The organism is Streptacidiphilus jiangxiensis (assembly GCF_900109465.1).
Taxonomy (GTDB): Bacteria; Actinomycetota; Actinomycetes; order Streptomycetales; family Streptomycetaceae; genus Streptacidiphilus; species Streptacidiphilus jiangxiensis.
In genome coordinates this window covers 57672-172440 of sequence record NZ_FOAZ01000018.1, presented here as the reverse complement: position 1 = coordinate 172440, position 114769 = coordinate 57672, and the positions used below count along the sequence as shown (strand labels likewise).

The following is a 114769-nucleotide window of genomic DNA, read 5'->3' as shown; positions in this document are numbered from 1 at the left end:
CCGGCCCCGCCTACCACGGCAGCGTCTCCGGGCTGGTGAAGAACGCGCTGGACCATCTCGAGGAACTGCGCGACGACGCGCGGCCCTACCTCACCGACCGGGCCGTCGGCTGCGTGAGCGTCGCCCAGGGCCGGCAGGGCGCGTCGTCCACGCTCGCGGCGCTGCGCGACGTGGTGCACGCCCTGCGCGGCTGGCCCACCCCGCTCGGCGTGGCGGTCAACACCGCCGTCGCCGGGTTCGACCAGGACGGCCACTGCACGGACCCGCACCTGCGGGCCCAGTTGGCCCTGATGGCGGGGCAGGTGGTGGAGTTCGCCCGGCTGCGCTCGCGGGCGGCCGAGCCGGTCTTCCGGTTGGCGGGCTGACGTGCTGGTGGTCCGTCCGCGGCCGGTCCCGGACCCGGCCGTCCGCCTCTTCCTGTTCCATCACGCCGGCGGCTCCCACCTGCTCTACCGGGGGTGGGCCGCCGCCTTCCCGCCGGACTGGGAGCTCTGCCTGCTCGCGGCGCCCGGCCGCGCCGAGTCGGCCGCGAAGCCGCCGGTGTCGGACTGCGCGGAGCTGGTGGAGCTGTTCCGGGGCGCCGTGGCTCCGCTGAGCGACCGGCCGTTCGCCTTCTACGGCCACAGCATGGGCGCCCTGCTCGCCTACGAGCTGACCCGGGTCCTGCTGGACCGGGGCGAGGCGCTGCCGTGCTGGCTCGGGGTGTCCGCCTTCGGCGCGCCGCGGGCCCCGCAGGGGCCCGCCGTCCGCCGGGACCTGCTCCCGGACCCGGAGCTCAAGGAGCTGCTGCGCAGGATCGGGGGCAACGCGGAGCGGCTGTTGGAGGACGAGGGTCTGTGGCGGTTCTTCGGGCCGCTCTTCCGCAACGACTTCCGTCTCGTCGACTCCTGGCGCCCGCGGGAGCCGTTCGTGCGGCTGCCGGTCCCGCTGACCGCCTTCGGCGGCGTCGACGACGTGGTCGTCGACGCCGCCGGTCTGGCCGAGTGGGCCGAGCACACCGAGGAGTTCCTCGGGGTGCACCGCTACCAGGGGGACCACTTCTACCTGCGGTCCCACCGCGACGACCTCGCCCGGTACATCACGGCCGCCGTGGCGAGCCGGACCGTGCGGGCCGAGGCCGCCGAACGGCAGTGACGGAGCGTCAGACCGCAGCCGCGGCGCTCAGGTGGTCGAGCAGCCGGGCCGTGAGGGCGGGGGCCTCGTCGGTCGCGGCGATGTGGCCCGCGTCGACGACGGCGGGGACGGCGCCGGGGATGCCGGCGAGAAGCTCCTCGGCGGCGCCCGGCGGCGTGGCCGTGTCCCGCGAGCCGGCGACGACGAGCGTCGGGGCGGCGATCCGCCCCAGCTCCGGGCGCAGGTCGTACCCCGCGATGGCGTCGCAGCAGGCGGCGTAGCCCTCGGGCGCCGCGGCGACCAGATCGCCGAGCAGGGCGGCCCCGCGCGGCGTGGTGGCCGTGTCGGGGTCGCCGAACCAGCGGCCCGGAGCCGCCTCCAGCAGCCAGCCGGTGCCCTCACGACGCACCTGGGCGGCCCGCTGCGTCCAGCGGTCCGGGTCGCCGAACCGCGCGGCGCCGGCGACCATCGCGAGGGAGGCGACCCGCTCGGGATGGCGCGCGGCCAGCAGGCCGCCGATCGCCCCGCCGATCGAGATGCCGGCGTAGTGGAATCGGTCGTGCCCGTGCAGGTCCACCAGATCGAGGACCAGGCGCGCCAGGTCGACCATGGTGGTGCGGCCGGGCTCCGGGTGCGGTACGACCTCGGACGGGGACCGTCCGTGCCCGGGCAGATCGAAGCAGAGGGTCCGGAAACCGAGACCGAGGGCCTGCAGATGCGGCTCCCAGACCTTGGTCGAGGTACCCAGGGACGGTCCCAGGACCAGCAGCGGAGCGTCCGCCGGGCCGGCCAGGACGTGGTGGAGCCGTGCGGAGGCGGTCGGCACCGGCGGCTACCAGTTCTCGAAGAGGGCAGGGTCCAGGACCGCCTCGGCCAGTCCGCGCAGGGTCGGCTGCCGCAGCACGCCGGACGGCGGCATCGCCAGGCCCGCCTTGCCCGCCCGGCTGGCGACGATGAGCGCGAGCATGGAGTCGCCGCCGAGTTCGAAGAAGTTCTCCTCGGGCGAGGTCACCGGCACGTCCAGGACCTCCTCCCAGATCCGGCGCAGGGTCTCCAGCGCCTCGTCGATCGGTTGCACGGCAGCGGTCATGGTCCTCAGTCCTTTCGGGTGCGCGAGTCGGATCGTATGCGTCGCCCCCGGTCCGACGTGCCCGTCCCAAGGACGGGTTGCAGACCGGCCGTAGGGCCGAAGCACGTGACGTCCCGGTGGAGAAGGCTGAGGGACAGTCCCCAACCCCGCCGGAAAGGTCACCAGGTGACGGGCCCAGCCAATTCCCTCCCGCCGCAGGGCATCACGCTCGACGGACGGTCGCTGTCCTCGCGCGAGGTCGCCTGGAGCGCGCGCGGAGACGCCGCAGCCAACCCGGTGCGCCTCAGCGAGGAGTCCCGCGTCAGGATGCGGGCTTCCGTGGCCCTCAAGCACACGCTGCTGGAGCAGGAGATCCCGATCTACGGGGTCACCACCGGCTTCGGCGACAGCTGCAGCCGGCAGATCTCCCCGGACAAGGCGGCCGAGCTCCAGCGCAACCTGGTGCTCTACCACCTCAACGGGACCGGCCCGGCGGCGGTCCGCGAGGTCGCCCGGGCGACCATGCTGATCCGCGCCAACGCCCTGTCCCGTGGGCCGTCCGCGATCCGTCCCGAGGTCGTGGAGACGCTGCTGGCGCACCTGGGCCGGGACGTGCTCCCGCTGATCCCCGAGCGCGGTTCGCTCGGGGCGAGCGGCGACCTGGTCCCGCTGTGCTACCTCGCGGCGGCGCTGATCGGCGAGGGCGAGGTGAGCCACCGCGGCACGGTGCGGCCGGCCCTGGACGCTCTCGCGGAGGAGGGTCTGGAGCCGGTCCGGCTCGAGCCCAAGGAGGGCATCGCGCTGATCAACGGCACCAGCTTCACTGCCGCCTACGGCGCGCTGGCGGCTTGGGACGCCCAGGAGTTGGCGTTCGTCGCGGAGCTGGCCACGGCCATGACGCTGGAGGCCCTGCGCGGCAACGCCTCGGCGATGCACGCGTTCGTGCACGACAACAAGCCGCACCCGGGCCAGGTGGAGAGCGCGCGGACCGTCCGCACCCTGCTGGACGGCTCCAAGCTGGCGACGTCCTTCGAGGACATCCTGCTGCGCCGGGAGCGTCTGTCCGGGCGCGGGTTCGTGCAGCTGCGGGAGCCGGTCCAGGAGAAGTACTCGGTGCGCTGCGCCCCGCAGATCATCGGCATCGTCCACGACACGCTGGAGTGGGTCGAGCGCTGGCTCGGCACCGAGATCAACTCCTCCAGCGACAACCCCCTGTTCGACGCCGAGGAGGGCGGTCTGCACCTCGGCGGGAACTTCTACGCGGGCCACGTCGGCCACGCGATGGACGCCCTGAAGGTCACCGTCGCGGGCCTGGCGGACCTGCTGGACCGTCAGCTGGCGCTGGTGGTCGACGAGAAGTTCAACAACGGGCTGTCCCCCAACCTGATCGTCGCCCGGGACCCGGACGACCCCCAGGCCGGGCTGCACCACGGCTTCAAGGGGATGCAGATCGCCGCCTCGGCGATCACCGCCGAGGCGCTCAAGCAGTCCAACCCGGCCTCGGTCTTCTCCCGCTCCACCGAGGCGCACAACCAGGACAAGGTCAGCATGGGCACGATCGCGGCCCGCGACGCCCGGACCGTGAGCGGTCTGGTGCGCGAGGTGGCCGCGATCCATCTGCTCGCCCTGGCCCAGGCGATCGACCTGCGCGGGATCGACCTGGCGTCGCCCGCGATCCGCTCGGTGCACGCGCTGATCCGCGAACACTCCCCGTTCGTGGACCGCGACCGCCGACTCGACTGTGACGTGAAGGCGGTGATCGGCCTGATCGAGAGCGGTGCGCTGCGGCGCGCCGCCGGTCTGGCCGACGCCGACTTCGTGGCTGGACGGAGGCTTGACGATGTTGCTTCTGCGTGACGCCGCCACCAGGGCGGAGGTTGGCCGACTCGCCGACGAGCACGCGACCCTGGTCGAGGAGAACCACCGCGGTACGGCCGACCTGTCCGCCGTGCATGCCGCCAAGCTGGTCGCCACCCTGCGGGCGGCCGTCGACTGCCCGCTCTACCAGGACTCCTACGACGAGAAGTTGCGCGACGTCCTGGCGGGGCCAGGCGGTGTCGACCCCGACGTGGTGCTGCACGAGGTCTTCCCCGGGCTGCCGTTGCTGGCCAAGGGCGCCCTGGCGGCCTCCGGCGGCTCCGCGTTCACCCGCCCGCTCGCGGAGTTCCTGCACTACTACGAGTCCTCCGGGACCACCGGCAACCCCGTCGCGGCGCCCAAGGCGATCGACGACCTGGTGGTCAACACCATCAACATCGGCGCGCTGTGGGCGCAGATCCTGCAGCCCGACGACGTGGCGCTGATCCTCATCAACGCCCCCTTCGCGCCGGCGGCCTACCAGTTCGAGAAGGTCCTGGAGTACCTCGGGGTGATGTCCTTCCGCCCCTGGGTGGACAACATCACCGGCAACTACCACCGGGTGCTGCGGCTGATCGACGAGCTGCACGCCAACGTGTTCGTCGGCCCGCCCTCCCGGCTGCTGGAGCTGCTGCAGTACGCCCACCGCAACGGTCTGCCCGCGCCGCGCTTCGACCGGCTCTTCCTGATGGCCGAGCAGACCGGCCCGGCCTTCGTCCGGCACCTGGAGCGGCAGACCGGCGCGACCGCCTACGTCTCCTCGTACGGCTCGTCGGAGACCGGGACCACCGCGGTGACCTGCGCGGAGCGCAACCTGCACCTGCAGACGCACAGTTACCTCCTGGAGCTCACCGACGAGAGCGGCACCAGGCCGATCGACGGCTCGCCGGACCGCGGCGAGCTGGTGGTCACCACCCTCGACCTCCCCGCCCGGCCGCTGCTGCGCTACCGGACGGGCGACCAGGTCGAGATCGTCGGCACCGACTGCCCCTGCGGGGCGCGCACGCCGGTCCTGCGGACCCTCGGCCGGGGGCAGGACGTGGTGACGCTCTCCGGCAACGGCATCCGGCAGAACGACCTGGAGGCCGCGCTGTGGTCGGCGCCGCTGCCGCGCTACACGGTCTTCAACTACATGCTCGTGGTGCGGGACCGCTCGATCGTGCTGCTGGTGACGACCGACGGCGAGCCCGACGAGGCCTGGTGCCGGGACGCCGCCGAGCGGTTCACGCCGCTCTTCGAGTCCATGACGGTGACGGTGCGCGCCGTGGAGACCCTGCCGCCGCTCGCCTCCCTGGGCCAGTACCTGGGCTGGAAGCTCTCCCGGGTGCTGGACCTCAACGACGAGGCCAACTGGGCCCGCCTGCCGGAGCCGATCAACACCCTGGTCGCCGAGTCGCTGCGCCAGCTGGACTCCGAAGGGGCCTGCTGATGTGCGGGATCACCGGCTGGGCCGACTGGAGCCGGTCCTTGGCCGACGAGGGCCGGACCGTGGCCGCCATGGCGGCCACGCTGGGCTGTGGCGCCGCTGACTCCACCAGGAGCCGGCTCGCCGCGCACGCCGCGCTGGCCTGGTGCGGGCGCGGCGAGGGCGGCGAGGACGGCGCGGGCCGCGGGACGGCGGACGCCGCCGAGCAGGTCGTCGTCGCCTTCGACGGCGAGCTGTACAACCGGGCCGAGCTGCGGGCGGAGCTCGAGCGCCGCGGCTGCCGGCCGCGCGGCGGGTCCGACCGCGAGCTGGTGCGCTGGGCCTTCCTGGAGTGGGACGAGGCGGCGTTCGACCGACTGGTCGGCATGTACGCCCTGGCCGTCTGGGACGGCCGCGACGAGCGGCTGCTGCTGGTCCGCGACCGGCTCGGCATCAAGCCGCTGTACTGGGCCCGCTGCGGCGAGGGCGTGCTCTTCGGCACCGCGCCCCGCGCGGTCCTCGCCCACCCGCGCTTTCCCGCCGAGGTGGACGCCGAGGGCCTGGCCGCCCTGTTCACCGTGGCGATCAAGCCCCCGGGCGTCGGCGTCTACCGCAACCTGCGCGAGGTGCGCCCCGGCCACCTCGTCCGCGTCGGCCAGGGGGGCGCCCGCGAGCACCGGTACTGGAGCCTGCGGACCGCCCCGCACACCGACGACCTGCCCACCACGGTGGCCGAGGTGCGCCGCCTGCTCGGGCAGGCGGTGGGTGAGCAGTCGCAGTCGGAGGTGCCGCTCGTGGCGCTGCTGTCGGGCGGTATCGACTCCAGCGCGATCGTCGGCCTGGCCGCCGAGGCGCTCACCCCGGACGGCGGCAAGCTCGCCACGTACTCCCTCGACTTCGCCGACGGCGAGCGCGACTTCAAGGCGGACGCGCTGCACGTCAGCCGGGACGCGCCGTTCGTGCGCGCCGTCGTCGACCACGTGGGGACCCGGCACAGCGAGGTCGTCGTCCAGGCGCCGGCCCTCACCGACGAGTTGGGCAACACTCTCCGTGCCAGGGACATGCCGGGCGTGGGCGACCTCGACGCCTCCCTGCTGCTGCTGTTCCGTGAGGTCCGCAAGCAGGCCGAGGTGGCGCTGTCGGGGGAGGGCGCCGACGACATCTTCGGCGGCTACCCCTGGTTCCTGGGCGAGGCCGGGCAGGCCACGGCCAACTTCCCCTGGTCGGCCGGGGTGACCGACCGCAACGCCCAGCTCTCGCCCGAACTGCGGGCGGTGCTGGACCTGGAGGGGTACGTCGCGGACGCCTACGCGGACGCCCTGGCGGAGGTGCCGCACCTGGACGGCGAGACCGGCCCGGACCGGCGGCTGCGCGAGGTGTTCCACCTCCAGCTCACCCGGTTCCTGCCGTTCCTGCTCGACCGCAAGGACCGGATGAGCCGCGCCAACGGGCTCGAGGTCCGGGTGCCGTTCTGCGACCACCGCCTGGTCGAGTACCTGTGGAACGTCCCCTGGGAGTACAAGCGCGCCGGCGGACAGGAGAAGGGCCTGCTGCGCGCCGCCGTGGCCGACCTGCTCCCCGAGCAGGTGGTCAACCGGCCCAAGAGCGGCTTCCCGTTCGGGCAGAGCCCGCAATACCTGGAGGCGGTGCGGCAGTCGGTGCGGCAGATCATCGACGAGCCGTCCTCCCCGGTGCGCGGCCTCGTCAACGAGGCCGCGGTCCGCGCGATGGTGGACAGCGACGCCTGGTTCAACGGCAAGTTCACCCCGCCGCCGTGGCTGCCCCGGGTCATCCAGCTCGACCAGTGGCTGCGCGAGTACGGCGTCTCGGTCGTGCTGTAGCAAGTGACGAACCGTCAATCATTCGTAAGAGAAGCAAAGGAGAACGCTGCGGTGTCGCGGTTGCACGTGGAGGAGTGGGGCAGTGGGGATCGCGTGGCGGTCCTGGTGCACGGGATCACGGCCGACTCGTCCAGTTGGTGGCGTACCGGTCCGGAGCTCGCGAGCCAGGGCTACCGGGTGCTGGCCCCCGACCTGCCCGGTCACGGACTGAGCGAGCGGTGGGACTCCTACACCCTGCAGGCCATGGCGGACGCGGTGGCCGAGGCGGTTCCCGCGCGCCCCGCGCTGGCCGTCGGCCACTCCCTCGGTGCGCTGCTGCTGGCCCAGGTCGTGGACCGGCTGCAGCCCGGGAAGGCCGTCTACGTCGACCCGGCCTGGGCGGCGGCGCCTCCGGACGGCGGCGCCATGGCCGCGGCCCTGCGCTCGCAGAAGGACTGGGACCTGGAGCGGATCCAGCAGGTGCTGCCCCGCTGGGAGGCGCAGGCCCAGCAGAACAAGCTCACCTCGCTCGCCCACTGGGACGACACCACCCTGGAGTCGTTCGACGGGTTCGCCGGCCTCACCCCGGACAAGCCGGCCGAGCCGTCGCTGCTGGTCCTCGCCGACCCGAGCCACAACATCCCGCCGCAGCGGGCCGAGGAACTGCGTGCCCTCGGGTTCGAGGTGCGCACCGTGCCCGACACCGGCCACGTCGTCCACAACGAGGACTTCGACGGCTTCAAGACGGCGCTCCAGGGCTGGTACTGAGAGGCGCTGATGGGAACCGACGAGATGTACCAGGCCCAGGAGCCGTCCTGGGCGCAGCGTCACCGGCTGGGCCAGATCGCCGGTGACGTGGCGGCCGGGGTCAACCGGCCCAGCCACCCGGCGGCGCTGCTGCGGGTGCGCGGACCGCTGGACGTCGCCGCGCTGGAGCGGGCCTGGCAGCGGCTCCAGCTCCGCCACCACGTGCTGCGGTGCGGGTTCGAACCGGGCACCGGCCGGTGGCGGCTGGACCGCCCGGCCGAGCCGACCCCGGTGACCGTGCTGCCCGCTGCGGCGGACCCGGTGCGGCTGCTCCACGAGGCGACCGACGCCCCCTTCGACCTGGAGCACGGCCCGTTGGCCCGACTGCTCCTGGCCGAGACCGGCGACGGCCTCCTCTTCGGACTCGTCACGGACCATCTCGTCAGCGACCTGTGGTCGGTCAACGTCCTCATGGAGGACCTCACCGCCTGTTACCGCCAGGAACTCGGCGAGTCGGTCGAGCTGCCGGCCGACGACTCGCTCGCCTTCCCGCAGCACGTGCGGGAGCAGAACGCCCACCTGGCGTCCGACGCCGGCCGGGCGCTGCTGACGCGCCTGGCGGAGCAGTTGGGGCAGGTGGGCCCGATCCCCGGGCTGCGCTTCGACGGGTTCACCGGGGCTCCCACGGCCGGCTACGCGAACCCGGGCGTGTTCCGCACCGCGATGCCCGCCGAGCTGGTCGCCGCGGTGACCGACGGGGCCCGCAGGACCCGGATGAGCAAGTGGAGCTGGATCCACGCGGCGGTGCACCGGGCGCTGTACGAGCTCGGCGACCAGGAGGCCGTCGGCACCACGCTGGTCACCGCCAACCGTGAGGCCTACGACGTGCGCAGGACGGTGGGCTTCCTGTCCGGCCGGGTGGTCATCGCCACCGAGCGGTCGGCGTCCGGCAGCGCCGGGACGTTCCTGCCGCACTTCAACCGGGCGGCGATCCGCGCCCTCGACGTCAGCTCCGCGGTCCCGTGGGGCAGCATCATCGAGCGGATGGAGCCGGACGCGTTCGGCGCGCCCAGCAGCGGGCCCTACTTCTCGTTCAACCCGCAGCCGTTGAGCCTCAACCGGCTCTTCGACGACCTCGGCTTCACGGACTGCGCCGTCGAGCCGGTGGCGGCCCCCGGACTCACCCTGGACGCGGCCCTCGCCGTGCTGCCGATCGAGACCCCGTCCGGCATCTCCGTCGTCGCCCACCACCGGGTCGACTGGTATCCGGCGCCCGCCGTCGAGGCACTGTGGGCGGCCGTCGAGCGCACCCTCGGGACGTGGGCGCGCGAGCTCGACACCTGGGAGCGGTGACGACGTGTCAGGCACCATGACGCTGCGGCCGCTGCGCGACCGGATCGCGCGGGCGGTCCCGCCGCCCGGGCCGATCCGGGTGCTGCAGACGAACACCCTCATCGGCAGCACCGGCTACGGCCTCTACACCTCCGGCAGCGCCCTGTTCTTCGTGAAGGTGGCCGGCCTGTCGGCGGCCCAGGTCGGCCTCGGCTTCTCGCTGGGCGGGCTGGCCGGGCTGCTGCTCAGCGTCCGGGTCGGCCGGCTGGCCGACCGCCTCGGACCGCGCGAGGTCTTCCTCGGGTTCTGCGCGCTGCAGATCGCCCTGCTGGCCACGGCGTCCTCGGTGCGCTCCTTCGTGGCGTTCCTGCCGGTGATCGTCGGCCTCGGCTGCACCGAGACGGGCCTCAACGTGGCCCGGGGAGCCGTGACCGGCTCGATCCTGCCGAAGGAGGACCGGGTGCGCCTGTCGGCGATCACCCGGGTGCTGACCAACATCGGCTTCTCGCTGGGGGTGCTGCTGGCCGGTACCGCCATCGGCGTCGGCACCCGGGCCGCGTACTCGTCCCTGGTCCTCGGCATGGCGGTGACCACCTTCCTGGTGGCGCTGTCGATCCTGCGTCTGCCGCGCATCGCGCCCACGACCGCCGCCCGGACACCGGGCGGGCCCCGCGAGCGGTTCCGGTACGACCTCCCCTACATGGCCGTGTCGTTCGTCAGCAGCACGACCCTGATCGGGAACACCGTCCTCACCGTCGGCCTGCCGCTGTGGATCGTCACCGAGACGAGCATCCCCAGGCCGCTCGCCGCGTGGATGATCCTGGGCAACACCGCCCTGGTCATCCTGCTGCAGGTGCGGGTCGCCAAGGGGAGCGAGACGACCGCGGGCGCGGCCCGGATGCAGCGCGGCGCCTTCGCGGTGCTGGCCCTCGCCTGTGTGGCGGCCGCGGCGACGCGGGGCTCCGCGACGCCCGTCGCGGTCGGCGCGCTGCTGCTGTGCGTCGCCCTGCTGACCCTCGGCGAGCTGTGGGGCGAGAGCGCCAACTGGGCGTTCCGGTACGGGTTCGCGGACCCGGAGCGGCAGGGCGCCTACAGCGGCATGTTCGTGCTCAGCGGCTCCCTGCCGACGGCCGCCGCGCCGGTCCTGGTCACGTTCGTGACCACCCGGTTCCTGCTCGGCGGATGGCTGGCGCTGGCGGGGTTGTTCCTGGCCGGCCTGGTGGTGAACGCACCCGTGGTCGGCTGGGCCGAGCGGACCCGCGGGTCGCGGCCGGCGGCCGGGGAGGAGCCGGCGCCGCAGCAGCAGGAGTCGGGATCAGCGTGCCTCGTCGGCACGGCGGAGGAAGGTCGGGACTGATGGACGCGGATGTGACGACGCTGGCGGCACGGGTGCTCGGCCGCACGGCGGACGCGCTGGAGGCCGAGGCGGCCGGAGCCTCTTTCGTCGCCCTCGGCGGCACCTCCCTGCGCGCCGTCGACCTGGTGGCCCGCGCCGAACGGGCGGGCACCGCCCTGGACCTGGTGCGACTGCTGGGGCCCGAACCGCTGGCCGCGGTGCTGGCCCAGGGCCGCCCCTGCGCGCCCGCCCCGCGGCAGGAGCCCGAGGCGCACCGCCCGACGGAGCGCGCGGCCACGCCGGCCGAGGCGTCCATGCTGCTCAGCGAGGAGGCGGGCGCGGAGACGGCCTGGCACCTGCTGTTCAGCGCGGACCTGCGAGGCGCCCTGGACGTCGACCGGCTCACCGCGGCGGTGCAGGCCGTGACGGACCGGCACGACGCCCTGCGGACCGTCTTCCACCGCCGCCCGGAGGGCCTGCGCGCACGCGTCGTGCCCGGCTGGCGGGCCCGGCTGCTGCGGCAGGAGCTCGAGCTGCCCGACGGCGCCGCCGGTGCGGACCTGCTCCACGCCGCGCTGCGCCCCTCCTCCGTGCGGCTGCTGGCGCCCTTCGAACGGCCGCCCGTCGTCTTCGTGCTGACCCGCGCCGCCGCTGACCGCCACGTCCTCAGCCTGCTGGTCCACCACGTCGTCGCGGACGGCTGGAGCATCGGCGTGATCTGGCGTGAACTCTTCGACCACTACCGGGGCGAGGGCCCGCAGGGCGACGCGCCGTCCCTGGTGCCCGCCGCGCCCGACGCGGTCGAGGAGGCGGCCGCCCGGCGGATCGCCGAGCTGGCGGACGCCCCGCGGATCGTCCGGTTCCCGAGCGACCTGGCCCGCGAGGAGTACTTCGACCACCGCGGCACGCGGCTGCCCGTCGAGCTCGACGCGCCCACCCGGGACCGCTGCCTTGGCCTGGCGACCGACAGTGGCGTCACCCGCAACGCCGTCCTGCTCGCGGCGTGGTCCCTCGCCTGCGCCCGCCGCGCCGGCGTCGACGACCTGCTGCTGGGCCTGTCCTGGGCGGGCCGGACCGGCGCACGCGAGCAGGACACGGTCGGGCTGGTCACCACCCTGCTGCCGGTGCGCTGCGCGATCGGCACCGAGGCGACCGTGCGGGAGCACGTCGCGGGCGTCGGCGACGCCGTCCGCTCGGCGCTCGGCGCGCGGCAGGTGCCGTTCGAGCGGCTCAGCAGCGGCCTCGGCGTGGTCACCGACACCGCACAGAACGCCCTGGTCCAGGTGGCCTTCGCGGCCCATGACGAGATGGTGCCCGGCCGCGTCGACGTCCCCGGGCTCGAGGTGGAGATCCACGAGGGTCACTGCGGCGGCGCCGTCTTCGACGCGCTGCTTTACGTGCAGCGTTGGGGGGACCGGCCGCGCCTGTGCGTCGAGTACGCCACGTCCGCGCTGGCGCCCTGGGAGGCGGCCGCGCTCGTCGCCGACTTCCGCGCCGTGCTGGCCGCACTGCTCGACGAGGCGAACCGGGACCGTCCGCTGCGCGAGTTGCTGGAGCGGCGGACCCCGGACCCGGAACCCGTGGAGGCCGACGGGCCCGCGGACGTCTGCGAGCCCACGGACGTGTGGCAGCTGGTCGAGTCGGTCGCCCTCGGCCGCCCCGACGAGCCGGCCGTGCTCGAACCCGGAGCCGCGCCGCTGACCTACGCGGAGCTGGTGCGGCGCGTGGAGGCGCAGGCTGCCGCGTTGCGGGCCGCCGGGGTGGAGCCCGGGGACCGGGTCGTCGTCGCGGTGCCGCGCTCCGCCCGTGAGGTCGTCGCCGTCCTCGCGGTGCTGCGCGCCGGTGCCGCCTACATCGGCCTGGAGCCCGGACTGCCCGCCACCTTCCTGCGCCACGTCTTCGAGCAGGCCGAGCCGTCGTCGGTCCTGGCCGACAGCGGTCGGGCGGACGAGCTGCGGCAGGCGGGCCTGCGGGTGAACGTGCTGGAGCCGCTCGACCCGTGGGGGCGGGCCGAGCCGGTCACCCCGACCCCGGCCGCCGCGCCCGACCCGGAGCGGGTCGCCTACATCGCCTTCACCTCCGGCTCGACCGGGCGGCCCAAGGCCGTCCGGGTGCCGCACCGGGCGGTGTGCCGCCTGGTCGCGGACGAGGGCGTGGTGCGCGGGTCCGCCGCTTGGCGCTTCCTGCGGTTCGCGCCGCTCTCCTTCGACGCGTCGACGCTGGAGCTGTTCGCCCCGCTGGCGGCGGGCGGCACCGTCGTCGTCCACCCGGACCAGGTACCGACCCCGAGTTCGCTCGCGCAGTTCCTCTCCGCGCACCAGGTCACCGGCCTGTGGCTCACCGCCGGCCTGTTCCGGCTGGTGGCCGACCACGCGCCGCACGCCTTCGGCCGGGTGGACCAGCTGCTCACCGGCGGGGACACCGTCCCGGCCGCCCAGGTGCGCCGGGTCCTGGAGCACTGCCCCGGCCTGCGGGTCACCAACGGGTACGGGCCCACGGAGAACACCACCTTCACGACCGTCCACCACCTCGACGACGCCGCCGAGGTCGGCGCGACCGTGCCGATCGGGCGCCCGATCACGGGCACCGGGGTCACCGTCCGGGACGAGAACGGGCTGCCGGTGCCGTACGGGGCGGTCGGTGAGCTGTGCGCGTCCGGGGCCGGCCTCGCGCTCGACTACCTGAACGACCCCGAGGCGACGGACCGGGCCTTCCGGCAGGACGCCGAGGGCGGGCGCCACTACCGCACCGGAGACCTGGTCCGCTGGGACGCGGACGGGAACCTGCGGATCCTGGGCCGCCGGGACCGGCAGGTCAAGATCCGCGGCTTCCGGATCGAACTCGAGGGTGTCGGCGCGGTCCTGGGCGGCCTGCCCGGGGTGGCCGACGCGACCGTCGTCGCGGCCGCCGACGACCAGGGCGAGACGCGGCTGGTCGCCGGCGTGGTGGTCCGTGACGGCAGCCCCGACCTCGCCCGACTGCGCGCGCTGGCCGCGGAACGGCTCCCCGGACACGCCGTTCCGGCGCTGTGGGCCCTCTGCTCCGCGCTGCCGATGACGGCGAACGGCAAGGTCGACGTCGCGGCCCTGACCGTGCTGGCCCTCGGCGCCGACGCCGCCGACGCAGCCGCCGACGACGGCGATGCGGGCCGGGCTTCGGAAGCCGCGGAGCGGGGCGTGCCGCCGCTCGAGGAGATCGAGGACACCGTCGCGGAGATCTGGGAGAAGGTCCTCGGCACCGACGACTTCGGTTACCACGACCGCTTCGCGGACGTCGGCGGCGACTCGCTGCGCATCCCGTCGGTCCGCGACGGGCTGGTGGCCGCCTACCCCGGCTGCCCGATCAAGCTGGTCGAGCTGTTCCGCTGTCCCACCATCGCCGAGCTGGCGGTGTTCCTCCACAAGAAGATGAAGGACCAGGCATGGTGACCTCTGCTCAGCGGGTCGGCTCCGATCAGTGGGAGCAGCCCGTCGCGGTGGTCGGTATGGCGGGACGGTTCCCCGGCGCACCCGGTGTCGCCGACCTGTGGGCCGGCCTGCTCGCCGGCCGGGAGTCGCTGACCCGCCTGACGGGCGAGCAGCTCGCCGCCGCGGGCGTCCCGGACGAGGACCGGGCCGACCCCGACTACGTGCCGGTCCGCGGCATCCTCGACGGGGCCGACCTCTTCGACGCCGAGCTGTTCGGCTACTCCGCGCGCGAGGCCGAACTGACCGACCCCCAGCAGCGCCTGCTGCTGGAGTGCGCCTGGGAGGCCCTCGACGACGCCGGCCACGGCGGCTACGACGGGCGCGCCGGCGTGTTCGCCGGGACCGGTGCCAACGGATACCTGCTGCGTCACGTCCTGGCCCGGCCGGGCGGCCCCGACCCGGCCGAGATCCTGCAGGTGGCGCTCGGCAACGAGAAGGACCACGCCGCCACGCGCATCGCCTACAAGCTGGGCCTGCGCGGCCCCGCCCTGACGGTCCAGACGGCCTGCTCGACCTCCCTGGTCGCGGTCCACCTGGCCTGTCAGAGCCTGCTGCGCGGCGAGTGCGACCTGGCGCTCGCCGGCGGCGCCTCGGTGCAACTGCCGCAGGAGGCCGGGTACCTGTACAGCCCGCACGGCATCCTGTCGCCGGACGGGCACTGCCGCCCGTTCGACCGCGAGGCGCACGGCACCGTCGTCGGCAGCGGTGTCGGCCTGGTCGTCCTCAAGCGGCTCGACGAGGCCCTCGCCGACGGGGACCGGGTGCACGCGGTGATCCGCGGGTCCGCACTCAACAACGACGGCTCCCGCAAGATCGGCTACACCGCGCCGAGCGCCGCCGGGCAGACCGAGGTCGTGACGGCGGCGCTGCGCGCCGCCGGAGTGGACGCGGCCGGCATCGGGTACGTCGAGGCGCACGGCACCGGCACCGAACTGGGCGACGGCATCGAGGTCTCCGCGCTGACCGAGGCCTACCGCGAGTCCACGGACGCCACCGGCTACTGCGCCCTGGGCAGCGTCAAGGCGAACGTCGGCCACCTGGACGCGGCCGCGGGCGTGACCGGGCTGATCAAGACGGTGCTCGCGGTGCGCGAGGGTGTCGTGCCGCCGAGCATCAACTGCGAGCAGCCCAACCCGCAGATCGACTGGGAGAACTCCCCCTTCTTCGTGAACACCGAGGCGCGGCCGTGGCCCGTCACCGCGGGGCCGCGCCGCGCCGCGGTGAGCGCGTTCGGCCTGGGCGGCACGAACGTCCACGTCGTCGTCGAGCAGGCACCCCGCCCCGAGCCCGACGCGGCGTCGGAGGACGGCGCCGGATCCCGGGTGGTGGTCGTGTCCGCCCACTCGGAGCAGGCGCTGCGCTCCGCCACCCGGTCGCTTGCGGACCGGGTCCGCGCCACCACCGACGACGCGGAGCTCACGGACGTCGCGCACACCCTCCGGGTCGGCCGGGCGGTCCTGCCGTGGCGGGTCGCGGTCGCCGGCACGGGCGCGGCCGAGCTCGGCGACCGGCTCGAGAACGCCGTGCTGCGGAAGGCGGCCCGCGGCGTCGGCCTCGGCTACCTCTTCCCCGGCCAGGGCGCGCAGTACCCGGGCATGGCGGCCGGGCTCCACCGGGCGCTCCCCGCCTTCCGGCAGGCTTTCGACGACTGCTGCGACCTGCTCGACTCCCAGTCGGGACCGGACCTGCGCCCACTGCTGCTCGGCTCCGGTGCCGGGGCCGGAGCGGGCGACGAGGCCGCCGCCGCGCTGCTGCGCGACACCGGGCTGGCCCAACCCGCGCTGTTCGTCACGGAGTACGCCCTCGGCCGCCAGCTGGCGGCCTGGGGGCTGCGGCCACGGATGATGCTGGGCCACAGCGTGGGCGAGTACGCCGCCGCCGCACTGGCGCAGGCCGTCGCCCTGCCGGACGCCCTGCGCCTGGTCACCGCCCGCGCCCGGCTCATGGCCGCGCTGCCGGGGGGTGCCATGCTCGCGGTGCTGGCCGCGGAGGAGACGGTGGCCGCGCTGCTGCCCGCCGAACTGTCCGTGGCGGCCGTCAACGGCCCGCAGGCGGTCGTCGTGTCGGGGCCGGAGGGGGCGGTTGCCGCGTTCGCGCGGGAGTTGGGCGAGCGCGGGATCGACGCCCGTCCGCTGCACGTCTCGCACGCGTTCCACAGCGCGATGATGGACCCGGTGCTCGACGAGTTCCGACGGATCGCGGCACAGGTGACGTACCGTCGGCCGCGCACCCGGGTCCTGTCCAACCTGACCGGCGACGTCGTCAAGGAGTACTCCGCCGACTACTGGACCGCCCACCTGCGGCAGCCGGTCCGCTTCGCGGCCGGACTGGGCCGGATGCTCGGCGGTACCGCCCCGGTACTGCTGGAGGTCGGCCCCGGCCAGGCGCTGACCAGCCTGGCCCGCTCCCAGGACGGCGACACCGACCCCTGCTGCGTGGCCACCATGCCGCGCGCGGGCGAGCGCCGGGCCGCCCACGAGACTCTGCTGGCGGCGGTCGGAACGGCCTGGACCGCCGGGGCGGAGGTCGACTGGCGGTCCTTCGCGCCGGACGGCGGCCGCCGCGTCCCGCTGCCGGCCTACCCGTTCCAGCGCCGCAGGTTCTGGCTCGAGCCCGCCGCGCCGCCGCGAGCGGTGGCGGCAGCAGAACCGGCGGCGGGGTCCGTGACGGACCCGATGACGGACCCGGCGGCGGACCCGGTGGCGGCCCCGGCCGGGAACGAGGGGCCGCCGACCGTGCGGACCTCCCTGGAGGCGGCCTGGCAGCGGCTCCTCGGCACGGCCCCGGCCGCCGCGGAGACGGACTTCTTCGACCTGGGCGGCGACTCGCTGCTGTCCGTCCGGCTGATCGGCCTGGTCCGGCGCGAGCACGGGGTGGAGCTCAGCCTGCAGGACGTCCTGGAGAACCCGACGTTCGGGGCCCAGATCGCCCACGTGGAACGGCTGCTGGCCGCCACCACCCGCTGAGAACCACCGAAGCACCACCGAAGCACCACCGAGCACGACGGAGAGGGTCGACGCGATCCATGAACAGTGAATCCCCGGACGTCCGGATCACCTCGCTGCGCCCGGGAGCGGGCCGGCCGCTGCTGGTGGTCGACTTCAACGAGTTCACCGCCCGCACGACGCTGTCGGCGGTCCTCGCCCAGTCGGACGTCGAGCGGCCCGTGCTGCGCCTCGACGCGGTGAACGGCCCGACCATGGTCGCCGACCGCTCCCTCGTCGAGCTCGCCGAGGCCTGCGCGGCCGAGCTGCGCCGAAGGGGGCAGAGCCCCGAGGCGGTCCTCGGCTACTGCAGCGCCGCGCCGTTGGCCCTGCACATCGTCGACCGACTGGAGGCCGCCGGCTCCCCGCGGCCCCGGCTGATCCTGGTGGAGCCCACCTGGATGACGCCCGAGCTGGTCCGCGCCGACGTGGCGGCCCTCCAGGAGAAGCTGGCGGGAGCCCCCGTCGACGGCTACCACGGCGAGCTCTCGGTCCCGGCCATCGCGGCCCGGCTCCAGGAGGCGCTGGCCGGCAAGCTGCGGGCCGACGAGCTGCCCGAGGACGAGATCGAGTTCTGCGTCCCGCACCTGACCGACCGCTACCGCAGTTGGTTCCGCTTCCTGCTGGGGACGCTGGACGCCCCGCTCCCGGCCGGCCTGCTGCCGGACGCCGTGGTGATCGGCGAGGACGGCGGGCGGTTCCCGCACCCGTCCTGGCCCGCGGAGGTGGTCCGGGTGGAGCGGCTGCCGCTGCCGACCGGCTCCGTCCTCGGCGACGCCGGCACCGGCGCGCTGCTGACGCGGCTGCTGGCGCAGCCCTCCGCCGCGGGGGTCTTCTCCGTCGTCGGTCCGCCCGCCGCCGGCGACGGAGCCCGGATGACGGACCTGCTGGAGCGCAGCTTCGCGGACCACCCCGACGAGCTCGCCGTCTCGGACGAGCGCGAGAGCCTCACCTACCGCGAACTCGAGGAGCGGGCCCGCGCCGTGGCGGTCCGGCTGAGGGAGCTCGGGGTCGGCCCGGACGCGCCGGTCGCCCTGCTCGCCGAGCGGTCCGCCGCGCTCGCGGTCGCGATCGTGGCGGTCCTGCTGGCCGACGGCGCCTATCTGCCGCTGGATCCGACCTGGCCCGCCGCGCGGGTCGAGTACGTCCTGGAGCAGGCCGCGCCGCGGGCGCTGCTGTGCGACCCGAAGGCGGCTCCCGCGGCGGGCAGTTGCCCGCAGGTCCCGGTGCTGGCCCTGGACGGGGCGGCCCTGGACGGGGCGGCGCTGGACGGTGCCGTGCCGCGCGCGGGCGCCGGTGCGGTCGGCGCACCGTCCGCGCGCGGGGCGGAGGACGGCGACCTCGCCTACGTGATCTACACCTCCGGTTCCACCGGCCGCCCCAAGGGCGTCGGCGTGCCGCATCGCGGCCTGGTCAACCGGCTCCGCTGGATGCAGGAGCGGTTCCCGATCGGCGTCGGCGACGCGGTGCTGCAGAAGACCCCGTACACCTTCGACGTCTCGGTATGGGAGTTCCTGTGGCCGCTCTCCGCCGGGGCGCGGCTGGTGATGGCGCGCCCCGACGGGCACCGGGACCCGGAGTACCTGGCCGAGACGATCCGGCGCGAGTCGATCAGCGTGGTCCACTTCGTGCCGTCGATGCTCGACCTCTTCCTCGCCTGCGTCGAGCCGCGGTCCTGTCCCTCGCTCCGTCATGTCTTCGCCAGCGGTGAGGCGTTGAGCCCCGGGACGGCCAACCGGTTCCTGGCCGGTCACGACGCGCCGCTGCACAACCTCTACGGCCCGACCGAGGCGTCCATCGACGTGACGCACTGGACCTGCCGCAACCCCGAGCCGGGGACGACAGTGCCGATCGGGCGGCCGATCCGCGGCGTCGGCCTCTCCGTCCGGGACGAGGCCGGCCGGCCGGTGGCCGCGGGGGAGATCGGCGAGCTGTACCTCGGCGGCGTCTGCCTGGCCAGGGGCTACCTCGGCCAGCCGGAGCTGACCGCGACCAGCTTCGCCCCGGACGTGGACGGCAGCGGCGAGCGCCTCTACCGCACCGGCGACCTGGTGCGCCTGGGCGAGGACGGGGTGGTGGAGTTCCACGGCCGACGGGACCACCAGGTGAAGATCCGCGGGCTGCGGATCGAGCTCGGTGAGATCGAGTCGGTGGCCCGCGAGCACCCGGCGGTGGCTGCGGCGGTGGCCGTGGCGCGCCGTGAGGAGAGCGGAGATCCACGCCTGGTCCTTTACCTGACGCCGGAGTTGGACGCCGGGACAGCTGTCGCGGTGCGTCGTCACCTCGCGAGCCGACTGCCCGAGCAGTGCGTTCCCTCCGCCGTGGTCCCGTTGGCCGCGCTGCCGCTGACCGCCAACGGCAAGTGCGACCGGGCGGCGCTGCCGGCGCCCACGTACACCGGCCTGGGCCGCGGCGCGACCCGCCGCCGGAAGGCCCCGACCCCAAAGTGACCCGGTCACCCGGGCACACGTCATCGCACCACTCCTGCAAGAGAGTTCATTGCACACCATGGCACCCGTCCACCACCTGATATCCCGCCAGGCCTTGCTGACCCCGGAGGCGACGGCCGTCACGTTCAAGGAGGAACACCTCAGCTACCGCCTGCTCGACGAGCGGGCCAACCAGTTCGCCCACGCGCTCCTGGGCCGTGGACTGGGTCGCGGCGACCTGGTGGCGATCCAGATGGAGCGCGGCCCGGCCCTGTTGGTCGCGCTCCTGGGCGTGATGAAGGCGGGCGCCGCCTACGTGCCCGTCGACCCGGCGTCCCCCGCCTCGCGCCGTGACTTCGTGCTCGGCGAGTCCGGGGCCGGACTTCTCGTGGTCGACTCCACGTCCGCCGCCCCGGACACCCCTGCGGCCCCCGTCGGGGTCCCGGTGCTCGACCTGGCCCGGGCCGAGGCGCTGGCACACCGGCCGACCTCCGCGCCCGACGTCGCGGTGAGCGCCGACGACGCCGTCTACGTGCTCTACACCTCGGGTACGACCGGCAACCCCAAGGGGGTCGTGCTGGAGCACGGCGGGATCTCCAACCTTCTCGACTGGATGGCCCGCGCGTACTCCTTCACCGGGGCGGACCGGGTGTTGCAGAAGACGCCGTACACCTTCGACGCGTCGGTGTGGGAGCTCTACCTCCCGCTCGTCACCGGAGGCACCGTCGTCCTCGCCGAGCCGGGCGGGCACCAGGACCCGCAGTACCTGGCCCAGGCGGTGCGGGACCATGACATCACCACGCTCCAACTCGTCCCCTCGATGCTGAGGCTCGTCCTCGACGAGCCGGCCCTGCGCGCGGCGCGGTCGCTCCGGCACGTCTTCAGCGGAGGAGAAGCGCTGCCGCGTGAGCTCCAGGAGCGCTGCCATGCGGCGCTGCCGGTGCCGCTGCACAACCTCTACGGTCCGACCGAGACCTCCGTGCAGGTGCTCACCTGGACCTGCCGCCCGGACGAGACCCGGGACTTCGTGCCGATCGGCCTTCCCGTCGACAACGTGACCGCGCTGGTGCTCGACCCGGCCGGTGCGCCGGTCCCCACGGGACAGGTCGGGGAGCTGCACATCGGTGGTGTGGCGGTGGCCCGCGGCTACCTGGCGAATCCGGAGCGGACCACCGAGCGCTTCGCCACCCGTCAGGACGAGGCAGGGCGGACCCTGCGCACCTACCGGACCGGCGACCTGGTGCGTCAGCACCCCGACGGTGTCTTCGAGTTCCTCGGCCGGGTCGACGACCAGATCAAGATCCAGGGCTACCGGGTCGAGCTGGGCGAGATCGAGACACACCTGCGCGGGCTGCCCGGTGTCCGTGACGCGGCCGTGGTGGCCGAACCGAACCCCCTGGCCGGCGGCGACCGGCTGGCCGCCTACCTGGCGGCGGACCCGGCCGGCCTGGACGTGCGGGAGCTGCGCGAGCACCTCGCGGCCCGCCTCCCCGCCTACATGGTGCCCGCCGTCTTCCGGACGCTGCCGTCGTTCCCGCTCAGCGCCCACGGAAAGCTCGATCGGGCCGCTCTCGCCCGGGCCTCGGCCGTCGAGCTGACGGCCGGCCCGACCGGCCGCGCCGCACGCAACGAGACCGAGCAGCGGCTCCTCGAGCTCTGGGCGGAGGTGCTGGCGGTCCCCTCGGTGGGAGTCGACGACGACTTCTTCGAGCTCGGCGGCAACTCCATGGCCGGGCTGCTCATGATCGCCAAGGCCAAGAAGCTCGGGATCGTGATCAAGCCGACCGAGCTCTTCCGGCTCCGCCGGATCGACGCCATCGTCTCCGCCCGCGGCTGAGTCCCGCGCGCACACGCAACTATCCCTAGGGCAAGTGAACATGAGTTCCATCAACGACGCATTCGCGCTCTCGTACACGCAGGAGAGCCTCTGGCTCCTGGATCGACTGGCCCGCAAGGAAGACCCGGCCTACAACGAGTCCCTCGCCTTCCACATCCGGGGGCCGCTCCGGCCCGAGCTGCTACACACGGCCCTGTCCACGGTGACCGCGCGCCACGAGGCGCTGCGGACGGTCTTCGTGGAGACCGCCGAGGGCCTGCGTGGTCTCGTACGGGAGCCTGCGGCCGATGCGATCGAGATCGTCGACCTGCGTCAGCAGCCTCGGGACACGGCCGAGCTCCGGGCCAGGGAGCTGGTGCAGGAGGCCTACCAGCAGCCCTTCGACCTGGCCGAGGGGCCGCTCTGGCGCGCCGTCGTGGTGCTGGTCGACGCGGAGCAGAGCCTTCTTGCGCTGACGGTCCACCACATCGCGGTGGACGGATGGAGCTTCGGGGTCCTGCTGGACGAGCTCCGGCAGGAGTATGTCGCTCTGGTCGAGACCGGGAACGGCGCCGACCTGCCGCGTCCGGCGGTCGGCTTCTCCGAGTGCGCGAAGGAACAGCGCGAGGCGTACGAGCGCGGTGAGTTCGAGGAGCAGCTCGGTCACTGGGCGAGTGCTCTGAAGGACGGGCCGGAGCTGATCAAGCTTCCGACCGACCGGCCCCGGCCGCCGGCGCAGTCCTTCCGCGGCGCCACCCGCTCGGTCCGGGTGCCTCGACCGATGGTGCGTCAGCTGGTGGAGCGTTGCCGACAGGAGTGCGGGAGCACGGAGTTCGGCGTGCTGCTGGCCGCCTACGCGCTGCTGCTGCACCGGTACGCGCAGCAGGACCAGGTGACCGTCGGCAGCACCGTGCTGAACCGGACCGACGTGGACCACCTCGGTGTCGTCGGCTGCTTCGTCAACACCGTGGCGCTCCCGTTCGCCTTCGAGGAGCAGCTGACCGTGCGCGGGCTCCTGGAGCGCACCGGTGAGTCGCTGATGGAGATGCTGGAGCACCAGGACGCGCCCTACCCCAAGGTTCTGGAGCGTCTCGGCGTCGAGCGCGACCCCAGTCACAGCCCGGTCTTCCAGGCGATGATGACGCTGCTCGGCGAGCGCAGGACGCTCCGGCTCGGGGAGGGCCTGGCCTGCACGCCGTTCCCGATGGAGCGGGTGGCCGCCAAGTTCGACCTGCTGCTCTACGTCGTCGAGGACGAGGAGGAGATCGAGTTCGAGCTCGAGTTCAACACCGACCTTCTCGATCCGGAGACCGCCGAGCGTCTGCTGACGCACTACGTCCACCTGCTCGGCGAGCTCGCCGTGGACCTGGACATCGAGGTGTCCCGGGTCCCGATCCTGCCGGAGCCGGAGCGGCGGCTGATCACCGAGGAGTGGAACGGCACCGCGGTGGAGTACCCGCAGGGCGACGTCGTCGACCTCATCCGGCAGCAGGCGGCCCGCACCCCGGACGCGGTGGCCGTGGAGTTCCGCGGGCAGTGCCTGACCTACGCCGAACTCGACCGGCGCACCGATCGCATCGCCGCCGCGCTGGTGGCGCGGCCGGACCGCGGCTCCGATTTCGTCGGGGTGTACCTGGAGCGGTCGATCGACATGGTGGTCGCCCTGCTCTCGATCGAGAAGGCGGGACTGGCCTACGTCCCCATCGATCCGGAGTACCCGGCCGACCGAGTCCGCTACATGATCGAGGACTCCGCGGTCGACCTGGTCCTCACCCAGGAGGACTTCCGCGACACGGTCACCGAGCTGGGCGCCGTTCCGGCCCTGCCGGCCGAGTTGGAGCTGCAGGCGGACGGCGCCGAGGCCCCCCACCTCGATCTGCGACCCGACTCCCGGGCGTACATGATCTACACCTCCGGTTCGACCGGACGGCCGAAGGGCGTGGTCAACCGTCACGCCGCGCTGTTCAACCGGCTGTACTGGATGCAGTCCCGGTACCGGTTGGGCGAGGACGACCGGGTGTTGCAGAAGACGCCGTTCAGCTTCGACGTGTCGGTCTGGGAGTTCTTCTGGCCGCTCATGTTCGGCGCCCGGATCGTCATGGCGGAGCCGGGCGGTCACCGCGACCCCGAGTACCTGAAGCAGGTCATCCGGGATCGCGGCGTCACCACCCTGCACTTCGTGCCCTCGATGCTCAACGTCTTCCTGGAGGAGGACGAGCTGACCGAGGCCTGCACGTCGCTGCGTCGGGTCTTCTGCAGCGGCGAGGCGCTGCCGTACAGCACGGTGGAGAAGTTCGCCGCGGCACTCCCCTGCGAACTGCACAACCTCTACGGGCCCACCGAGGCCGCCATCGACGTCTCCTACTGGCCCTGCACCCTGGACTACCCGGGCCGGGTCGTGCCGATCGGCCGTCCCATCGACAACATCCAGCTGTTCGTCGTGGACCGGCATCTGGAGCTGCAGCCCGTCGGTGTCCCCGGTGAGCTCTGCATCGCCGGCGTCGGACTGGCGGAGGGCTACCACAACCGGCCCGACCTCACCGAGAAGGCGTTCGTCGCCAACCCGTTCGACGCCTCGCCGGGCGCGCGCATGTACCGCACCGGTGACCTGGCGCGCTACCTTCCCGACGGCCAGATCGAGTACCTGGGCCGGATCGACAACCAGATCAAGCTCCGGGGCTTCCGGATCGAGCTGGGGGAGATCGAGGCCGCGGTCCAGGCACTGCCGTCGGTCCGCGAGGCCGCCGTCATCCTGCACGAGAACGGCGCCCACCGGATGCTGGTGGCCTACGTGGTCTCCGACGACTTCCGGTCCGCGGAGGCGAAGGAGCAGCTCCGGCTGCAGCTGCCGGACTTCATGGTGCCGCAGGTCTTCATGACGATCGCGCAGGTGCCCACCACGGTCAACGGCAAGCTGGACCGCAGGGCGCTGCCCGACCCGCTGCCGTCGGTCGACGCCGACGACGACGGGTCCGCGGCACCGGTCACCGAGCAGGAGCGGGTGCTCGCCGAGATCTGGCGGGACGTGCTCGGGGTCCCGCAGGCCGGGGTGGACAGCAGCTTCTTCCGGCTCGGCGGCGACTCCATCACGAGCATCCGGGTGGCCGCCCGACTGCGCGAACTGGGCTACCGGGTCGAGGTCAAGGACATCTTCGCGATGCCGACGATCCGGGAGCTCGCGCAGCAGCTGGCGACGGAGACGGAGCGCACCGGCGCGGTGGCCCTGGCGGCGCAGGACCCGCTGGCCCTGGTCGGCCCGGAGGACCGGCGACAGCTGCCGGACTCGGTGACCGACGGATGGCCGTTGACCCTGCTGCAGTCCGGGATGATCTACCACTCGATGCTGCACGAGGACTCGCCCGTCTACCACGACATCTTCTCGTACGACATCCAGGCGCCGCTGGACCGCGCGCGACTCACCGAGGCGATCCGCTGGACCACCGCGGCCCATCCGCAGCTGCGGTCCTGCCTCGACCTCAGCGGCTTCGACGAGCCGCTGCAGCTGGTGCACCGGGACGTCGAGCCGCACCTGTTCCTCGCGGATCTGACCGGGCTGACGTCGGCCGAGCAGGACGCCGCCCTCGACCGCTGGACCGAGGAGGAGAAGCGCCGCGGCTTCGACTTCGAGAACGCGCCGCTGATCCGGTTCGTGGCCCACGACCGCGGCCCGGAGCGGTTCACGCTGAGCCTCTCCTTCCACCACGTGATCCTGGACGGCTGGAGCGTCGCCCTGGTGGTGGAGCAGGTGCGCCGCGGCTACGCCGAACTGCTCGGCGGCCGGACGCTGCCCGCCCCCACGGTCGAGCAGCCGTCCTTCGGCTGCTACGTGGCACTGGAGCAGGAGGCCCGGCAGTCCGCGGCGCAGGCCGCCTTCTGGAGCTCCACGGTGGCCGGGTTCTCGCCGAGCCGGCTGTCCTCCGCCTCCACGGAGCGGGAGGCCGATCCGGCGTCGACGGGCCGCGCCCTGCCCGAGGAGATCACCGCGGGTCTGCGGGCGCGCTGCGACGAGCTGGGCGTGCCGCTCAAGAGTGCGCTGCTGGGCCTGCACCTGAAGACGCTCGGGCGACTGACCGGGACCGCCGCCGTGGTGACCGGCCTGGTCGTCAACGGCCGCCCGGAGGTCGCGGGCGGGGAGGAGATGGCCGGGCTGTTCCTGAACACCCTGCCGGTCCCGCTGAGGGGGATCGACGGGGAGGCCACGGACCTGTTCCGACGTGCCTTCGCCTTCGAACAGCAGGCGGTCGCGCACCGACGCTTCCCGCTGGCGGAGATCCTCCGTCTGAGCGGGCACGACGAGCTGTTCGACACGGTCTTCAACTACACCGACTTCCACGTCTACCGGGGGGAGGAGGAGACGGCGGCCGTGATCACCGGGGCCCGGTACTTCGAGCAGACGAACTTCGGGATCGTCGTGCACGCCCACCAGGACCACTTCTCCGGTCAGCTGACGCTGACCCTCAACCACGACGCGGCCCGGTTCGACGCCTCGGTGGTCGGGCGCTACCTCGACGAGTTCCTCGACGCGGCCCGCGCCGCGGTCGGGACCGGTCAGGCGGCCTGTGGACCCGAGGCCGACCACGAGCTGGTGCGGCGGGTCGGCGACGTGGTCGCCAAGGCCCTCGGCCTGGCCTCGGTCGGCCCCGACGACGACTTCCTGGAGCTCGGTCTCGACTCGATCACCGCGATCCGGGTGGTCGCCCGGCTGAAGCGGCTCGGCGCCAGACCGGCCATGAAGGACCTCTTCGACCACTCCACGCCCCGACGGCTGGCCGCCAGGCTCGCAGCCGGGCCGACCGGTCGTCAGGAGCCGCGTTCCACGGCCGCTTTCGAGCTGGTCGGCGGCCGTCCTTCCGGTCTTCCCGACGGTGTCGTCGACGCCTACCCGGCGACCGCCCTGCAGCTCGACATGGTCGAGGAGCACGACCGCGACGTCGCCCAGGCCGTCTACCACGACGTGTTCAGCTACCACCTGGACCTGCCGCTCGACGCGGACCTGCTCCGGGCGACGCTCCAGGGCTTCGTGGACACTCACGAGACGCTGCGCACGGCGTTCGACCTGGCCGCCCGCCCGGTGCCGCTCCAACTGGTCTTCGGCCACGCGGACCCGGCCCTGGAGGTCCTCGACCTCAGCGCGTTGTCGGAGCGGGAGCAGCAGCGGGCACTGGACGAGTGGTTCGAACACGAGAAGGGGGTCGGCTTCGACTGGTCCGTGCCGTCGCTGATGCGGTTCACCGCTCACCGGCGCGGTCCCGGCGCCTTCACGCTGAGCCTGAGCTTCCACCACTCCGTCATCGACGGATGGAGCCTGTCGCTCTTCGTGCGTGACCTCGTCCGCCGCTACACCGAGGCCCTGGAGACGGGCCGGGTCCCCCGTGCCGAGCGGGTCGGCCCCGCCTACCGCGACTACGTGGCCGCCGAGGTCGACAGCCGGAAGTCGGCGCAGCAGCGCGCCTTCTGGATGGACGAGCTGCGCGGCACCGCGTACCACCCGCTGACCGCCGCCGCCTGGGACGGCTCCGCCGAGCGGTGGGCCGAGACCAAGCTCTCCGTCGACCCGGCCACCCACCAGGCCCTGTCGGCCCTGGCCAACCGGGCCGGGGTTCCGCTGAAGCAGGTCCTGCTTGCGGCGCACCTGGTCGCCGTCGGCCTGGTGCAGCAGAGCGAGTCCGTGCTCACCGCGGTCTTCTCCGGCGGCCGTCTGGAGGAGGAGGGAGCCGAGGAGGCCATCGGCCTCTTCCTCAACTTCCTTCCCTTCCGGCAGGACGTCGGTGCCAGGACCTGGCTGGAGCTCGTCCGGGAGACTTTCGCCAACGAGCGCCGCACCCTGCCCCACCGCCGGTACCCGCTGCGGGACATCCGTGCGGGACTCGGCCGGGACCGGGTGACCGACGTCGTCTTCAACTACACCCAGTTCACCTCCTACGCGGACGTGGCCAGGGGATCTGACGGCCGCTCGGGAGCAGGGGTGCTGACCGGCGTCCGCTGGTTCGAGCACACCGACTTCGCCCTCCTGGTGAACGTGGGCCACGACCTGCTGCAGGAACAGCTGGTCATCACCCTGAACGCCGACGGCCGGCGGCTGCCGCCCGCGTTCCTCGAGACCTTCGCCGAGCTCTACGACGCGATCCTGACCGAACTCGCGGTGGACGAGCACGCCCTGGCGACCGCGGCCCCGGGCCGTATCCGCAAGCTCGCCGCCATGCTCGGCGGACACTCCGCCGACCTCAGCCTCTGAACAGCACCACCCTCGAAAGGAACCCCAAGATGACCGGGACGACGACCGACCTGACACGGACCACCGAGGTCGTGATCGGCACCCACGAGCAGTCCGACGGCTACCTGTCGCACTACCGCCTGTGGGGCAGCCCCGCGGGCGGCGACGTGGTGGTGATCCTGCACGGTGGCGTCAGCCACTCGGGCTGGCAGGCCCCGCTCGCGAAGGCCGTGGTGGAGACCTCGGACCTGTCCTTCGTCGCGCTGGACCGACGCGGCTCCGGCCTCAACCAGGAGAGCCGGGGCCACCTGCCGTCGGAGGCACGCGAGGTGGAGGACGTGGTCTCGTTCCTGCGCTCCCTCGCCGCCACCTACCGCAGGGTCCACCTCGCGGGCTGGTGCTTCGGCGGGCAGATCGCCTCGATCATCGCCGCCGAGCTGGCCGGTCAGGGCGTGATCTCCAGCCTGATCATGGTGGCGCCCGGCTTCGTCTTCACCGAGCGGTACGGCGACGTGCTGCGGCTGAGCATGCAGGCCGTGGCCGAGGTGGTCGAGGAGCTCGGGGTGAACCCCGCCCGGGACCTGGCCTTCGTCCCGGTACCGCTGCAGCCGATCGACTTCACCACCGACGAGGCGTGGCTGCGGTTCGCCACGGACGACGAGCTGAAGCTGCGGCGGGTCACCCAGAGCACCGTCGACGTGTGGAACCAGCTCGCGGACCGCTCCCGGGCGGTGCTCTCCGACCTCGGTGACATCCCGGTGCTCGCCGTGTTCGGCGCCGAGGACCGGTTGGTCGACAACGAGAAGGTCGCCGCGATGCTGCAGGAGCAGGTGACCGGGATCCCGCCGGTGATCCACTTCCTCGACGCGCCGCACGCCGTCCAGTTCGCGATGCCGGAGACCCTGGCTGCGCTGGTCACCGGCTTCGTGGCCGGCATCTGACCTGACGGGACCAACCAGGCGGCAGGGACGGGCGCAGTGAGCCGCCCGTCCCTGCCGCGCATCCGACCACCGGGAGTACGGGAATGGATTACCGCACGAAACTCAGAGATCTGACACTCATGATCGCCAGTTCGATCACCATCATCGGCACCACGGCGATCGCCGCCGGGCTCCCGCAGATGGGTGACGCCTTCCGGGCGACACCCGACGGGCGCTTCCTGGTGCGGCTGGCGCTGACCCTGCCGGCGCTGTCGGCGGGTCTCTGCGCTCCGGTCATGGGCGCCATCGTCGACCGCTTCGGGCGCAGGAGGCTGTTCGTCGCGGCCCTGCTGCTGTACGGAACCGCCGGCTGCGCCGGGTTCGTCCTGCCCTCCCTGTACGCCATCCTGGCCTCCCGGCTGGTTCTCGGGGTGGCCGTCTCCGGTGTCGCCACCTGCGCCACCGCCCTGATCGCCGACTACACGAGCAAGGGCCGGATCGGGGCCTCCATGGGACGGCAGTCCCTGTTCATGGCGCTGGGCAACGTGGTCTTCGTCTTCCTGGGCGGCCTGATGGCGCTGCAGGGCTGGCGTTGGCCCTTCCTGATCTACGCGGTCGGCTTCCTGCTGGTGCCGGGCGTGGTGCTGTTGATGCGCGAACCGGAGGGACCGTCAGGAAGGGCTGCCGGCGGGGGAGGAGAGCGCGCCGAGCGGGCCCCGGTGGGCGTGATGACGGTCGTCTACGTCCTCCTCTTCCTGAACATGGTCATCTACTTCATGGTGCCGGTGAACCTGCCCTTCTACCTGCGGACGTTCAGCGGCAGCAACAGCGCGCAGGCAGGCGGCCTGCTCTCCCTGGTGGGCCTGGTGTGGGCGCTGTCCTCGACCCAGTACCAGCGGATCGAGCGTCGCCTGGGCCATCAGCAGATCCTGGTCCTGGCCTTCGTGCTGCTCGGCGCGGCCAACGTGCTGCTCGGCCTGGCCCGCGGCACGTCCCTCGTGGTGGTCGCGCTGGTGCTGATGGGTGCGGGCCTCGCCCTGTCGATCACCAATCTGAACGCCTGGCTGCTGGCGCTCACGCCGCCCCACGTGAAGGGGCGGGTGATCGGCACCCGGGTGTTCTGCACCTTCCTCGGCCAGTTCTGCTCACCGGTGCTCACACAGCCGCTGGTCTCCCGCTTCGGCCTGGCCACCGCGTACGTCGTGGCGGGATCCGTGATGGCCGCGATCTCGCTGGCGGCGGCCCTTCACCTGGCGGGCCGCAGGGCCCTGCAGCCCAGGTCCGTCTGAGCGCCGCCGAGACGCGACACGAGGAGGAATGACCTGATGACCGATCTGCACGACCTGACGGCCCTGGAGCAGGGAGCGCTGATCGCCCGTGGGGAGCTGACTCCTCCGGAGCTGACGGAGCACTACCTCGACCGGGTCGAGCGGCTCAACGAGGTGGTGGGGGCCTATGTCACGGTGACCGCGGAGCTCGCGCGCGCCCAGGCGGCGGCCGCCGGGCGTGCCGCCGCCGCGGCCCGGCGGGAGGGGCGGGTGCTGTCCCCGCTGCACGGGGTCCCGGTGCCGGTGAAGGACTCCGTCGCGGTCGCGGGAGTCCGGACCACGTACGGCTCGGGGGTGCACGGCGGACACGTACCCACGCATGACGCGGACGTCGTGAGCCGGCTCCGGCAGGCGGGCACGGTCCTGCTCGGCCGCACGAACACACCGGAGTTCGAGCTCAGCAGCTACACGGAGAACCGGGTCGCGCCGATCGCCAGGACCCCGTGGGACCTGAACCGTTCCGCCGGCGGCTCCAGCGGGGGTGCGGCCGCGGCCGTTGCCTCCGGGCTCGCCCCGGTCGCCCACGGCAGCGACTCGGCCGGCTCGATCCGGATCCCGGCGTCCGTCTGCGGGCTTTACGGGATCAAGCCGAGCCGAGGGCGGGTCAGCACCGGCCCGGACCACCACGACGTGAGCGGGCTGACGACGAGTGGGCCGCTGGCACGCACGGTCGCCGACGCCGCCGCGCTGCTCGACGTGATGACGGGTGAGGCTCCGGGCGCGCCGTTCGCCGCGCCGGCCCCACCGGACGGCGGTTTCCTCGGCGCGGCGTCCCGCGCACCGGGACGGCTCCGGGTGGCCCTGGTCACCACTCCGGCGGTCCCGGGCGTCGAGGTGCATCCGGACTGCACGGCGGCCGTCCTGGCGACGGCCGCCCTGCTGAGCGAACTGGGCCACGAGGTGGTGCCCGCGGAACTGCCGAAGGACGGGTTGCTGGGTCGGGTCTTCCCGGTGGTGTGGTCCGTCCTGGCGACCCTGCACCGGGTGCCGCCGGGGGCCGAGGCCGAGTTGATGCCGCTCACCAGGCATCTGCGCCGAGCCGGGGCGGGATTCACCGGTCACGAGTTCGCCGAGGGTGTCCGCGGGTTCCGAGTCGTCGGTGAGCGTCTGGCTGCAGCGTTCGCCGATCACGACGTCATCCTCACCCCCACCCTGGCCCAACCTCCCCTGGCCGTCGGTGAGCTGCGCAACGACGCGGACCCGGCCGCGGAGTTGGCCGGCATGGTGGCCTGGTCGCCCTTCACGGCGCTCTACAACGTCACCGGCCGTCCGGCGGTGACGCTGCCGCTGCACTGGACGGTGGACGGACTGCCCGTGGGCGTGATGCTGGGCGGGCGTTACGGTGACGAAGGCACCCTGATTTCGCTTTCCGCCCAGTTGGAGGCGGCCCGGCCCTGGGCGGAACGGAAGCCTCCCGTGTGGGTGCGCGCGTAGATTTGTGCCGTGGACATGATCTGGGCCACATTATGACGACGGCATGACGGTGGGTGACTAGACTCGAGACGCTGCCGCCGGAGCGGGGACACCCTCCTGGGCAGCACGAACAGTCGATACGGGGGTATTGGACATGGACATCCGACCATACGCGGATTCGGGCACACGCTTCGGCAGAGGTTGCTGACCGCCGGCGAACAGAGCTTTCCCAGGTACGTCCCGCAAGCCGAGCGCTGACTGCTCGGCGGTTTTGGCATGCGCGTGGATTTGCCCCTTCACCGTAAGAATTACGGCAAATTGACGTGTGGGCAGAAAATTGTTGCGTGACAAACGGACCCGGCGTCGCTTACTGTCTGCCATGCATCTGTCAGGCATGACCCGCGACCTTGGTTGATCTCCTACGGCCCGTTCCACAAGAGCAGCCGCGGGCAGAGTAGACGACGAACACACAACGACCCGTGAGTGCCGACCCGGCACAGGGGGGTAAGGGAACCCAGTGCTTGCACAGAAGTCCCCGTCCTATTCGCTTGATTCGATGACTGAGCGTGACCACATTCGCATCGGCGTGGTCATCCTGGCCAGCCGTCCACTGATCCGCGCCGCCCTGCGCACCGCGCTGGCCGGCTGTCCGGACATCGGGGAGGTCGCGGAGGCGACGACGGCCTACCAGCTGGACCACGCCCTGTCGGCGCGGGAGTGCCAGACCGTACTGATCGACGACGCCGACCCCGCCTGGGACACGCTCGCGGTGGTCCGCCGGGTCCGTGAGGAACGGGTGGGTGGCGGTCGGCGCGACCGCGTCGGCGTGGTCATCCTCGCGGAGTCCACCGCGACCGACGACGCGCTGTCCTATCTGCGGGCCGGCGCTGACGCACTGGTGCCCAACGACGGCGCGCTCGACGACGTGGCCGCCGCGGTTCGGGCGGTGGCGCAGGGCCACGCCGTGGTCCCACCGCCGCTCGCCCGCAAGCTGGTCGACCTGATGGGCGTTCATCTGCCGGTCCAGCCGGGCCCGGACCAGATGTCCGGGCTGACGGCCAGGGAGCATGAGATCTTCGAACTCATCGCCACCGGGATGTCCAACCAGGAGGTGGCCCAGTCGCTCGTGCTCAGCGAGAAGACCGTGAAGTTCCATGTCTCCAACCTGCTCCGCAAGTTGGGTGTGCGGAACCGTACCCAGGCGATCGTCTACGCGCGCGACAACTACCTGCTCGGGGCCCGCTGATTCCGGCGGGCCCCCGGCCTGGTCCCCGGGTCAGCCCTCGGTGACGATCTGCAGCAGACCCAGCGTCTTCCGGCAGACCCGGATCGCCTCGTCGGCGTTCTCCGCCCGGACGGCAACGTGGCCGAGCCCGTCCCACTGGCCCTTGAACGGGCGGACGACGTCGCCCGGCCCGACCCAGAGGTCCACGGCCGCGGTGGAGGGGAGCGCGTGGACCTCGTCGAGCCCGCGGATCTCCTGGATCCGGCCAGGTTCGGCCTCGATGATCCAGCTCGCCGCCGCACCGTTGCCGGCCGCCCGTTCGGTCAGCGACGGTACCTGACGCAGTGCCCAGGTGAGGGCCAGCAGCTGCGGATCCGTCCCGTAGACCACCTCGGCCAGCTTGCCGATGAGGCCGCCGCCCACCCGGTTCTGCGACTCGATGATCACCGGTCCGCGCGGGCTCATCATGAACTCGGTGTGCGTCGGCCCGTTGCGCAGCCCCACGGCGTCGAGGAAGTCGCACGCCATGCGGTGGACGGCGGCCTCCTGTTCGGGGGTGATCCGGGCCGGGGCGACGTGGCCGGCCTGGACGTGGTTGCGCTCGTCGGTGATCCCCTCGGTGATGGACATCACCACGTGGTGGCCGTCGCAGCTGAACGTCTCGGCGCTGCAGAGCGTCCCCTCGACGAACTCCTCCATGATGAACGCGTCGATGTCGTAGTCGCCGATGAGCGGGTGGTCGGAGTCGCGCAGCCGGCTGACCTCCTGCCAGGTCGCGTCCAGCTCCGCGGGGCTGTTGACCTTCATCACGCCGAAGCTGGCCGTGCCGCTGGTCGGCTTGACGATGAACGGGTAGCCGTGGGCCGTACCGAACGCGTCCAGGCTGTCCCGGTCGCCGAGCAGCGCCGCGGCCACCACGATGGAGCCGTCGGTGGCGGCGGCCTCGCGCAGTCGCTCCCGCATCAGCCACTTGTCGGTGAACAGGTGGCTCACCTCGTAGCTCGTACCGCCCAGGCCCAGCAGGTCGTTGACCAGGGCCACCGGGTCCAGGCCGGGCTCGGTCAGCGACACCGCCGCCGCGAAGGGCGCCTGCTCGTGCGCCCGCAGCACGGCGGGGCGCAGCTGCTCCCAGTCGGTGTAGTCCACCGGGATGATCTCAGCGGCGAGTTCGGCGTGCTCGGGCCGGATGTCGGCGGGCTGCTGACACCAGACGACCTGCGCGCCGGTGGCGTGGGCCTTGCGCAGATGGCCGGTGGAGCCGCCGACGAGCAGCAGGCGCTGGGTGGAGGTCTGCGTGGAGGTCATGGCTCGGGTCTCTCTCGAGGGGTGGGCAGGGTCAGTCGGCCACGGTCGCCGGCTCCTCCGCCGGGGCGGCGTCCGGGGCCGGGTTCAGCGGGGGAGTCTTGCGCACGGAGGGCAGGGCCAGGCAGATCAGACCGCCGGCCACGCAGGACACGGCGGACAGCCCGATCACGTGGACCGCGGTCATGTGCTCCAGCAGGACGCCACCGAGGGCCGCGCCGGTGGGGGAGGAGGAGACGATGACCGAGCGCCGCGCGCCGAAGACGGCGCCGTGCTGGTCCTCGGGGACGGAGTGCTGGATGACGCCGATCTCCGTCGAGGCGTAGGGCGCCCAGACGAGGCCGCCGACGAACATGACCACGAGGGCGGCCGGCAGGGAGTGGATCACCACCAGCGGGAGCAGCGCCACGCCCCACAGAGCCGCGCCGACCGAGTTGACCACCGCGGGGCGCCGCTTGGCCAGCCGCGGGATCGACACCAGACCGCCCAGTGCGCCCAGGCCCATTGCGGACCACATGGCGCCGTAGCCGGCGCCGCCGCTGTGCAGGTTGGTGCTCGCGAAGACCGGAATGGCCGTCAGCAGCGGTCCGTAGGAGATGTAGTAGAGGATGGTCAGCAGCATCATGGCGCGGACCACGGGCGTCGTCACCATCGGCTTGAAGCCGAACCAGGAGGACCGGCCGGACGGCGGCGGCGTGGAGTCGGCGCCGCTGGGCGTCTCGCGGACCCCCGCCGCCCGCAGCGGGATCAGCAGCAGCAGCGCCACCAGGCACATCCCGGCCGGCACGAGCAGCGCCCAGGTGCCCGCGAAGCCCGCCATCGCCCCACCCATGGCGGGGCCGACCAGGTAGGGGAACTGGTCGCTGATGCTCAGCACACCGTTGGCCACCTGGCGGTCCTCGGTGGAGACGATCCGCGGGATGAGGACCCGACTGCCCACGGACGCCAACGGGTTGGTGATGCCCATGAAGAGGCACAGCACCAGCAGCAGGGGCAGACTGAGCAGGTGGACGGCGGACAGGACCGCGATGGCGGCCACCGTGCCGCCCCGGACCAGGTAGCCCAGCGCGGTGAGCGGCACGGGCGCGTAGCGGTCGAACCACGGCCCGAGCAGCGGGCCGGAGATGATCTCGGGAATCCTGCGGCAGAGCACCACGAGGCCGGCGTCGGCCGGGGAGTGGGTGGTGACCAGCACGACCCAGATCAGGGCCACGCCGACGAACTGCGAGGCGGTCTCCGAGAAGATCGAGCTCAGCGTCAGGGTCGTCAGCTGCGGCGAGCGGCGGATCACGGAGCGCTGCCACCGGGTGTGCAGCGCGGTCGACAGGGCGGTCACCGGTGGTACTCCTCGAACAGCCGTGGAAAGTAGTTGACGTCCGCGGTCAGCGAGGCGAGCAGGCTGCCCATGCCGGCGCGGCCGGAGCCGTCGTCCCCGAGCAGCTCGCGGTGGCGCTCGGTGGAACGCGGTGAGAGCGGCAGCCGGCCGGCGGAGAGATAGCGGATGGCCCCCTGCTTGTCGCGCGCGGGGATGACCTCGGAGCGGGCGTGCCGGCTGGCGCTGAAGGGGATGTCCAGCGTGCCGTCGGCGAAGGCCTCGACGACGGCTGCGGCCAGGTCCTCACCGCGGTCCAGCACCGGGCCGACGATCTCGTCGACCTCGGCGAGGATCCACTCGAGCTCCTCCTGGACCCGGGCCTCGTCGACCGAGAGGAAGTCCAGCAGCGGCGAGTTGGCGCGGTCGGCCAGCCGCAGGCCCTCGACGTTGGCCTGGGTGTCCGGGATGCCGGCCGCCTCCTGGTGGGTCTTGGTGATGATCTTGGTGGCGCCGCCGAGACGCGCGACGAGGGCGCCGTAGAGGATGAGGTCCTCCGCGTCGCCCCGCCGGCGGGGGAACACCCCCATGAACTCGTGCAGGACCGCGTGGGTGGTCACCCCGGCCGGCAGGTAGCGCGTGGCCAGCAGCGGGATCGCGCGCAGCGCGGCCACGTCCTGGGCGAGGTGGCCGCCCTGCGGGTAGGCGACGGAGATGCACCGCACTCCCGCGCGGGCGGCCAGGACCGCCTCCAGGACGCTGATCGCCAGACTGATCGACGGGGGCACCAGGACCGCGGTGAGCGTGCCGAACAGCTCCCGGTCGATCACGATGCCGAGCTCGGCCAGCTCGCCGCAGACCCGGTCCACGGTGGTCCAGGCCGCCAGCGACTCGGCCAGCGGCACGTCCTTGGAGTAGGGCAGGTTGTAGGAGATCCCGCCGCCCTCGAAGGAGGTGATGCCCGCCGCCACCGAGACCCCGAACAGCAGCTCGGCGTCGGGCGAGCCGTGCCGGATCTCCAGGGGGGCCGCCACCGCCTCGTTCAACTCCCGGCCGCGCCGCCAACCATGGGTGACCAGCGGATATCCGTTCAGGTCCGCGGGGTTCTGGTTGAGCGCGCGCAGCGCCTGCTGGAAGCGGCGCAGCCGGGTGTGGGAGTCGATGGTGACGGTGAGGATGTCGGGCGCCGCCTCGGCCTCGAGGGTGCGCAGCAGCCGCAGCATCTCGGCGTGTCCGCCGACGCCGCAGCGGGGCTGGATGGCCACCCGGCCCCGCTCACGCGTCCGGTCCAGCACCTCCGCGGCCGTCGGCTTGCCGAGCGAGGTGATGTACGCCGCCGACTCCGCGAGCTTCGGCAGCGCGTTGCCGCGCAGGCGGGTGTCGCTGTCCATCGGACGCCAGCCCGTCACGAGACACCGCGGCGCGCGTCCGCATCCGCGTCGCGCCTGGCGGCGATCAACTCATCGAGCACACGCGGCAGTTCGTCGGCGTCGCCGAGGATCCGGTCGACCCCGAGCGCGTAGAGCCGCTCGTGCGCCGAGGTGTCCTTGTGGCTGCCCACGGAGAGGTTGCCGCCGACGATCACCGGGCAGGTGATCTCGCCCGCGGCCCGCGCCGCGGGGAGGTCCCGCAGGTCCTCGTGGATGTGCCCGTTGAGGCTCCCCACGAGGACCGCCTCGGCCTGCGGATACTCGGAGCAGGCGGCGGCGAACTCGGCGACCGACGTGCAGGTGCCGAGGTTCACCACGTGGAAGCCGAGCTCGCGCAGGCCGTGCGCGATGAGGTGGTTGGCCACCGCGTGGGCGTCGCTGGCCGCAACCCCCAGGATCACCACGCGCGCGTCGGTGTCGGTCTCCTGCGGGTCGGGCTCCACTACATGTCGTATCACGGCCGCTCCTTTCTCGGGCTGTCGGGAGGCGAGGGCGGACCGGGCCTAGATGAGCTGACCCGTGCAGGCGTCGTCGATGTAGGCCTGCTTGGCGGCGGCGCTGCGGTCCGAGAGGAGGTAGCGCGACCAGGCGCGGCGCTCGTGGGAGGTGGCGTCCAGCTCGACGACCTCCTGGGTGGCGCGCAGGGTGCCCGGGGCGCCGACGTAGGGCAGGAAGCCCGCGTCGTCCTTGTAGTAGATCGTCTGGCACATCTCGTTCTTGTTGCGCCACACGCAGACGATCATGAAGTACTTCTCGTCGCAGCGGTGCAGCAGCACGTGACCGAACTCCTTGCGGAACTCCACCCGGCCCTCGGCCGCCTCGGTCCGCAGGAACTCCCGGGCCTCGTCGCTGACCTCGGGGGTGGCGTCCTGGTCGGCGGTGCGGATGTCGTACCACTTCAGGTAGGCGTCCGGCAGGCTCAGGTTCTCGCCCGGGTGGATCCGCTTCTCGGTGTGCTGCCAGTCGGCCGGGTACTCGGCCAGCTCGTCGAGGTTGGCGACGGTCTGCGTGGTCATGGTGAACTCCTTGGGTACGTCGGTTGGTTCAGTGGGTCGGGGTGCGGTAGAGGCCGGACTCCTCCAGCTGCCGGAGCCGGTGGTAGTCCTCCTCGACCTCGCCGTGCGTGGCCGCGGTCAGGTAGACGTAGCCGGGGGAGGTGCCCAGGTCGACGGTGCGCTTGACCGGGGAGCCGGGCGCGGCGGCGAGGACCACCTCGAGGCACGACTCCAGCTCCCGCACCGGGGCCAGCCCCTCCTCCGACGGCATCTGGCCGTCGGTGGGGCTGAGCAGCGTCACGTAGCGCAGCGCGGCCTGCGGCCGGTAGCGCGGCAGCCGGCCGGCATGCAGCTCCTCGGGCCGGACGATCGCCCGTGCGAGGCAGTCGATCTGGTCGGTGCCGAGGCAGCCGGAGACGACCGCCGGCTCGTGCGAGCCGCCGGGTCGGGCCGCGGACTCGACCAGCACCGGTCCGTCCGGCGTCAGCATGACCTCCGTGTGCGCCGCCCCGTTGCGGATCTCCAGGGCGTCGAGCACGGCGAGGGCGTACGCGGACACCACGGCCACGGCCGGGTCGTCCGGGGCCACCGGCTCCTCGTAGTCGTACATCGGCCGGCCGCCGTCGACCAGCCGCTTCTGGTAGCGCCACACCTCCACGACGTGGTGGGAGCCGCCCCGGCTCACGGTGTTGACGAAGTACTCCTCGCCGGCCAGGAACTCCTGGCCGATCACCGCCCCGTTGCGCCGACCGTAGCGATCGTCCGCCCCCAGCACCGCGGCGAAGGCGGAGCGCAGCTCCGCCTCGGACCGGCAGAACAGCACGTGGTCGCTGGCCGCGCTGGCCGGCGGCTTGAGCACCACCGGCCAGGTCCCCAGCTGCTCTGCCCAGGTGAGCAGCTCGTCGAGCGAGTCGGTGACCACCGACGAGGCGGTGGCCAGTCCGACCGCGGCGACCGCCTGGACCATCTCGTGCTTGTCCCGCCGGGCCCCGGGCCGGGTCATCCCGTTGCCCGGGGTGCGGAGCTGCGCCGACAGGGCGTCGGCGAGCAGCACCCCGGACTCCGTGCCGGCCACCACGAAGCCCACCCCGTGCCCGCGCAGGGCGGTGGCGGTCTCCACCAGGTCCCCGCGGTGGACCACCTCGATGTCGAGGTCGGCCGGGCGGCGGGAGAAGTGGACGTTCGGCGCGTCGGACCTGACGTGGATGCTGCGGGCCCCGTGACGGGCCAGCGCGGCGGGCAGGTGCGCGCCGATGCCGTCCGCGTCGACGATCGCGACGATCAGCGGCGGGGTCATGCCTGGTCGACCTGCGGGATGCCGGAGGCGGCGCGCGCCAGCAGCTCGTCGTCCGGGTTGTCGTCGGCCAGCGTCCCGGCGAAGTACTTGTCGTACGCGGCCAGGTCGAAGTGCCCGTGCCCGGACAGACCGAAGAGGATCGCCTTGGAGGTGCCCTCCTCGCGGCAGCGCAGCGCCTCGTCGATGGCGACGCGAATGGCGTGGGTGGACTCGGGGGCCGGCACGATGCCCTCGCTGCGGGCGAACTGGACGCCCGCCTCGAAGCAGGCGGTCTGCGCGACGGCGGTGGCCTCGATCAGGCCGTCCTCCACGCAGCGGCTGATCAGCGGACCGATGCCGTGGGCGCGCAGGCCGCCCGCGTGCACGGCCGGCGGCACGAACTCGTGGCCGAGGGTGTGCATCCGGAACAGCGGACCGAGCCGGCCCGTGTCGGCGTAGTCGTACGCGACGGTGCCGCGGGTCAGGGTGGGGCACGCGGCCGGCTCGACGGCGATCACGCGCACCGGGCGGCCGCCGCGCAGCTGCTCCCCCAGGAACGGGAAGGTCAGGCCGGCCAGGTTGCTGCCGCCGCCGGAGCACCCGATCACCAGGTCCGGGTAGTCCTCGGCCAGCTCCATCTGGCGCAGGGCCTCCTGGCCGATGATCGTCTGGTGCAGCAGCACGTGGTTGGCGGCGCTGCCCAGCACGTAACCGAGCGACGGGTCCTGCGCGAACGCCTCCAGCGCCTCCGAGGTGGCGATGCCGAGGCTGCCGGGGCAGTCCGGGTCGTTCTTGAGGATGGTGCGGCCGACCTCGGTCTCGTTGCTCGGGCTCGGCACGCACGTCGCGCCGTAGGTCTCCATCAGCGCACGGCGGTACGGCTTCTGCTCGAAGCTGACCTTGACCATGTAGACCTTGGCGGTCATCTCGAAGAAGGAGGCCGCGAGGGCGGTGGCACTGCCCCACTGGCCGGCGCCGGTCTCGGTGACCAGACCGGTCTTGCCCGCGAGCTTGTTGTAGTAGGCCTGCGGGATGGCCGTGTTGGGCTTGTGGCTGCCGGTCGGCGCGCCGCCCTCGTACTTGTAGTAGATCCGGGCCGGGGTACCGAGCTCGCGCTCCAGGCGGCGGGCGCGGAACAGCGGGGAGGGCCGCCACATCGCGTAGATGCGACGGACCTCCTCCGGGATCTCGATCTCCCGCTCGGTGCTGAGCTCCTGCTCGATCAGCTGCTCGGGCATGGTGTGCGCCATCTCGGCGCGGGTCAGCGGCTGCATCGTCTCGGGGTTGAGCGCCGGCGCGAGCGCCGGGCCCGGCAGATCGGCCGCGATGTTGTACCAGGTGGTCGGGGCTTCGCTCTCGCTGAGCGAGAACCGGATCCTCTCCATGGGGGTCCTTCCCTGTCAGACGGCCGAGGTCGCCTCGGCGACCAGCGATCCGGACGTGGTGGTGTGCGCACTGGCGAAGAGGCGCGGATGGGCGGTCTTGATCCCGTCGACCACGAGGTCGTACGGGACGTCGTCGAACTCGCCGTGCACATGCAGGAACTCCATGTGCCGGCGGCCGTCCGAGTCGAACGGGTGGTACAGGCTGTCCGAACGGCCGTCGAAGTCGAGCGGGGTGATGCCGTAGAGCTTGCAGAGCATCTTGTTGAAGACCGGGGTGGCCTTGACCCAGCGGCCGTCGAGGTGGACCACGGCCAGGCTGTGGAAGCGGAAGACGTCGCCGCCCACCAGCTCCCGCAGCCGGGGCGAGGCCAGGTGGTTGCGGACGTCCCCGTAGTACAGCCGGCTCGGGACGCCCACCGCCCGGACCGCGGCGGCGTAGAGGATCGACTTGTGGACGCAGAAGCCCAGGCCGTGCTCCAGCACCCCGCTCGCGCTCAGCCCCCGGTGGGACAGGTCCGCGCCGTACACCTCGTAGGGGATGCCGTCGCGGACGGCGTAGTAGAGCGCCACCGCCTTCGCGATGTCCCCCTCGGGGCCGGCGGGCGCGTCGGTCAGGCCCGCCTTGGCCAGGGCCTTGTCGACGAAGGCCCGTACGGCGGGGGATTCGTGGTCGAGGAACCCGGTCGGTGCCCGCAGGGCGTCGAGCTCGGCTGACATGCTTCTCCTCATCTTCTGTGCGCTGGTCCTAGGCGCGCTTGACGGGACGGTCCAGGCCCATGAGCGAGGCCAGACGCTGACGCTGGATCTCCGAGGTGCCGGAGTAGATCGTGCCGCCGACGGCGTCGCGCAACTGCTTCTCGACGCCGTACTCGGCCGTGTAGCCGTAACCGCCGAAGATCTGCACCGCGGAGAGGGCCGAGCGCACGTTGCCCTCGCTCACGACGAGCTTGGTCATCGCGATGTCGGCGGCGACGTCGGCCTTGGCCTGCAGCTTCTCGGCGGTGTCGAAGAGCCACTTGTGGGCGTTCTCGGTGTCGATCCGCATCTCGACGATGCGGTTGGCGATCGACTGGTTGGCCCCGATGGTCGCGCCGAACGCGGTCCGGGTCCGGACGTACTCCACGCAGCTCTCCAGCCGCCGCCGCATCTCGCCCGCGGTGATGGCGAAGCCGCAGAGGATCTCCCACTTCATCACGTGGTCCAGCACCAGGAACCCGGCGCCGACCCCGCCGACGACGTGGTCCCGCGGGATGCGGACGTCGTCGAGGAACAGCTCCGCCAGCGGCGAGGTGCGCAGCCCCATCTTGGCCACCGGGCGCCCGACCGAGAGCCCGGGGGTGTCGCTGCGCACCAGGAAGGTGGTGATTCCGCCGACCTCGCCGGGCGCGCCGGTGCGGGCGTAGACGACGATCACGTCGGCGATGGGCCCGTTGCTGACGAACGACTTGCTGCCGTTCAGTACGAACGCGTCGCCGTCGGCCACCGCGGTGGTCCGCATGGACATCGCGTCCGAGCCGCCGGCGGGCTCGGTGATGGCGTGGGCGCCGATCACCGTGCCCGCGCAGACCTGCGGCAGGTAGTGCTCCTTGAGTGCCTTCGAGCCGAAGCGCTGCAGGGCCACGCCGGTGCTCACCATGTGGGTGGAGACCGAGAAGCCCAACCCGGCGTCAGGACAGCGGTACCCGAGCTCCTCGAGCACGTACAGCGTGGTCAGCAGATCCTTGCCGAGGCCACCGTGGGCGGGGTCGAACGGCAGGGAGAACAGCCCCATGTCCCGGAGCCTGCGCCAGCCCTCCTCGTCGAAGATGCCGGCCGCGTCGCGTTCGAGGTGGTCCTTGCCGAGCTCGGCGGCGACCGCGCCGATCGCCGCACGCAGCTCCTGCTGCTCCGGGGTCCAGTGAATCACCGTCTGCCGCCTCAGTACTGGGAGAAACCGTCGGAGTCCAGCGAGTGGCGCTCGTCGCCGCGCAGCGGCGGGTTGAACACGCTGATCAGCTCCAGGTCCTCGTCGGGCGAGGCGATCAGGAAGTGGGCGTCGTGCTCGTCCAGGGCGTACAGCACGCCCGGCACCACGTCGATGACGGCGCTGCCGTCGGCGGCCTCGACCCGGCCGGAGCCCTTGATGCAGTAGCACGCCTCGAGGTGGCGCCGGTACTCCAGACGGGACTTGGTGCCCGCCTCGACCACGGTGTGGCAGACGGTGAAGCCCATCTGGTCGGTCTCGACGAGCAGTCGGTAGCTCAGACCGTTGCCCCAGTGGACCGGCTCGGTCTTGTCTCTCTCACGGGCGAACATGTGGTGGCCCCCAGGTGTTCGGATCGCGGGTGGGCGATCGGGTGGACGATCAGGTGGGTGTGCGGTTCAGTTGGCCGCGACGGGACGGTGCCGGGAGACCAGCTCCGCGATCGCGGCCACGGAACGGAAGTCGTCGGGCGCGATGTCGAGGTCGCCGAACGGGATGTCGTAGCGGTCCCCCAGCCAGCCGATCAGGCGGAGCAGCTGAAGGCTGGTCACCACCCCGGTGGCGATCAGGTCGTAGTCCGCCGCCAGTTCCTCGGCGGGCGTGTCCGGCAGGTACTCGGAGACGATGTGCTGGGTGATCTCGCGCTGCAGCGTCATGTGAGCCTCTCCTCAAGGCGGCGGCGGTCGGTCTTGCCGGTCGGGCCGACCGGCAGGGGCTCGTCCACCAGGTGGAACCTGGCGGGAATGGCCAGTCGGTTCAGTCGGGCGGCACAGTGGGTGCGCAGACCCAGCCCGGTCAGGCCGGCCGCGGCGGGGCGTACGAACGCGTGCAGGACCTTGCCGGCCTCGTCGTCCGGCAGTGCGACGACGGCGGCCTCGGCCACGTCCGCGTGGCCGCCCAGTACGCGTTCGACCTCCTCCAGGTTGACGCGCACCCCGCGCACCTTGACCTGGAAGTCGGTGCGGCCCACCAGCCGGACCAGCCCGTCGGCGTCGCGCCGGACGAGGTCCCCGGTGCGGTACCAGACGTGGTCGCCCCGGCGCTCGAAGCGCTCCGCGGACCGGTCGTCCGCCAGGTAGCCGTGGGTCTGGAACGGCGTCGAGACGACCAGTTCGCCGACGGCCTCGACCCCCTCGGCCCCGACCCCCTCGACCGCAGTCTCCCCGTCCGGGCCCAGCAGCCGCACGGAGACGCCCGGCAGCGGTCGGCCCAGGGGCAGCACGTCGGCCTCGGCGGCCTCGTCCGGTCCGAAGGTGTGGACCATGGAGTCGTTGGTCTCGGTGCAGCCGTAGACGTTGTGCAGCCGCGCCTGCGGGAAGAGCTCCGGCAGCCGGGCCCGGACGTTGCGTGGGACGTGGTCGCCGGTCAGCAGCACGTCCCGGACGCCCGTCAGCGGCGCTTCGGCGGCGTCCAGCAGCAGTCGGAAGAAGAGCGGGACCGCCTGCACCACGTGGGGCCTGGTCTCCCGCAGGAGCGTGTCCAGGAACGCGCCGTCCACGGCCCGGTCGGCGGGGACCGGCACCACGCAGCCGCCGTGGCGCAGCGTGGCCCAGATGTCCAGCAGGCACAGGTCGAAGTTGAGCGGCGCGTAGTTGAGCACCCGGGTGTCGCGGTCGAGGGTGAACGCCTCGCCGGCCCAGGCGGTGAAGGCCTCCAGCGCCGATGCCGGGAGCGGCACGAGCTTGGGCAGGCCGGTGGAGCCCGAGGTGGTCAGGATCAGTGCGGTGTCGGCGGGCGGTGTCCCGGCGGTCTCGTCCCGGGGCAGCAGCGGGCCGTGGGTCAGCTCGGTCCCGGTCGGCGTCAGCACGGCCCGTGCCCCCGCCCGGAGGACCAGGGCGGCCCGGGTGTCCTCGCCCAGCTCGGGGGAGAGGAGCAGCAGGGGCCGGCCGTTCGCCAGGCAGGCCAGGACGGTGGCGATCGAGAGGGTGGACTTGACGGCGACCAGGGCCAACGGGCCCGGCTCCTGGCCGTACCGGGCCTCGACGTCACGACCGACCCGGTCCGCGAGCTCGGCCAACTCGCCGTAGCCGATCGTCTGCTGCCCACAGTCGGTGGCGCCGTACCAGATCAGGGCGGGGGCTCCGGGACGGCGCCGGGCGTCGGCGAGGATCGGGGCCGCCAGTGCTCTCGACAAATCGGTGTTCCTGTCATGTCGGGTGCTGCTGCGCTTCCTTGAGCAGATTGCGGGAGCCGGTGGCAGGTCCGCTTCCGACCGTTGACCAGATCCCAACCCCGACCTGGGTCTGGCTTTCGCGGCGCGCGAGCTCGTCCCGGTCCCGAAGACGGCAGGCCGACGCGTCAGCAGACTGGACCGGTGTCGCGGTTCTGCGCGGAAATGAACTGAAATGGAGTCATGTGGTGAGCAGCGAGGCCGAGTTCCCCGAGACCTTCCCGTTTGCTGTCGGCCCGCTGGGTGAGCCGCCGGTCGAGCTCTCGGAGCTGCGGGCCAAGTGCCCCGTGAGCAGGGTGACCCTGCCCAGCGGCGACGAGGCCTGGGTGGTCACCGGCTACGACGAGGTGAGCTCGGCGCTGTCGGAGCAGCGGCTCTCGCGCGCGGCGCTGCGGGAGCCGGGTGCGGTCCGCATGGTCAAGGGCCCGGACTTCGGCGACAACCCCTACAGCCTGTTCAACCTCGAGGGCGCGGACCACGCGCGACTGCGCCGGATGATCGCCCAGGCGTTCTCGCCGCGGCGTGCCGAGGTGCTGCGCCCGCGGGTCCAGGAGATCGCCGACGAGCTCGTCGACCGACTGCTCCAGCTGCCCCAGCCGGTGGACGTCTACGCCGAGTTCTGCGCCCTGCTGCCGATCTGGGTGGTCTGTGAGATCGTCGGCGCCCCGGTGGAGGACCGGGAGCAGATCAAGGAGTGGACCGAGACGCTGATGAGCGTCGGTTCCAACGAGCGGCGCCTGGAGGCCCGCGAGGCCTTCGGCGGCTACGTGCGCGGCCTCGTCGCCGCCCGCCGCGCGGAGCCGCAGGACGACCTGCTGAGCATCCTGGTGCAGGCCCGCGACGAGGACGACCGCCTGTCCGAGGCGGAACTGACCTGGCTCGGCGCGGAGCTGCTGCTCGCGGGCCACGACACCACCGTCAACACCCTCGGCCGCGGCATCTTCCAGCTGCTGCGCCACCGCGACCAGTGGGAGCTGCTGACCGCGCGTCCGCAGGAGCTGACGGACTCGGCCACCGAGGAGGTGTTCCGCTATGCGCCGCCCTCCGACGCCGGCCTGATCCGGGTGGCCCTGGAGGACTTCGACCTCGCCGGCACGGCGATCCGCAAGGGCGAGGGCGTGATCCCGCTGATGCACGCCGCCGCGCGCGACGAGCGTCACTTCGCCGAGCCCGAGCGCTTCGACATCACCCGCACCGGCAACCGGCACCTGGTCTTCGGTTACGGCCCGCACCACTGCCCGGCGGCCGGCGTCGCCCGGATGGAGGTCCAGGTCGCGCTTGGGACGCTGGCCCGCCGCGTCCCGCAGCTCGCGCTGGCGGTCGCGCCGGAGGAGGTCGCGTGGCGGGGTGGCCACATCACCCTGCGGCCCGAGACCGTTCCGGTCATCCTCTGATCCGGCAGCAATTCTTGCGCTCTGATTCGAGCCCGGAGAGAGATTTTGTCGCGCCACCGCCAAAAGGCCGCTAATCTTTCGGTCGGATCGTCGCCCGCCCTGTTCCGTTGGAGAGTCGCATGGCCCACCGTCCGCTGATCGTCGGCATCGTCAACATCACCGAGGACTCCTTCTCGGACGGTGGCCGCTACCTGGACGCCGAGAGCGCCCTGCGGCACGCCCGACATCTGCGCGAGCAGGGCGCCGACGTCGTCGAACTGGGCCCGGCGGCCAGCAACCCGGACTCCGCCCGGGTACAGGCGGAGGAGGAGTGCCGGCGGCTGGACGAGGTCATGGGCGCGCTGGCCGCCGAGGGCGTCCCGCTCTCGGTCGACACCTTCCTGCCGGAGACCCAGCGGTACGCGGCCGCCCGGGGGGTCGCCTACCTCAACGACATCCAGGGCTTCCCGTACCCGCAGGAGTACCAGGCGCTGGCCGACTCGCCGTGCCGCCTGGTCGTCATGCACTCGGTGCAGCGTTCGGGCCCGGCCACCAAGGTCGCCACCCGGCCGGACGAGGTGTGGGCGGGGATCGAGGAGTTCTTCACCGAGCGGCTGGCGGCGCTGGAGGCGGCGGGGATCTCCCGGGACCGCGTCGTCATCGACCCGGGGCTGGGCTACTTCCTCGGCAGCAATCCGGAGACCTCCTTCGCCGTGCTGGGCGGCGTCCGGAGCCTGAAGTCGAGCTTCGGCGTGCCGGTCATGATCTCGGCCTCCCGCAAGTCGTTCCTGCGCACGGTCACCGGCCGCTCCATCGAGGCCAGCGGCTCGGCCACGCTCGCCGCCGAGATCCACGCCGCACTCCAGGGCGCGGACTACATCCGCACGCACGACGTCGGCGCGCTCCACGACGCGCTGACCGTCTTCGGTGCGGTCGAGGAGCACGCAGGAGCGCTCCTCGGCCGTTGACGGGCGTCGAGGACCTGCGTTGACGACCTGTGTCCGACGAGCGGAACGACCCGGGAACGATATGGCCATGCGCACTCTTCTGATCGACAACTACGACTCCTTCACCTACAACCTGCACCAACTCCTGGCCGAGGTGAACGGCCAGGAACCCACGGTGGTCCGCAACGACGTCGACTTCGCCTCGCTCGACCCGGCCGCCTACGACAACGTCGTGATCTCGCCCGGGCCGGGGCGCCCCGACCGGGAGAAGGACTTCGGCGTCAGCACGCGGGTGCTGCGGGAGTGGCGGCTGCCGGTCCTCGGCGTCTGCCTGGGGCACCAGGGCATCTGCCACGTCTTCGGCGGCGAGGTCCGGCACGCGCCGGAGCCCCGGCACGGCCGCGTCTCCGCGGTCACCCACCAGGGCCGGGACCTCTTCGCGGGCCTGCCGTCCCCGCTCTCGGTGGTGCGCTACCACTCGCTGGCCGTCGGTGCGCTGCCGGACGCGCTCGAGGGTGTCGCCTGGTCCGAGGACGGGGTGCTGATGGCCCTGCGGCACCGCGAACTCCCGATTTGGGGAGTGCAGTTCCACCCGGAGTCGATCTGCAGTGACGGCGGTCGGGAGCTCCTCGCCAACTTCCGTGACCTCACCCGCGCCTGGTGGGTCTCGGCCGAGCCCGCCCGCGCCGCGGCCCAGCCCGTGCCCGCGGCGGAGCCCACTCCCGAGGCGGAGCCCGCGCCCGTCGTCCGGCCCGAGCCGGCGTACCAGGTCTCCGTGCGGCGACTGCCGGTCGAGCCGGACGCCCTGACGGCCTATCGTCATCTCTTCTCCGCCGAACCGTCCGGCTTCTGGCTGGACAGCAGCAGCGGGCCGGCCCAGGGGGCCAGGTTCTCCGTGATGGGCGCGGGCTCCGGACCGCTCGGCGAGTTCCTGAGCTACCGGGTCGCGGACCGGACCCTGGAGATCCACCGTCGGGGGCGCCCGGTGGAGCGCGTCGTCACCTCCTTCCTCGACTACCTCGACGCCCAGCTGCGGGCGCGGGCCACGCCTGCCGACGACAGCCTCCCGTTCCGCTTCAACCTCGGCTACGTCGGCTACCTCGGATACGAACTGCGGGCCGAGACCGGATCCATGACGGACCGTCGAGCCGTCTCTCCCGACGCCGCGATGGTCTTCGCCGACCGGGCCCTGGTGATCGACCACAGCGAGGGATGCTGCTACCTGCTGGGCCTCGGTCGCGGCGAGGCCGACCCGGAGACACAGGCCTGGCTGGACGCCTCCGGCGCCGCGCTGCTCGACCTGCCTGTGCTGCCCGTCCTGCCCGTCCTGCCTGTGCTGACCGGCCTCACCGGCCTGACCGGCTCCGGCGGGGAGGAGGACGACCTCCTGCTCGCCCCCGCTGCGGCACCGCAGCCGGAGCTGCGCTTCTCGCGGCGCGAGTACCTGGAGCTCGTCGAGTCCTGCCTGCAGGAGCTGAACAACGGCGAGTCCTACGAGATCTGTCTGTCCAACGCCGCGGTCGTGCGGGCCGACGTGGACCCGCTGCGGGTCTTCACCGACCTGCGCCGGATCAGCCCCGTGCCGTACGGGGCGCTGCTGGACTTCCCCGGGGTCGCCGTGCTGAGCGCCTCGCCCGAGCGCTTCCTGACCGTCGACGCGCAGGGGAACGTCGAGTCGAAGCCGATCAAGGGGACCCGCCCGCGCGGGCGGACGCCGGCCGAGGACGAGCGCCACCGTCGCTCGCTGGAGCACAGCGAGAAGGACCGCGCCGAGAACCTGATGATCGTCGACCTGGTCCGCAACGACCTCAACACCGTCTGCGAGACCGGCTCGGTCCATGTGCCCGAGTTGTTCGCGGTGGAGAGCTTCGCCCAGGTGCACCACCTGGTGACCACCGTCCGCGGCCGGTTGCGTCCGGACCTGACCGCGGTCGACTGCGTGCGCGCGGCCTTCCCCTGCGGCTCGATGACCGGTGCGCCCAAGCTCCGCACGCTGGAGATCATCGACCGTCTGGAGCAGGGCCCGCGCGGCGTCTACTCGGGCACCCTGGGCTGGTTCTCACTGAGCGGCGCCTGCGACCTCAACGTGGTCAACCGCACCATCGTGGCCACCCCCGGCGAGGTCGGCTTCGGCGTCGGCGGAGCAGTCGTCGCCCTGTCCGACCCCGCCGAGGAGTTCGAGGAGACCGTCGTCAAGGCGAAGGCCATGACCGACACCCTCGCCGTCAGCCTCGGCCGCACCACCCACGCCCCCGTGCGACACGAGCCCGTGACCATCGGCGCGGGCGCCCGCTGACCGGCACCATCCCGAACCTTTGCGAGGAGAGACCGTGGGGGAGCCCACCTTGGAGAGCGTCGCCGTCATCAACTACACCGCGACGCGCGACTACGCGGCGATGCTGCCCGAACTGGCGGGCCGTCTCCACGTGTTCAGCCAGAACGCGGTGGCCGGCGACACGTCCGGCTTCGCCACCTACGAGGTCATCGAGAACAGCGAGGAGATCCCCTACGCGGAGCTGCGCATCCGCCAGCTGGCCCGGCACACGCCGATCAGCCGGATCCTCACCGACAACGAGTACGACCTGGAGCGGGCGGCCCACCTGCGGGACGACCTCGGCCTCCCCGGGCAGTCCGGCGCCAGCGCACTGGCCTTCCGGGACAAGCTCGTGATGAAGCAGACGGCCCGACAGGCCGTCCCGGTGCCTGCGTTCGCCCCGCTGGAGCGCTTCGCCGACCTGCTCGCCTTCATCGAGGAGCACGCCTATCCGGTGGTCGTGAAGCCGGTCAAGCTCGCCGGCTCGCGCGACGTCTCGGTGCTGCGCGACGAGGCCGACCTCGTGGCCTTCGCCCACCGTCCGTGGCGCGAGGACCTCATGGTCGAGGACTTCGTCCCCGGGCAGATCTTCGCCGTGGACGCGGTCATCTCCGAGGGCTACCGCTTCGTCTCCGCCTCCCGCTACCTGCGGGACTGCCTCGGGGTGCTGGAGGGCCGGCACAACGGCCACCTGCTGCTCCACCCGGAGGACCCCTTCGCCATCCGGCTCGCGGAGTTCCTGGACCAGGTCCTTTCGGCCTTCGAGGTCCCGCCGGTCGGTGCCTACCACCTGGAGGTGTTCCACACCCCGGACGACGGCCTGGTCCTGTGCGAGATCGCCTCCCGCATCGCCGGCTCCCGTCTGCCCGCGCTGACCCGTGCCACCTACGGCCTGGACCTCCACACGGCGTGGTTCCGCCTCTCCTGCGGCCTCCCCGTCGACCCGCCGCCGGCCACCCCGCCGGCCCTGCTCCACGGCTCCGTCTCGATCACCCCTCAGGGCCGTGCCGTCCGCGCCCCCGGCCGGCCGCCCTTCCCCTGGGTGCACGAGTACACGGTCAACGAGGGCCTCGCCCTCGGCGCCCACCCGTCGAGCAGCAGCGCCTACCTCTGCTTCGCCATCGTCAGCGGCCGCGACTTCGCCGAGGTGGAGGCGCGCGTGCAGGAGGTCGAGGACTGGATCATGGCGAACCTCGTCCCCGTCGACCGAACCGGCTCCGACGACTTGTAGGGTCGTCCGCGCAGCGCGTCCGCCCGACCGAGGAGTGGGCGAGGGCTGCCTGAACGAAGGGAACTGCTGATGCGATCAGGGCACAGCCGAACGGTGGCTGTTCTCGGACCCGGTGGTGTCGGGGGACTGGTGGGCGCCCTGGCGGCCCGTGCGGGGCACCGGGTCGTCTTCCTGGCCGGGGCGGAGACCGTGGAGGTCCTGCGTCGTGACGGCGTCAGCGTGGAGAGCAAGCAGTTCGGCACGTTCCAGGTGCGGGTCGAGGCCGACACCGAGCTTCGCGAACCGGCGGACGTGTGCCTGGTGACCGTCAAGCAGACGAGCCTCGCCCAGGCGTTGGAGCGCGTTCCGCCGGCGGTGCTGGGGGACGGCCTGGTCGTGCCGCTGCTCAACGGGATCGACCACGTGGCCGCGCTGCGTGACCGGTACCGGCCCGACCAGGTGGTCCCCGCGGTCGTCCGGGTCGAGTCGACCCGTGTCGCGCCGGGGAGGATCACCCAGGGCAGCTCCTTCGTCGACATCGACCTGGCGAGTGCCACGGCCGACCGGGAGCGCCTCGACGCGTTGGCCCGGGTGCTGGTCGACTCCGGCGTCCGCGCCACGGTCAAGGACGACGAGAACGCGGTGCTGTGGGGGAAGCTGTCCTTCCTCGCTCCGTTCGCCCTGCTCACGACGCGCTACGGACTGACGATCGGTGAGGTGCGGACCGAACGCCGGGCCGAGCTGCTCGCCCTGGTCGAGGAGACGGCCGCGCTGAGCCGCGCCTGCGGCGGGCCGGGCGACCCGGCGGCTTCGTTGGCGCTGTACGACGCCTTCCCCCCGGAGGCGAAGTCCTCGATGCAGCGGGACGCCGAGGCAGGCCGCCCGCTCGAACTCGACGCGATCGGTGGTGCGCTGCTGCGGGCCGCGCAGCGGCACGGGGTACCAGTGCCGCTGACCGACCGTCTGATGGACGAACTGTCAGCCGTCGCCGGCTGACACGACGACGGAAGGCCTCCGCGGGACATCCCGCGGAGGCCTTCCGTCGTGTCGGCGGGCTAACGCGCCGACGGCATCCAGACGTCCTCGGCGGACAGGTCCGAGACGCGGTACTTCCCCAGTGCGCTGATCAGCAGACGCATCTCCAGGGCCAGGCACTCCAGGAAGTTCTCCAGGCCCAGCTTCGGATCCTCGTCGGTCGCGATGAGGGCGGCCCGGCCGAGACCCACCGCCCTGGCGCCCAACGCGAGGCACTTGACGGCGCGAGCGCCCTCCCAGACACGCCCGCTGACGAGCAGACAGTTCTCCTCGGGAGTGACCCGGTCGAGGCACTCCGCGAGCGGAAGGCCCACCTGGTCCAGAAAGGCGCTGGGAGCCCAACCCGTGCCGCCCTCGGCGCCGTCGACGGTGACGGAGTCCGCCCCGGCGGCCCACGCGACCGCTGCGGCGTGGTGCACGTCGCGCCCCGGCGGCAGCTTGACCCACACCCGGCAGCGCGGATAGTTGTTCCGCATCAGGCGGATCTGCTGACGCAGGATCTCCTCGGAGAAGGTGCCCGGGCTGCTGCAGCGCAGCACCGACTCGCTCGCGGGGCCGTAGAGGTCCATGATGTCGTACTGCGTCGACAGCTCGGCCGCCCGTGCACGGGGGACCAGCGTCATGCCGCCGACGCCCGGCTTGGCTCCCTGACCGACCTTCAGCTCGAAGGCCAGTCGGCCCGTGGTCAGCAGCGGCTGGGCCGCCGGATCGCTGTAGACCAGGTTCCACACCTCGGCGTTGGCGTCCTCGGTGCTCTGCTGGACGACCACGCCGCCGAGGTCCGGCGGGGCCGCGTCGATGTACTGCGTGATCCGGCCGAGCAGGGAGCTCTGCTTCTCCTGCTCCATCCGGCCGTAGCCGGACACCGGCACGATGTTCTCGCCGATCACCATGGGGATACCCAGCCGACCGGCCTGCTGTGCGACGCCGAGACCCAGGTCACTGGCGGCCGCGGTGGACCCGAAGGCCGAGATGTAGACCGGGAGCGTGGAGCGCAGACCGCCGACGTCGGTGGTCAGGTCGACGTCGCCGGAGAGCGGCTCGCGACCGAGGTCGAAGAGTCGCTCGAGGCGCAGCGGCACGAAGACCGGAGGGACGAGACGCGCCCGGTCGATCGGGTCGGTCGGCGGAGGGAGGGTGGCCGCCGCTCCCCCGAAGAGAGTCGAGCCGTAACCCTCCCGGTCCGGGAAGGCCGAGCCGGCACCGTGCCGCGCGCGGGCACGGACGTGCTCCTCGGCGAACCCGGGCGCCTGAAGGTCCGTCACGGCCGGGGCTCCCCGGGCAGCTTGGGGTAGCCCGAGGCCTGCCACACGGCGTCGAGGCCGCCCAGGAAGCGGGTGAACCGCTCGACGCCCAGCCCGAATCCGGCGCTGGAGGGAATGCCCTCGCGGGCCAGCGTCAGGTACCACTCGTACTTGGCGGGGTTCTCCCCGGTCTCGCGAATGCGCATCATCAGGTTGCGGTAGTCGGCCTCCCGCTCGCTGCCGCTCATCATCTCGCCGAAGCCGCCGGGGAAGATGAGGTCGAAGTTGCGCAGGACGCCGGGGTCCTCGGTGTTCTCCTTGTCGTAGAACCCGCGGGAGCCCTTGGGGTAGTCGGTGATGAAGAACGGGTGCGGGGCGGCCGCGGAGATGATCTCCTCGCCCTCCCACTCGATCTCCGTGTTCTCCGCCTGGTCGTACCCGGTGGCCCGCAGCTCGGCGACGGCCTCGGAGTGCCGCTTGCGCCCGTAGGGAGCGGCGCACACCTGCTTGAGCTGCTCCGTCTCCCGCGCGAGGATCTCCAGTTGCTCCTGCGCGGTGGACAGGACGTGCTCGACGCAGTGCTTGGTCAGCCGCTCCGCCACGTCCATCGCGTCTTCCCGGGAAGCGCCGGCGATCTCGACGTCGAGCTGGTGGAACTCGACCAGGTGGCGGTGGGTCACCGCGGTCTCGAGCGGTTCGAGCCGGACGTTCGGCGCGACGTGGAAGATCTTGTCGAAGCTGAGCAGCGAGGCCTGCTTGTACAGGATGCCACTGGTCATCAACTTGTAGCGGTGGCCGTAGTAGTCGATGTCGACCTGCTTGGCTCCGCGGGCCCCCGGGTCGGTGACCGGGCCGATGGTCGGCGGCAGCAGTTCCGTGAAGCCCTCCGAGACCAGGAAGTCGCGGGCTCCTGCCAGGAATCGGCCCTGCAGCGTGAGCGCAGCGCGGGTTCGGTCCGAGGTCAGATGCGCGCGCGGGGTCGGGAGTGCAGCCCCTGCGGTGTCAGCGGACAATTCAATTCCGTTTCAAGTGCTCATGAAGTGCGAATGCATTACGTACGAAAAGCCCGGCCGAGGATGGATGATACGCAGGACGAGGCGCCTCCGGGCGCGTCCGGACCTGTGGTTAACGTCACAGGACGGGGCGGAGTCGCCTAAAGCATCGCCTCGGCATCGTGGCTGGTCGGGGGTGTACATAAAGCCGCGAGTGGACTGAACCATATGCTTGACGGCCTGACTGCGACGTGTCAAGATCGGGCCGACGGGCCCGGCAGCCGTGACGAATTAGTCGAAGCAGCACCCCCCTCTTGTCGGGTGGTGTCCCCCCACCCAGGGGTTTCACTCCCGAAATCCGAACCGATATCTACCGGACAGGCTTCCCCGCCTCGGGGGAGCCCGCTTCTGTGTGCGCCGGGACAACCCCTCCGGTGCATGAAAGGTGTAAGCATGGCCATTCTTGAGGGATCGTCACGTCAGGGCGCGGCCGTTTCGGAAGAGCTCAAGGTCCATTGGTGCTCGCCGCTCGACAGTGGACAGCAGAAGGCCACCGAGAAGTATCGGACGGGCGAGCTCGACTTCGACGGAATAGTCGACTTCGCGCAGGAGGCGGACCGGCTCGGAGTCGATTCCCTGCTTATGGGAATCAGCTATCACATGCCTGATCCGCTGCCGATGATCGGCGCCCTCGTCCGCGAGACGAAGAATGTCAAGTTCATTCTTGCCTACCGCCCCGGTCTGCTTTCGCCGACGCTTTTCGCGCAGGTCGTCAACACCGTTTCCTGGATGTCAGACGGGCGTATCGCGCTCAATCTGGTCGCCGGCATCTCCCCGGCCGAGCAGGCCTACTACGGTGATTTCCTCGCGCACGACGCACGATATGCCCGGTCGAACGAGTTCCTGGACATTCTGCACAGGTTCTGGCGCGGCGAGACCCCGGTCTCCTTCAAGGGGGAGCACTACACGATCGAGGACGCGCAGCTCGGTCTGGGCTACAAGGGCGGTGGCCGTCCGTTCATCTACATCAGCGGTGCGTCAGGAGTCGCCCAGCAGACCGCGGTCGACCACGGGGACTGCTGGCTGCGCTACGGCGACACCCCGGAGGGCATCGCCCCGGTCGCCGAGTCCGTCCTGCAGCGCGGGGGGCGGGTCGGCATCCGCATGCACGTCCTGGCGAGGGAGACCCGGGCCGAGGCCCTGGCCGATCTGGCCGAGATGATGCGCGACCCCGACGAGGACCACAAGGAGTGGGTCACCAACTTCGTTGCCGCATCGGACTCCGAGGCAGTGAAGAACTCCTTCCGGCTGGCCGACCAGGCGAACGGCGACTGGCTCTCGCCAGTGCTGTATTCGGGCGCGGTGGCCTACCGTGGTGGTCCGGCCCTCTGCGTGGTGGGAAGTTACCAGGAAGTAGCCGAGTACCTCCACCGCTACAAGGCGGCCGGGGTCAGCGAGTTCATTTTCTCGGGTTGGCCCACGCGGGACGAGATGCGCATCTTCTACACGAACGTGCTGCCGCTCATCCGGGAGCACGAGCGCGCCGGACGGCTGGGATGACCGAGGCCGCGAGCCGACTCCACCGGACCCTTTTCGGGTCCGGGGTGCTGCTGGGACTGATTTCGGAGCAGGTGGTGCTCTTCGCGGTGCCACTGTTGATCTTCCAGAACACCAAAGAGGTGTCAAGTCTCGGCTTTGCCTTCGCACTCGAATGGCTGCCGAGCCTGATCGCCTACCCCTTCGCCGGTCTCGTCGCCGACCGTGACGGCGGCGCCCGGCTGTTCTCCCGGGTCATGGGGATCCGCGGGGCCGTGCTTCTCATCGTCCTGCTGGTGTGTGCCACGGAGTCGTCCTGGACGACCGGCGCCCTGATGACCGGCGGGGCCGTTCTGTCGATCTTCGTCGCGCCGACCAGGATGTCGGTGGAGAAGATGGTCCCGCAGCTGGCCAAGGGCGACCAGGTCGCCCCCACCCAGGCACTGGTCCAGAACATGGAGCTGCTGGCCATGGCGCTGGGGCCCGCCCTGGCCATGCTGGCGGCGGCCGTGCTGGGCAAGTTGTGGCTGCTTGCGGTCGCTGCCGGCGCCTTCGGGCTCGGAGCCGCGGCCTGGCTCCCGCTCCCGCGGGGCCCGCGTGAGGTCAGCGAGAGCAGTGCCCGGCAGAACCTGGCGGATCTCGCGATGGGCTGGCGTCTGCTGGTGGGCAACCGCCCGGTGCTCCTGCTCGGCATCCTCAACTTCAGCATCAACCTCGTCTTCGCCACTCTGCTCAGCGCCAACGCGGCACTGGTCACCGGTGTCTTCCACGCTCCGGACTCCGCGTACGGCCTGCTCAACACCGTGGTGGGCATCATCGGCCTGCTCAACCTGCTGCTGATCCCCAAGCTCCTGCGGCGGTTCGGGGTCGGGATGATCGGTGCGACCGGGTTCGTCCTGCTGTGCTGCGCGCTGTTGCTCGCCGGAGTCGCTCCCTCGTACCCGGTCTACGCCTGCGGCTTCGTCGCCGCGCTCATCGGGGACGCGCTCTACAACATCTACAACCGCACGCAGCGGCTCAAGGTGATCCCGCAGGAGCACCTCGGCAAGATCATGGGGCCGTTCTACCTGCTCAACCTGTTGTCCATGCCGATCGCGGGCCTCGTCGTCGGCGGGGCGGCCTCCACGATCGGGCCGCAGAGCCTGGTCACCGTGCTGACCGTGGCCCTGTGTCTGTTCGGCGCCGTCTTCCTGCCGCTGACCATGCGCAGCTTCCGGCAGGCGCTCACGGCCCGCGAACCGGAGCCGGCGGGAGTCCCCGCATGAGGCAGCCGTTCCGGTCCCTGTTGGTCACCGTCGAATCCGACTCGCACATGTGGAACCTCGTCTACCTCCAGAAGGTGCTGGAGGAGAACGGGGGACAGGTCCGCAACCTCGGTGCCTGCACGCCCGTCGCCGAGGTGCTCCGTGCCGTCGGCGAGGAGCCGCCGGATCTGCTCGTCGTGTCGAGCGTCAACGGCCACGGCCTGCACGGTGCGCGTGTCCTGCTCCAGGCGCTGCGCGAGCAGGGGCTGGAGGTCCCCTGCGTCGTCGGCGGGAAGCTGACGACGGCGGAGTCGAACAACGGCGCCGTGCGTGCCGAGTTGCTCCTGCTCGGCTACACCGAGGTCTTTACGGGCGATGACGCCATCGCCCGCTTCCAGGACTTCCTGCGCTTCGGGAAGTCCGAGGGTTTTTCCGCGTGGCAGGCAGATGCCGCAGTCGTCGCTCCCTGGGACGCGCCGACGAGATCGATCGTCGAGGTGTACTGATGCATATCGTCATCGTCAACCGCTGGCCCCGTTTCGACGACGGCGTTCGCTGGGACAACGAGCTGACCCGCTACGAGGAGTTCATCGACCACGACGCCCACCGGGTCAGCTACGTGGTGGACGGCCCGGGCGCCCGGGGCGTCCTGGTGGACCCGTCCAGGATCGCCCACCTCGTGCAGGTGGAGGACGTCAACAACGTCGAGTCGCTGCGCACGGCCGTGCTCGAGGTGACGGCGAAGGTCGGACCGGTCGACCAGCTGATCGCCCTCTCGGAGTTCACCCTGGAGATCGCCGCCCGCGTCCGCGAGGAGCTGGGACTGCCGGGCCCCGACACGGCCGAGGTGGCGGTCTACCGCGACAAGGTGCGGATGAAGGAACTGCTGGCGGAGGCGGGCATGCGCGTGCCGCGCTTCGCCGCGTGCGTGAGCACCGAGCAGGCCCTGGCCTTCGCCGAGTCGTGCGGGTTCCCGGTCATCCTGAAGCCCGTCGACGGCGCCGCGAGCATCGGCGTCCACCGGGTCGAGGACGCGTCGGCGCTGGCGGAGCTCCTGCCGACGCTGGATCTGGCCCGTTACGAGATCGAGGAGTTCGTCACCGGGGAGATCTTCCACGTCGACGGCTACGCCGACGAGGGTTCCGGGGTCGTCTTCCAGGTCGCCTCCCGGTACGTGAACGACTGCCTGGCCTTCGGAGCGGGCGCTCCGCTCGGATCGGTCGTCGTCCAGCGATCCGACCTGCGGGACCGGATCGAGGCCTTCACCCAGCAGTGCGTCAGTTCCCTGGGGATGCGGATCACCCCGTTCCACCTCGAGCTCTTCGTGACGCCCGACGGCGACCTGGTCTTCCTCGAGATCGGCGGCCGGGTGGGCGGGAGCGAGGTCCCGCACCTGCTGAACCGGGTCTTCGGCGTCAACCTCTACGAGGTCTGGCTCCGCAACCTGTCCGGCGAGTCGATGTCGGTGCCGGCCAAGCAGGGCGATCCGTCGGGCGGCTGGCTGGTCCTTCCCAAGCCGTCCACGGGTGCGGTGCGGGTGGTGACGGCACGTTCGATGCGCGACCGGGTTCCCTCGGTCTGGCGTGAGCTGCTGCCCGGCGTGGGCGAGGTGCTGGAGCCCGGCGGCGCGTACGACGCGCTGCACAGCGGCCGCTTCATCCTCCTGGGCGACGACGAGAAGACGGTGGAGTCGGACATCCACCACATCATCGAGAACTACGAATTCGAGGTGGCCGCGGTATGAGCCTCCAGACCGACCGCACGGCGCGGGACGACGACCGGATCCTTCACGACCGGTTGACCGGCTTCCTCACCGAGGTCGAACTGCAGGGCATGGAGGGGGTCGGCGCGAAACTGGTCGACGCCGCCGGCGGGGTCGACCGGCTGGCCGAGTACAAGGTCATGGTCGCCTACGGAGGCGGCAAGGACAGCACCTACGTCGTCGCCTTCGTGCGCGCCGTTCAGCTCCACCTGGCGCTCACCCGGGGCACCACCTTCACGATGCGGGTGGCGAACATGCGCCACGCGGGTGTCCCGCTCGCCGTGATGGAGAACATCCACCGTGTCTACGCGGCTCTCGAGCTGCTGGACGACGACCGGGCGGAACTGCTCACCATCGACCACACGCAGGTCCGCCCCTTCCGGGTCGACCTGCCGCTTCCCGAGCGACTGATCGAGATCAACCGCGTCGACGTGCTGATGAACGGACACCGTTCGGCCGGCGACGGGCGACCGACGTTCTGCAACAGCTGCAACCTCGCGGTGGCGGACTTCTACGGCCGGGCGGCCTGGTGGCAGGGCGGTGTCGACACGGTCATGACCGGCGACTCCCGACGGGAGCAGTTGCTGTACTCCGCCTGGATCCTGCGTCTGGCCAAGGACAGCGGCATCGATGTCGAGCAGTGCCGCAGGATGGGCTTCCGCGGGCTGCTGACGGCGCTGCGCGGCATCGGGGACCAGTACTTCCGCGAGCTCTTCGGTGACGACGAGGAGGCCTACCTGCTCGAGCGCGAGGTCTCCACCGGTGACCGGGACCGGGACCGGCAGCCGGACTTCATCTCGATCTACGACCTGGTCAGCTACCGCGTCGACGACCACTGGGACCTGATCGTCGACTTCCTCGGCTTCCGCTTCGACGACCTGGCCTTCAGCTTCACCGAGTCGGACTGCGCCAACCCCACGCTCATGGCGCACCTGCGCGGGCTGCGCGCCCAGTACGTCGAGGACCGCACCTACGAGGCCGGCGTGCGGGAGTACCTGGAGCTGGCCGAGACGATGATGCGCAAGAAGGAGATGCCCGACCGGCTGATCCAGCTCGCGCTGAGCCGCTATGACTCGCCCGCCAAGATCGTCGAGCGCCGGGCGGTGTCGGCCGACTACGCCGAGAACGTCTTCGGGCTCCGTGAGGAGTCCCTGGTCGCGATGGTCTTCTCGCCCTTCACCGGCGAGGGGGAACGGCTCGCACGCTTCGTCGAACGATGCCACCCGAAGCACGGCGACGACGTGGCGGCGCTGCACCGCGTGCTCCGCGGCGAGGAGGACGGCGACGGTGTCGGCTCCTGGCTCGAGAGCATGTCGGGACTGACGCTCGCGCAGCTGCGGACCCTGTACCGCAGCTCGCTGGTCGACTTCGGCTCGAACGCGACCATGATGGCCAGGGTGCGTGCGGGGGACCCGCACAAGGCCCAGGTGCGCACGGTCGACGTGCGGACCGGCGGTCCGGCCCTAGAGCTGATCTCAGGCCGCTGACGTGGGTGGACATCTGGACCGCCTCGTCGCCGCACACCGGGGCCGGGGTGATGTCCTCGTCCAGCCACGGATGGGGTTCGGACGGCTCGCGGCCATGCGGCACGGGCTCGCCCAGGTCGCGGAGCTGGACTTCCCGGTGGTCGGGACGCTCACCCTCGACAGCTACACCCGGGTCGGCGACCACGTCACCCCGCTGGAACGCCTCGCCGCAGGCGAGGAGGTGAACGGATATCCGCTCGTCTCGTACACCGCGGAGGAGACCCGGGAGCTCCTCCGCGGCCTGGAGGGGCCGACCTTCCCCGTCCAGGTGCGCCACGGCACCGCTCTTCCGCTCCCGGTCTTCCGGAGCCTGGTCGCGGCGGGCCTGGACGCCACGGAGGGCGGGCCGGTCTCCTACTGCCTGCCCTACAGCCGGCTGCCGCTGACCGAGGCCGTCGACGCCTGGGCCGAGAGCTGTCGGTTCCTGGCGGGCGAGACCGAGTTCGGGCACATCGAGAGCTTCGGCGGCTGCCTGCTCGGGCAGCTCTGCCCGCCCTCGCTGCTGGTGGCGGTCTCGGTGCTGGAGGGCTGCTTCTTCCGTCAGCACGGACTGCGCCACATGTCGCTCAGCTACGCGCAGGGCACCCTGGCCGCGCAGGACCGCGGCGCGATCCGGGCCCTGCGGACCCTGGCCGCGGCGCACCTGGGCGACGTGACCTGGCACGTCGTGCTCTACACCTACATGGGCCTGTTCCCGCGGACCCCCGACGGCGCCACCGGGCTCATCCGCGACAGCGCCCGGCTCGCCCGCGACACCGGGTGCGAGCGGATCATCGTCAAGACGGTCTCGGAGGCGTGGCAGATCCCGACCGTGTCCGAGAACCTCGAGGCCCTGCGGCTCGCCGCCGCCGAAGCCGCCGTTCCGTCGGATCTCGGCGCCGAACCCGACGACGGCTACTACGCCGAGGTCCTGGAGGAGGCGAGCCTGCTGGTGGACTGCGTCCTGGACCTCGACCCCGACGTCGGCACGGCTCTCGTCAAGGCCTTCAGTCGCGGACTGCTCGACATCCCCTTCTGCCTGCACCCGGACAACCGGGGGGCCGCGACCACCCTGATCGACGACCGTGGCGCCCTGGTCTGGGGCGCACGGGGCCGGCTCCCGCTGCCGGGCCCCGCCCACGGTACGGAGCCCGCCCGACTGCGCTCCGACCAGCTCCACAACATGCTCAACCACGTGGTGAACCGCTACGACAAGCACGGCGCCATGGTGTCCGGTTGAGTTCCGAGCACGATCCCGCCCGTCGGGAAGGATCTCAGATGACCCAGAACGACTCGTCCAAGCCCCTCGTCGTGATCGTGGACGCTCTCTCCACGGGTGCCATGCTGGCGCGACAGGCGGCCGACGACTTCCGGCTGATACACATCCGCTCCCGCGCGCAGCTGCCGGACACCTTCGCGGCCAGCCTGCCCGTCGGAATCTTCGAGGAGGACCTCACCTACCCCGGCCAGGTCGAGCAGGTGCTGCAACGCCTGGTCGAGCTCGGGCCGGTGGCGGTGATCCCGGCCAGCGAGTTCGGGGTGGAGGTCGCCGACGAGATCGCCGCGCGGCTCGGACTGCGCGGCAACGACCCCGCACACTCACTCGCGCGCCGGGACAAGTCGCTGATGATGGACGCCCTGCGGGCCGCCGGCGTCCGCACGCCGCGTCAACTGCGCAGCGGTGACGTCGAGGAGCTCGTGCGCTGGTGGCGCGAGAGCGGGCTCGAGCGTGTGGTGGTCAAGCCGATCGACAGCGCCGGCTCGGACGACGTCTTCACCTGCGACACCGAGCAGGCGGTGCGCAGCGCGGCCACGGCCGTGCTCGGCAAGACCAACCTGATGCTGCGCGCCAACGAGGCGGTGCTGGTCCAGGAGTATCTCGACGGCGACGAGTACATCGTCAACTCGGTGAGCCGGGACGGCGTGCACTGGTTCACCGACGCCTGGATCAGCGGCAAGGTGACCGTGGCGGACCGGAAGGTCTACGACTACGAGGACCTCCTCGCGTCCGACGACCCGCGCCTCGCGGACATCCTGGCCTACGTCTCCGCCGTCCTCGACGGGCTCGGCATCGTCAACGGTCCGGCCCACACCGAACTGATCCTCACCGCGGCCGGGCCGGTCCTGCTGGAGACCGGCGCGCGGGTGTCGGGCCTGGCCAATCCGCCCGCGCTCGACCGGTGCACCGGGGCCGACCAGGTCACGCTGACGCTCGACTGCTACGTCGGCGGAGGGACGGAACTGGCCGCCCGCCCGAACCTCTACGCCCGGCAGGAGCTGGCGCGGTGCGTGAGCCTGATCGCGCGCCGCGAGGTGCCGTTCCCCGCCGAGGCCATCCGGGAGCGGCTGACGACACTCCCCGCCTTCGAGAGCATCCGGTTCCGCCGTGCCGAGGGCACGACGACCGCCCGGACGGTGGACCTGAACTCCTCCCCGGCAGCCGTGTTCCTGGTCCATCGGGACGCTGCCGAGATCGAGCGGGCCTACAAGGAGCTACGGGAGCTCGAACTTGAACTGCTCTGAGCGGCGATCCGCGCTCGTTGTCGACATACAGGAACATGGTGAAGTGGCATGCCGGTGAGTTCAGAGCGGTTCCGCGAGATTTTCGGCTCCCTCCCGACCGCTGTCGCCGTCGTCACCGCGATCGACGAGAACGGCAGCCCCCGCGGGTTCACCTGCAACGCCTTCTGCGCGGTCTCGGCCGAGCCGCCGCTGCTGATGATCAGTGTGGGCAAGGCGTCGAACACCCTGCCCGCGCTGCAGACCTCGCGCGCCTTCGTGGTCAACTTCCTGTCCAGCGAAGGGGTCGACGCCTCGCAGATCTTCGCGGGCAAGGGGCAGGACAAGTTCACGCGCACGCGGTGGGAGCCGTCGGCCGTGGCGGAGGGCGCTCCGGTCCTGACGGAGGTCGCACTCGCCTACGCCGAGTGCCGCACCGAGCAGACGGTCGAGGCCGGCGACCACCTGCTGATCATCGGCAGGGTCGACGGGGGAACGGTGTTCGCACGGGACCCGCTGCTCTACCGCAAGGGGAGCTACCACTTCCTGCCGCAGCCCGCCGCCCTCTGACGGCGCCGTGAGGGCCCGGTGGTGTGCCGAGCCCTCACGCGGCGGTGGTGAGCCGTCAGGAGCGGCCGGACTCCTGCGCGGTGTTGAGCACGTTGACGCCGCGGAAGAGAGCGGAGGGGCAGCCGTGGGAGACGGCCGCGACCTGGCCCGGCTGGGCCTTGCCGCAGTTGAAGGCGCCGCCCAGCACGTAGGTCTGCGGCCCGCCGACCGCCTCCATGGAGCCCCAGAAGTCCGTGGTGGTGCCCTGGTAGGCGAAGTCCTTGACCTGGCCGGCCAGCCGGCCGTTGCGGATCCGGAACGCGCGCTGTCCCGTGAACTGGAAGTTGTAGCGCTGCATGTCGATCGACCAGGAGCGGTCGCCGAGGATGTAGAGGCCGTCCTCCACGTCGGCGATCAGCCCGGCGGTGTCCGGGCCGTCGGCGGCCGGCTGGAGCGAGACGTTGGCCATCCGCTGCACCGGGACGTGACCGGGCGAGTCGGCGAAGGCGCAGCCGTTGGAGCGTCCGAGGCCCTTGAGCTTCGCCATCCGGCGGTCGAGCTGGTAGCCGACCAGGGTGCCGTCCTTGACCAGGTCCCAGGCCTGCGTGCGCACGCCCTCGTCGTCGTAGCCGATCGTGGCGAGGCCGTGCTCGACCGTCCGGTCGCCGGTCACGTGCATCGGGGCCGAGCCGTAGCGCAGCGAGCCGAGCTTGTCGAAGGTGGCGAAGGAGGTGCCCGCGTAGGCGGCCTCGTAGCCCAGGGCCCGGTCCAGCTCGGTCGCGTGGCCGATCGACTCGTGGATGGTCAGCCACAGGTTCGTCGGGTCGATGACCAGGTCGTAGCGGCCCGCCTCGACGCCCGGAGCCTTCATCTTCTCGGCCAGCAGTTCGGGCAGCTCGGCCAGCTCCGCGTCCCAGTCCCAGCCCGTGCCGCGCAGGTACTCGTACCCGCGGCCGACCGGTGCGGCCAGTGTCCGCATCGAGTCGAAGGCGCCGGTGGCCTCGTCGACCGAGACGGCCTCCAGCTCCGGGTGGAGGCGCACCCGCTGCTGCGTGGTCGTGGTGCCCGCGGTGTCGGCGTAGAACTTGTTCTCCTGCACCGAGAGAAGCACCGCCGTCACGTGCGAGACGCCCCGGGCGTCCAGCAGGCGACGGCTCCAGTCGGCCAGCAGCGCGGACTTCTCCGCGTCCGGCACGTCGAAGGGGTTCACCTCGTAGGCCGACACCCAGCTGACGTCACCGTAGGCGGGCTCCTCGGCCAGCTCGACGACCTCCTCACTGAGCCCGCCGGAGAGCTTGGCCACGGCCACGGCCTGCTCGGCGACGCGGGCGACGGCCTCCGGGGTCAGGTCCACGCCCGCGGCGAAGCCCCAGGCCCCGTCGACGACCACGCGCACCGCGTAGCCGAGCTGCAGCGAGTCCGAGCCGCCCGCCGGGCGGGCGTCCCGCAGCCGCAGCGAGGCGCTGCGCACCCGCTCCAGCCGGAAGTCGGCGTGGCTCACGCCCAGTGCCCGCGCGCGGCTGAGCGCCGCGTCGGCCAGTGGCCGCAGCGGCAGGGCGAGGAAGGAGTCGTCCATGCCTGGCGATGTCCGCGACATCGGTCTCCTCAGGGGGATCGAGGGGATGATCTACTGGCACGCATTCTCCCGCGAACCGCCCGTTTGCGGCGCGCGACTGTCAGAAGCCGACAGATACCGCCCCATCGTGCTGTGGAGGGTCGATTCGCACCCGACCTCGGGGAGCGGATAGCGTCGCTTGCGGAGCACAAGTCCGCGAGATCGCTGCACGTGAGAGAGGTATGCCTGTGAGCCGGTCGGTTCTGGTCACCGGGGGCAACCGGGGCATCGGCCTCGCCATCGCCCGAGCCTTCGCCGAGGCGGGCGACAAGGTCGCCGTCACCTACCGTTCCGGTGAGCCGCCGGAGGGTCTGCTGGGCGTCAAGTGCGACATCACCGACTCCGAGCAGGTCGAGCAGGCCTTCAAGGAGATCGAGGCCGCCCACGGCCCGGTCGAGGTGCTCGTCGCCAACGCGGGCATCACCCGCGACACCCTGCTGCTGCGCATGTCGGAGGAGGACTTCACCTCCGTCCTCGACACCAACCTCACCGGCACCTTCCGCGTCGTCAAGCGCGCGAGCAAGGCCATGCTGCGCGCCCGCAAGGGCCGGGTCGTGCTGATCTCCTCCGTGGTGGGCCTGCTGGGCTCCGCGGGCCAGGCCAACTACGCCGCCTCCAAGGCCGGCCTGGTGGGCTTCGCCCGGTCGCTGGCGCGCGAGCTGGGCTCCCGCAACATCACCGTCAACGTCGTCGCCCCCGGTTTCGTCGACACCGACATGACCGCCGTGCTGAGCGACGACCGCCGCGCCGAGATCGTCTCGCAGGTCCCGCTGGGCCGCTACGCCTCCACGGCCGAGATCGCCTCGGCCGTCCGCTTCCTCTCCTCGGACGAGGCCGCATACATCACCGGAGCCGTCATCCCCGTGGACGGCGGATTGGGAATGGGTCACTGATCACCATGAGTGGAATCCTCGACGGAAAGCGCATTCTGGTCACCGGCGTGCTGATGGAGTCCTCCATCGCCTTCCAGGTCGCCAAGCTGGCCCAGGAGCAGGGCGCCGAGGTCATCCTGACCGCCTTCCCGCGCCCGAGCCTGACCGAGCGCATCGCCAAGAAGCTGCCGAAGCCCGCCAAGGTGCTCGAGCTGGACGTCACCAACGCCGAGCACCTCGCGTCCCTGGAGGACGCCGTGCGCGCGGAGCTGGGCGGCCTCGACGGCGTCGTCCACTCCATCGGCTTCGCGCCGCAGGACGCCCTGGGCGGCAACTTCCTGAACACCCCGTGGGAGTCGGTCGGCACGGCGATGCACGTCAGCGCGTTCTCGCTGAAGTCGCTCGCGATGGCCTGCCTCCCGCTGCTGCCGGCCGAGGGCGGTTCCATCGTGGGCCTGACCTTCGACGCGACGGTGGCCTGGCCGCAGTACGACTGGATGGGCCCGGCGAAGGCGGCCTTCGAGGCCACGTCCCGCTACCTCGCGCGTGACCTGGGCAAGCAGAACGTCCGCTGCAACCTGGTCTCGGCCGGTCCGATCAAGTCGATGGCCGCCAAGTCCATCCCGGGCTTCGAGCAGCTGGCGGACGCCTGGAACGGCCGCAGCCCGCTGGAGTGGGACGTCACGGACCCGGAGCCGGCTGCGCGCGGCGTCGTCGCCCTGCTGTCGGACTGGTTCCCGAAGACCACGGGCGAGATGATCCACGTCGACGGCGGCTACCACGCCGTAGGCGCCTGATTTTTTCAGGGGCGCGAGGAACTGCGCGACAAGCCACCCTGTGTGGTGAGTCGCTCAGCGAGTAGGGCCATCTGCACAGGGTGGTTGCTCGCGCAGTTCCCCGCGCCCCTGAGGTGTCTTCAGGTCCTGCACTGGTTCAGGGCGTTCGCGGCCTCCGCGGCTGCCGCCTCGGCGTCCCCGGCGCGGATCGCGTCGAGGATGCCCTGGTGGGTCACGTAGCGGTCCTGTTCCAGGACCGGGCCGACGGTCTCGCGCAGTTCCTCGCGCAGGACCTCGCCGAGGTCGGCGTAGAGGTCCGAGAGCACCCGGTTGTGCGACGCCGCCATGACCGCCTGGTGGAAGGCCGCGTCGTTCAGCACGAAGGCCTCCGCGTCGCCCGAGCTCCAGGCCTCCTCGCGGCGCTTGAGCGCCGTCTCCAGCAGGCGCAGGTCCTGGGCCGTCCGCCGCGTCGAGGCGAGACGGGCCGCCGCCGCCTCCAGTGCCAGCCGCAGCTCCGTGACCTCGGACTTCTCCGCCTCCGCGAAGCGGCGGTGCATCACGCCCGCCAGCTCGCTCGTCGCCAGGACGTACGTGCCGGACCCCTGGCGGATGTCCAGCAGCCCGTTGTGCGCGAGCGCGCGCACCGCCTCGCGGACGGTGTTGCGGGCGACGCCGAGCCGTTCGACGAGCTCCGCCTCGGTGGGGATGCGGGAGCCCACGGGCCACTCGCCGGAGGTGATCTGGGCGCGCAGCTGCGCGATCACCTGGTCGGCCAACGGCTCGCGCCGGGGCGTGGTGAGGGCCATGTCACTCCTGATCGATTCTTGCGCGGTCGAAGAACATCATCCCGCTCCTTCCGGTGCGGAGAAACCACTCCCTGAATTCATCCCATGATTGTATGATCCCCTCATGCCTGCCGAGTCGTCCACTACCGCCGTCCCGTCCACCGCCGCCGAGAAGAGCCGGACGTCCACCGCCCCCACACGCGCCGCGAAGGTCCGCGCCCGCTGGCTGCTCGCCCTCGCGCTCGCCGTCGCCGCGTTCAACCTGCGGCCCGCCGTGGCCGCGCTCGGGCCGCAGTTGGACCACGTCCGCAGCACCCTGCACATGAACGCCGGGGTCGCCGGACTGCTGACGGCGCTGCCCTCGCTCTGCTTCGCGCTCGTCGGCTTCGCCGCGCCGCGCCTCGCCCGGCGGCTCGGGCCGGCGATCACGGTCTGCCTCGGCATGGGCGCCATCACCCTCGGCATCGCGGCCCGCTCCTTCGCGCCGGGCAGTGCGGTCTTCCTGCTGCTCAGCGCGCTCGCCCTGGCAGGCATCGCGGTCTCGAACGTGCTGATGCCGGTGTTGGTCAAGCGCTACTTCCCCGACAAGATCGGCCCGATCACCGGGCTCTACTCGATGTCCCTCGCGCTCGGCACCTCCGTCGCCGCGGCCGTCGCGGTGCCGCTGACCACCGCGCTCGGCGGCGGCTGGCGGGTCGGCCTCGGGGTGTGGGCGCTGGCGGGCGCGCTCGCGCTGGTGCTCTGGCTGGTGCAGGCGGCCGTGCTGGGCCGTGACGGCGCCGGCTCGACGAGCTCGGCCGCGACCCGGATCCGGATCAGCCGCAGCCCCACCGCCTGGCTGCTCGGCGTCTTCTTCGGCCTGCAGGCCACCGCCGCCTACGCCACCATGGGCTGGCTGCCGCAGATCTTCAAGGACGCGGGCATCTCGGCCACCGAGTCCGGCGTGCTGCTCGCCGTCACCATGGCCGTCGGCGCACCGCTCGCCTTCGTCATCCCCCCGCTCGCGGCGCGCCTGCCGCACCAGGGGCCGGTCGCCGCGGCGCTCGCGGCCTGCGGCCTCGGCGCCTACGCCGGCCTGGCCTTCGCCCCGGCCGCGGCCCCCTACGCCTGGGCTCTGCTGCTGGGCGTGGCGAACTGCGCGTTCCCGCTGGTGCTGACGATGATCGGGCTGCGCTCGCGCACCTCCGAGGGCGTGGCCGCGCTCTCCGCCTTCGTCCAGGGCGTCGGCTACCTGATCTCCGTCCCCGGTCCGGTCCTGATCGGTGTCCTCTACCAGCGCGAGCACGGCTGGGCGGGCCCGCTGGCCCTGCTGGCCGGCCTGATGACCGTCCAGTTGGTGCTCGGCCTGCGCGCCGGGCGACCCCGGCAGATCGAGGACGAGGTGTGAGTGGCAGACTCGACGCCATGCCTGTTCTCGAACCGAACCCCACCGGCGGCAACAAGAAGCTGCTCCAGATGTTCGCCCTGATCGGCGGCATCCTCGTGGTCATCGCGATCATCGCGACGATCGGGGCCAACCTGGGGTGAGCCCCTGCCGGTTCGTCCTGATTCTGGGAAGCTGGCAGGCATGAGCGTCGACACGACCCGCACGATCATCGTCCTCCGGCACGCCAAGGCCGACTGGCCAGGAGTGCCCGACCACGAGCGGCCACTGGCCGACCGCGGCCGCAAGGACGCCACGACCGCCGGCCAGTGGCTGGCGGTCGCCGACATCCTCCCCGAGCTGACCCTCTGTTCCACGGCCACGCGGACCCGCGAGACCTGGAAGCTCTTCGCCCACGAGTTGGCGGAGCGCCCGCGCACGGTCTACGACGACCGCCTGTACGAGGCCGCGCCCGGCCTGCTGATCGAGGTCCTCCAGGAGGTTCCGGAGGACGTCCGCACGGTCCTGCTGGTCGGGCACAACCCCGGTGTGCAGGGGCTGGCCGAGATCCTCTCCGGCGAGTTCGCCGACGACACCCTCGTCCGCCTGCGCGCCACGGGCTTCCCGACGGCGGCGGTCGCCGTGATCGACGTCCCGGCCCCGTGGAAGGCCCTCGAACCGGGCGTCGGCCACCTCCGCGCGTTCCACGCCCCCGTCGACTGACGCTTACGGGACTGTTGCACTATCCAGGGGCGCGGGGAACTGCGCGAGCAACCACCCTGTGCGGATGGCCCTGCGCGTTCAGGACCATCTGTTCGTGGGTGGCTTGTCGCGCAGTTCCTCGCGCCCCTTGCGTGCGGCGACTGGCGGCATGATCGACATGCGGACCCCTGTGATCTGTCTTTGGATCTTCCAAAGGGACTGATCACCGAGAGGGGGCGCCGCCCATGTCGCAGGCCGTGCAGCTTGCGGGGCCGGGGGACTGGTCGTTGCTGTCCGGGTGGCTGCCCACCCTGCTGGCCGTGCTGGGGCTGGCGTCCCTCGTCTGGCTGCTGGTGGCGCGGCGACGCAGTTGGTGGCTGCGCTGGCTGCCGATCGTGCTCGTGCTCTCCGCGGGCCTCGCCTGGCTCGTCACCGTCTGGGTGGACGACTGGTGGCAGCCGTTCCCGGACGGGCTGCCGACGACCTCGGCCGTGTGGATCGGGGTCTGCGTCCTCGCGGTCCTGCTGATGCTGTTCCGGCTGCCCTTCCTGCGCTGGCGCGGACGCGCCCTCGCCGTGGTCGCCTGCGTGCTCGCCGTCGCCTTCGCGGGCAACCAGGTGAACAAGGAGTTCCAGCAGTACCCGACGCTCAGCACGCTGCCAGGGCCCTGGCAGACCCCGCCGCCGGAGCTCGCCATCGGCGACAAGGAGGCGGTGCTGACCGTCCCGGCGGGCAAGACCCTCGCGGAGGTGTGGCACAAGCCGGCCGGACTGCCGGACAAGGGCGCCCTGGCCACCGCGAAGATCCCCGGGACCGCCTCCGGCTTCAACGCCCGCGATGCGATCATCTGGCTGCCGCCCGCCTACAAGGCCAAGCAGCGCCCGCTGCTGCCGGTGGTGATCCTGATGCCGGGCGAGCCGGGCAGCCCCGAGGACTGGACCGGGGCCGGACAGCTCGAGGCGACGATGAACAGCTTCGCCGCCTCGCACCAGGGCCTCGCCCCGATCGTCGCGGTCGTCGACCCGCTCGGCGGACTGACCAACAACACCCTGTGCATGGACTCCCAGATCGCCAAGGTCCAGACGTACCTGGCCAAGGACGTGCCGCAGTGGATCTCCCACAACCTCCAGGTCGGCACCGGCCGCAAGGCGTGGACCATCGCCGGGCTCTCGTTCGGCGGAACCTGTTCGCTCCAGCTCGCCGTCAACGCGCCCGAGGTCTACGGCTCCTTCCTCGACATGTCCGGCCAGGACGAGCCGACGCTGGGCAGCCACAGCAAGACCGTCAACGAGGCGTTCGGCGGGAACGAGGCGGCGTTCGACGCGGTCAACCCGCTCAGCGTGATGGCGCACAAGAAGTTCCCGGACACCGCCGGAGTGCTGCTGGCCGGTACCGACGACGGCACCTACGGGCCGCAGCAGCAGAAGGTCTTCACGGCGTGCCAGGCGGCCGGGATGAACGTGGTCTTCGTCCACGTGCCAGGCGGCCACGACTGGAACGTGTGGAAGACCGGCCTCGAACGTGAGATGCCCTGGATCGCCCGACAGGACGGACTGACCTCATGACCTCCTCCGCGCAGACCACGGCCGCCGCCGAGGAGACCGAGGGGGCCGCGCCGGGCCTCGCGCGCCGACTCGGCGCGAACATCGTCCGCTGGCTCGCCGCGACCGCCGTCGTGCCGCGCCTGCTGGCCAAGGCGCCGCTGACGGTGACCTTCCTGGTGGCGTTCTGGCTGGTCGGCATCCTCACCGGCAGCGTCCTGCACGGGCCGGGCACCAACCTGGTGCGGCACGTCGCGGTCGGTACGGCGGTGTTCAACGAGGGCAAGTGGTGGACGCTGTTCAGCTACGGGCTGTGGGCGTCCAGCCTGACCCCGTACATCGTCAGCACGCTGCTCGCGCTGGTGACGCTGCTCCCGGCGGAGCGGCGGCTCGGGGCGGTCAAGGCCGGCGGGTTCTTCCTGGCCAGTCAGGTGCTCGGGGCGCTGCTGGGGATCGCCGCCATCGAGATCGGCTCCACGGCGGGGGACCTGTGGCTCCAGTCCTCGGTGCCCGAGGCCTCCGTCGGCCCGACCGCCGGACTGGTCGGTGTCGGGCTCGCCTACAGCGCCACGCTGACCGCCCTGTGGCGGCGCCGGACCCGGCTGCTGCTGATCGTCGGGACGCTGCTGTTCCTGTTCTACGCCGGCGAGGTGCTGGACATCATGCGGGCCGGTTCGGCCTTCGTCGGTCTGGTCGGCGGGGCGGTGCTGCTGGGCGGGCGTCGTTCCCTCTCGGGCATGCGGCTGCTGCCCTCCTCCTACCGGGAGACCCGGATCCTGGTCGCCCTGTTCGCGGCCACCTCGGCGCTGGGCCCCGCGATCAGCTGGCTCTCCGACTCGCAGACCGGGCCGCTGGCGATCTACGAGGTGCTGTTCGTCAGTGACAACGTGTCGGCGAGCGAGGTCACCGACGCCTGCTCCGGTCCCGGTGCCACGGCCCTGGCCTGCCGGGCCGTGAAGGTCGACTACCTCGCCAACCACAGCGTCGCGATCATCACCTTGTTCGTCCCGCTGCTGATCCTCCTGGTGATCGCCTCCGGGCTCTGGCGGGGGCGGCGGATGGCCTGGTGGGCGGCGATGCTGTTCGAGGTCTGCCTCTTCGCCGCGACGCTGCGCTACTTCCTGTACACGCGCCACGAGTTCGTGCAGAGCGCCGACACGCGCTCGGTCATCACCGCGCTGACGGTCTACTCCGTGGGGCTGCTGGTGGTGCCCGTCGCGGTGCTGGTGGTGCTGTGGCTGACCCGGCACCACTTCGAGGTGCGGGCGGAGAAGGGCACCGCGCTCACCTTCCTCACCATCGCCGTCCTGGCGTTCGTGATCGTCGGCGCCGCCTACATCAAGTTCGGCTACGACGCCCGCGACCAGTTCGCGCCGGTGCCCACCTTCCACCAGATGGTCGCCGACTATCCCAAGCGTCTGGTCCCCCCCACCTACCTGGTGCTCTTCGGCACCGACGTCGCCGACTTCGTGCCGGTCGGCGGCTGGGCCAAGGCGCTGTGGGAGCTGACCGGGCCGGTGTTCTGGCTGGTCGTGCTCGGCGGACTGGGCGTGGCGTTCTGGCGGGCCGGTGCCCGCCGCAAGGAGGACCACTCCGGCGAGGCGGAGTCGCTGCTGCTGCAGAACGGCGGCTCGACCCTCTCCTACATGACCACCTGGCCCGGCAACGACTACTGGATCAGCGAGGACGGGCGGGCGGCCGTCGCCTACCGGGTCATCGGCTCGATCGCGCTGACCATGGGCGACCCCTACGGCTCCCCGGAAGCGCGGCGCGCGGCGGTCGACGGGTTCAGCGGCTACTGCGACGCGCAGGGCTGGTCGCCGTGCTTCTACAGCGTCACCGACGAGGTCAGGCAGCGCTCGGACGCGATGGGCTGGTCGGCGGTGCAGGTCGCCGAGGACACGCTGCTGCGGCTGCCGGACCTGGCCTTCACCGGCAAGAAGTGGCAGGACGTGCGCACGGCGCTGAACAAGGCCGGCAAGGCCGGGATCAGCGGCCACTGGTACACCTGGCCCACCGCGCCGCTGGCGGTGCAGGAGCAGGTGCGGGCGCTGTCGGAGGAGTGGGTGGCGGACAAGGGCCTGCCGGAGATGGGCTTCACCCTCGGCGGGCTGGACGAGCTGGACGACCCGCGGGTGCGGATCGTGGTCGCGACGGACGAGGAGGGCACGCTCCACGGGATCACCAGCTGGCTGCCCTGCTACCGCGAGGGGCGGCCGGTGGGGTGGACGCTGGACTTCATGCGGCGCAGCGGGGAGGGCTTCCGCGGCGTGATGGAGTTCCTGATCGCCACGGCGGCGCAGCAGTTCAAGGAGGAGGGAGCGGAGTTCCTGAGTCTGTCCGGGGCGCCGCTGGCCCGGATCGACCGGGGGGAGCAGGCGGTGCCGTTGCAGCGGGTGCTGGACATCGCGGGCAAGGCGCTGGAGCCGGTCTACGGGTTCCGTTCGCTGCTGAACTTCAAGGCCAAGTTCCAGCCCGAGTACCACCCGCTCTACATGGCCTACCCGGACCCGGCGCAGCTGCCGGCCATCGGCACGGCGATCGGCAAGGCGTACCTGCCCCACACGACCCCGGCGCAGATGGTCCGGCTCAGCCGCCAGTTCACCTCCGCGTAGGCGTCCTGCCCCGCGTCCTAGGCCGTCGCGGTGGTGACGAACTCCGGCTGGTCCAGCACGCGCAGCCAGGTGCCGTCGGCCTGACGGCGGCAGACCTGGGCACGGGCGCCGGCGCCGTCCCTGGGCGGGGTGGAGGTGAGCGCCAGGTCGCCGCTGACCAGCGTCGGCAGCGGCGGTTCCGGCTGGAAGACGGGCCGATGGGCGAGCACCTTCTCCCACAGGGCCTGGATCGCGGTCCGGCCGACGGTCCGGCTGCCGGGCGGGTAGGCCATCACGGCGTCCTCGGCGTAGAGGCTCGCGATGCCCTCGGCGTCGCCCGCGTTGGCGAACTCGACGAACAGGCGGGTCAGGTCCTCGGGGCGGTGGGCGCGCTCACGCTCGGTCATCGTCAACTCCCTGGTCGGCTTGCTTTGTTGACTCCATCCTCGGCCCGAGCGAATCAGAAGTCCAACAGATGGTTCTTATGGGAGCTAGAATCTGAACTTATGGAGATGCGCCAGCTGGAGTACTTCGTGGCCGTGGCCGAGGAGGCCAACTTCACCCGGGCGGCGGAACGCGTGCACATCAGCCAGTCCGGGGTCAGCGCCCAGATCCGGCAGCTGGAACAGGAGCTGGGCGCCCGCCTGTTCGACCGCTCGGCGCGCGCCGCGACGCTGACCGACGCCGGGCGCGCCGCGCTCGTGCACGCCCGCTCCGTGCTGGCCGGGGCGGACGCGGTGCGTCAGGCGGTCGCCGAGGTCACCGGACTGCTGCGCGGCCGGCTCGCCCTCGGCATGGTCACCGGGTGCACGATCACCCCGTTGTTCGAGGCCCTCGCCTCGTTCCACCGGGCCTGCCCCGGGATCGAGGTCTCGCTGCTGGAGGGGGCCTCCGACGCGCTCGTCGACCAGGTGCGGTCCGGTGCCCTCGACTTCGCCCTCGTCGGCCTGGCCGGCGGTCTCCCGGAGGGGCTCGACGGGCGGGTGCTCGTCGCCGAGCCGCTCGTCGCCGCCGTCCCGCCCGGCCACCCGCTCGCCGCCGAGGCGGAGGTGACGCTGCGACAGCTCTGCGGCCACCCGCTGGTCTGCATGCCGCCCGGCACGGGCGTGCGGGCCGTCCTCGACGCCTCCTGCTCCGCGCAGGGCCTGCGCCCGCTCGTCACGCTCCAGGCCAGCGCCCCGCCCGCCGTGCTCGACCTCGCCGCGCGGGGCCTCGGGGCGGCCGTCCTCTCCCAGTCGATGACCGCGCCCTTCGCCGACCGGCTGGTCACCCTCCCGGTCACGGACGCGGACACCGCCGCCCTGCTCGCCCTGGTCTGGTCCCCGACCGCCGGACCGGCCCTGCGCGAGCTGCTGCGCCACTGCGACGCGGCGTTCGCGCCGTCACACGCCTAGAGCGCGCCCCTCCCGCCCCCGGCAGGGCGGGGCTCCAGCACTGTCACGTCGGCCGGCCGCTCCCGCAGTGCGTCCAGCTCCGGGCCGAGCGCGGCCAGCACCTCTCCCTTCGCATGCGCGTCGAGATCGGCCCGCGAGGCCCACTTCTCGATGACGACGATGGAGCTGCCGTCCGTGTGCAGCGCGTACAGCTCGCACCCGGGCTCGGCGTGCACGGCGTCGATGTACCGGCCGTAGGCGGCGAGCGCCTCCTCCAGCTTTCCCTGCTTCGGATGCACCACTGCGGTGACGACGACGGACATGAGGGACTCCTCTTCTCTGCTCTTCCGCGAACACTCCTGCCCGGGCCAACCGCGCCCGCCGCGGCCGTGTTCCCGAGCGCGCGTAGGGTGGCGCCATGGAGATCTGGATCAACCCCCGCTGCTCGAAGTGCCGCGTCGCGATCAGTGAGCTGGACGCCGTGGGCGCCGAGTACACCGTGCGGCGCTACCTGGAGGAGCCGCCGAGCGTCGCGGAGCTGGAGGCCGTGTTGGGGCGGCTGAACCTGGAGCCGTGGGACATCACGCGCACCGACGAGGAGGTGGCCAAGGAGCTCGGCATGAAGGACCGGACGGCGTGGCCGCGCGAGGCCTCCGCGCGCGGGCGGTGGATCGCGGCGCTGGCGGAGCACCCGGTCCTGATCCAGCGGCCGATCATCACCGCCGACGACGGCACCACGGTGGTCGGTCGCTCGGCGGACGAGCTGGCCAAGGTGCTGCCCAAGGCCTGAGCAAGAGGGGCTGAGCGCGAGAGTCCGGGCACGAGGGTCCGAGCACGAGGGTCCGAGCACGAGGGTGCGAGGTTAATTGCTTGGCGGGCCGGGCGGGCGCGCTGACATGATCGCGACCATGCAGACTTTCGACGCGTTCGACGGCACCCGCCTCGCCTACCACCGTCAGGGCCCTGCGGGAGACCGCCCGCTCGTGTGCGTGCCCGGCGGGCCGATGATGCCGTCGGCGTACTTCGGGGACCTCGGCGGGCTGTCCGCGCAGCGGGAGCTGGTGCTGCTGGACCTGCGCGGTACGGGCGAGTCCGCCGTGCCCGCCGACCTCGCCGGGTCGCGCGTCGACCGGCAGGTCGAGGACGTCGAGGCGCTGCGGCTGGAACTCGGGCTGGAGCAGCTGGATCTGCTGGGACACTCCGCCTCCGGCGACCTCGTCCTCGCCTACGCCGGCCGCTACCCGCAGCGGGTCCGCTCGCTGGTGCTGGTCTGCGGACGGGCGCGGAGCGTCGGCGTCGACTACCCCGTCGAGCTGCGTCGCGAGGCGCTGGTGCTGCGCAGTGACGAGCCCTGGTACGACGAAGTCGTCCCGGCCTTCGAGCGGGTCTGGGCCGGGGACGGCGAGGACGAGGACTTCGACCTGCTCGACCGGATCGCCTACGGCCGCTGGGACGCCGCCGCGCAGGCGCACGCCACCGCCTGCACGGAGTGGTTCGACATGGAGGCGGCGGACGCGTTCCTCGCCCCCGGCGCCTTCGACGAGGCGGAGCGGAACCGGGCCGTGCTGGGCGCGTTGGACGCGCCGGTGCTGGTGCTCTCCGGCGACCTCGACGGCTCGCCCCGGCCGGCCTCGGCCGCCGAGGTCGCCGCGCTCTTCCCGCGCGGGGAGCACGTCGTGCAGCCGGGCGCCGCGCACTACCCCTGGGTGGACGGCCCGGAGTTCTTCGCCCGTACCGTCGCGGAGTTCCTCACGCGCACCGTGTGACGGGTGGTGACGGACAGTCAAACTCGGCATCCGGCTCTCGACGCGTCCGGGACAACCGGTACCTTTGGCGCACTCGCACTCAGGTCGCAGCCCGACGGCGCGGCCGGCACGCCAGGGGGTACCGCCATGACAACGTCCCGCATACACCGCAACCGACTGCTCGGCCGGGCGGTCGGCACCCTCGGGATCATGGCCGTCGCCCTCGCGGCCACGGTCGCGCCCGTCGGCGCGGTCACTCCGCACAGCGGCGGTCAGGGGCCCGGTGCCGCGGCCGCGGACGACGGCCCGGTCGACGACACGGCCGCGGCGCACGCCCAGGCCGCGGCGAACCGCCGACAGGGCGGGACGCCGGGCGAGTTGGCGCCGCACGTCGCGGGTGGTGTCCGGCACGGGGACGGGGGAGTGACGCCCGTCATCCCCGCGCCGACCGGCCGCTACCAGGTCGGCACGGTCAACCTGCACCTGGTCGACCCCAAGCGCTACGACCCCTGGGTACCGACCTACCCGCGCCGCGAGCTGATGGTCCAGCTCTGGTACCCGGCCACCAGGACGTCCGGTACGCAGCTCGCGCCGTGGCTGCAGTCCGAGGCCGCCGACCACTTCCTGCAGAGCTGGAACGTGTGGCCGGGCACGATGAACGTCCCGACCACCGCAGGCCACCTGGGCGCGCCGGTGGACCCGAGGGCCGGCAAGCTGCCGGTGCTGCTGTACTCGACCGGCTTCCACTCCGACCGCTCGCAGGGCACGGCCCTCGCCGAGGATTTGGCCAGCCGCGGCTACCTGGTGGTCCTGATCGACCACACCCACGACGCCGACGAGGTCCAGTTCCCCGGCCCTCGCCTGGAGACGGCCACCGCCGCCAGCTCCAAGTACACCCTCACCGTCCGCTCCGCCGACGCCAAGTTCGTCGTCGACCAGCTCGGCCGGATCGCCAACGGCACCGACCCGGACGTCGACCACGCCGCGCTGCCGGCCGGTCTCGCCCGCAACGTGGACATGACGCGGATCGGCATGTTCGGCTGGTCGCTCGGCGGGGCGGCGGTGGCCACCTCCATGCAGTTGGACCCGCGGATCGCCGCCGGGGCGGACCTCGACGGCCAGCTCTACGGCGCGGCGGTGACCGAGGACCTCAACCGTCCGTTCCTCCTCTTCGGCGCCTCGTACCACGACCGCCGGGAGGACGGCAGCTGGGCCCGCATCTGGCCGCACCTCAAGGGCGGCCGCTACGAGCTGAAGCTGGCCGGCACCCAGCACCTGTCGTTCGCCGACTTCGAGGTGCTGTTCTCGCAGGCCGGCGGCGAGATGGGTCTCTCGCCCGAGCAGGTGCAGCAGGACATCGGCACGCTCGACCCGGACCGGGCCGTTCTCATCATGCGCACCTACCTGGCCGCCTACTTCGACAAGGTGCTGCACCGTCCGAACAGCGGCACCCTGATGAACGGCCCGTCCGCCAGTTACCCGGAGATCACTTTCGTTCGCTGACGAGGGGACGCGCCCCTCGGGCGTCGTGGAGGACGGACCCCCACCAATCGAGCTGATCCAGCATCGACTTGGCTGCAGCCTCGGGTCCCTGCGGGTCGAGCAGGGTGCCGTCCGGGCCGAAGAGCAGGTAGTAGCGCGGGAAGGAGACGTAGTCGCGGACCGTGTGGGCCTGCAACTCGGTGAAGACCTGCCGCAGTTGCTCGATGGCCAGCAGCCCGCCGCTGGCCCCGCTGTAGCCGACGAACCCGATCGCCTTGGTGGCCCACTCGGTGTGGTGCCAGTCGATGGCGGCCTTCAACGAGGCCGGGAAGCTGCGGTTGTAGTCCGGTGTCACGATCACGACGGCGTCGGCCTCGCGCAGACGGCGGGCCAGGCCGGCCAGTCCGGCGGGGCGCTGCGGGTCCGGATCCATCGCGGGCGGAGTGGCGGGCAGTTCCAGTGGGATGTCGAACTCCGCGAGGTCGACCGGGTCGACGTCGAACCCGCCGTGCTGTTCCGCCTGTCGGGCGAACCAGTGGGCGACGACGGGGCCGAAGCGGCCCTCCCGGACGCTCCCGGTGACAACGGCGAGCTTCAGGCGCTGGTCGGACATGGCTGGTGCTCCTCTGAGTCGGCGTCGCGTCCCGGTGGGGATGCGAGACCAACTCTGCTGAGCGCCGCGGTCGACAGGGAGACCGGCCCAAGGGTGGTAGTGACAGGGACACCCTTGGGGTTCGCCCCGGTGTTAGGTTCGGACGGTGAGCGACAACGAGCTGGGCCTCTTCCTCCGCCTGCGCCGCGAGGCGGTGACGCCCGCCGAGGCGGGCCTGCCGACCGGTCCGCGCCGGAGGACCCCCGGACTGCGCCGGGCCGAGCTCGCCACCCTCGCCGGGGTGAGCGTCGAGTACCTCACGCGGCTGGAGCAGGGACGCGATCGACACCCCTCGGCACCGGTGCTCGCCGCACTCGCCGACGCGCTGCACCTGTCACCGACCGAGCGCGTGCACCTCCAGCGACTGGCCAAGGGTGCGGAGCCCGGCTTCACCTGCCGGGCGGCCTTCGCCCCGCAACGCGACGTCCGGCCGACGGTCCGCGCCCTGCTCGACCGCTTCGAGCCGATGCCCGCGCTGGTGACCAACCGTCTGACCGAGGTCCTCGCCTGCACGGACGGCTACCGTCGTCTGACCGAGCCGCTGGGCCTGTTCGAGGCCGAGGTGCCCGCTCTCGCCCGCTACGTCTTCACCGACGCGCGGGCCCGTGCGGCCTTCCCCGACTGGGAGCGCGTGGCCGACGAGCAGGTGGCCGCCCTCAAGCAGGGTCCGGGCCGGGCGGACCCCCATGTCGCGGCGCTGATGGACGAGTTGACCGTCGCCGGCGGCACTGCCTTCGCCACCCGTGCGGAGACCGTCCCCGGCCTGCCACGCCCTCACGGCATCATCCGGATCGTTCACCCGGAGGCGGGCGAACTCCGCCTCGCCTACGAGACCTTGGATCTCCCGGCCGCCGACGACCAGCGCCTCCTCGTCCACCTCCCGGCGGACGAGGCCACGTCGGCCGCCCTGGACCACCTCACCGGCCGCCGCCCGGGCGCGCTGCGGGCGGTCTGACCGGGCGGTCCGGCGGAGCGTCAGTCCGCGGTGGCGATCAGGGTCTCCAGCTTCACGTCCGGGTTGCCCCGGACGAAGCTGTTGAGCTGCCACTTGTCGCCGAACAGCGCCAGGAGCGCGTTGTCGCTGCGGCGGGTCAGCGGCTCGCCGGTGACCAGGCGGGCCTTGTTCAGCACGTCCGCGCCGGCCGCGTCGGTGACGCGGGCGAGCGAGTAGGGCAGGCGCTCCAGCACGATCGGCGAGGAGAACTCGTGCTCCATGCGGTGCAGCACGACGTCGAACTGCATCGGGCCGACGGCCGCCAGGACGGGGGCCTGGTCGCCTCGGCGGTCCGAGGTGAGCACCTGGACGACGCCTTCCTCGTCCAGCTGCGAGATGCCCTTGCGGAACTGCTTGCTGCGGCTGATGTCCTTGGGCCGCGCGACGGCGAAGTGCTCGGGCGCGAACGCGGGCAGCGGCGGGAACTCGGCCTTCTTGCCGACGTAGAGGGTGTCGCCGACGCGCAGCGCGGTCGCGTTGATCAGGCCGACCACGTCGCCCGGGTAGCAGATGTCCGCGACGGTGCGCTCGGCGCCGAAGACGGTGTGGGCGTACTTGGTCGTCAGCGAGCGGCCGGAGGCGGCGCGGGTGACGTTCATGCCGCGCTCGAAGACGCCGGAGCAGACACGGATGAAGGCGATGCGGTCGCGGTGGGCCGGGTCCATGTTCGCCTGGATCTTGAAGACGATGCCGGCGAACTCCTCCTCCACCGGGCGGTGGTCGCCGTTGGCCATCTCACGCGCGTCGGGGGAGGGGGCGAGGTCGACGACGGCGTCGAGGAGCAGGCGGACACCGATGTTGGTGAGCGCGGAGCCGAAGAACACCGGGGTGATCTTGCCCTCGCGGAAGGCCTGCGGGTCCCAGCCCGGCCCGGAGTCGAGCGCGAGCTCCAGCTCCTCCAGCGCCGTCGGCCACAGCTCGCCCTCGACGGCCTCGGCGGCGGCGGCGTCCATCGCCTCCTCCTCGGCCTCGTGGGTGCCGCCGGGGACGCGGGTGTACTTCAGGAACTGCTCGGTGTCCGCCGCCTCGACCAGGCCGCGGAAGTTGCCGGCGTTGCCGACCGGCCACACCTGCGGGACGGGCGTGATCTCCAGGATGTTCTGGATGTCGTCCAGCAGCTCCAGGGCCTCGCGACCGCGACGGTCCCACTTGTTGATGAACGTGATCACCGGCACACCGCGGTGGCGGCAGACGGAGAACAGCTTGCGGGTCTGCTCCTCCAGACCCTTGGCCGCGTCCACCAGCATGATCGCGCAGTCGACCGCGGACAGGACACGGTAGGTGTCCTCGGAGAAGTCGGCGTGACCGGGGGTGTCGACCAGGTTCATCACGTGGTCGCGGTGCCCGAACTGCAGCGCGGCGGAGGTGACCGAGATGCCTCGGTCCTTCTCCAGCTCCATCCAGTCCGAGGTGACGCCCTTGCGCCCGCCCTTGCCGTGCACGGCGCCGGCCGAGGTGATCGCCTGCGCGTGCAGCGCGAGCGCCTCGGTCAGCGTCGACTTACCGGCGTCGGGGTGCGAGATCACCGCGAAGGTGCGGCGCCGCGAGGCCTCCTGCAGGACCTGGGCAGCGGTGGCGGGGGAGTCGGTGCTCACGTCGTTCCTCAGGTCCTTCGCGCGGTCTGGTCTGTTGCGGGCAACCGCACCACTCTACCGGGCGCGAGCGGATGACCTAGAAGGTGATCAACGACCGGCCGCCCTTGCCCTCGCGCATCCGGTCGAAGGCGGCCGGGATCTCGTCCAGGGTGATCCGGTCCGTGATGAGGGAGTCGAGGTCCAGGCGGCCGGCGCGGACGTGCTCGGCGAGGAGCGGGATGTCGCGGTCCGGGACGCCGTCGCCGTAGACGCAGGCGGTCAGGGTGCGGGCGAAGTGGAAGATCTCCAGCGCGTTGAAGGCGACCTGGTCGTCCTTGGAGCCGATGCCGACGACGGTGGTGCGGCCGCCACGGCGGGTGGAGTTCCAGGCCGCGCGGATGGTGGTCGAACGTCCGACGCACTCGAACGCGTGGTCGGTCCCGTGCCCGCCGGTCAGTTTGCGGACGGCCTTCGCCGTGTTCTCGTCGGCCACGACGAACTCCGTCGCGCCGTGGCGGCGGGCCAGCTCCTCCTTCTCGGGCGTCACGTCCACCGCGACGATCGGCCCCGCGCCCGCGATGCGCAGCCCCTGCAGGACGGCGAGGCCGACGCCACCGAGACCGAGGACGACGGCCGACTCGCCCTCGCGCACCCGTGCGGCGTTGTGGACGGCGCCGTACCCCGTCAGCACCGCGCAGCCGAGCAGAGCGGCGGCGTCCAGCGGGACGCCCTGCGGCACGGGGATCACCGCGTTCTCGGAGACGACCGTCTCCTCGGCGAAGGCGGCGACACCCAGGCCCGGGTACACGCCGGTGCCGTCGCTCGTGCGGCTCGCGTAGGTCTCGACGGAGGCGGCGTAGGAGTTCTCGCACAGCCAGGGCTCGCCGAGCCCGCACAGATGGCAGTGCCCGCAGGCCGGCGCCCAGTTCAGCACGACCGGGTCGCCGACGGCGACCTTGGTCACGCCCTCGCCCACGGCGACGACCGTCCCCGCGCCCTCGTGCCCGAGGACGACCGGCGTCGCGGCACGGAGCACCCCGGTGGCGAGGGACAGGTCGGAGTGACACACGCCCGCGGCGGCGAGCTTCACCCGGACCTGTCCGGGACCCGGGTCCGGGAGGGTGATCTCGGTGAGTTCCAGCTGAGCGCCTACGGAGGGGAGCAGCGCGGCGCGGACCGTCGTCGTCACGAGGGAGACCTTTCGGGATGGGGGAAGTTGCAACACCGAGGGGCGCGAGGAACTGCGCGAGCAACCACCGGCGTGCGGATGGCCCTGCGCGTTCGGTGTTCTACGTGGGCGGGTGGCTTGTCGCGCCCGCGCTGGGGGCACCTCCCGGCCGAAGGCTGGGGGAGGAGCCGCAGGCCGGCAGAGCCCCGCGCCCCTGATGGTGCCCGCCTGCCCGGCGGCTAGAACTGCAGCGACTTCGTCCGGAGGAACTCCTCCAGGCCGTGGCGGCCGAGCTCGCGGCCGATGCCGGAACCCTTGTAGCCACCGAAGGGCGCCAGCGGATTGAAGCGGCCGCCGTTGATGTCCACCTGCCCGGTGTCCATGCGGCGCGCGAACGCCACCGCCGTCTCCTCGTCCGCGGCCCAGACGCCGCCGGCCAGGCCGTACTCCGTGCCGTTGGCCAGCTCCACCGCGTGGTCCTCGTCGCGGTAGGCGAGCACGCACAGGACGGGGCCGAAGATCTCCTCCTGGGCCACCGTCATCTCGGGCGTCACGTCCGCGAGGATGGTCGGGCGGACGAAGAAGCCCCGCTCCGCGCCCTCCGGCGCGTCGACGCCGCCCGCCACCACGCGCGCGCCGGCGTCGATGCCGGCCTGGATGTACCCGCGCACGCGGTCCCGCTGCTTGGCGTTGACGACGGGGCCGAGACGGGTCTCGGGAGCGGTCGGGTCGCCGGGGACGTACTTGGCCGCCGCCTTGGCCGCGATCGTGACGGCCTCCTCGTACTGGTCCTGGTGGACCAGCAGGCGCGTCCACGCGCTGCACGTCTGGCCGGAGTTGGCGAAGACGTTGCCGACGTTGACGTTGACCGCGCGGGCGAGGTCCGCGCCCGGGAGGACGACGTTGGCGGACTTGCCGCCCAGCTCGAGTGCGACGCGCTTGATGCCGCGGCCGGCCTGCTCGGCGATCGCACGGCCGACGGCCGTGGAGCCGGTGAAGGAGACCAGCTCCACGTCCGGGTGGGCGGCCAGCGCCGCGCCCGCGACCGCGCCGAGGCCGGTGACGAGGTTGAAGACGCCGGCGGGCAGGCCGGCCTCGTGCACGATCTGCGCGAAGAGGCGGGCGACCAGCGGTGTGTCCTCGGCGGGCTTCAGCACGACGGTGCAGCCCGCGGCGAGCGCCGGGACGACCTTGGCGACGATCTGGTGCAGGGGGTAGTTCCACGGCGTGATCGCGCCGACCACGCCCGCCGGCTCGCGGTAGACGGTGGAGTTGCCGACGCGCTCGGTGAACTCGAAGCCCGCCAGCAGGTCCACGTAGCCGGCGGCCACCGCGAGCGGCAGGCCCGCGTGCACGGCCGCGGAGAAGCCGATCGGCGCGCCCAGCTCGGCGGTGACCGTCGCGGCGATCTCCTCCTGGCGCGCGGCCAGGCCGTCGCGGATCGCCGCCAGGAAGCCGAGCCGGACCTCCTTGCTGGTCGCGCCCCAGGCGCGCTGCGCGGCGCGGGCCGCGGCGACGGCGGCGTCCACGTCGGCGGCGTCACCCGCGGCGACGGCGGCGAGGTCCTCCTCGGTGGCGGGGTTGAGGACGGTGATCGTCCCCTCGCCGAGCGAGGGCCGCCAGCTGCCGCCGATGTACTGGTCGGTGTAGGTCTCCACCTTGGTCCCTCCGGGCGCGCTGCGACGAAAGCGACGAAAACTTAGCAGTGCTAGTCAAGGCGTCGGCGGGCCCCGACGCAAGCCCCCGCCGAGTGCCACAGGTCACGTGGCGCGTCAGCCTCCGGAGTGCTGTGCCCGTACACGTGCCAGGTGCCGTTCGTACAGCTCCCGCGAGCCGCGCAGGAAGCCGGCGAGGAGGCGGAGCTGGTTCTCGTCGTAGGCGGCCAGCTGCTCCCGGCCCTCCTCGGCGAACGGTCCGTACAGCTCCCAGGCCTTCTGCCGGGCGGCGTCGGTGATCCGCACGGTGACCTTGCGGCGGTCCGCCGGGTCGGGGGAGCGGGTGAGGTAGCCCAGCTTCTGCAGGCGATCGAGCATCGCGGTGACGCTGCCGGTGGTCAGGCCGAGGGCCGGGCCGAGTGTGCTCGGGGTGGCCGACTCCCGCTGGAAGAGGATCTCCAGGCAGCGCATGTCGGTCCGGTTGATCCCGAGCAGGGTGGCGGCCGCCGCGTCGAAGTCGTCGACGGCGGCCTGCAGCGCCTGCATCTCCGCGCTGACGGTGGTCACGAGGTCCGCATCCGGCCTCAAGCGGGCCGGTGTCGAGGTCGCCGTCTTCGAGCGGTACGGCTCCCGCAAGGACGGCCTGTACGGCTACCGGGTCGGGATCGACCCGACCGGCAACCGGGCCCTGAGGGAGTGCCTGCCACCCGGGCTCTTCGACACCTTCGTCGCCACCTGCGCCCGCACGCCGCGCCACTTCAACGTGCTGACCGAGAAGAAGCGCAGCACCGCGAGCTTCGAACTGCGCGACGACGCCGACGCGGTGGACGCCGAGCGCTCCGTCTCCCGCTCCACCCTGCGGCAGGTGCTCTTCACCGGGATGGACGACGTCGTCCACTACGGCAAGGAGTTCACCCACTACGAGCAGCGCCCCGACGGTACCGTCACGGCCTTCTTCGCCGACGGCACGCGGGCCACCGGTGACCTGCTGGTCGCCGCGGACGGCACCCGCTCCGCGGTCCGGCGCCAGTACCTGCCGCACGCGGAGGTCAAGGACGCCGGCATCACCGCCATCGCCACCAGGACGCCACTCACGCCCGAGACCCGGGCGCTGCTGCCGGAGGAGGTGCGGAACGGCATCTCCCTGATCTTCGGCACCAGGGGCATGATCGGCATGCTTCACGTCATGGAGTTCCCCTGGGACGCGGAGGGCAAGCCGAAGGACCCGGCCGACGCCGCGCGACTGGGGGCCTGGTCGGGTCTCCGGTACGACAACACCCGCGACTACATCAACCTCTCCGTGTGGAGCTCCCACGCCCACTTCCCCGCGGACGCCCTCGATCGGCGCGGCGCCGAGCTCGTCGCCACCGCGCTCGCGGCCACCGAGAACTGGCACCCCGACCTGCGCCGCCTCTTCGAGCTCTCCGACCCGGAGGCGGCCTTCCCGCTGCGGATCTCCACCTCGGTCCCGGTCGAGGCGTGGGAGAGCAGCAACGTCACGCTGCTCGGAGACGCCGTCCACACCATGACGCCCGGACAGGGCGTCGGCGCGAACACCGCGCTGCGCGACGCGGCCCTGCTCTGCCGGGAGCTGACGGCCGCCGCGCGCGGCGAGAAGCCGCTGCTCGCCGCCGTCGCGGCGTACGAGGCGGAGATGATCCCCTACGGCTTCGCCCGTGTCGCGGACTCGCTGAACAACAACGGCACGCGTGGTGACGACCCGCTCTACCGGCGCGGGACGGGGCGGCTCGCGCTCTTCGCCGCCCGCAGCTTCTTCAGTGTCACCAGCAAGGTCCCGGCGCTGCGCCGGAAGTTCCTCGCGGACCTCTACGCCTACCGTGAGGCATAAGTCCTCGTCGGACGGGGACCACGGAGTGGACGGACTGGCGTGGAACGAGGCCGCCAGCACTTAGACTCGACGGCGTGCGATCGGAAGCTCGGGACGAGGCCCCTGTGAAGGCGAAGCGCGTGCCACGAGCACAGCGCGAACAGCAGATGCTGGACGCTGCCGTGAAAGTCTTCTCCCGGTCCGGCTACCACGCCGCGTCGATGGACGAGATCGCCGAGGAGTGCGACGTCTCCAAGCCGATGCTCTACCTCTACCTCGGGTCGAAGGAAGAGCTGTTCGCGGCCTGCATCCGCCGCGAGGCCGACCGGCTGATCGCCCGCTTCGCCGAGGCGGCGGACCCCTCGCTGGACCCGGGCGAGCAGCTCTACCGCGGACTGACGGCGTTCTTCGCGTTCGTCGCCGAGCACCGCGACAGCTGGATCGTCCTCTACCAGCAGGCGCGCGCCCAGGGTGAGCCCGTGGTGGCGGAGGTGGCCGCGGCGCGTGCCGAGGTCTCCGGCGCGGTCACCGCGCTGCTGCGGCGCGCGGTGCGCGAGGCCGGCGACGACCTGCCCGGTCCGCGCAACGCGGACGCCCGCGCCGACCGGGGCGAGGCCGCGGCGATGGCGGCGATCATCACCGGCGCGGCGGACGCCCTCGCCGGCTGGGTCCTGGACACCAACCCCGAGCCGGCGGAGGAGTCGGCCCGCCGGCTCATGTCGGTCATCTGGATCGGCCTGGAGCCGCGACTGCGTGGCGCCCGCTACGGCGGCTGAGCGCGCGTACGGCCACCCGCGGGCTCAGATGATCGGCCCGAGTGCGCACAGCACCGGCAGTGGGTGGGCCGGGTCGAGCGCGTTGCCGACCATGGTCGCCACGCCGGAGTCGTAGGCGAGGCCGATGTGGCCGACCAGGTCCAGCCAGCAGGTGTCCTGGACGGTCACGTTGTGCACGCCGGGCTCGTCGACGAACTCGGTGCCGTAGGGCGTCACCAGCTCGTCCGTGCGCGAGGCGATGACGGTGTAGTCGATGCCCTGCTGCGCGATCGGCCCGGTGTTCAGCGGGCCGACGAGCGTGCCGCCGGCGGTGAGCTCGGTGCAGGCGGCGCACCCCGCCGTCCGCAGCACGTCGTCGACCTGCGCGCGGATGCCGAGGTCGTCGGCGACGGTGATCAGGTTCGCGAAGGTGGTGCCGTGGGTCGGCGGCGCGATCGCGACCACCTTGGCGATCTTCGCGGCGTACCCGGGGAGGAACTTCGGTACGTAGAGCGACTGGAATCCGCCCTCGGAGTGGCCCACCAGATCCACCTTGGCGGCGCCGGTCGCGGCGAGCACCTGGTCGATGTCGGCGGCGATCTCGCGCGAGGACCGCTCGATGGGCACCAGTCCGCCGACGGGCACGCCGGGGACCGCCTCGCCGTAGGTGGGCGCGTAGACGCAGTAACCCGCGAGGGCCAGCTCCGGCCCGAGGGTGGCGAAGTTGCCCGGCCCGTTGCCGCCGAGGCCGTGCAGCAGCACGACCGGCTCGGGGTGCGCGGCCGACGGGTGGCAGGACCAGTCGTCGAAGCCGGAACTCGGTCCGGCCGCGCGGGCCGTGCCCGCTCCGGTGACGAGCAGCAGCAGGCCGGTGGCGGCGGCGAGCAGGGCCGTGCCCAGGGATCGGCGCATGGGTGCCTCCAGGAGGGGTGGGTGGCTGCTGACATGACAGCACGGCTTCTTGTTTCCAACAAGACTTCTTGTCGGATGAACTGATGATGCGTCATGATCGGTCGCATGACTGAGGGTCGGCGCATACGAGGGATGGACGCGGAGCAGCGGAAGGCGCAGCGGCGGCGGCAACTGTTGGAGTCGGCATTGGAGTTGTTTGCGACGCAGGGCTATGCGGCCACGCCCATCGAGCAGTTGTGCCAGCACGCCTTCGTGGGAACGAAGGGCTTCTACGAGACCTTCGACAGTCGCGAGACGTGCTACCTCGCCCTGTTGGCCGAGATCACCGAGCGCACCGAGGCGCGGATGAACGCCCGATTGGCGGAGGGCGCGGACGAGGCGGACCTCGTCGACGCGTTCGCCGAGGCGCTGGTGGGCGACCCCAGGGTCGCGCAGGTCGCCTTCGGCCACGGCATGGCCGTCTCCCCGGCGTTGGAACACGCCCGCCGCGAGAACCGCCGCTGGGCGGCGGCGTTCGTGCTACGGGTGTGGGAAGGCGCCGGCGTGGCCGCCGCACCGGGCGTGGACCTGCGGGTCGCCGCGACGGGGCTGATCGGCGGGATGTTCGACCTGATCGCGGACTGGCTGGTGGAGTCGTCCCCGTCGGACACGGGTTCCCTGCGGGAAGCACTTGCGGGCTTTTACCGTGTCGTCAGAGGGGGAGTTGCACTTCCCTGAGGGGCGCGAGGAACTGCGCGACAAGCCACCCAGGGCAGCAAGATCCCGAGCGGACAGGGCCATCCGCCTCGGCAGGGTTCCTCGCGCAGTTCCCCGCGCCCCTCAAGGGCCTACCGCCCCAGCACCGCCATCGCGGCGTTGTGGCCCGGGATGCCGCTGACGCCGCCGCCGCGCGGGGCGCCCGCGCCGCACAGGAGGAGGTTGGTGGCGTAGGGAGTGCCGACGCCCCAGCGGCCGGCCGTGGGGTCGGCCGCCTCCGCGAAGGGGAGGACGAGCGGGCGGTGGAAGATGTTGCCGCCCGGCAGGCCGAGATCGGCGTCGAGGTCGAGGGGCGTGCGCGCCTCGATGCAGAGCTCGCCGTCGGCGTCGCGGGCGAGGCAGTCGGTGAGCGGCTCGTCCAGCACGGCCTGCAGCGGCGCCAGCACCGCCGCCAGCGCGGCGTCGCGGTCGTGGGCGGGGAAGAGTCGTGCGGGCTGGTGCAGGCCGAAGAGGGTGAGCGTCTGGTGGCCGCGCTCGCGCAGTTCGGGGGAGAGGATGCTCGGGTCGGTCAGCGAGTGGCAGTAGATCTCCGACGGGGCCGGGCTCGGCAGCGCCCCCGCCGCCGCCTGGTCGTAGGCCTGCTCCAACTGCCGGTAGCCCTCGGCGATGTGGAAGGTGCCGGCGAACGCGGCGCGCGGATCGACGGAGCGGTCGCGCAGGCGCGGCAGACGGGTCAGCAGCATGTTGACCTTCAGTTGCGCGCCCTCCACCGGCTCCACCTCGTCCGTGTCCCCGACCAGCCGGGCCAGCTCGCGCGGGGACGCGTTGCACAGCACCCAGCGTGCGCCGACGGTGCGCCCGGCCCCCGTCGCCGTCTCGGTGAACGCCACCTCCGCGGCACTCCCGTCGGCCTGGACGGAGGTCACCTCGCAGCCGGTGAGGATCTCCGCGCCGGCAGCGCGCGCCGCCCGCTCCAGCGCGCCGGAGACGGCGCCCATGCCGCCGACCGGGACGTCCCAGTCGCCGGTGCCGTTGCCGATCACGTGGTAGAGGAAGCACGCGTTCTGCCGCAGCGAGGCGTCGTGCGCGCGGGCGAAGGTGCCGATCAGCGCGTCGGTCAGGACGACGCCGCGGACCACGTCGTCGGCGAACGCCGCCTCGACGGCCTCGCCGATCGGGCGCTCGAACAGCGCCTGCCAGGTCTCCTCGCCCGCCGCGTCGGTGACGAGCTTGCGCAGCGCGGCACGGTCCGGCAGCGGCTCGGTCAGCGTCGGGAAGACCGCCTCGGCGACCCGCCGGGTGCGGTCGTAGAACTCCTGCCACGCGGCGAACTCGACGTCACCGCCGGTCAGCGCGCGGAAGCCGGCGGCCGTCGCACCGCTGTCGCCGTTGTCGACCAGCAGGCCGTGGCCGTCGCCGTAGGGGGTGTAGGAGGAGTAGCGGCGTCGCCGCAGCTCCAGCCGCAGGCCGAGGTCGGCGACGATCTTCCGGGGCAGCAGGCTGACCAGGTACGAGTAGCGCGACAGCCGCGCGTCCACACCGGGGAAGACCCGGGCGGAGACCGCCGCGCCGCCCGCGTGGTCCTGCCGTTCCAGCACCGCGACGCGCCATCCGGCGCGGGCCAGGTAGGCGGCGGCGACCAGCCCGTTGTGGCCGCCACCCACGACGACGGCGTCATAGGCGTCAGAGGCGAGGTTCATGCGAACCGTCCTACCAGGGGCCCCGGGCGTTGCGGAAGAGTGCGTTCAGCGCGTCGTCGTGTCAACGCGGCATACGCAGCTGGAGCCAGCAGGAGAGCCGGTCGTCGGGGTGGTCGAGGTCGATGTCGAAGAGCTCGCCGGCCCGCCGCAGCCGGTACTTCAGCGTGTTGGGGTGGATGGTCAGCTGCGCCGCGGCCTCGCCGATGTTGCCGACCGCGTCCAGCCAGGCCGTCACCGAGGCGCCGAAGGCGGTGCCCTTGGCGCGGTCGTGCTCCAGCATCGCCTCGATGCCCGGGTGGCGCAGGCGCGGCCGACGGGCCAGCTCGTCGCCGACGTGCGCGAGCAGGACCCGCGCGTGCGTCTCGCGCAGCGTCGCGAACGCGGGGGCGTCCGGATCGGCCGTGGTGACGCGCAGCACGTCGTCGACCTCGGCGCGCAGGTCCGGCAGCTCCTCCGGGCCGGTGGCGATCCGGGAGCAGGCGGCGCGCAGCGGCGTCTCCATGCTGCGGTCCAGCACGGCCGCCGCCTGCTCGCCCAGACGGCGGGCGGTCGCGAAGGCCGCGACGGCGTCGTCCAAGGGCAGCAGCACGTAGACGGTGCGGCCGACGGTGGCGACGGAGGCCTCCGCGTGGACGGCCGGCCAGTGGCGCGCGGAGGCGGCGGCGAGGCGGACCAGCAGGTCGTCGGCGGGGGTGTCCACCTCGGTGGCGGGCGCCACGGGGGCGAAGCCGAGGAGGGCGAGCGGCCGCTGCCCGGGCAGGCCCAGCTCGAATCGGACCTCGCGTGCGGAGCGGCGGCCGCGCAGTGCCGCGCGCAGCGCGTCCTCGCGGGCCTGCAGGTCCAACTCGGCGGCGCTGCGGCGGCGCAGCATGTGCAGGGCGGCGAGCCGGGCGCCGTCGAGCATCGCCCGTTCGCCGTCGTCGTCGATCGGCTTCTCGCCCTCGATGGCCCAGATGGTGCCGAGCGGCCGCTGCCCGGCCCGGATCGCGACGGCGGCGCGCGGCAGCTCCGCCTCGGCCAGCACCGGCAGCCGGACCAGGCCCGGCGCGGCCAGTACCTCGCGGTACTGGGCCAGCTGCTCGGGTTGGTGCGGCACCCGGCGCTCCAGGATGCCCTGGCGGCGGTGCTCGTCGATCCGCTGGTCGGGCAGGGTGGAGTAGGCGAGCACCCGGTGGTCCAGGTCCTCGATCGCCACCGCGCCCCCGGTCACCGCCCCGATGGCGTCGGCGAGGGCGTACAACTCCTCGCTTGTCCCACTATGGGTCGGCAGATTCGCCATCTTCATCCCGCGATCTTAGGCGAAATCGCCAATGACTGGAGATGACGCGAGCCTGAACATAAGGGAGCACTTCGGAGGGAGGGACGGAGAGCAGGTCACACTGGTGCGAAACAGGATGAAACGGGAGCGCGGATGGCGGCGACGCAGGTGGCCCACGCGGTGGATCAGGCGAGCCTCGTGGGGCTGTTCCCTTCCGGGACCACGCTGGACGCGACGGGCGCGCTGGTGCTCGGTGGCGTCCCGGTCGCGGAGCTCGCCGAGACCTACGGCACTCCGGCCCTGATCGTCGACGAGGCCCAGATCCGTGCCCGCGCCCGGCAGTACGCCGACGGCCTCGCGGCCCGGTGGCCGAACTCCCGCGCCACCTTCGCCTCCAAGGCCTTCCCCTGCACCGCCGTCTACCGGCTGCTCGCGCAGGAGGGCCTCGGTATCGACGTCGCCGGCGGCGGCGAGCTGACCCTCGCCCTCGCCGCGGGCGCCGACCCGGCCGGCCTGGTCGTCCACGGCAACGCCAAGACCGAGGAGGAGCTGCGCCTCGCCGTCGAGGCCGGCGCCGGAACGATCGTCGTCGACAACTTCGACGACATCGACAAGCTCGAGACCATCCTGAAGTCGACCGGCGGCGAGCAGGGCGTGCTGGTCCGGGTCACCCCCGACATCCGCCCCGACACCCATGAGGCCGTCTCCACCGGGCAGAACGGTTCCAAGTTCGGCCTGCTGCTGCCGCAGGCCCGCGAGGCGATCGCGCGGCTGCGCGGCAGCGACCGGCTCCGGCTGGACGGTGTCCACGTCCACGTCGGCTCGCAGATCCTCGACCTGGAGCCTTTCGCGCAGGCGGTCGAGGCCGTCGCCGAGCTCGGCGAGTTCGCCGTCTACGACCTGGGCGGCGGCCTCGGCTCCCGGTACACCTACACCGATCACCCGCCCACGGTGGAGGCGTACCTCGACGCCATGATCGACGTGGCGAAGCGGCTGCTGCCCGCCGACGCCCGGATCCTCATCGAGCCGGGCCGCTCGATGGTCGCCGAGTCCGGCGTCTCGCTCTACCGGGTCGTCTCCGTCAAGCGCGGCGGCGGTCACACCTTCGTCGCCGTCGACGGCGGCATGGGCGACAACCTCGAGGTCTCGCTCTACCAGCAGCGCTTCGAGGCCGCCGTCGCCACCCGCCCGACCGGCCAGGGCGAACGGTGCCGCCTGGTCGGCCGCCACTGCGAGTCCGGCGACACCCTCAGCGCCGACGTCCCGCTGGACGACCCCCGCGTCGGCGACCTCATCGCCGTGCCGGTCACCGGCGCCTACACGTACTCCCTCAGCAACAACTACAACGGCGCCCGCCGGCCACCGGTGGTCCTCGTCCGCGACGGCGAGCACCGCGCCGTCGTCCGCCGCGAGACCTACGCCGATCTGATGCGGCGCGACCTGCCGTAACGCACCCCTGCTCTTTCCCGTCCCGTACCTCACGTCCGGGACGGGAGGCCACCCTGCCTGCCCTCACCCCCGAAAGGCACCCGCATGCCCCCGAACGATGTGAGACTCCGCCAGCAGCTGCTGCGCCGCAAGCCGGTCTCGGCCTTCATGGCCGACGCTGCCGCCTCCGGTGAGAGCGAGGGCCATGCGAGCGGCGGGCTGCGCCGCACCGTGGGCACCTTCCAGCTCACCATGATCGGCGTCGGAGCCACCATCGGCACGGGCATCTTCTTCACCCTCAGCACGGCCGTCCCCGAGGCCGGACCCGCGGTGATCCTCTCCTTCGTCATCGGCGCGATCACCGCGGCGCTGACCGCCCTCTGCTACGCCGAGCTCACCTCGGCCGTGCCGGTCTCCGGCTCGTCCTACTCCTACGCCTACGCGACGCTCGGCGAGCTCGCGGCCTGGATCGTCGGCTCCTGCCTGCTGCTGGAGTATGCCGTCTCCGGCGCGGCCATCGCGGTCAGTTGGGGCCAGTACCTCAACGACCTGACCCAGCGCCTCTTCGGCTTCACCATGCCGGCGGCGATATCGGCCCCGCCGGGCGCGGGCGGCTACGTCAACCTGCCGGGCGTGGTCCTGGTGGCCCTGTGCTGCCTGCTGCTGATGCGCGGCAGCAAGGAGTCCGCGGTCGTCAACACGGTCATGGTGTTGATCAAGCTGGGCGTCCTGGTCCTCTTCGTGGTCATCGGCGTCACGGGCTTCCACAGCAGCAACCTGCACCCTTTCGCGCCGCTCGGCTTCGCGGGGATCAGCGCGGCGGCCTCCTCGGTCTTCTTCTCCTTCATCGGTCTCGACGCGGTCTCCACGGCCGGCGAGGAGGTCAAGAACCCGCAGAAGACGCTGCCGCGCGCCATCATCGGCGCCCTGCTGGTCGTCACCGCCTTCTACTGCGTCGTCGCCTTCGTCGGCGTCGGCGCGCAGAAGTGGACTCTCTTCAACGGCCAGGACGCGGGCCTGTCCGCGATCCTCCAGCGCGTCACCGGCCAGACCTGGCCCGGTGCGGTGCTGTCCGCGGGCGCGGTGATCTCCATCGTCAGCGTCACCCTGGTCGTCATCTACGGCCAGACCCGCATCCTCTACTCCATGGGGCGCGACGGCATGCTGCCGCCGGTCTTCCGCAAGGTGAACCCGCGCAGCGGTACGCCGGTCGGCAACACCCTCATCGTCGGCGGGTTCATCGCGGCGCTGGCGGCGTTCGTGCCGCTGGACTGGCTGGCCAACCTCACCTCCATGGGCACGCTGGTCGCCTTCGCGGTCGTCTCGTTCGGCGTGATCGTGCTGCGCCGGCGCGAGCCGGGCCTCGAGCGGGGCTTCCGGGTACCGGGGTACCCGGTGGTGCCGGCGCTGTCGGTGGTCTTCTGCGGCTACCTGATCTGGAACCTGCCGGGGGAGACGTTCGTGTTCTTCGCCGGCTGGCTGGTGCTGGCCCTGGCGGTGTACTTCGGGTACAGCCGCAAGCACTCCCGTCTTGGCCGTCAGGTGGCGGAGAGCCCGGAGGCCGTGCTCGTCGAGTAGGTGCACCCTCCCGGGGCGCGGGGAACTGCGCGACAAGCCACCGGCGTGCGGATGGTCCTCCCGGAACAGGGCCGTCCGCACGCCTTCGGTTTCTCGCGCAGTTCCCCGCGCCCCATGGCCGGCGTTCGTGCTGACCCCACCCGACAAAGCACGTGGCAGCGCCATGTCTCCCGGCACCCCCTCCGCGACACCGTGGAGGCATGTCGAAAACCGATTCACCCGCCCTCGAAGCGCGTGGTCTGACTCGCCGTTACGGCGGGCGGACCGTCGTGGACGATGTCTCGTTCCGGGTCCTGCCGGGCCGGGTCACCGGCTTTCTCGGACCGAACGGGGCCGGGAAGTCCACCACGCTGCGCCTGCTGCTCGGCCTGGAGCGACCCGACCGTGGGGACGCCCTCGTCCTCGGGCGGCCCTACGCCGAGCTGGACGCGCCCGCGAGGAGCGTCGGTGCGCTGCTGGAGGCGCGTTCGTTCCATCCCGGGCGGTCCGCCAGGAACCACCTGCGCGCGCTCGCCCGCTCCTCCGCGCTGCCGGACCACCGTGTCGACGACGTGCTCGCGCAGGTGGGGCTGACCGAGGCCGCCGACCGCCGGGCCGGAGCGCTCTCGCTCGGGATGGGTCAGCGGCTCGGCATCGCCGCCGCGCTGCTCGGTGACCCGCGTGTGCTCGTGCTCGACGAGCCCGTGAACGGGCTGGACCCGGAGGGCATCCTCTGGGTGCGCACGCTCGCGAAGCGCCTCGCCGCCGAGGGGCACGCCGTGCTGATCTCCTCGCACCTGATGACCGAGATGGCGCTGACCGCCGACCACCTGCTCGTCATCGGCCGGGGCCGGCTCCTCGCCGACTGCTCGACCGCCGAGTTCATCGAGCGGCACACCGAGCCGGAGCTCTACGCCGCCACTCCTGCGGTCGCCCGCCCTGCCCTGCTGGAAGAGGCCTTCCTGCGCCTCACCACCGTCTGAGCGCGTAGAGAGGACAGACCGACATGTCGATGACGACCGCTCCCCGCTTCCCCGACCTCCTGGTCGGCGAGCGGACCAAGTTCACCTCGCTGCGCTCCACCTGGTGGTGCCTCGGTGTGCTCACCGTGCTCGGCGTGGGGTTCAACGCGCTCGTGCCCGCGCTGATGTCCGGGAGCTGGAACACGATGGACCCGGCCACCCGCGCGCGGTTCCGGGGCGACACCCTCGGGTTGGTGCTGCAGCCGGGCGCCGAGTGGGCGCAGATCGCCGCGTGTGTGCTGGGAGCGCTGCTGTTCGCCTCGGAGTTCTCGACCGGGATGATCCGGTCCACGGTCCTCGCGTCGCCGCGTCGCACACCGGTGCTCGCCGCCAAGGCGGCGGTTTTCGCGGCCGTGCTGTTCGCGCTGGGGGTGCTGATCGCCGTCCCGTCGCTGCTGCTCGGCTCGGCGCTGGTGAGCGCGCACGCCACGCTCGCCCTGGGCTCGCCGACGACGCTTCGGGCCGTGCTCGGGTTCGGGCTCTACCTCGCGCTGACGGGCGTGCTCGCGCTCAGCCTCGGCGCGCTGGTCCGGCACACGGCCGCGGCGGTCGCGACGGTCCTGGCGATCCAGTTCGTGCTGCCCGCGGCCCTCGCGTTCCTGCCCGGCTCCGCCGGCAGCCACATCGCCCAGGCCCTGCCGTCGGCGGGAGACGTGATGCTGGGCAGCGGGCACGACGCGTCCTCGGTCTACTCCCCGCTCCAGGGGCTGCTGATCCTGGCCGCCTGGACCGCCGTCGCCTACGCCGCCGCGCACGTCTCCCTGACAAAGCGCAACGTGTGATCACCAGATGAGCAAGACTGTGCGGATGGCCCGGACGATCAAGCGCGCGCTGCGGGAGCCGCTGTCCGCCCGTACCTGGCGCGAGCTGGTGTACTCGCTGCTCAGCGCGCCGTTCGCGCTGCTCGGGCTGGCCGCCGTGCTGGCCACCTGTCTGCTGGGAATCCTTTCCGCCGGGGTGATCCTGCTGCCGCTGCTGCCGCTGCTGCTGGCCGTCGATCGGGCCTTGGCCGCCGCCTACCGGGGGATGGCCCGGTCGCTGCTGGGTCTGGAGGTCGAGGTGCCGCCGCGTCCGCCGCGCGGGCACGGCGCCGGCGGATGGCTGGCGCGCAACCTCGTGGACGTCTCCTCCTGGCGGGCCGTCGGCTATCTGGCGATCCGCTTCCCGCTCGGGCTGGTGCAGTTCCTGCTCGGCTTCGGCTGGTGGCTCTACAGCCTGCTCTTCCTGCTCTACCCGCTGATGTGGCGGCTGCAGGCGGACACCGCCACCCACAAGGGCGGGGGTGATCCCGGGTTGGGGATCGCCGGGTTCCGGTTCGACACCTGGGCCCGCTCGCTGATCCTGGTGGCCTTCGGCGTGCTGGCCCTGCTGGTGTGGCCGTGGGTGCAGCGGCTGCCCCTGCTGCTGGACCGGTGGCTGATGGTCCGCCTGCTCGGTCCCTCCGCCTCGCAGCGGCGCCTGGTGCTGCTGGAGGAGACCCGCGAGCTGGCGATCACCGAGGCGGCGGCCACGCTGCGCCGGATCGAGCGGGACCTGCACGACGGCGCGCAGGCGCGGATCATCGCCCTCGGCATGCGGCTGGGCCGGGCCGAGTCGCGGCTGCTCAAGGGCGACGCGGAGAAGGCGGTCGAGCTGATCGCCGAGGCCCGGGCGGAGACCCGCGAGATCGTGCAGGAGCTGCGCGAGCTGGTGCGCGGCATCCACCCGCCCGCGCTCGACTCGGGCCTGGAGGCCGCGCTCACGACGCTGGCCGCCCGGGCGCCGCTGCCGACGACCGTCCGCGTCGCCGTCGGGGAGCGGCCGCAGGCGGCCGTGGAGACGATGCTCTACTTCGCCGCCGCCGAGCTGCTGGCCAACGCGGCCAAGCACGCCGACGCGCAGCAGGCCGCCATCGCGGTGCTGGAGTCGGACGGCAGGCTGCGCCTGCTGGTCACCGACGACGGCCGCGGCGGCGCGACCCTGGCCGGGGCCGGCTCCGGCCTGCGCGGGCTCGCCGAGCGGGTCCGGGTCGCGGACGGTCTGCTGACCGTCGACAGCCCGCCCGGCGGGCCCACCACCGTCACTGTCGAGCTGGAAAGGCGTTGAGCACACCCATGCGCGTCGTTGTCGCCGAGGACACCGCGATCCTGCGGGTCGGTCTGGTGCAGTTGCTGGAGGACGAGGGCCACGAGGTGGTCGCGGCGGTCGCCGACGGCGTGCAGCTGCTCGCGGCGGCCGCCGAGCACGAGCCGGACGCCGTGGTCAGCGACGTGCGGATGCCGCCCTCGCACACCGACGAGGGCCTGCGCGCGGTGATCGAGCTGCGCGCCAGGCGGCCCGGACTGCCGGTGCTGATCTTCTCGCAGTACGTGGAGACCCAGTACGCCTCCCGGCTGCTGGCGGGCGGCTCGGCGGGCGTCGGCTACCTGCTCAAGGAGCGGGTCCTGGACACGCGGGACTTCGTCGACGCCCTGGAGCGGGTCGCGGCGGGCGGCACCGCGCTGGACCCGGAGGTCGTCACGCAGCTCGTCGGCGCCAGCCCCGTCCGCGGCACGATCGACGGGCTCAGCCCGCGCGAGCGTGAGGTGCTCGGGCTGATGGCGCAGGGCCGCTCCAACTCGGCAATCGCCCGGGAGCTCGTGGTCACCGAGCGGGCGGTGGAGAAGCACGTCGCCAACATCTTCCTCAAGCTGGACCTGCCCGTCTCCGCGGCCGACCACCGTCGGGTGCTGGCGGTGCTGCGCCACCTCGGGGCCTGAGGCATCCGATTGCAGGGCGTGTGATTCCAGGGCGTCTGATTCCAAGCTCTACGCCCCAACGGGTGGAAGCTCACCCGTTCGGCGCGTACGTGGTCGCCGCCGGAGTGCGGGCGTGTGAGCGTGGGCCTTGAGTTGTTGAAGACGTGCCCGAACCATCGGAGGCCTCCGTGTCCGTTTCCACTGCCCGCGTCCGCACCTCGGCCGTGGCCGTCGCGATGGCCGGCACCCTGCTGGTCCTGCCCGCCTGCTCGTCCAACAAGACGAGCAACAACGTCAGCGGTGCCGGCGTCGCGGCCACGGCGAGCGCGACCAGCAGCGCGGACCGGGTCAAGCTGGCCAAGACCAAGTTCGTCCTCAACGCCGGTCTGGCCGCGGGCGCGACCTACCAGTGGATCTACAAGCCCTTCAAGGCCGGTACCTTCAAGAGCGGCGCGAAGGGCCGCACCACCGCCCTGATCAAGGGCGCGCTGGCGGCGGGCTTCACCTACAACCGCGCCAAGGCCGCGCTCACCGACGCCAAGGGCGACCCGACGCTGTCGAAGGCGACGACGGCGCTCTCCAGCGCCGTGGACAGCCTGAAGAACCTGCCGAGCAAGATCAAGAACGGCAGCGCGACGGACGCGGACTTCAACCAGCTCACCAATGTGACGAACAGCATCAAGAGCGCCGGTGCGGCCAACGGCGCCCCCGTCACCGACCAGATCCCCAGCGCGGGCCAGCTGACGCAGATGGTCACCAGCTGACCCGGCCCCGGCCGCGAGGGCCCGTTGCGCGCGAGCGCACCGGGCCCTTCGTCGTCAGCCCTTCGTCGTCACCTGATCCTCATGGGATCGCCACAGAAGTCACCCCTGGCACACAGCACCGTCCCCGCGGCCGTATCCTGCTCTGTACGCGTCCCGGTGGCCCCGGGCGCGGGGCGTGAAAGGGGCACCAGTGGAATCCGCGGGCAAGGTCGACGCCTGGTGGCGTAGGTGGCTCCGGCTGGGCGGTCGCCCCGACGAGGCGGACGCCGCCGCCGAGCGCGCCAGACGCCTGCGCGTGCTGCTGGACGCCGCCCGCGCGGGCTTCCCGGTGGCCCCGGCCGCGCATGCGGTCGACTTCACCTGCTCCTGTGACCGGGTCGGCTGTCCGGCCCCCGCACAGCACCCGCTCTCCTTCGCCTGGCAGTCCCAGGCCACCACCGACTTCGACCAGATCACCCGTTGGCTCGTCCGCGACCCGGACGCCAACGCGATCACCCCGACCGGCCGCGTCCACGACGTCCTCGACGTCCCGACGGAGGCCGGTCGTCTCGCACTGGAGCGCCTCGCCGAGGCCGGCGTCGCCGCCGGACCGGTCGCCGCGCTCGGCGAGGACCGCTGGTTCTTCTTCACCACGACCCGCTCGCCCCTGGACGAGGACGAGTGGTGGACCTCCGAGCTCGACTCCCACCCCGACGAGGCCGCGGACGAACACCCCGGCCTGCGCTGGCACACCCGCGGCAGCTACGTGCTGCTGCCGCCCAGCCGTCTGGCCGACGGCAGCGAGGTCACCTGGGTCCGCGGCCCCGACCATCCGCTGCCGGATCCGCTGCGCCTGCTGGACGTGCTCACCGACGCCTGCGCCGAGGTCGGGGCCCCGGCGCTCGGCGAGCAGTGGCTGATTCGCTAGTCGCTCCCGCTACGGGAGGGTGAGGATCTCCGAGCCGTCCTCGGTGACCACGAGCGTGTGCTCGAACTGAGCGGTGCGCTTGCGGTCCTTGGTCACCACCGTCCAGCCGTCGGCCCAGATGTCGTGGCGGTAGTCGCCCAGGGTCAGCATCGGCTCGATGGTGAAGGTCATGCCGGGCTGCATCACCGTGGTGGCGAACTCGCTGTCGTAGTGCGGGATGATCAGGCCGGAGTGGAACGACGTGTTGATCCCGTGTCCGGTGAAGTCGCGGACGACGCCGTAGCCGAAGCGCTTGGCGTAGGACTCGATCACCCGCCCGATCACGTTGACCTGCCGCCCCGGCTTGACCGCCGCGATGCCACGGCGGGTCGCCTCCCGGGTGCGCTCGACGAGCAGCTTGGACTCCTCGTCCACGTCGCCCACGAGGAAGGTGGCGTTGAGGTCGCCGTGGACGCCGTGGATGAACGCCGTCACGTCGAGGTTGACGATGTCGCCGTCCTGCAGCACGGTCGAGTCCGGGATGCCGTGGCAGATCACCTCGTTGACGGAGGTGCAGATCGACTTCGGGAAGCCCCGGTAGCCGAGGTCGGACGGGTAGGCCTCGTGGTCGCACATGTACGCGTGCGCGATCCGGTCGAGCTCGTCCGTGGTCACCCCCGGCGCGATCACGGCAGCCGCCGCGTCCATCGCCTGTGCGGCGATACGACCGGCGATCCGCATCTTCTCGATGGTCTCGGCGGTCTGCACCTCCGGCCCGTCGTAGGGCCGGGGGGCCTTGCGGCCCACGTACTCCGGGCGCGGGATGTGCGCGGGCACGGGGCGGGTGGGAGAGAGCGTTCCAGGGACGAGGGGTGCCATGGTGGTCATCCTAATCAGCGGGTACACCCTCGGTGCGGGACGTCGAGGACGAGGGAGCGGATGATGGCGAAGCAGGCGACCGGCAAGCCGGGCGAGTGGTTCTGGTGCCTCAAGCACGCCAAGGTCGAGGAGGGCCCGGAATGCCCGGCCCGCAACCGCCTCGGCCCGTACCCGACGGCGGAGGCCGCGTCCCACGCGCTGGAACGCGTGGCGGAACGCAACGAGGACTGGGACACCGATCCGCGCTGGCAGTAGTCGCACCATCCAGGGGCGCGACTGGCTGCCGTGCACGAACTGAGACAAGCTGGGCACCCACCTGACGTGGTGACAAGCGGTGTGGCAGGGTGGCACCACGAAACTCGCACGGTGGGGGAAGACCGGTGGCACGTGGCAAGGACAGTTCGCGCATAGGCGTGCGTGTCGGCGCCGCGCTCGGCGCGGCCGTTCTGCTGGGCCTGGCCGCCGTCGCGATGAACGCCGCGAAGGGGACGGCGCTCGCGGGTGACGGGCCGGAGAAGGGCAAGTGGGGGCTGCTGGCCTTCGGCATCCTCGTGCTGGCGATCCCGCTGACCCTCCGCGCGCGGCGCAGCCAGGACGCGCTGGCCGAGGAGACGCCCGCCCAGGCGCGCATCTCCTCGCTGATCGTGCCGGGCTTCGTACTGATGGCCGTGGCCACCTTCGTCGGGATCGCCGTCCTCGGCACCCAGAGCCACCAGCCGCCCCCGCTGCAGCCGCCGCAGGGCATCTCCGCCGCGACGCAGGGACAGCAGGCACCCACGTCGTACCCGCCGGAGCAGCCGGCCCGGACGACCCCGCCGGGTCAGCCGAAGATCGACTTCAAGTCCCTGTTCTACGGCTTCCTGTGGCTCCTCGCCATCGCCGCGCTGATCACGCTGGCGGTGCTGGTGACGCGCTGGCTGATGGCCCGTCGGCGCACCGGCGAGGGCGAGGACGGCGTCGTCATCGGCGCGGACGCGGGTGACGGCACCGAGGAGGCGCTGGCCGACGCGGTCCAGGCGGGGCGGGCCGCGCTCGCCGACGACCCGGACCCGCGGACGGCGATCATCGCCTGCTACGCGGCGATGGAGGCCTCCCTCGCGCAGGGCGGCATCAGCCGCCGCAAGGCCGACACCCCGACCGAACTGCTGCAGCGTGCCGTCGAGTCGGAGCTCGTCCAGGGCCCCGCCGCGCGGAGCCTGACCGAGCTGTTCAGCGAGGCCCGCTACTCCACCCACCCGATGGGCGAGCACCAGCGCGACCAGGCCCGTGCGGCGCTGGAGGACATCGGCGCCCACCTCGCCGCCGCCGCGGCGGCCACGGAGGCCGTCCACGGCCCGCGCGAGGAGATCGAGATCTGATGTCGGCCATGTCCTCCGATCCGCAGTCCCCGACCATGCGCGGAGCCGTCCCCTCCGCCTTCCCCGGCTACGACGCGGGGATCCGCCCGTCCCACCCCGCGCCGCAGCGCGGCGGCCCGCTCGGGCCGAACCTGTTTCCGCTGCTCGCGCTCGCCGGCTTCGGGCTGGTGTGCCTGGCCGCCCTGTGGGCCGTCGGCGGGGTCGCGGGGCTCTCCGTCGGGGTGGTGCTGCTCGTCGCCGCCGGTGCCTGGGTGGCGCGGTGGATCGCCGGGGCGGGCGTGATGGACGACGGCGCGCGGCGCCACGGCCGGCTCGTCGGGAAGCGTGAGCCCACCCTGCGCTACTGGGACGCCGCCGTCAGCGACGCCGTCCGCACCCCGGAGGGCTACGCGCTGCACCTGTACCCGTTGGTGCTGCGCCTGTACGAGGTGAAGCTGGCGGAACGTCACGGCGTCTCGCTGCGCACGCAGCCCGACCGCGCGGCGGCGATCCTCGGACCGCAGCTGTGGCCGCTGCTGGACCCGATGCTGCCCCGCACGCCGACCGCGATCCGCCAGGCGCGGCAGGCCGGCTACCGACACGTGCCCGACCCGCGGCCCCTGACGCCCGCGCAGGTGGAGGCTCTCGTGGCCCGCCTGGAAACCCTGTGACCGCCCTGACGTCTCCACCGTCTTCACCGTCTTCGAGGAGCACCGTGACCGCCTCCGTAACGGACCAGTTGACCCCGCAGCAGGCGGGGGTGCGCGCCCACGCGGTGCTGGACGAGATCGAGCGCGCCGTGGTCGGCAAGCGCTCCGCGCTGGAGCTGGTGATGCTCGGCGTGCTGGCCGGCGGCCACGTGCTGATCGAGGACCTGCCGGGTCTCGGCAAGACGCTGCTGGCCCGCTCCTTCGCGACGGTGCTGGGCCTGGACTTCCGCCGGATCCAGTTCACCCCGGACCTGCTGCCCTCGGACGTGACCGGCGCGCCCTTCTACGACCAGCGCACCGGCGAGATGGTCTTCCGGCCCGGCCCCGTCTTCGCCCACCTGCTGCTGGCCGACGAGATCAACCGCACGCCCCCGAAGACCCAGGCGGCGCTGCTGGAGGCGATGGCCGAGGCCCAGGTCTCCGTCGACGGCGTGACCCGCGAGCTGCCGAAGCCGTTCGTCGTCATCGCGACCGACAACCCGATCGAGTACGAGGGCACCTACGCGCTGCCCGAGGCCCAGCTCGACCGGTTCCTGCTGCGGGTGCGGATGGGCTACCTGCCCGTGGCCGAGGAGGCGGCGATGCTCCGTCGCCGCCTGGACCGCAGCGCGCCCGAGGCGGTGCTGAACACCCTCAGCAACCCTGGCGAGGTGCTGGCCATGCGCGACGCGCTGGAGCGCGTCGAGGTCAACGCCGACCTGGTCGACTACGTGGTCGCGCTGGTCGACGCGACCCGTCGGCACGCGCAGATCCAGGTCGGCGCCTCGCCGCGCGGCGGTCTCGCGCTGGTGCAGCTGGCCCGCGCCCGGGCCGTGATGGCCGGTCGCGACTTCGTCGTCCCGGAGGACGTGAAGGCCGTCGCGCTGCCCGCGCTGGCGCACCGGATCACCCTCAAGCCGGAGCTGTGGGTGCGCCGGATCTCCGCCGACGACGTCATCGCCGGCGTGGTGCAGAGCGTGCCGACGCCGCAGACCACCCCGCAGACCGCCCCGCAGGTGGCCCCGCAGACGGCCCCGGTCGGCGCATGATCCACGCGCTGGACCGGGTGCTCGGCGGGCAGCCGCAGGGCACCGACCACGAGGAGATCCCCGGCGCCCCGGCGGCGGGCGTCCGGCTGACCGAGCGCGCCGTGCGGCTGCTGTCGGTCGCCGTGGCCGCGCTGGCGATCGCGCTCGTCACCGGTCAGCCGTGGCTGCTCGCGCTCGCCGCCGGTCCGCTGTGCCTGCTGCTGCTCGCCGCGCTCGGCCCCCACCGGGTCACCGGCGACCCGCTGGTGGCCGGGGGACAGGTGCACCGGTCCAGCCTGCGGGTCTTCGAGGGTGAGCCGGTCACCGCGCGGTTCCAGGTGGCCTTCGCCGGGTCGGCCGAGTGGCTCGACCCCGGCGTCGTGGTCGGGGCCGGCTGCGAGCTGGTCTCGGTGGAGTCGCACGGGGCCGAGCTGGTCCTGAACTTCGTCGCGCGTCGTTGGGGCCGCTGGTCCCTCGGTACGGTCGACGTGGACGTCCACGACCGCGGCGGGCTGCTGCGTCGCACGCTGCGTGTCGAGCTCGGCCAGATCGAGGTCTTCCCCGACCCCGCCGACGGCGGCCTCACGCCCGTTCCGGTGCTGCTGCCGGGGAACCTCGGCGAGCACACCTCCCGCCAGCAGGGCGAGGGCGTCGAGGTGATCGGCACCCGCCCGTTCGTCTGGGGCGAGCGGCAGCGCCGCATCAACTGGGCCGCCACCACCCGGCGCGGCGGCGCGGTCCAGCTCCAGCAGTTCGCCTCCGAGCGCGCCGCCGACGTGGTGGTGCTGCTCGACGCCTTCGCCGACCTGCGCGATCCCGCCACCGGCGGGTCCAGTCTCGACGAGTCCCTGCGCGTCGCCGCCGGCATCGTCCGCGCCTACCTGCGCAGCCACGACCGGGTCGGCGTGGTGTCCGTCGGCGGCAAGCTGCACTGGCTCCAGCCGGGCCAGGGCGACCAGTACTTCTACCGCCTGGTGCAGACCGTCCTCGACGTGCGCCGCGACCTCGCCTACCAGACCCCGGACCTGAACCGCCTGCCTCCGCCGGCCCTGCCGCACGGCGCGCTCGTCCACGCGGTCACGCCGCTCGCGGACAACCGCATGATGGGCGTGCTCGGCGGGCTGGCCGAGCGCGGCAACCCGGTGGTGGTCGTGGAGATCCCGATCGGCGACCCGCGCTCCGAGGACGGCGAGTTCTCCGAGCAGCTCGCGCTGCGGCTGTGGCGGCTGGACCGGGAGGCACTGCGGTTCAGTCTGACCGAGAAGGGCATCCCGGTCGCGGCCTGGGAGGGCGGCACCCTCGACCTCACCTTCGCGCCGCTGCTGCGCACCCGGATCCAAGGGAGGCTGCGATGAGCGGCACCGTCGACGCGGGGACCGCCACCGGTACGGCCACCGCCACCACCGTGGACCCCGATGCGGAGGCGCAGTACGCGAGTTCGGAGTCGGAACTGTTCGCGGCGCGCGGCCTGGGCCTGGCGATGGCACTGGCCGCCGCGGACCCCGTGAACCTGGTCCACGCCGGTGCCCCGCTGGAGGCCGGGATCGTCCGGATCGTCCTGCTGGCGCTGATGGCGTTGGCGGCCTGGTTCACGGCGGCACCGGTCGTGGCCCGACCCGTCACCGGTGACCACCGGTGGGCCTCCGCGCTGTCGCGGCACCGCAACACCGTGCTGGCAGTGGGTTTCGTGGTGGCCGTCGCCCTCGGTGATCCGCCGGTGTGGATGATGACCTGCGACGCCGGGCTGCTCCTGGCCTACCTGCTCTTCGTCGACGGCGCGGCCGCCGGCCCGCCCGGCGCTGCGCAGCTTCGCGACTGGCCCGCGGTGGTGGCCGCGGTGGCGGCCACCGGTCTGGTGCTGGCCGGTGCGACGGTCTCCGTCGCCACCGCCGACTCCTGGGCCCGGGCGACGGCGGGGCTGCTGGTGCTGGCGGTGGCCACGGGCGTCGCGCTGACGGTGCGCCGAAGTCGCGGCTGATCCGGGATCAGCCGAAGGCGGTGTGGTCCCGGTGCAGCGCCATGCGGGTCGGGAGCGCGCCACCCGGGCCCACGGCGCCGGGGCCGTGGTAGCGGGGGCAGGCCAGTGACCAGACCAGGTTGCCGCTGAGCATCAGCTCCCATGCCGTCAGGTACCGGTCCGTGGCCTCCGCGCCGTCGGAGCGCAGGGTGCGGGCCGCGGCGAGGAAGTTCTCCTCGGCGGCGGCGATCCGCGCGCAGACCGTGTCCGTCGCCTGCTGGAGCGTCAGCCCCTCGGCGTCGCGCAGCACGGCGAGGGCGTTCATCGGCTCGCCCGCGAAGTACTCCTTGCGGAACGACAGCAGGTCGTTGACCAGGATCGTGTGCACGAAGCAGGCCCGGTGCAGCTCCGTCCAGGCGGCCGCGTCCGCCGCCTCCTGCAGCGCCGTCAGGTCCGGCAGGCCCAGCCCGTGCTCGATGGCCACGCCGACCAGGTCGAAGGCGGAGTCCGCGTAGCGGGCGGCGAGGTACGCGTCGTAGCCGCGCAGCGCCTCGCGCGCCGTCCGCTCCTTGGCCGCCCCGGCCGCGACGACCTCGGAGAATCCGGCGACGAAGCGCGCCCACAGCCGGTCCGGCACGCCCTCCCGGGCCCGGGTCAGCGTCCGTGCCAGCAGCCGCAGCGGCGCCGAGCCGGCGCCGTCGCCGGCCTCGCCGCGCAGGACCGCCAGGTAGTCCGCGGCCCTGGCCCGCTCGCTCGCCTCGTCGTCGGCGACGTCGTCCAGCAGGAACAGTGCGGACGCGGCCACGCAGATCCCGACCAGCCGGGCCGCCTCCGCGTCCGGCAGCACCGCGCACATCAGGCTGACGCCCTCGCACTCGCCGAACAGCCGCTCCGCGCCGGGCAGGCGCAGGCCGCCGAGCGCGGTGCGGAACCACGCGTCGTGGTCGGCGCGGACGGCGTCGACGTCGGGGTGGGCGCGCGCCGGGCGCAGGCGTCCGTGGGGCAGCGCCAGGTCCAGCACCAGCAGTGCGCCGTCCTCCTGCCCGCGTGGCGGGGTCGTGGCGCTCTGCCTCATCCGGAACCTCCCGCGCGTGCGTCCGTTGCCGCGTCCGGCTTCTCGCGCCCGGACGGTCACTGCTCAGCCAACGACGCGTGCCGCCCGACGGCACGCGGGATACGCCCAGCCGTGTGGCCCTGCCGCGCTGTGCGCGGGCCGGGCGTCAGGCGGACGCGGTGGGAACCTCGTCACAGGCGGGTTCCGCGGCCGCGGCGCGGTGTGCGGCGAGGGCGAGCGCGTGCGGGTCGCTGCGGGCGTCGAACCGCCACAGCCCGGGGAGCGCCAGCGCCAGCGCGCCGACACCGACCACGCAGGCCACGCCGCCTGCCCAGACGGATGTGCGCACGCCCATGGCCGCGGCCGTCCACCCCGCGCGGACGGAGGCGAGCTGCGGTCCGACGGAGTAGCTGAGCAGCTCCACCCCGGCCAGCCGGCCGCGCAGCTCGTCGGGGATGGTGCTGTTCCACAGCGAGGCCCGGAACAGCCCGCTCACCATGTCCGCGCCGCCCGCGAGGACCAGGCAGGCGAGGACCGCCCACACGTCGCCGAGCAGCCCGGCGCCGGCGATCGCGGCTCCCCAGCAGCAGGCCGCCGCCACGATCCAGCGGCCGTACCGGTGGACCCGCGAGGCCCAGGCACTGGTCACCGACACCAGCAGCGAGCCGACCGCGAACGACGCGTACATCAGGCCGAGCGCCCAGGCGGCGTGCAGTCTCTCCGCGAGGAAGGGGAAGACCGCGACCGGCATGGCGAAGAGCATCGCCGCGATGTCGACGGCGTAGCTGCCGAGCAGGTCGGGGCGGCCGCGGGCGTAGCGCAGCCCGGTCACCAGGGATCCGACCGACGCCCGCTCCGCGTCGGGAGCCGGTGGCACCGGGCGCAGGCGCGCCAGCAGCAGCACCGAGACGACGAAGGTCGCCAGGTCCACCTCGAACGCGACGCCGATCCCGGCGGTGGTGGCGATCAGCCCGGCCAGGGCGGGCCCGACGATCGCGCCCACGCTCCAGCGCACCGAGTTGAGCGCGGCGGCGGCGGTCTGCTGGTCGCGCCCGACGAGCTGTGGGGTGAGCGCGTCGATGGAGGGCCGCTGCAGCGCGGAAGCGGCCGAACTGCACGCGGCGACGAGGTAGAGCGGCCAGACCGCCGGGTGGGGCAGCAGTGTGTCGACGACCAGACCGAGGCTGCACAGGCCCTGGACGGCCTCGGTCCGCAGCACGATCCGCCGCCGGTCCCAGGCGTCCGCGAGCGCGCCGCCCCACAGTCCGCAGACCACCAGCGGGCCCAACTCCACGGCGCCCACGGCTCCGACCGCCAGCGTGGACCCGGTCAGCGCCTTCAGCTCCAGCGGCAGCGCGACCATGGTGAGAAAGCTCCCGAACAGCGTGACCGCGCCGGCCGTCCACAACAGCCGGAAGTCCCGCGAGCCACGCCACGGGGTCAGGTCCATTCCGAGCTTCACATCCAGCCACGCTGCCCGCTGCGGGGTGCTGGTGGCAACTGGTTTGCCGACCGCCTCAGTGTCGGGGCGCCTCACCCGTGAACGGGCCGTCGGTGACGAAGCGGTGGAGCAGGCGGGAGAAGGTGCGCGCGTCCTCGGCCGGCCAGGAGGCGAGGGAGGCGTCGATGTGCGCGGCCAGGCGCCCGCGGGTGGTGGCCACGACCGCTTCGCCCGCGTCGGTGAGGGCGAGCAGCGTCGCGCGGGCGTCGCAGGGGTCGGGATCGCGCCGCAGCAGGCCGGCCCGCTGAAGGCGGTCGGCGCGCCGGGTGACGGTGGTGCGGTCCAGGCCGATCTCGCGTCCGAGGTCCGCGGCGCTGCGGGCGCCTGCCCGGTCCAGGCCGCTGAGCAGCGGGTAGGTGAGGGCGTCGACCGCCTCGCCCAGCCCCTCGGTCAGTGCGGCGTGGAGGTGCTCGCGGGTGCTGCGGGTCAGCAGCACGCCCAGCGCGTCGGCGATCTCGTGTCCTGGCTCGTTCGTCACGCCCCCAGATTAGCGTGCTCGAAGCACGCTTCTTGGGCTAGGGTGAATGCGTGCCTCAAGCACGCATTCACCAGAGGAGAAGGAACGCTCATGCCTCGTACCGACATCACCACGGCCCTGACCGACCTGCTGTTCACGCCCGGCCTCGACCTCGACACCGCCGTCGACCGGCACTTCGCCCCGGACTACCGCCAGCGCACCGACGGCCGCTGGGACGACCGTGGGCAGTTCCTCACGCACATCGCCCACCTGCGTGACGTCGTCGCGCACGGCTCGGTGACGGTGCACGACGAGCTCGCCGACGGCGACCGGTACGCCGACCGGCACACCGTCCACGTCACCAAGAAGGACGGGTCCGCCGTCCGCATGGAGGTCTACCTCTTCGGGGAGTTCGCCCCGGACGGGCGCTTCCGCCGCATCGAGGAGACCACGCTGCTGCTGGAAGGAGCCGACGTCGACCGGGACCTGGGCAGCGCGCGCTGACCTCACCAACCCAGCGGCGGCGGGGGAGCGGTGAGGTGGTCGAGCAGGCGGGCCAGGCGTCCGCGCAGGCCGGCGGACGGGCGCCGGGGCGTGGCGGGGTCGCCCGCGGCCGCGCTGACGAGGTGTTGGACCAGCTCGAACGAGGGCGCGCCCGGGTCGGGGACGACCGTCAGGGCCTCGTGCGCGAGGCCGCGCAGCTCGGGGTCGGCCGCCTCCAGGGCCAGGACCGTCGCGCCGACGCGCCGCGCGTCGTGCACCCGCTCGAGCAGGCCCGCGTCGGCCACCTCGGGCGCCACGACGAAGACCGTCTCACCCCGCCGCGCCTCCTCCAGGCGCGCGAGTGGGACCGACAGATGCGCGGGCGCCCCTGGTGGAACGTGGTGGCGAACCAGGACCGGGGAGAGCGCGGGCAGGTCGGCATAGGCCGCCTCGTCGGCCAGGTGCGCCGCCAGGTGCCACGGCTCCTCCGCCTCCGTGCCGACCAGCAGCAGACCCCCGGGGCGCGCCACGTCCCGCAGCGTGCCGGCGAAGCCGCGCGTGCGTGCGATCCACGGGGTGTCCGCGAGCAACTCCCGCAGCATTGTGACCCTCACCGCATCCATGGATGCCATGCTCCCGCACCGGCACACCGGGATGGGAGGATCTGTCCATGAGTACCCCTGATGCAGCGTCGGCCGGCGCCCCCGCCGCGACCGCCCGGACGCCCCACGACCTGCCCGACGTCACCGGCCTCGTGGTCGGGGTCCTCGGCGGCACCGGCCCGCAGGGTCGTGGCCTCGCCTACCGGCTGGCCAAGGCTGGCCAGCAGGTGGTCATCGGCTCGCGCAGCGCGGACCGAGCCGCCGCGGCCGCCGCCGAGTTGGGCCTCGGCGTGCGCGGCGCGGACAACGCGGCGACGGCCGCGGAGAGCGACGTCGTGATCGTCGCGGTGCCGTGGGAGGGCCACGCCGAACTGCTCACCTCGCTGCGCGCCGAGCTCGCGGGCAAGATCGTCGTCGACTGCGTCAACCCGCTGGGCTTCGACAAGCAGGGCGCCTACGCCCTCAAGCCGGAGGAGGGCAGCGCCGCGCAGCAGGCCGCCGCGCTGCTGCCCGGCTCCCGGGTGACGGCGGCGTTCCACCACCTCTCGGCGGTGCTGCTGGAGGACCGCGAGGTCGACGAGATCGACATCGACGTGCTGGTGCTGGGCGAGGAGCGGGCCGCGACGGACGTCGTCCAGGCGCTGGCCGCCCGGATCCCCGGCATGCGCGGCGTCTTCGCCGGCCGCCTGCGCAACGCCCACCAGGTCGAGTCGCTGGTGGCCAACCTGATCTCGGTCAACCGCCGCTACAAGGCCCATGCGGGCCTGCGCATCACCGACGTCTGATCCGCCGCGTGCCTCGGCGCGCGGACCCCGGGTCGGAAGCACGCGGGCCGGAGAGGGAGAATGGCTCCCTGTCCGGCCCGTTCGTTCACCACTCCTCGGAGATCCCCGATGCCCCGCTTCGCCCTGTTCGCCTTCGCCCTCGCCGTCCTGGCCCTCGCCGCCGCGGTCGTGTCGGTCCTGGCGCAGTTCTGGCTGGGTCTGGCCTTCGTGCTGCTCGCGGGCGTCGCCAGCAACGTCGGCTGGGTCCAGTGGCGCCGCGCCCGCGCGTGAGGCCTCAGCTTCCGAAGCCGCCGAAGCCGAAGCGGAGGAAGTGGAACGCGACGCTGCCGTCGGAGGCGTAGAAGGCGGCCCCGAACCAGTTCAGGAACGGGTAGATCACGTCGTTGAACAGCCAGCCGCCGATGGTCTGGTTCCACATCAGCAGGAAGATGATCATCATGCCGTAGGGCGCGATGTTCGCCAGCGAGCGGCGGGTCTCGTAGGAGAGCCAGGGCTCGATGATGCCGTAACCGTCCAGTCCGGGCATCGGGATGAGGTTGAGGATGGTCGCCATCACCTGGAGCAGCGCCAGGTAGCCGAGGGCCTCGTAGAACTCCTGGTGCGGCACGGAGCCCGGCCCGCTGCCGTAGTAGGCGGGGGCGACCACGGCGATGACCACGAGCAGGACGAGCGCGAAGGCCGCGTTGATCGCCGGCCCGGCGGCGGAGATCAGTGCGTTCTTCGCCTTGCTGCGGATCCGCCCGCGCTCGATGAAGACCGCGCCACCCGGCAGCGCGATACCGCCGAGGATGATGAAGATCAGCGGCATCACGAAGCTGTAGACCGGGTGCGTGTACTTGAGCGGGTTCAGCGTCAGATAGCCCTTGGAGCCCACGGTGATGTCCCCGCCGTGCAGGGCAGCGCGGGCGTGGGCGTACTCGTGCAGGCACAGCGAGATCAGCCAGCCCGCGCAGACGAACACGAAGACGCCGAACGTCATGTTGCCCCAGTGGACCCAGAGAGATGCGCCGGTCGTCACGAAGACGGCCAGCAGGACCAGGAAGACGGTGCTGATCCGCCGGTCCGAGTGCGAGTGGGAACGGCTCGTGAACGCGCTCATGGGTGACGGGACTCCGGTCGTGGACAGCCGTGGACGGACGGAAGTGCCGATGATGCCCTGTCGCCGGTACGCGCGCCAAGCCAGCGCGCGGCCATCCGCACCCCCAGCTGTGAACGCCTGCCGCCCGGTGCCGGTTCCACCGGACCACCGGGACCGGGCCCCCCGTCCCGTCGGATGATCCAGAATATGGGGATGCGCTTCGGGATCCTCGGCAGCTCGCTCGTCCTCGATGACGACCAACGGCCCGTGGCCCTCGCCGGCGGACGACTGCGGACCCTGCTGGCCGCGCTCGCGCTGCGGGAGGGGCGGGCCGCGCAGCCGTGGGCGCTGATCGAGGAGATCTGGGGTGAGGCCGGTCCCGCCGACCCGCAGGACGCGCTGCAGACCCTGGTGGCCCGCCTGCGGCGGACGCTCGGCGCCGAGCACGTGGCCTCCGGCCCCGAGGGCTACCGCCTGATCGGCGGGGACACCGACGCGGCCGCCTTCCGCGGCCTGGTCGCCGACGCGGCCGAGGCGCCGCCCGCGCGGGCGGCCGAGCTGCTGGGCGCGGCGCTGGCCCTGTGGCGCGGTCCCGCGCTCGCGGATCTGCCGGCCCGCGAGGACGCCGCGCTGCGGTTGGAGGCCGAACGCGCGGCCGCGCACCGCGCCCACGTCGAGGCCCGGCTCGCCCTCGGTGACGCCCCGGCGGTCCTGCCGGAGCTTGCGGAGCGGGTCGCGGCGGAGCCGCTGGACGAGTCCTGGCACCTCCTGCACCTGCGCGCGCTGCACGCCTCCGGCCGCACGGCCGACGCCCTGCGCGCCTACGACTCCACCCGGCGCACCCTCGCGGCCGAACTCGGCACCGACCCCGGCCCGGCGCTGCGCGCCATGCACACCCAACTTCTCGCCCCCGCCCCGGTGACCGTCCCGTCCGCCGCGCCCTGGCCGGGCGGGGCCGGGGCCGAGCCGGGAGTCCGCGACGTCCCGGCGGGGGGCGCGACGCCGGGTGGGGTGCCCGGGCGGGTGCCCGGGAATCTCCCGGCGCGGCTGACCAGCTTCGTCGGGCGGGAGGCGGAGCTGGCCGCGCTGGACGCGGAGCTGCCCGGGGCACGGGTGCTGACCCTGACCGGGCCCGGTGGGACCGGGAAGACGCGGTTGGCGCAGCAGGCCGCGGCCGCGCTCGCCGAGTCGTACCCGGACGGGGTGTGGCAGGTCGAGCTCGCGCCGCTGGACGATCCGCGCGCGGTCGTGGACGCGGTCCTCGGCGCGCTGGGGCTGCGGGTGACCCACCTGGGTCTCGGGCTGCCGGAGTCGCTGGCGGCCGGAGTCCCCGGCGCCGACGGGGACGGGCCGCTCGGCCGGCTGCTGGAGTTCTGCGGGCCGCGCGAGCTGCTGTTGGTGCTGGACAACTGCGAGCACCTCGTCCAGGCGGCCGCCGAGCTCGCGCAGCGCCTGGTCGCGGCCTGCCCGCGGGTGACCGTGCTGGCGACCAGCCGCGAACCGCTCGGTGTGGCGGGTGAGCTGGTGCGTCCGTTGGAGCCGCTGCCGGAGCCGACCGCGCTGCGGCTGCTCGCGGTACGCGGAGCCGCCGCACGGCCCGGCTTCGACCCGGGCGACCCGGCCCAGGACCCGGCGGCCTGCGCCGAGATCTGCCGCCGCCTCGACGGACTGCCGCTCGCGATCGAGCTGGCCGCGGCCCGCCTGCGGGCCATGACGCCACGCCAGCTCGCGGACCGGCTGGACCACCGGTTCGCCCTGCTGACCGGCGGCAACCGCACCGACCTGCCGCGGCAGCAGACCCTTCGGGCCGTCGTGGACTGGAGCTGGGACCTGCTGGAGCCGTCGGAGCGGACGCTCCTCGCCCGCCTGTCCGTGTTCGCCGGCGGGTGGACCCTGGACGCCGCCGAGGCGATCTGCGCCGACCCGGCCGACCTGCTGCCGCAGGACGTGGCACCGTCCCTGCTCTCGCTCGTCGACAAGTCGCTGATCCAGGCGGATCTCGCCGCGGGGACCGACGCGCAGCCCCGCTACCGGATGCTGGAGACCATCCACGCGTACGCCGCCGAGCGCCTGCGCGAGGCCGACGCGCCGCACGCGCCCGCGGCCGCCCACCTGCGCTGGTTCCGTGAACTCGCCCGCGCCACCGACCCGCTGCTGCGCACCGAGGCCCAACTCGACGCGTTGCGCCTGCTGGACGCCGAGCACGACAACCTGCGGGCCGCCCTGCGCCGCGCCGTGGAGGGCGGCGAGGAGCAGGAGGCGCTCAGTCTGCTGTGCAACCTGGGCTGGTACTGGAACCTGCGCAACCGGCGCGACGAGGCGCACGACTGGTACGACGCGGTGCTGACCCTCGTCCCCGGCGACCCGTTCGACGCGCCCGCCGTGCCGGTCGAGGAGGGCCCCGGCGAGCTGGCACCGCCGTGGCCGCGTCCGGTGCTGGAGGAGGCGCGCCGGGCCGTGGCGACGGGCCGGCTGCTCACGGCCGAGGGTATCTACGGCGGGGTGCCCTCCGCCGAGCTGCAGGAGCTCGGCGCGCGCATCATCGACTTCTACCGCCCCGAACTGCCCCAGTCGGCCCGGATGCCCGCCCTCCAGCGGGTCTACGTGGTGATGTACGCGGGGATGCTGGAGCACCTACAGTCGGTGGCCGACGGGCTCGTCGACGGCTGTCGCCGGTTCGGGCGGCGCTGGGAGCTCGCCTGCGCCCTGCAGATCCGCTCCAAGCTGCTCAACGACCAGTGGGACCGACAGTCCCAGGCGGAACGGGACGCCGCCGAGAGCCAGGCGCTGTTCACCGAGCTCGGCGACCGTTGGGGGCGGGCCGAGGCCCTGGCCGGGCGGGCCGAGATCGCCAACTTCGCCGGGGAGTTCGAGGAGGGCGTGCGCTGCTGCCGCGAGGCGATGGTGCTGGCCCACGAGGTCGGCGCCGACCAGGAGCAGCCGATCCTGCGGGTGCGCCTCGGCGACGGCCTGATCGGCCTCGGCCACTACGACGAGGGAGCGGCCGAACTGGTCCGCGCCATCGAGGAGTCGGCCGCCTACGGGGTCATCGGCCAAGGCGCCGGGATGTTCGGCACGATGCTGCTCGCCGGCCTGCGGATGCGCCAGCAACGCCTGGCAGAGGCGCGCACCCTGCTGGAGGGGCTGCTCGTCGACTCCTCCGGCCCCGGCGCGGCCAACCTGCTGAACGGCATGGTCATCAGCATGCTGGGCGCGGTCGAGGCGATGGACGGTCGGCCCGAGGCCGGCCTGCGGCGGGTACGGGCCGGCCTGGAGGAGTTGCGGAGCCACCCGCTCAGCTCGCAGGTCCCCGAGCAACTGCCGCTGGTCGTGGCCCCGGCCCTGACCGGGACGCTGTGGCGCTGCGCGGCGGCCGGCCTGGTCCCGGAGCAGGATCCGGCCGGGACGGCGGCCCGCCTGCTCGGCGCGTACGAGCTGCTCCAGACCCGTTCGGCCAAGCACCGGCTGGACCGTGCCGCCCTCGCCGAGACGGCGGCCGGGCTGCGCTCGCTGCTCGGCGACGCCGCGTACGAGGAGGCGTACGCGGCGGGCCGGGCGATGGACGCGTCGCAGACGGTGCAGCTGATGTACCAGGGGCTGGACGGGTAGACGTCAGGTGCGCTTGCGGAAGCGGGCGACCGCCAGCGGCGCGAAGACCACCGTCAGCCCCACCGACCAGGCCAGCGCGAGCAGCGCGGGATGCAGCACCGGGCCGCCGTTGATCAGCGCCCGGCTCGCGTCCGCCAGCGCGGAGAGCGGGTTGACCGAGGTGAAGGCCTGGAGCCAGCCCGGCATCGAGTGGACCGGCGCGAAGGTCGAGCTGCCGAACTGCAGCGGCACGATGATGAGCATGCCGACGCCCTGCACCGCCTGGGGGTTGGGCATGGCCATCCCGAGCAGCATCGAGACCCACACCATCCCGGTGCCGAAGGCGAGCGCCAGCCCGAGGGTGGCCAGCACGTTGACCGGACTGGTGTGGATGCGCAG

At 72.5% G+C, this 114769-nt stretch carries 98 protein-coding genes (2 of these 98 only partly in view); 63 read left to right on the top strand and 35 right to left on the bottom strand.

Features of this window, described 5'->3' with window-relative positions; genetic code table 11:
• Window positions 1-365, top strand: the 3' portion of a protein-coding gene (locus tag BMY61_RS30070; RefSeq protein ID WP_042446201.1) for an NADPH-dependent FMN reductase. The gene continues 232 nt to the left of window position 1, outside the view; 365 of the gene's 597 nt are visible here — the last part of the coding sequence; its start codon lies beyond the left edge, outside the window; its stop codon occupies window positions 363-365.
• 1 nt (window position 366) lies between these two features.
• Complete coding sequence (locus tag BMY61_RS30065; protein WP_063773227.1) at window positions 367-1134, top strand: thioesterase II family protein; 768 nt, start codon at window positions 367-369, stop codon at window positions 1132-1134.
• Window positions 1135-1141: 7 nt separating this feature from the next.
• Here BMY61_RS30065 and BMY61_RS30060 read toward each other — a convergent pair whose 3' ends face one another.
• Window positions 1142-1939, bottom strand: a complete 798-nt coding sequence (locus BMY61_RS30060) for an alpha/beta fold hydrolase (protein WP_042446199.1) — start codon at window positions 1937-1939, stop codon at window positions 1142-1144.
• 6 nt (window positions 1940-1945) lie between these two features.
• On the bottom strand, window positions 1946-2203 hold the full coding sequence (locus BMY61_RS30055; protein WP_042446197.1) for a phosphopantetheine-binding protein: 258 nt from the start codon (window positions 2201-2203) through the stop codon (window positions 1946-1948).
• A gap of 165 nt (window positions 2204-2368) precedes the next feature.
• On the opposite strand from BMY61_RS30055, the gene BMY61_RS30050 reads away from it, so the two are divergent.
• The 15 genes from BMY61_RS30050 (at window position 2369) to BMY61_RS46570 (ending at window position 32496) form a co-directional block, all read left to right on the top strand.
• A complete protein-coding gene (locus tag BMY61_RS30050) occupies window positions 2369-4039 on the top strand; it encodes an HAL/PAL/TAL family ammonia-lyase (RefSeq protein WP_042446195.1) in 1671 nt (556 codons plus the stop codon).
• Window positions 4023-5468 carry a phenylacetate--CoA ligase family protein gene (locus BMY61_RS30045; protein ID WP_042446193.1) on the top strand — a complete coding sequence of 482 codons (1446 nt, stop codon included), beginning with the start codon at window positions 4023-4025 and terminating at the stop codon, window positions 5466-5468. Before BMY61_RS30050 ends, BMY61_RS30045 begins: the two co-directional genes overlap by 17 nt.
• On the top strand, window positions 5468-7285 hold the full coding sequence (gene asnB / locus BMY61_RS30040; RefSeq protein WP_042446191.1) for an asparagine synthase (glutamine-hydrolyzing): 1818 nt from the start codon (window positions 5468-5470) through the stop codon (window positions 7283-7285). The genes BMY61_RS30045 and asnB overlap by 1 nt, the downstream gene beginning before the upstream one ends.
• 51 nt (window positions 7286-7336) lie before the next feature.
• Window positions 7337-8032: an alpha/beta fold hydrolase gene (locus BMY61_RS30035; RefSeq protein WP_042446189.1), complete on the top strand. Its 696-nt coding sequence runs from the start codon at window positions 7337-7339 to the stop codon at window positions 8030-8032.
• Window positions 8033-8041: 9 nt separating this feature from the next.
• Window positions 8042-9364 (top strand): condensation domain-containing protein, encoded by a 1323-nt coding sequence (locus tag BMY61_RS30030; protein ID WP_042446187.1) that lies wholly within the window; start codon window positions 8042-8044, stop codon window positions 9362-9364.
• Window positions 9365-9368: 4 nt separating this feature from the next.
• The gene (locus BMY61_RS30025; protein WP_143094585.1) at window positions 9369-10700 is read left to right on the top strand and encodes an MFS transporter; all 1332 of its coding nucleotides are present in this window, start codon (window positions 9369-9371) and stop codon (window positions 10698-10700) included.
• Window positions 10700-14107: a non-ribosomal peptide synthetase gene (locus BMY61_RS30020; RefSeq protein ID WP_042446185.1), complete on the top strand. Its 3408-nt coding sequence runs from the start codon at window positions 10700-10702 to the stop codon at window positions 14105-14107. Before BMY61_RS30025 ends, BMY61_RS30020 begins: the two co-directional genes overlap by 1 nt.
• Window positions 14101-17112 (top strand): type I polyketide synthase, encoded by a 3012-nt coding sequence (locus BMY61_RS30015; protein WP_042446183.1) that lies wholly within the window; start codon window positions 14101-14103, stop codon window positions 17110-17112. Before BMY61_RS30020 ends, BMY61_RS30015 begins: the two co-directional genes overlap by 7 nt.
• 59 nt (window positions 17113-17171) lie before the next feature.
• The gene (locus tag BMY61_RS30010; RefSeq protein ID WP_052438601.1) at window positions 17172-19580 is read left to right on the top strand and encodes an amino acid adenylation domain-containing protein; all 2409 of its coding nucleotides are present in this window, start codon (window positions 17172-17174) and stop codon (window positions 19578-19580) included.
• Between the two features lie 58 nt (window positions 19581-19638).
• Window positions 19639-21396, top strand: a complete 1758-nt coding sequence (locus BMY61_RS30005; RefSeq protein ID WP_052438600.1) for an amino acid adenylation domain-containing protein — start codon at window positions 19639-19641, stop codon at window positions 21394-21396.
• 40 nt (window positions 21397-21436) lie between these two features.
• Complete coding sequence (locus tag BMY61_RS30000; protein WP_075004116.1) at window positions 21437-27610, top strand: non-ribosomal peptide synthetase; 6174 nt, start codon at window positions 21437-21439, stop codon at window positions 27608-27610.
• Window positions 27611-27639: 29 nt separating this feature from the next.
• Window positions 27640-28530: an alpha/beta fold hydrolase gene (locus BMY61_RS29995; RefSeq protein WP_042446181.1), complete on the top strand. Its 891-nt coding sequence runs from the start codon at window positions 27640-27642 to the stop codon at window positions 28528-28530.
• Between the two features lie 119 nt (window positions 28531-28649).
• Window positions 28650-29798, top strand: a complete 1149-nt coding sequence (locus BMY61_RS29990; RefSeq protein ID WP_052438598.1) for an MFS transporter — start codon at window positions 28650-28652, stop codon at window positions 29796-29798.
• A 36-nt stretch (window positions 29799-29834) separates the two neighbouring features.
• Entirely contained in the window at window positions 29835-31271 is a 1437-nt protein-coding gene (locus tag BMY61_RS29985; protein WP_042446178.1) for an amidase, read from the top strand.
• Window positions 31272-31806: 535 nt separating this feature from the next.
• Window positions 31807-32496, top strand: coding sequence for a response regulator transcription factor (locus BMY61_RS46570; protein WP_052438597.1), 690 nt, complete (start codon window positions 31807-31809; stop codon window positions 32494-32496).
• Window positions 32497-32526: 30 nt separating this feature from the next.
• Here the strand turns inward: BMY61_RS46570 and BMY61_RS29975 are convergent, their stop codons facing one another.
• The 12 genes from BMY61_RS29975 to BMY61_RS29920 form a co-directional block, all read right to left on the bottom strand.
• Window positions 32527-33780 (bottom strand): ATP-grasp domain-containing protein, encoded by a 1254-nt coding sequence (locus tag BMY61_RS29975; RefSeq protein WP_042446174.1) that lies wholly within the window; start codon window positions 33778-33780, stop codon window positions 32527-32529.
• Window positions 33781-33811: 31 nt separating this feature from the next.
• The gene (locus BMY61_RS29970; protein ID WP_042446172.1) at window positions 33812-35113 is read right to left on the bottom strand and encodes an MFS transporter; all 1302 of its coding nucleotides are present in this window, start codon (window positions 35111-35113) and stop codon (window positions 33812-33814) included.
• On the bottom strand, window positions 35110-36480 hold the full coding sequence (locus BMY61_RS29965) for a methylaspartate mutase (RefSeq protein ID WP_042446404.1): 1371 nt from the start codon (window positions 36478-36480) through the stop codon (window positions 35110-35112). Before BMY61_RS29965 ends, BMY61_RS29970 begins: the two co-directional genes overlap by 4 nt.
• A gap of 14 nt (window positions 36481-36494) precedes the next feature.
• Complete coding sequence (locus BMY61_RS29960) at window positions 36495-36977, bottom strand: cobalamin-dependent protein (RefSeq protein WP_201777555.1); 483 nt, start codon at window positions 36975-36977, stop codon at window positions 36495-36497.
• 45 nt (window positions 36978-37022) lie between these two features.
• Entirely contained in the window at window positions 37023-37535 is a 513-nt protein-coding gene (locus tag BMY61_RS29955; RefSeq protein WP_042446169.1) for a hypothetical protein, read from the bottom strand.
• A 28-nt stretch (window positions 37536-37563) separates the two neighbouring features.
• Window positions 37564-38811 carry an ATP-grasp domain-containing protein gene (locus BMY61_RS29950; protein ID WP_042446166.1) on the bottom strand — a complete coding sequence of 416 codons (1248 nt, stop codon included), beginning with the start codon at window positions 38809-38811 and terminating at the stop codon, window positions 37564-37566.
• Window positions 38808-40175 (bottom strand): TrpB-like pyridoxal phosphate-dependent enzyme, encoded by a 1368-nt coding sequence (locus BMY61_RS29945; protein WP_042446163.1) that lies wholly within the window; start codon window positions 40173-40175, stop codon window positions 38808-38810. Before BMY61_RS29945 ends, BMY61_RS29950 begins: the two co-directional genes overlap by 4 nt.
• A 15-nt stretch (window positions 40176-40190) precedes the next feature.
• Window positions 40191-40892 (bottom strand): transglutaminase-like domain-containing protein, encoded by a 702-nt coding sequence (locus BMY61_RS29940; protein ID WP_042446160.1) that lies wholly within the window; start codon window positions 40890-40892, stop codon window positions 40191-40193.
• Window positions 40893-40920: 28 nt separating this feature from the next.
• Window positions 40921-42081, bottom strand: a complete 1161-nt coding sequence (locus BMY61_RS29935; protein WP_042446157.1) for an acyl-CoA dehydrogenase family protein — start codon at window positions 42079-42081, stop codon at window positions 40921-40923.
• 11 nt (window positions 42082-42092) lie between these two features.
• A complete protein-coding gene (locus BMY61_RS29930) occupies window positions 42093-42470 on the bottom strand; it encodes an ectoine synthase (protein WP_042446154.1) in 378 nt (125 codons plus the stop codon).
• A gap of 66 nt (window positions 42471-42536) precedes the next feature.
• Complete coding sequence (locus BMY61_RS29925) at window positions 42537-42794, bottom strand: phosphopantetheine-binding protein (RefSeq protein ID WP_042446151.1); 258 nt, start codon at window positions 42792-42794, stop codon at window positions 42537-42539.
• On the bottom strand, window positions 42791-44272 hold the full coding sequence (locus BMY61_RS29920; protein WP_042446148.1) for an AMP-binding protein: 1482 nt from the start codon (window positions 44270-44272) through the stop codon (window positions 42791-42793). Before BMY61_RS29920 ends, BMY61_RS29925 begins: the two co-directional genes overlap by 4 nt.
• A gap of 224 nt (window positions 44273-44496) precedes the next feature.
• Between BMY61_RS29920 and BMY61_RS29915 the strand changes: the two genes are divergently transcribed.
• The 5 genes from BMY61_RS29915 (at window position 44497) to BMY61_RS29895 (ending at window position 51148) form a co-directional block, all read left to right on the top strand.
• Window positions 44497-45702 (top strand): cytochrome P450, encoded by a 1206-nt coding sequence (locus BMY61_RS29915; protein ID WP_052438596.1) that lies wholly within the window; start codon window positions 44497-44499, stop codon window positions 45700-45702.
• A gap of 119 nt (window positions 45703-45821) precedes the next feature.
• Entirely contained in the window at window positions 45822-46649 is an 828-nt protein-coding gene (gene folP, locus BMY61_RS29910; RefSeq protein WP_042446140.1) for a dihydropteroate synthase, read from the top strand.
• 67 nt (window positions 46650-46716) lie between these two features.
• Entirely contained in the window at window positions 46717-48924 is a 2208-nt protein-coding gene (pabB, locus tag BMY61_RS29905; RefSeq protein ID WP_063773226.1) for an aminodeoxychorismate synthase component I, read from the top strand.
• 34 nt (window positions 48925-48958) lie between these two features.
• Window positions 48959-50173, top strand: coding sequence for an ATP-grasp domain-containing protein (locus tag BMY61_RS29900; protein ID WP_052438595.1), 1215 nt, complete (start codon window positions 48959-48961; stop codon window positions 50171-50173).
• Window positions 50174-50242: 69 nt separating this feature from the next.
• On the top strand, window positions 50243-51148 hold the full coding sequence (locus BMY61_RS29895; protein WP_042446137.1) for a ketopantoate reductase family protein: 906 nt from the start codon (window positions 50243-50245) through the stop codon (window positions 51146-51148).
• A 59-nt stretch (window positions 51149-51207) separates the two neighbouring features.
• On the opposite strand, the gene BMY61_RS29890 is transcribed toward BMY61_RS29895, so the two are convergent.
• Window positions 51208-52452, bottom strand: a complete 1245-nt coding sequence (locus BMY61_RS29890; RefSeq protein WP_042446134.1) for a glutamate synthase-related protein — start codon at window positions 52450-52452, stop codon at window positions 51208-51210.
• The gene (locus BMY61_RS29885) at window positions 52449-53444 is read right to left on the bottom strand and encodes an asparagine synthetase A (RefSeq protein ID WP_042446131.1); all 996 of its coding nucleotides are present in this window, start codon (window positions 53442-53444) and stop codon (window positions 52449-52451) included. Before BMY61_RS29885 ends, BMY61_RS29890 begins: the two co-directional genes overlap by 4 nt.
• 432 nt (window positions 53445-53876) lie before the next feature.
• On the opposite strand from BMY61_RS29885, the gene BMY61_RS29880 reads away from it, so the two are divergent.
• From BMY61_RS29880 to BMY61_RS29845, 8 genes are read left to right on the top strand one after another with little or no spacing between them, the layout of a single operon-like run.
• A complete protein-coding gene (locus tag BMY61_RS29880) occupies window positions 53877-54983 on the top strand; it encodes an LLM class flavin-dependent oxidoreductase (protein WP_042446128.1) in 1107 nt (368 codons plus the stop codon).
• Entirely contained in the window at window positions 54980-56224 is a 1245-nt protein-coding gene (locus BMY61_RS29875) for an MFS transporter (protein ID WP_042446125.1), read from the top strand. Before BMY61_RS29880 ends, BMY61_RS29875 begins: the two co-directional genes overlap by 4 nt.
• Window positions 56221-56709, top strand: a complete 489-nt coding sequence (locus BMY61_RS29870) for a cobalamin B12-binding domain-containing protein (RefSeq protein WP_042446123.1) — start codon at window positions 56221-56223, stop codon at window positions 56707-56709. The genes BMY61_RS29875 and BMY61_RS29870 overlap by 4 nt, the downstream gene beginning before the upstream one ends.
• On the top strand, window positions 56709-57947 hold the full coding sequence (locus tag BMY61_RS29865; RefSeq protein ID WP_042446120.1) for an ATP-grasp domain-containing protein: 1239 nt from the start codon (window positions 56709-56711) through the stop codon (window positions 57945-57947). Before BMY61_RS29870 ends, BMY61_RS29865 begins: the two co-directional genes overlap by 1 nt.
• Entirely contained in the window at window positions 57944-59452 is a 1509-nt protein-coding gene (locus tag BMY61_RS29860) for a hypothetical protein (RefSeq protein ID WP_042446117.1), read from the top strand. Before BMY61_RS29865 ends, BMY61_RS29860 begins: the two co-directional genes overlap by 4 nt.
• Before the next feature lies 1 nt (window position 59453).
• Window positions 59454-60710, top strand: coding sequence for a methylaspartate mutase (locus tag BMY61_RS29855; RefSeq protein WP_042446114.1), 1257 nt, complete (start codon window positions 59454-59456; stop codon window positions 60708-60710).
• A gap of 38 nt (window positions 60711-60748) precedes the next feature.
• On the top strand, window positions 60749-61993 hold the full coding sequence (locus tag BMY61_RS29850) for an ATP-grasp domain-containing protein (RefSeq protein WP_042446111.1): 1245 nt from the start codon (window positions 60749-60751) through the stop codon (window positions 61991-61993).
• A gap of 48 nt (window positions 61994-62041) precedes the next feature.
• Window positions 62042-62539 carry a flavin reductase family protein gene (locus BMY61_RS29845; RefSeq protein WP_042446108.1) on the top strand — a complete coding sequence of 166 codons (498 nt, stop codon included), beginning with the start codon at window positions 62042-62044 and terminating at the stop codon, window positions 62537-62539.
• Between the two features lie 55 nt (window positions 62540-62594).
• Here BMY61_RS29845 and BMY61_RS29840 read toward each other — a convergent pair whose 3' ends face one another.
• Window positions 62595-64094, bottom strand: a complete 1500-nt coding sequence (locus tag BMY61_RS29840) for a TldD/PmbA family protein (RefSeq protein WP_042446105.1) — start codon at window positions 64092-64094, stop codon at window positions 62595-62597.
• Between the two features lie 227 nt (window positions 64095-64321).
• Between BMY61_RS29840 and fabG the strand changes: the two genes are divergently transcribed.
• Together fabG and fabI are read left to right on the top strand one after the other, a co-directional pair.
• Window positions 64322-65026: a 3-oxoacyl-[acyl-carrier-protein] reductase gene (gene fabG, locus BMY61_RS29835; protein WP_143094583.1), complete on the top strand. Its 705-nt coding sequence runs from the start codon at window positions 64322-64324 to the stop codon at window positions 65024-65026.
• 5 nt (window positions 65027-65031) lie between these two features.
• Window positions 65032-65802: an enoyl-ACP reductase FabI gene (fabI, locus tag BMY61_RS29830; RefSeq protein ID WP_042446099.1), complete on the top strand. Its 771-nt coding sequence runs from the start codon at window positions 65032-65034 to the stop codon at window positions 65800-65802.
• 119 nt (window positions 65803-65921) lie between these two features.
• Here fabI and BMY61_RS29825 read toward each other — a convergent pair whose 3' ends face one another.
• Window positions 65922-66587, bottom strand: a complete 666-nt coding sequence (locus BMY61_RS29825) for a FadR/GntR family transcriptional regulator (protein ID WP_042446096.1) — start codon at window positions 66585-66587, stop codon at window positions 65922-65924.
• 103 nt (window positions 66588-66690) lie between these two features.
• Between BMY61_RS29825 and BMY61_RS29820 the strand changes: the two genes are divergently transcribed.
• From BMY61_RS29820 to BMY61_RS29805, 5 genes are all read left to right on the top strand, one after another.
• On the top strand, window positions 66691-67953 hold the full coding sequence (locus BMY61_RS29820; protein ID WP_042446093.1) for an MFS transporter: 1263 nt from the start codon (window positions 66691-66693) through the stop codon (window positions 67951-67953).
• A gap of 17 nt (window positions 67954-67970) precedes the next feature.
• On the top strand, window positions 67971-68093 hold the full coding sequence (locus tag BMY61_RS48480; protein ID WP_269083961.1) for an SGM_5486 family transporter-associated protein: 123 nt from the start codon (window positions 67971-67973) through the stop codon (window positions 68091-68093).
• 40 nt (window positions 68094-68133) lie between these two features.
• Window positions 68134-68652, top strand: coding sequence for a SixA phosphatase family protein (locus tag BMY61_RS29815; RefSeq protein WP_042446090.1), 519 nt, complete (start codon window positions 68134-68136; stop codon window positions 68650-68652).
• 224 nt (window positions 68653-68876) lie between these two features.
• Entirely contained in the window at window positions 68877-70196 is a 1320-nt protein-coding gene (locus BMY61_RS29810) for an alpha/beta hydrolase (RefSeq protein WP_042446087.1), read from the top strand.
• A complete protein-coding gene (locus BMY61_RS29805; RefSeq protein WP_052438594.1) occupies window positions 70193-72787 on the top strand; it encodes a bifunctional lysylphosphatidylglycerol flippase/synthetase MprF in 2595 nt (864 codons plus the stop codon). Before BMY61_RS29810 ends, BMY61_RS29805 begins: the two co-directional genes overlap by 4 nt.
• A 17-nt stretch (window positions 72788-72804) precedes the next feature.
• On the opposite strand, the gene BMY61_RS29800 is transcribed toward BMY61_RS29805, so the two are convergent.
• Window positions 72805-73173, bottom strand: coding sequence for a YybH family protein (locus BMY61_RS29800; RefSeq protein WP_042446085.1), 369 nt, complete (start codon window positions 73171-73173; stop codon window positions 72805-72807).
• Window positions 73174-73272: 99 nt separating this feature from the next.
• Between BMY61_RS29800 and BMY61_RS29795 the strand changes: the two genes are divergently transcribed.
• Window positions 73273-74160 carry a LysR family transcriptional regulator gene (locus tag BMY61_RS29795; protein WP_042446083.1) on the top strand — a complete coding sequence of 296 codons (888 nt, stop codon included), beginning with the start codon at window positions 73273-73275 and terminating at the stop codon, window positions 74158-74160.
• Here BMY61_RS29795 and BMY61_RS29790 read toward each other — a convergent pair.
• Window positions 74157-74462, bottom strand: a complete 306-nt coding sequence (locus BMY61_RS29790; protein ID WP_042446080.1) for a putative quinol monooxygenase — start codon at window positions 74460-74462, stop codon at window positions 74157-74159. The genes BMY61_RS29795 and BMY61_RS29790 overlap by 4 nt on opposite strands.
• Window positions 74463-74557: 95 nt before the next feature.
• On the opposite strand from BMY61_RS29790, the gene BMY61_RS29785 reads away from it, so the two are divergent.
• From BMY61_RS29785 to BMY61_RS29775, 3 genes are all read left to right on the top strand, one after another.
• Window positions 74558-74929 (top strand): ArsC/Spx/MgsR family protein, encoded by a 372-nt coding sequence (locus BMY61_RS29785; RefSeq protein WP_042446078.1) that lies wholly within the window; start codon window positions 74558-74560, stop codon window positions 74927-74929.
• Between the two features lie 118 nt (window positions 74930-75047).
• Entirely contained in the window at window positions 75048-75905 is an 858-nt protein-coding gene (locus tag BMY61_RS29780) for an alpha/beta fold hydrolase (protein WP_042446384.1), read from the top strand.
• A 126-nt stretch (window positions 75906-76031) separates the two neighbouring features.
• A complete protein-coding gene (locus tag BMY61_RS29775) occupies window positions 76032-77387 on the top strand; it encodes an alpha/beta hydrolase family protein (RefSeq protein ID WP_052438593.1) in 1356 nt (451 codons plus the stop codon).
• Here the strand turns inward: BMY61_RS29775 and BMY61_RS29770 are convergent.
• Window positions 77371-77979 carry an NADPH-dependent FMN reductase gene (locus tag BMY61_RS29770; protein ID WP_042446077.1) on the bottom strand — a complete coding sequence of 203 codons (609 nt, stop codon included), beginning with the start codon at window positions 77977-77979 and terminating at the stop codon, window positions 77371-77373. The two genes, BMY61_RS29775 and BMY61_RS29770, sit on opposite strands and share 17 nt — an antisense overlap.
• A 145-nt stretch (window positions 77980-78124) precedes the next feature.
• On the opposite strand from BMY61_RS29770, the gene BMY61_RS29765 reads away from it, so the two are divergent.
• Window positions 78125-78973 (top strand): helix-turn-helix domain-containing protein, encoded by an 849-nt coding sequence (locus tag BMY61_RS29765; RefSeq protein WP_042446075.1) that lies wholly within the window; start codon window positions 78125-78127, stop codon window positions 78971-78973.
• A 20-nt stretch (window positions 78974-78993) separates the two neighbouring features.
• On the opposite strand, the gene BMY61_RS29760 is transcribed toward BMY61_RS29765, so the two are convergent.
• The 4 genes from BMY61_RS29760 to BMY61_RS29745 all read right to left on the bottom strand — a co-directional run bounded on the left by BMY61_RS29760 (window position 78994) and on the right by BMY61_RS29745 (window position 83976).
• On the bottom strand, window positions 78994-80607 hold the full coding sequence (locus BMY61_RS29760; RefSeq protein ID WP_042446073.1) for a peptide chain release factor 3: 1614 nt from the start codon (window positions 80605-80607) through the stop codon (window positions 78994-78996).
• A gap of 76 nt (window positions 80608-80683) precedes the next feature.
• Entirely contained in the window at window positions 80684-81775 is a 1092-nt protein-coding gene (locus BMY61_RS29755; protein ID WP_042446071.1) for a Zn-dependent alcohol dehydrogenase, read from the bottom strand.
• Between the two features lie 218 nt (window positions 81776-81993).
• Complete coding sequence (locus tag BMY61_RS29750; protein ID WP_042446068.1) at window positions 81994-83412, bottom strand: aldehyde dehydrogenase family protein; 1419 nt, start codon at window positions 83410-83412, stop codon at window positions 81994-81996.
• A 114-nt stretch (window positions 83413-83526) separates the two neighbouring features.
• Window positions 83527-83976: a MarR family transcriptional regulator gene (locus BMY61_RS29745; protein WP_236655967.1), complete on the bottom strand. Its 450-nt coding sequence runs from the start codon at window positions 83974-83976 to the stop codon at window positions 83527-83529.
• Here BMY61_RS29745 and BMY61_RS29740 point away from each other — a divergent pair.
• Window positions 83969-85258, top strand: coding sequence for an FAD-dependent oxidoreductase (locus BMY61_RS29740; protein ID WP_236655966.1), 1290 nt, complete (start codon window positions 83969-83971; stop codon window positions 85256-85258). The two genes, BMY61_RS29745 and BMY61_RS29740, sit on opposite strands and share 8 nt — an antisense overlap.
• Before the next feature lie 119 nt (window positions 85259-85377).
• Window positions 85378-86013, top strand: a complete 636-nt coding sequence (locus BMY61_RS29735; protein WP_042446374.1) for a TetR/AcrR family transcriptional regulator — start codon at window positions 85378-85380, stop codon at window positions 86011-86013.
• Between the two features lie 24 nt (window positions 86014-86037).
• Here the strand turns inward: BMY61_RS29735 and BMY61_RS29730 are convergent, their stop codons facing one another.
• Window positions 86038-86904: an esterase/lipase family protein gene (locus BMY61_RS29730; protein ID WP_042446065.1), complete on the bottom strand. Its 867-nt coding sequence runs from the start codon at window positions 86902-86904 to the stop codon at window positions 86038-86040.
• A gap of 105 nt (window positions 86905-87009) precedes the next feature.
• Here BMY61_RS29730 and BMY61_RS29725 point away from each other — a divergent pair, with 105 nt between their 5' ends.
• Entirely contained in the window at window positions 87010-87621 is a 612-nt protein-coding gene (locus BMY61_RS29725) for a TetR/AcrR family transcriptional regulator (RefSeq protein WP_236655965.1), read from the top strand.
• Between the two features lie 110 nt (window positions 87622-87731).
• Here BMY61_RS29725 and BMY61_RS29720 read toward each other — a convergent pair whose 3' ends face one another.
• Together BMY61_RS29720 and BMY61_RS29715 are read right to left on the bottom strand one after the other, a co-directional pair.
• Entirely contained in the window at window positions 87732-89300 is a 1569-nt protein-coding gene (locus tag BMY61_RS29720; protein ID WP_042446059.1) for a phytoene desaturase family protein, read from the bottom strand.
• Window positions 89301-89361: 61 nt separating this feature from the next.
• A complete protein-coding gene (locus tag BMY61_RS29715) occupies window positions 89362-90585 on the bottom strand; it encodes a PucR family transcriptional regulator (RefSeq protein WP_143094582.1) in 1224 nt (407 codons plus the stop codon).
• 126 nt (window positions 90586-90711) lie between these two features.
• On the opposite strand from BMY61_RS29715, the gene lysA reads away from it, so the two are divergent.
• The 8 genes from lysA (at window position 90712) to BMY61_RS29675 (ending at window position 98953) form a co-directional block, all read left to right on the top strand.
• Window positions 90712-92007: a diaminopimelate decarboxylase gene (gene lysA, locus BMY61_RS29710; RefSeq protein WP_042446053.1), complete on the top strand. Its 1296-nt coding sequence runs from the start codon at window positions 90712-90714 to the stop codon at window positions 92005-92007.
• 84 nt (window positions 92008-92091) lie between these two features.
• Window positions 92092-93564, top strand: coding sequence for an APC family permease (locus BMY61_RS29705; protein ID WP_042446050.1), 1473 nt, complete (start codon window positions 92092-92094; stop codon window positions 93562-93564).
• 200 nt (window positions 93565-93764) lie between these two features.
• Window positions 93765-94526 (top strand): ABC transporter ATP-binding protein, encoded by a 762-nt coding sequence (locus BMY61_RS29700; protein ID WP_075004113.1) that lies wholly within the window; start codon window positions 93765-93767, stop codon window positions 94524-94526.
• Window positions 94527-94549: 23 nt separating this feature from the next.
• Window positions 94550-95347, top strand: coding sequence for a hypothetical protein (locus BMY61_RS29695; RefSeq protein ID WP_042446047.1), 798 nt, complete (start codon window positions 94550-94552; stop codon window positions 95345-95347).
• 7 nt (window positions 95348-95354) lie between these two features.
• Window positions 95355-96650, top strand: coding sequence for a sensor histidine kinase (locus tag BMY61_RS29690; RefSeq protein ID WP_063773225.1), 1296 nt, complete (start codon window positions 95355-95357; stop codon window positions 96648-96650).
• Between the two features lie 8 nt (window positions 96651-96658).
• Window positions 96659-97303, top strand: coding sequence for a response regulator (locus BMY61_RS29685; RefSeq protein WP_042446046.1), 645 nt, complete (start codon window positions 96659-96661; stop codon window positions 97301-97303).
• 167 nt (window positions 97304-97470) lie between these two features.
• Complete coding sequence (locus BMY61_RS29680; RefSeq protein WP_236655964.1) at window positions 97471-98046, top strand: hypothetical protein; 576 nt, start codon at window positions 97471-97473, stop codon at window positions 98044-98046.
• A gap of 190 nt (window positions 98047-98236) precedes the next feature.
• Window positions 98237-98953 carry a bifunctional DNA primase/polymerase gene (locus tag BMY61_RS29675; protein WP_052438591.1) on the top strand — a complete coding sequence of 239 codons (717 nt, stop codon included), beginning with the start codon at window positions 98237-98239 and terminating at the stop codon, window positions 98951-98953.
• A gap of 9 nt (window positions 98954-98962) precedes the next feature.
• Here the strand turns inward: BMY61_RS29675 and map are convergent, their stop codons facing one another.
• A complete protein-coding gene (map, locus tag BMY61_RS29670) occupies window positions 98963-99811 on the bottom strand; it encodes a type I methionyl aminopeptidase (RefSeq protein WP_425314717.1) in 849 nt (282 codons plus the stop codon).
• A gap of 60 nt (window positions 99812-99871) precedes the next feature.
• Here map and BMY61_RS29665 point away from each other — a divergent pair, with 60 nt between their 5' ends.
• The 6 genes from BMY61_RS29665 to BMY61_RS46565 all read left to right on the top strand — a co-directional run bounded on the left by BMY61_RS29665 (window position 99872) and on the right by BMY61_RS46565 (window position 104843).
• Window positions 99872-100066: a hypothetical protein gene (locus tag BMY61_RS29665; protein WP_042446039.1), complete on the top strand. Its 195-nt coding sequence runs from the start codon at window positions 99872-99874 to the stop codon at window positions 100064-100066.
• A 125-nt stretch (window positions 100067-100191) separates the two neighbouring features.
• Window positions 100192-101169 (top strand): DUF4129 domain-containing protein, encoded by a 978-nt coding sequence (locus BMY61_RS29660; protein ID WP_143094581.1) that lies wholly within the window; start codon window positions 100192-100194, stop codon window positions 101167-101169.
• 8 nt (window positions 101170-101177) lie between these two features.
• Complete coding sequence (locus BMY61_RS29655; protein WP_143094580.1) at window positions 101178-101819, top strand: hypothetical protein; 642 nt, start codon at window positions 101178-101180, stop codon at window positions 101817-101819.
• A gap of 44 nt (window positions 101820-101863) precedes the next feature.
• Window positions 101864-102886: an AAA family ATPase gene (locus BMY61_RS29650; protein ID WP_042446036.1), complete on the top strand. Its 1023-nt coding sequence runs from the start codon at window positions 101864-101866 to the stop codon at window positions 102884-102886.
• Window positions 102883-104220 (top strand): DUF58 domain-containing protein, encoded by a 1338-nt coding sequence (locus tag BMY61_RS29645; protein ID WP_042446032.1) that lies wholly within the window; start codon window positions 102883-102885, stop codon window positions 104218-104220. The genes BMY61_RS29650 and BMY61_RS29645 overlap by 4 nt, the downstream gene beginning before the upstream one ends.
• Complete coding sequence (locus tag BMY61_RS46565) at window positions 104217-104843, top strand: hypothetical protein (RefSeq protein ID WP_052438588.1); 627 nt, start codon at window positions 104217-104219, stop codon at window positions 104841-104843. The genes BMY61_RS29645 and BMY61_RS46565 overlap by 4 nt, the downstream gene beginning before the upstream one ends.
• 7 nt (window positions 104844-104850) lie before the next feature.
• Here BMY61_RS46565 and BMY61_RS29635 read toward each other — a convergent pair whose 3' ends face one another.
• The 3 genes from BMY61_RS29635 to BMY61_RS29625 all read right to left on the bottom strand — a co-directional run bounded on the left by BMY61_RS29635 (window position 104851) and on the right by BMY61_RS29625 (window position 107855).
• Entirely contained in the window at window positions 104851-105897 is a 1047-nt protein-coding gene (locus tag BMY61_RS29635) for a terpene synthase family protein (protein WP_042446029.1), read from the bottom strand.
• A gap of 145 nt (window positions 105898-106042) precedes the next feature.
• Window positions 106043-107326: an MFS transporter gene (locus BMY61_RS29630; RefSeq protein WP_042446027.1), complete on the bottom strand. Its 1284-nt coding sequence runs from the start codon at window positions 107324-107326 to the stop codon at window positions 106043-106045.
• Between the two features lie 67 nt (window positions 107327-107393).
• On the bottom strand, window positions 107394-107855 hold the full coding sequence (locus BMY61_RS29625; protein ID WP_042446024.1) for a MarR family winged helix-turn-helix transcriptional regulator: 462 nt from the start codon (window positions 107853-107855) through the stop codon (window positions 107394-107396).
• A 90-nt stretch (window positions 107856-107945) separates the two neighbouring features.
• On the opposite strand from BMY61_RS29625, the gene BMY61_RS29620 reads away from it, so the two are divergent.
• Complete coding sequence (locus BMY61_RS29620) at window positions 107946-108338, top strand: nuclear transport factor 2 family protein (RefSeq protein ID WP_042446021.1); 393 nt, start codon at window positions 107946-107948, stop codon at window positions 108336-108338.
• A 2-nt stretch (window positions 108339-108340) separates the two neighbouring features.
• On the opposite strand, the gene BMY61_RS29615 is transcribed toward BMY61_RS29620, so the two are convergent.
• Window positions 108341-108940: a hypothetical protein gene (locus BMY61_RS29615; protein ID WP_042446018.1), complete on the bottom strand. Its 600-nt coding sequence runs from the start codon at window positions 108938-108940 to the stop codon at window positions 108341-108343.
• Between the two features lie 47 nt (window positions 108941-108987).
• Between BMY61_RS29615 and npdG the strand changes: the two genes are divergently transcribed.
• Complete coding sequence (gene npdG, locus BMY61_RS29610; protein WP_042446015.1) at window positions 108988-109704, top strand: NADPH-dependent F420 reductase; 717 nt, start codon at window positions 108988-108990, stop codon at window positions 109702-109704.
• A 108-nt stretch (window positions 109705-109812) separates the two neighbouring features.
• On the top strand, window positions 109813-109974 hold the full coding sequence (locus BMY61_RS46560) for a hypothetical protein (protein ID WP_169791849.1): 162 nt from the start codon (window positions 109813-109815) through the stop codon (window positions 109972-109974).
• Between the two features lie 4 nt (window positions 109975-109978).
• On the opposite strand, the gene BMY61_RS29605 is transcribed toward BMY61_RS46560, so the two are convergent.
• Entirely contained in the window at window positions 109979-110803 is an 825-nt protein-coding gene (locus BMY61_RS29605) for a site-2 protease family protein (protein WP_042446012.1), read from the bottom strand.
• A gap of 192 nt (window positions 110804-110995) precedes the next feature.
• Here BMY61_RS29605 and BMY61_RS29600 point away from each other — a divergent pair, with 192 nt between their 5' ends.
• Entirely contained in the window at window positions 110996-114391 is a 3396-nt protein-coding gene (locus BMY61_RS29600) for an AfsR/SARP family transcriptional regulator (RefSeq protein ID WP_042446351.1), read from the top strand.
• Between the two features lie 3 nt (window positions 114392-114394).
• Here the strand turns inward: BMY61_RS29600 and BMY61_RS29595 are convergent, their stop codons facing one another.
• On the bottom strand, window positions 114395-114769 hold the 3' portion of the coding sequence (locus BMY61_RS29595; protein ID WP_042446009.1) for an ABC transporter permease. Its footprint extends 450 nt past the window's final position; only the last 375 of its 825 coding nucleotides appear in the window; its start codon lies off the right edge, out of view; the stop codon is at window positions 114395-114397.

Bases quoted from the DNA above. Each gene is read 5' to 3' on its own strand.
- BMY61_RS29600 (WP_042446351.1), top strand. From the start codon at position 110,996: ATGCGCTTCGGGATCCTCGGCAGCTCGCTCGTCCTCGATGACGACCAA.
- npdG (WP_042446015.1), top strand. From the start codon at position 108,988: ATGAGTACCCCTGATGCAGCGTCGGCCGGCGCCCCCGCCGCGACCGCC.
- BMY61_RS30045 (WP_042446193.1), top strand. From the start codon at position 4,023: ATGTTGCTTCTGCGTGACGCCGCCACCAGGGCGGAGGTTGGCCGACTC.
- BMY61_RS29880 (WP_042446128.1), top strand. From the start codon at position 53,877: ATGGCCATTCTTGAGGGATCGTCACGTCAGGGCGCGGCCGTTTCGGAA.
- BMY61_RS29845 (WP_042446108.1), top strand. From the start codon at position 62,042: ATGCCGGTGAGTTCAGAGCGGTTCCGCGAGATTTTCGGCTCCCTCCCG.
- BMY61_RS30005 (WP_052438600.1), top strand. From the start codon at position 19,639: ATGGCACCCGTCCACCACCTGATATCCCGCCAGGCCTTGCTGACCCCG.
- BMY61_RS29940 (WP_042446160.1), bottom strand. From the start codon at position 40,892: ATGTCAGCCGAGCTCGACGCCCTGCGGGCACCGACCGGGTTCCTCGAC.
- BMY61_RS29820 (WP_042446093.1), top strand. From the start codon at position 66,691: ATGCCTGCCGAGTCGTCCACTACCGCCGTCCCGTCCACCGCCGCCGAG.
- BMY61_RS46560 (WP_169791849.1), top strand. From the start codon at position 109,813: ATGCCCCGCTTCGCCCTGTTCGCCTTCGCCCTCGCCGTCCTGGCCCTC.
- lysA (WP_042446053.1), top strand. From the start codon at position 90,712: ATGGCGGCGACGCAGGTGGCCCACGCGGTGGATCAGGCGAGCCTCGTG.
- BMY61_RS29725 (WP_236655965.1), top strand. From the start codon at position 87,010: ATGACTGAGGGTCGGCGCATACGAGGGATGGACGCGGAGCAGCGGAAG.
- BMY61_RS30055 (WP_042446197.1), bottom strand. From the start codon at position 2,203: ATGACCGCTGCCGTGCAACCGATCGACGAGGCGCTGGAGACCCTGCGC.
- BMY61_RS30030 (WP_042446187.1), top strand. From the start codon at position 8,042: ATGGGAACCGACGAGATGTACCAGGCCCAGGAGCCGTCCTGGGCGCAG.
- BMY61_RS29800 (WP_042446085.1), bottom strand. From the start codon at position 73,173: ATGACCGAGCGTGAGCGCGCCCACCGCCCCGAGGACCTGACCCGCCTG.
- BMY61_RS30015 (WP_042446183.1), top strand. From the start codon at position 14,101: ATGGTGACCTCTGCTCAGCGGGTCGGCTCCGATCAGTGGGAGCAGCCC.
- BMY61_RS29990 (WP_052438598.1), top strand. From the start codon at position 28,650: ATGATCGCCAGTTCGATCACCATCATCGGCACCACGGCGATCGCCGCC.
- BMY61_RS29770 (WP_042446077.1), bottom strand. From the start codon at position 77,979: ATGTCCGACCAGCGCCTGAAGCTCGCCGTTGTCACCGGGAGCGTCCGG.
- BMY61_RS30020 (WP_042446185.1), top strand. From the start codon at position 10,700: ATGGACGCGGATGTGACGACGCTGGCGGCACGGGTGCTCGGCCGCACG.
- BMY61_RS29825 (WP_042446096.1), bottom strand. From the start codon at position 66,587: ATGGCCCTCACCACGCCCCGGCGCGAGCCGTTGGCCGACCAGGTGATC.
- BMY61_RS29630 (WP_042446027.1), bottom strand. From the start codon at position 107,326: ATGGACCTGACCCCGTGGCGTGGCTCGCGGGACTTCCGGCTGTTGTGG.
- BMY61_RS29870 (WP_042446123.1), top strand. From the start codon at position 56,221: ATGAGGCAGCCGTTCCGGTCCCTGTTGGTCACCGTCGAATCCGACTCG.
- BMY61_RS29665 (WP_042446039.1), top strand. From the start codon at position 99,872: ATGATGGCGAAGCAGGCGACCGGCAAGCCGGGCGAGTGGTTCTGGTGC.
- BMY61_RS29700 (WP_075004113.1), top strand. From the start codon at position 93,765: ATGTCGAAAACCGATTCACCCGCCCTCGAAGCGCGTGGTCTGACTCGC.
- BMY61_RS29840 (WP_042446105.1), bottom strand. From the start codon at position 64,094: ATGGACGACTCCTTCCTCGCCCTGCCGCTGCGGCCACTGGCCGACGCG.
- BMY61_RS29695 (WP_042446047.1), top strand. From the start codon at position 94,550: ATGTCGATGACGACCGCTCCCCGCTTCCCCGACCTCCTGGTCGGCGAG.
- BMY61_RS29875 (WP_042446125.1), top strand. From the start codon at position 54,980: ATGACCGAGGCCGCGAGCCGACTCCACCGGACCCTTTTCGGGTCCGGG.
- BMY61_RS29955 (WP_042446169.1), bottom strand. From the start codon at position 37,535: ATGACCACGCAGACCGTCGCCAACCTCGACGAGCTGGCCGAGTACCCG.
- BMY61_RS29645 (WP_042446032.1), top strand. From the start codon at position 102,883: ATGATCCACGCGCTGGACCGGGTGCTCGGCGGGCAGCCGCAGGGCACC.
- BMY61_RS29805 (WP_052438594.1), top strand. From the start codon at position 70,193: ATGACCTCCTCCGCGCAGACCACGGCCGCCGCCGAGGAGACCGAGGGG.
- BMY61_RS29865 (WP_042446120.1), top strand. From the start codon at position 56,709: ATGCATATCGTCATCGTCAACCGCTGGCCCCGTTTCGACGACGGCGTT.
- BMY61_RS29860 (WP_042446117.1), top strand. From the start codon at position 57,944: ATGAGCCTCCAGACCGACCGCACGGCGCGGGACGACGACCGGATCCTT.
- BMY61_RS29690 (WP_063773225.1), top strand. From the start codon at position 95,355: ATGAGCAAGACTGTGCGGATGGCCCGGACGATCAAGCGCGCGCTGCGG.
- asnB (WP_042446191.1), top strand. From the start codon at position 5,468: ATGTGCGGGATCACCGGCTGGGCCGACTGGAGCCGGTCCTTGGCCGAC.
- BMY61_RS29945 (WP_042446163.1), bottom strand. From the start codon at position 40,175: ATGGAGAGGATCCGGTTCTCGCTCAGCGAGAGCGAAGCCCCGACCACC.
- BMY61_RS29715 (WP_143094582.1), bottom strand. From the start codon at position 90,585: ATGAAGATGGCGAATCTGCCGACCCATAGTGGGACAAGCGAGGAGTTG.
- BMY61_RS29850 (WP_042446111.1), top strand. From the start codon at position 60,749: ATGACCCAGAACGACTCGTCCAAGCCCCTCGTCGTGATCGTGGACGCT.
- map (WP_425314717.1), bottom strand. From the start codon at position 99,811: ATGGCACCCCTCGTCCCTGGAACGCTCTCTCCCACCCGCCCCGTGCCC.
- BMY61_RS29930 (WP_042446154.1), bottom strand. From the start codon at position 42,470: ATGTTCGCCCGTGAGAGAGACAAGACCGAGCCGGTCCACTGGGGCAAC.
- BMY61_RS29795 (WP_042446083.1), top strand. From the start codon at position 73,273: ATGGAGATGCGCCAGCTGGAGTACTTCGTGGCCGTGGCCGAGGAGGCC.
- BMY61_RS46565 (WP_052438588.1), top strand. From the start codon at position 104,217: ATGAGCGGCACCGTCGACGCGGGGACCGCCACCGGTACGGCCACCGCC.
- BMY61_RS29655 (WP_143094580.1), top strand. From the start codon at position 101,178: ATGTCCTCCGATCCGCAGTCCCCGACCATGCGCGGAGCCGTCCCCTCC.
- BMY61_RS29965 (WP_042446404.1), bottom strand. From the start codon at position 36,480: ATGGACAGCGACACCCGCCTGCGCGGCAACGCGCTGCCGAAGCTCGCG.
- BMY61_RS29810 (WP_042446087.1), top strand. From the start codon at position 68,877: ATGTCGCAGGCCGTGCAGCTTGCGGGGCCGGGGGACTGGTCGTTGCTG.
- BMY61_RS29730 (WP_042446065.1), bottom strand. From the start codon at position 86,904: ATGCGCCGATCCCTGGGCACGGCCCTGCTCGCCGCCGCCACCGGCCTG.
- BMY61_RS30000 (WP_075004116.1), top strand. From the start codon at position 21,437: ATGAGTTCCATCAACGACGCATTCGCGCTCTCGTACACGCAGGAGAGC.
- BMY61_RS29985 (WP_042446178.1), top strand. From the start codon at position 29,835: ATGACCGATCTGCACGACCTGACGGCCCTGGAGCAGGGAGCGCTGATC.
- BMY61_RS48480 (WP_269083961.1), top strand. From the start codon at position 67,971: ATGCCTGTTCTCGAACCGAACCCCACCGGCGGCAACAAGAAGCTGCTC.
- BMY61_RS29635 (WP_042446029.1), bottom strand. From the start codon at position 105,897: ATGAGGCAGAGCGCCACGACCCCGCCACGCGGGCAGGAGGACGGCGCA.
- fabI (WP_042446099.1), top strand. From the start codon at position 65,032: ATGAGTGGAATCCTCGACGGAAAGCGCATTCTGGTCACCGGCGTGCTG.
- BMY61_RS29950 (WP_042446166.1), bottom strand. From the start codon at position 38,811: ATGACCCCGCCGCTGATCGTCGCGATCGTCGACGCGGACGGCATCGGC.
- BMY61_RS29975 (WP_042446174.1), bottom strand. From the start codon at position 33,780: ATGACCTCCACGCAGACCTCCACCCAGCGCCTGCTGCTCGTCGGCGGC.
- BMY61_RS29705 (WP_042446050.1), top strand. From the start codon at position 92,092: ATGCCCCCGAACGATGTGAGACTCCGCCAGCAGCTGCTGCGCCGCAAG.
- BMY61_RS29615 (WP_042446018.1), bottom strand. From the start codon at position 108,940: ATGGATGCGGTGAGGGTCACAATGCTGCGGGAGTTGCTCGCGGACACC.
- BMY61_RS29895 (WP_042446137.1), top strand. From the start codon at position 50,243: ATGCGATCAGGGCACAGCCGAACGGTGGCTGTTCTCGGACCCGGTGGT.
- BMY61_RS29775 (WP_052438593.1), top strand. From the start codon at position 76,032: ATGACAACGTCCCGCATACACCGCAACCGACTGCTCGGCCGGGCGGTC.
- BMY61_RS29720 (WP_042446059.1), bottom strand. From the start codon at position 89,300: ATGAACCTCGCCTCTGACGCCTATGACGCCGTCGTCGTGGGTGGCGGC.
- BMY61_RS29780 (WP_042446384.1), top strand. From the start codon at position 75,048: ATGCAGACTTTCGACGCGTTCGACGGCACCCGCCTCGCCTACCACCGT.
- BMY61_RS29815 (WP_042446090.1), top strand. From the start codon at position 68,134: ATGAGCGTCGACACGACCCGCACGATCATCGTCCTCCGGCACGCCAAG.
- BMY61_RS30010 (WP_052438601.1), top strand. From the start codon at position 17,172: ATGAACAGTGAATCCCCGGACGTCCGGATCACCTCGCTGCGCCCGGGA.
- BMY61_RS29605 (WP_042446012.1), bottom strand. From the start codon at position 110,803: ATGAGCGCGTTCACGAGCCGTTCCCACTCGCACTCGGACCGGCGGATC.
- BMY61_RS29925 (WP_042446151.1), bottom strand. From the start codon at position 42,794: ATGACGCTGCAGCGCGAGATCACCCAGCACATCGTCTCCGAGTACCTG.
- folP (WP_042446140.1), top strand. From the start codon at position 45,822: ATGGCCCACCGTCCGCTGATCGTCGGCATCGTCAACATCACCGAGGAC.
- BMY61_RS29785 (WP_042446078.1), top strand. From the start codon at position 74,558: ATGGAGATCTGGATCAACCCCCGCTGCTCGAAGTGCCGCGTCGCGATC.
- pabB (WP_063773226.1), top strand. From the start codon at position 46,717: ATGCGCACTCTTCTGATCGACAACTACGACTCCTTCACCTACAACCTG.
- BMY61_RS29790 (WP_042446080.1), bottom strand. From the start codon at position 74,462: ATGTCCGTCGTCGTCACCGCAGTGGTGCATCCGAAGCAGGGAAAGCTG.
- BMY61_RS29620 (WP_042446021.1), top strand. From the start codon at position 107,946: ATGCCTCGTACCGACATCACCACGGCCCTGACCGACCTGCTGTTCACG.
- BMY61_RS46570 (WP_052438597.1), top strand. From the start codon at position 31,807: ATGACTGAGCGTGACCACATTCGCATCGGCGTGGTCATCCTGGCCAGC.
- BMY61_RS29685 (WP_042446046.1), top strand. From the start codon at position 96,659: ATGCGCGTCGTTGTCGCCGAGGACACCGCGATCCTGCGGGTCGGTCTG.
- BMY61_RS29995 (WP_042446181.1), top strand. From the start codon at position 27,640: ATGACCGGGACGACGACCGACCTGACACGGACCACCGAGGTCGTGATC.